The sequence below is a fragment of the Acinetobacter sp. UC24323 genome, from assembly GCF_024151445.1.
Taxonomy (GTDB): Bacteria; Pseudomonadota; Gammaproteobacteria; order Pseudomonadales; family Moraxellaceae; genus Acinetobacter; species Acinetobacter baumannii.
On sequence record NZ_JAHIBY010000004.1, the window covers coordinates 115343 to 230685 of the forward strand.

The following is a 115343-nucleotide window of genomic DNA, read 5'->3' on the forward strand; positions in this document are numbered from 1 at the left end:
ATAAAGAGATTCAAGTCACCTTAGATAAGTCGCAGCAGTTTCTAGTTGGCCCTATCCTTAATTTTTATAACGCAACCCATTAAATCAATAACCATAAAAAACCCGCTTTCGCGGGCTTTCTTAATTACCAAATATTTACCCGTTTCTCTGGTGGTAAATACATCTGATCATCTTCGTTTATTTTAAAAGCCTCATAAAATGGTTTTTGATTCATTAAAGCTCCATTACCACGTACTTTATCAGGAGAGTGAGGATCAGTCTTTAAATAGATAATCGCTTGAGCTTCGCGGGTTTTCGCACGCCAAACTTGAGCCCACCCCATATAAAAACGTTGCTCCCCAGTCCGTCCATCAATTACAGGGGCTGGCTTACCGCCTAATGCAATTTGATAGGCCTTATAGGCAATTGCTAACCCAGAGTTATCTGCAATATTTTCACCTAATGTCAATTCACCATTAACATGATAACCAGCAATCGGTTCATAACGGTTATATTGTTCAATCAACGCTTGTGTTTTAGCTTTAAAACGCTGGTGATCTTCAGCATTCCACCAGTTTCTCATATTGCCCAATTCATCAAACTGGCTACCCTGATCATCAAAGCCATGACTAATTTCATGGCCAATCACAGCACCTATACCACCATAATTCACGGCATCATCTGCGTTTATATTAAAAAAAGGTGGCTGTAATATCGCTGCTGGAAATACAATTTCATTCAATGATGGATTGTAATAGGCATTCACCGTTTGTGGTTTCATATACCATTCATCACGATCAACCGGCTTACCTAATTTATTAAGTTCATATTGATATCTAAACTCACTTGCGCGAATTATATTCCCAACTAAATCATTTTTAGCGATGTGCAGGTCAGAATAATCACGCCACTTTTTTGGATACCCGATTTTTATTGACATGTGAGAAAGCTTTTTACGAGCTTGTATTTTCGTTGCAGGACTCATCCAGTCCAATTCTGTAATGCTTTGGTCATAAGCACGAATCAGATTTTGAACCAATAATTCCATCTGTTGTTTTTTCTCAGCAGGAAAGTATTTTTCAACATAAAGTTTGCCGATACCATCTCCCAGCACCTTATCAACAAGCTGTACACCACGCTTCCAACGCGCTTCTTGTTCAGTAATATCTCGAAGTGTCTTGTTATAAAAATCAAATTTATTATCTACAAAAGCGCTATTTAGTAATGGAGAAAAATTATTGATCAAATGCAATTTAAAATAAGCTTTCCATATATCTAAGGGTGTATTTTGAATAATTGTATTTAAGCCCTGAAAGTAATCTGGCTGATTTACCTGAATAGTATCAATTTTTCCTTTTAATTCAGTTGCAGTTAGATAACCTTGCCAATCAAATGCGGGGGTCAATTTATACAAATCTGCGAGTTTGTATTTATTGTAGCGTTTTGCAAGATCACGGTTTTGTACATTGCTCCACTGTATTCGTGCTAACTGAGTTTCAAGTTTTAAGATTTCCTGAGCATGTTGCGCAGCTTGTGAATCTCCTGCAAGTGATAAAGTTTTTTCAATATACTTTAAATACTGTGCACGAGTTTCGATAAATTTTTTATCATCTTTTAAATAATAATCACGGTCAGGTAGACCCAAACCACTTTGCTCCAAACCAGCCACCATTTCAGTAGATTGTTTCATATCCTGTTCAATGCCTAAGCCAATCGGGCTATTAACATTAATACGAGCAAAATGGGCCATTAAAACTGCTATTTGCTTCTTATTTTTCAAGCTATCAATTTGATGTAGCTCAGTTTGTAGGGGGATAATACCTTGCTTTTCAATGCCTTTTTCATCCATAAAGCTCGCATATAAAGTAGCTATTTTCTGTTCTAAACTACCATCCGCCCATTTTTTTCTAGATAGCTCTTCTACAATCCCATGTACTTGACTGATTGATAACTCACGGAGCTGATTAAAAGCTCCCCAATTTGCTTTATCAGCTGGGATTTCAGTATTTTTTAACCAAATACCATTTACATGAGCATAAAAATCGTTCTTTTCACTAATAGAAGAATCAATATATTGTTGATCTATACCTGATATTTTTTTGATTTGAGAAGTTGTTACTAATTCCGCATGTACCAAATTAGCAGAAGACATAAGTGCAATCGTAAGAGCACTTTTAAGTAAAATAGATTTCAAAGACTTAACCTCGTATTTAAATATTTAATAATCTAAAACAATGATTTAAATTGATTATTTTTTTATTAATTAAGCGAATAGCAAAATTAAAATCAATACAGAAGCAAATTCTATACCGCGAAAATATAATATTTCAAAAAATATATTTTATTATGTAAATCAAAATTATAAATAAAGAGCCATACATAACAGGTTATTTTACTAAATACTCAATATTTTAAAGATGCCCTGGCTTGAATCAAGGCACCTTAAAAAATGATGATTACTTTTAATTTAAAGTATCTTCAAATGTTCTTAAACGTTTATAAATTGAAAGTAGTTCAATGATTGTTTTCCATGAAGTAATTAAATACTGGAATGATTCACGGACCTTATCAAAGACATTACTAATTTGCGTAATTAAGCCTAATGTCATTTTACCTGCTGCAATAGACGGAAATAAGACAACCAAGCTATATAAAATATCTAATTGTAGATACCAGATACTAACCAGATTAAAATAAGAATAATGAAGGTATAATCGAAAATAATTAAATCTGACTTTCGAGAATAATTCTTTTAATGTCTTTGGCTGTGCCCGTTCTTCATAGTCTTCGCCATAAACCAACTCTTTACGATAAGCAGCTTCTACCTTCTGGTTATTAAATTGTAGACCGGGTAATTTAATACCAACTACCATGAGTAGAACTGTACCAAAAATAGCCCATACAATTGCTGCCCATACTAATGAATGATCTATTTCTCCTACAATAGGTAATACTTTAACCTGCTTAGAAAGTTCAAATAGAATAGGTAAAAATGCAATCAATACCATAATTGCCTTTATGAAGTTTACGCCTAAATCTTCTAAAACAGATGCAAAACGCATGGTATCTTCTTGCACACGCTGTGAAGCACCTTCAATATGGCGAAGTTTCGCCCAATGCTCTGTATAATATTCATTCATAGCCGTACGCCAACGAAATACATAATGGCTAGCAAAAAATGCATTAATCACGGCTAAAGTCACGCCAACCATGGCAATTAAAAGAAAAGTAACTGTTCCGCTATATAGCTTATTAATATCACCGCCACCATGATCTAGCATTGCTTGAATAAGATTATAAAAAGGTGCATACCATGCATTAACGGCAACACTGACTTGCACGCCAAACCAGATGTTAAATAAAATAAAAGCAGAGCCCCAAACTGACCAACGTTGCCATGGATGATTAGAAATAATTCTCCAAAACCCTGCAAAAATTGCTGTAGAAACTAGGAACCAAATATAAAACCATATAAAAGTCGGAGACCAGAAGCGGCTAACACCAATTGGTAATTGTTCACTATGGTAACCCTGATGGAATCCAATGAAACTCCCCCATGTACTACCACCAGAATACCAAAGCACCATATTAAGCGCGATCCAAATAACCGCACATATAAAGAAATACCGTGGTGATGGAAAAAATGATTTGAACATTGAGTGTTGATATCCCTATATTTCTTCAAATTTACAATGAAAGGAATACTAAAACCTAAACCTTAAAATTGTGAAGGCTAAAGTTTAGAGAATTGTCAATTTTTCCCATTTCATTGAAGGATTTGATCGTTTTTTTGTAAATTCATCCCTTTATGCAATTTAATCCGTTTAAATTGCTTTGTATATGGCTCCCCTAAGAGCCATATACAGTTTTTATATCACAGCCATATGTACGTTTAAATCTCTTCTTTACGAACAATATAGCCTTCAAGTTGCATAGCCTGAATTAATGGTTCCAGATCTGGAGCGCTTTTTAGTTCAATATCGACACTCACCGCACTTTCTTTAGCACGGCTTGTTGCGGCAAAGCGTTCATGTCGAAGTTCGTAAATATTACCGCCCTGCTCCGCAATAATTGCTGTTAGACGCGCTAAGGCACCCGGATTATCTGGTAATTCAACGCGAATACGAACCATACGGCCAGTACGAGTTAAGTGACGCTGTAATACTGAAACCATTACGCGTGTATCAATATTGCCACCAGATAACACCACACCAACTTTATGGCCTAAAAATAGATCGGGACGAGACATAATTGCAGCAATTCCAGTTGCGCCAGCTCCTTCACACACTGTTTTTTCAATGTTGAGTAATAGCGCAATCGCTTCTTCAATCATATCTTCAGTGACTACCACAATATCATCTACAAAATGCTTAGCAATTTGTGTGGTCAGCTCACCCGGAGTTTTAACCGCAATACCTTCAGCTACCGTTGAACCCATTGAAACCGCGAGTTGATAGTTACAAAGCAGTTTCGCCATACTTGGATAAACAACCGACTGAACTCCAATAATCTTGATTTTAGGATTTATTGATTTTGCAGCAATCGCAATACCAGAAATGAGACCACCACCTCCAATAGGTACGACCAAGATATCTAAATCAGGAACAGCTTCCAGCATTTCGAGCGCGATAGTACCTTGACCCGCAATAATTTCAGCGTCATCAAATGGATGAATAATGGTTAAAGATTCTTCTTGTGCCACACGGTGCATTTCAGCAGCAGCTTCCGAAAAGTCTTGGCCATGCAAAATAACACGCGCACCGTATTCACGTACTCGTTGCACCTTCACATTGGGCGTCGATTTTGGCATAACAATAGTTGCCGTGACTCCTGTGCGCTGTGCATGATAAGCGACCCCTTGCGCATGATTACCAGCTGAAGCTGCAATTACACCATGTTGTTTTTCTTGTTCAGATAAGCTCAAAAGTTTATTTAATGCGCCCCTTTCTTTAAACGAAGCCGTAAACTGTAGATTCTCAAATTTCAGCCACATTTCAGCCCCTAAGGTTTTAGAAATGGTTTCTGAAAAAACAAAAGGTGTTTTAACAACTAAACCATCTAAACGCTCTGCAGCGGCATGTATATCTTCTAATGTTGGAAACTCATTTTTTACCTGTTGCTGAATCATCTAAGTAGCTGGCCTCAATATGTTACAAATCAATTATTTTTTTGAAAAATAGCATGAATATCTCATATGTGTCATGAGTAGTTTTCAGCATAGCTCCACTATACAAAAATTTTTGTCAGCACATACAAATCTTTTATTTTTCAACAAAAAAGCCCTTAGCGGGCTTTTACTTAATTTTTCATATACTTGCTTTCAATTTATTGCGTTTGCGCACTTAAACCGTCAGTAGATAGATTCTGTTCAGCTATTTTTTCATCAATCGCAAACTGAATATCAGACAGTTTTGCATTTGCTGCATCTATGCCTGCCTTCATGGTTGCTTCACGACCTTTTACATCAAAAATATGTGCTTTTTCTCTTAAATCTGGTTGAATTACTACATCTGCATATTGAAGTTCTTCGGCAGCCAAACGTCCTTGCATAATATTAATATTCTGGTTAAAGAGTCCCCATACATTTGAGGTTTCCGTATAAATGGGTTGAGCCAGAATATCGACAGCAATAATGACATCGGCTCCTAAATCACGGGCTACTTCAACAGGTACCGGACTGACTAAACCGCCATCTACATATTCAGATTTACCAATTTTAGTCGGTACAAACATGCTTGGTATGGAGGCTGATGCTCTCACGGCCTGTCCCGTATTGCCATAATTAAATACGGTTTTGGTACCATGCTTTAGCTCTGTTGCCACCACATACATCGGAATTTTCATTTTTTCGAGCGGCAAGTTATTTACTTGCTGGTTTACATAGTCTTCAACTTTTTTGCCGTCAAAGAAACCTTTTAAACCAATACTGATGTCACGAACATCAGCCGCTTTCATTTTCAATGCAGTATCGCGCAGTTCATCAGGCGTTTTTCCACTCGCATAAATTGCTCCGACAATACTTCCTGCACTGGTTCCAACAATGAAATCAGGACGGATACCATGCTGTTCTAAAACTTCAATAACACCAATATGTGCATATCCTCGTGCACCACCACTACCTAGTACTAATGCGACTACTGGTTTCTTATGCTGCTTCTTAAGCTGTGCAAAAGGCTGATCGACGAAACGTGAGTATGCCTCTGCCGTTTGCGGTTTTAAGGCAGATAAGTGTGAGGTGGTTTGGCACCCGGCCAACACCATAGAAAGTCCGAGAACCCACAATTTAAGCTGTTTCATGGCCCATCTTTGCACTATGACGTTAATTTTCGAATTGCAATTTTAGTTGCTCGTTTTGTGAAATGCTGTAGTGAATTTATTTAATTTGTCATGTTTAATTTTTATACTCAAGCATTTTTATTATGCCGAAAAAAAGCCCCTTATTTCTAAGAGGCTTTTCTTACAAAATTACCAAATATCTGAATCGACTTTTTTCTTCAACTCTGGATATTTATTAATTTTAAATACAGGTTCTTTAATACCTTGCTTCAATTGCGCTCGGTAATCTTTCAACAAAGTACGAGCCATTGGGGTTAAGAGTAAAATTGCGACCAAGTTAATGGTAGCCATAATACCCATAAACAAGTCTGCCATTGACCATACTAATGGCACACTACCAATTGCACCGAAATACACCATCACCAATACAAAAATACGGAAGATGAACATGACTTTCGGGTTGTTATTAATGAACTGTACGTTACTTTCTGCATAAGCATAGTTACCTAATACAGCTGAGTAACAGAACAAGAATAATAGAACAGCTAAGAAGTCAGCTCCCCAGTGCCCCACTTGAGTCTCTAGTGCACGTTGGGTTAATTCAACACCGACGAAACCAGCATCTTGGTAAACGCCAGAAACTAAAATGATGATTGCTGTACTTGTACATACAATGAATGTATCTACGAATACGCCAAGCATTTGTACCAAACCTTGGTTTACAGGATGTTTTACATCAGACGCAGCCGCCGCATTTGGTGCAGAACCCATACCTGCTTCGTTTGAGAACAACCCGCGCTTAATCCCTTGCATCATTGCCATTGATACAGCAGCACCGAAGAAACCACCTGCCGCAGCATTAAAGTGGAAAGCTTCAGTCACAATCAGTTTTAAAACATCAGGTAAAATCGCATAGTTGCTTAATGCAATATATAACGCTACAGAGAGATAAAGACCTGCTTTTAAAGGAACAAACATCTCTGCGAATTTAGCGATACGTTTAATACCACCAAAGATTGCTAATGCAACCATCACAACAAGAGCAAGACCAACCCATGAAATTTCTAAATCAACACCACCTAAATGCGCAATAAGATTAGCTTTATCCCAACCCCAAGCATGTGAAGATGCATTAGCAATTGCATTGATTTGAACTGAGTTAAATACAAAACCATAAGTAAAGATCAATGCTAACGCGAAGATCACACCAAAAGTTTTACTACGTAAACCTTGAGTAATATAGTAGGCTGGACCACCGCGGAATTGCTTGCTATTACTGTCTCTCACCTTAAAAAGTTGAGCAAGAGTAGATTCAATAAAAGCAGAGCTCATACCAAGTACAGCGGTTACCCACATCCAGAACACGGCACCTGGGCCACCAATTGCGATCGCAATTGCTACACCAGCAATGTTACCCACCCCAACACGGCTCGCAAGACCTGTTACAAATGCTTGGAAAGGTGTAAGGCCATGCTCATCTTCGCCTTCTGTACGGCTGCTTTTCATAACACGAATACTTTGCAAGAACATGCGAATTTGCACTGCTCCTGTTAAGACCGTATAAAAAATACCGACGGCCAGCAAGAAAATAACCAGAAAATCCCATAAAGGTTCATTAAAAAATTGTACCCACGACATCAGTGTGGCATTGAGTTGTTCATTCATACTCGGTCCGCTTACGTTCTTGCTAATGTGCTATTAGCACAAGCCAAAATACTGCAATAAACAAAAAAGCCCCTAAAAATAGGGACTTCTTCAGTACATTTAAGGAAAAACTTTTAATGTCACTTGAATAGCAATTACCGTCACAAGTTTAAGCAACATCATGCCCAGCACTAAGCCTTTGAAGGTTACATGAGAGAAAGCACCCTTCAGATAAAATAAATTCATCGCACCACTGAACATATTCCCATTTGGGTGAACAGAATGCATCGACTCGGCTACAAACTTGGAAACTAACAAATGACCACCGCTAAATCAGCTCGTTTAATGATTCCCATCAATTAATCGAGTTATAAAAACTGGATTTAAGCCAATAAGCATATTTACATATACTTTTGGGCGAATGTCTAAACTGGATTTAAATTTCAAAGACTGTAACAAGCCATCGTCATAACACGACTATCTGTGCCCTTTTCTTTTTCATTAAAGAAGAGTGCATTGAGATCTGTACCAAGCTGTTGTATTTCTTGTGGCTCAGTAGTTGCGTGAGTTACGTTCATTTTCATGGTTGCAATGGTAATCGCCAATCCTTGTTTCATGAACTGCTTGTTGATGAGCGGTAAACTCATGTAAAGCTCCTTATACCTCGTGTATTTCTCCATTTCTGCACAAAATCCTTTCTGTAAAAGTATTTTATTTGCAGCCACTACTTTTTTCCTAACGTGAGTATGGAGAAATCATACCTGCGTAAAAAAGTCGGTATTATGCAGAAATTTAAAATTTTGTGTATGTTTTTCATTAAAAGTTTATGCTACTTAAGATTATTTTTTATGCAAAAACATCTGTTTTGTACTGTTTTTAAACATATTATACCTTTTTTCTAATTGAGCAATTTTCACTCAACCCTTATTTTGGCTTTAATCGAATGACTATCAAAGTCGCACCACTTTACCATTTTAAGCCTAAAGTGGCATATTCGAATTATCATTGAGCAGACATCATGTCTTACCCAAGTCATTAATCATATATATAAGGATATCTGTTTTCTAATATTTTTTGCTTATAAATACAGCAATTTCAGCATATAAAATTGCATCTCAAAAAGTATTAAATATTGAGGAAAAAGATCAGGAGTACTCATGAATTTGGAACAAGTCCGCCTTGTTGACGAAGCAATTACCTCTCGACATTCTGTCCGTGCTTTTTTAAGCACTCCCATTGAGCCAGAAGTCATTAAAGATATATTAAGAGTCGCAAGTCGAGCACCTTCCGGTACCAACACTCAACCGTGGAAAGTTTATGTAGTTACAGGTCATAAACGTGATGAAATGGTAGAGCGTGTTTGTGCAGCACAGATTGAGGTTTCCAAAAATCCCGAACTTGCAGAGCAATATAAAGAAACTTTTGCATATTACCCTGAAAAATGGGTCTCTCCTTTTATTGACCGCCGCCGTGAAAATGGTTGGGGACTCTATGGTTTGTTAGATATCAAAAAAGGTGAAAAAGAAAAAATGGCTGCTCAGCAGTTACGTAACTTCAAACTGTTTGATGCTCCAGTCGGAATTTTCTTTACAGTCAATAAAGCAATGGGAATTGGTTCCAAAATGGATATCGCTATGATGATTCAAAATGTCATGGTCGCTGCCAAGGCTCGGGGATTAGACACCTGCCCTCAAGCAGCTTGGAACCATTTTCATCCCCTAGTGTTAGATATTTTAGGCGCAGCAGATGATGAAGAGTTGGTATGTGCAATTGCACTAGGTCATGCCGACCCTGAACATATTGTGAATACCTTTATTACGCCTAGAGAGCCTGTTGAGAATTTTGCAGTTTTTCTTGATTAAAGATGCAAGACAATCACTCTCTTAAAATCAAGAGAGTGATTGGCTTTTTGCTTGACGAATCGCTTTTAAAACAACAATAAAACCACTTAATGTAAATAACACCATCATCACTCCCATATTGAGTGATGCAGACCAAATAAGAAAGTTAAGCAATACTCCACCCAATAAACCGCAAGCAAATTGCATACTGCCCATAATTGCACTGGCTGTTCCTGCACGAGCACCTTGCTTTGACATGGCTAGAGCCATAGCATTTGGTCCAGTTAAACCAATTCCTGAAATTGCTAAGAACAGTCCTAACATTACTAGCCATAAAGGTGCTGCAGAAATTAAACCAGCAATCAACACAATGCTTGCACCTGTCACTTGTACCATTGAACCTGCTTTTAAGCGCTTAGTGATTTCAACACGTGTGGTTAGGTGCTTATTTAAAGATGACATTAACATAATGCCAAAAGCATTGAGCCCGAATACATACGCAAACTCTTGCTGATTTAAGCCATATTGATCCATAAAAACGGCTGGAGCTGAGCTGATATAACAGAATAACGCTGCACCTGTTAAACATCCTGCAAACATAGGTAAACGGAAGCTTGCATCTTTGAAAATAGCACCATATAAGGTAGCCACTTGATATAGAGATAACTTGAGCCTCTTATCAACTGCCAAAGTTTCTTTAAAAAAGAAATGTACACATAGCCAACAGATTGCCCCTACAATTGAAAGCGCAATAAAAATCGCTTGCCACGGAAACCAGATTAATATCCAGGCCCCAATCATCGGGGCCAAAATAGGTGCTAAGCCCATTACGATCATCATGCTTGAAAAAGCTTGTGCCGAGCCTTGGACATCTAATCTATCTCGTATAGCAGCACGAGCCATAACCACCCCCACACAACCACCTAAGGCTTGTAAAATACGGGCAGCAATTAGGCTCCATTCATTTGTAGCGAGCACACAGAACAAGCTTGCAACTGCATAAAGCGCAAGCCCAAAATAAAGAGGCTTTTTTCGACCAATACGGTCGCTTAAAGGTCCATATACCAGTTGTCCAATGGCTAAACCAAAAAAATAAGCTGGCAATGTGTTTGCTACCATTTGCGTACTCACTCCAAAATCATGGGCCATTTGAGGCAACGCAGGTAAGTACATATCAATGGATAATGGCCCTAAAGCCGTGAGTAAAGCGAGCAACATAATCCAGCCAATAGAATATTGACGCTGGGCTGTTTGTTCAGACATAACGATATTTCATTTTTCAATCATTTGCATACAGACAAGCTTACACTGTCTATCGTATGATTTGTGCAACATTGGTGTAGAAATACGCAAATCCTTTATCACTCAGGTTGATCAGCAAGGACTTCATTTGAAATCTTGGTTTAAACGCCTAAAAAGAGCGACTTATAACACATCATTTATGTATAACGTGCGGATGCTGATTGCCTTTTCAGGAACTGCGTTCGTGCCTTATTTTCTAGGACATCAATTAGCAACAATTCCCCTCACTTTAGGTGTGGTCGCAGCTGGTTTAAGTGATATTGATGATCGCTTTTCAGTGCGAATCATGAATTTAATTTACACCTATATTGGTTTCTTCATTACCGCAGCTTCCGTACAATTACTTTTCCCTTATCCAATGCTTTTTGCGCTAGGGCTGATTGCCTCTTGTATTGGCTGGATTTTACTCGGGTCATTAGGCCGCCGTTACGCAACAATTTCTTATGGATGTCTGGTTGTTTCAGTTTATACCATGTTGGGAGTTCATTTATTTGACCAGTGGTATATTCAGCCAGCGCTTTTGGTTGCAGGAGCAGCATGGTACGGACTTATTGCAACCATTAGCTTTTTATTATTTCCGGTTCGCCAGCTCCAAGATAAACTTGCAGCCTCTTATGCTTCATTAGGCGACTTTCTATTTGCTAAATCCAATTTGTTTGATGTCGATATGACGCCTGCGAGTTATCAGCAAAGCATGATTGATCTTTCATTAGAAAATGGCAAATTAATAACGATTTTTAATGATCTTAAAACCGCCCTTTTAACCCGTTTAAAGGGTGACCGTGGACAAAAAGGTACTCGCCGTAGCCTACATTATTACTTTGTCGCACAAGACATTCATGAACGTGCAGACTCTGCCCATATCGACTATCAAAAGTTAGCTAAAATTTTCCAGCACAGTGATATTTTATTTAGATTTCAGCGCATTCTGGCGATTCAGGGTAAAGCTTGCCAAGAGCTAAATGAATGTATTTTACAGCGTAAACCCTATATCCATAACAAACGCTTTAAGCAGAGTTTCGAGAATTTACGCTTATCTTTAGTAAAGTTAAGAGATGATCAGCAGTATGACTTATTGTGGGTAAATGCTCTTTTTGCCTTATACCGCAACTTAAAATCTATTGACTCACAATTACTCAACTTAGAAACGGAACAGCATATTCAGTCTGACAAAGTAAAGCAGGCTGAAAACCAACTTAAAGATGATGATCTAAAAGGTTGGAATGATATTGTTGTTCGAATAAAACAAAATCTAACACCTGAATCTGTACTGTTCCGTCATGCCATTCGTGTTTCGATTGTTCTTTTTATTGGATATGTATTTATTCAAATGACTCATATCGAATATGGCTACTGGATTATGTTGACAGCTTTATTTGTTAGCCAACCTAACTTTAACGCAACAAAACGTCGCTTACGTTTACGTATTGTGGGTACATTAGTCGGAATTATTGTCGGCCTTAGCATAGTATTTTTAGTACCTTCTGTGGAAGGGCAATTAGTCATGCTAATTTTGAGTGGCGTACTGTTTTTCGAGTTACGTAGTAAGCAATATGCTCAAGCAACTGCTTTTATTACCATTTTGGCATTAATTAACTTTAATCTGGACGGTTCGGCAGTCGCTGCGGCTATTCCTAGGTTTGTTGATACCCTAATTGGTTGTGCTTTAGCATGGTTTGGCGTGACCTTTATTTGGCCTGACTGGAAATTCCGTCGCCTACCACGCAGTATTCGACGCTCCTTACAAGCACAATGTAATTATTTAGCTGAAGTGGTAAAACAATATCATGAAGGACATAATCATGCCCTCAATTACCGTATTGTCCGCCGAGCAGCACATAATACTGATGCAGAAGTCGCTTCGCTTATTTCTACTTTAGCAACAGAGCCAGACTTCGACCCTACTCGTAAATCCGATATATTTGAATTTTTATGCCTCAATCATACATTTTTAAGTTATATCGCAGCACTTGGAGCACATCGAGAAAAGATTCAGGATCAAGCGGTTCTTAACGTATTAGATCAAGCTTTAGATGATATACAAGGTGCTTTGTTAAGAGATGAAATGCCTGATCTTACGGCACAAAATATGCTACAGACGATACGTCAGCGCTTAAGCCAAAATGATGAAGATGACCAAAAATCGCTCATTATTTTACAGCAGTTATCGTTGATGCTCAGTGTATTAAATCGATTTAGTATGTTAAAACAAAGGCTAAGTCATGATCTGGATAATGATGCTAGCGAACTTGCATCATTATAAATTTGAGTCAGAATTTAGTATGAAATTGGCATAATATCCTTTCCTGACTTATGCCAATTAATGCTAAACTTAAAACAGTTTACAATTTGTTATTTGCACTATGACCGCGAAAACTTTATATGCTTATACGCTTCAGCCTGTTCCTTACGAGGTATCAGAAGCTGAGCAACGTAATGCACAACTTCTTATCTGGCGCAGCACCAATAAAATCAGCACAAAAATCTGGGCGATTATGGGCGTAATTTTAGCCCTTGCGATTTTAGGTCTTATCTTTATCAAGAACTACTCTACAGTGATTTGCTGGGTTGCTATTGTCTGTGTAGTACTTTATTACCTAGGCCGCAAATATGGTTTGGAATGGTACGTTAAGCGTAAGATGAATGAGTTTCCTGTGCAGGAAATCAAAGGTATTCGCTTAGGTGTACAACCTCACGGTATCGTAATGCGCCAGCAAATGGGCTTACAAGAAGGCGTTGGAACTATCGGATGGAAAAATATCTATGAATGGTACAACACCCCTGACTTTATTTTAGTTAACTTTAAAGTAAAAGATCCTAAAGGTCAGGAACAACAAGGTGCATATATATTGCCTAAACGTATGGACTCTAAAAACTTTTCTTTCAATACAATTCGTAAGCATTTGAAAGAAAGTGTAGGTGAACCGAAAACTTTATAATTTCACCTCTTTAAAAAGCCTCCTTTACAGGAGGTTTTTTATTACGCTAAAAATAAATGATAATGAAAATTAATATTATCTCCAAAATCCATATTATCTACTCAATCTTCGGCTATACTTCGTTACAAGATCTCCATCATATTTACATTATTCGACCATGTTTAAAAAGTTTTTATTTCAAATTCATTGGTTTCTGGGTATTAGTGCTGGCCTCATCTTATCCATTATGGGTGTTACAGGCGCAATTTATTCTTATGATCAGCAAATTTTAAAATGGGTAAATACAGATAGTTATGTTGTGCAAGCACAAAGCTCACCTAAGCTTACCCCTGCTCAGCTTTACCAGCATTTCACAACAATCCAGCCTGAAATTAAAATTAATAGCATTACAATTGCCAAAGATCCTACCGCCTCATCTGTAGTAAACATTGAAAAAGAAGGCGAACGACGCGGCTACAATATGATGGTCAACCCTTATACAGCTCAAGTATTACCAGAGGTACAAGGTCGTAAGCTACTTTTATTAATACAACAAATTCACCGAAACTTAACTGCTGGTGAGTTCGGTAAACAAATTACCGGTGCTTGTGCCCTAATGCTCATATATTTTGTTTTGAGCGGATTATATTTACGCTGGCCGAAAAAGCACTCTGCACGTCAATGGCTTGCTGTTAAGCCCAAACTTAAAGGTCGAAATTTTATTTGGGATTTACACGCTGTTGTAGGTACATGGGTTATTGTTTTTTATCTTCTTTTTGCATGTACAGGTCTATATTGGTCATATGACTGGTGGCGTAGTGGTATGTTCAAAGTATTAGGTGTAGAACAACCTAAAATGCAAGGCCATAGTGGATCTGGACGAAATAAAGATCAATTACCTAAAATTCAACTAGATAATGCTCAACTGATTACCGCACTTAACCAAACTTGGAGTGGTTTTAATAATCAGATTGGACGTGATTATTCGACTATAACAGTTAACTTACCTAAAAAAGATGATGGAAAAATTGAATTAAGTTTTGTAGATGCAACGCCACAACATGAACGTGCACGTAACCAAGCTGTCTATAACTATAAAACTGCCAATATTGAAAAAATGGAGCTTTATGAAGATAAAAAGCTTAATCAAAAAATTATGAGCAGTATGTTACCTGTGCACCGAGGTAGTTTCTTCGGGCCAGTTTATCAATTTGTGGCGATGCTTGCTTCTTTAGCCATGCCATTATTCTTTATTACCGGATGGATGCTTTACCTTAAACGCCGTAAGCAGAAAAAACTTACTCAAGCGGCTCGCCAGTCTTTAGCAGGCCATTATATCGACCAAAATGCTAAGCCTTGGTTAATTACTTATGCCACCCAGACAGGAGTTGCAGAGCAACTCGCATGGAGTACGGCAACAAGCTTACAAGAAGCCCATCAACCTGTTCAGGTTAAATCTATACAACAGTTAACTGAAGCGGATTTACAACAGCATGAACAAATTCTTTTTGTGATTAGCACCTATGGTACTGGAGAAGCACCTGACTTAGCTTCTAATTTTGCTAAAAAGTTATTAAAAACTAATTTAAGACTTCAACATGTCAAATATGCAGTATTAGCTTTAGGCTCTAAGGAATATCCGGATACTTATTGTAGTTTTGGCCACACAGTAGATGAATGGCTTAAAAACAATGGTGCCAAAGCCCTCTTCGATATTATAGAAGTAGATAATGCAAATCCGGCAGATATTCAAAACTGGAATCAGGCACTTGTAAAAGCAACTAAACTAGATTTGCATGCTGTTAATATCGAAAAAGTGTTTGATAATTGGACATTACAACAACGTGATTTACTCAATCCAAATAGTCTAGGTCAGCCTGCCTACAATATTGAACTTACTGCCAATCATGAAGCTGTATGGCAAGCTGGGGACATTGCTGAAATACAACCAGGTAACAGTCCTGAGCGTATTAATAAGTTTTTACAGCATCATCACATTCTTAAAAATGCGGTGGTAGACTCGCTACAGGTTTCTATTGAAAAGGCACTTTGGAATAAAGATTTAACTGGTGAAATTGAACCGTTTGCTAATCTGGACCATTTACTAGAACAACTTCCTACCCTACCAACGCGAGAATATTCCATTGCTAGCATCCCTTCTCAGCAAGTATTACGTCTAGTTGTTCGTCAACAATATGATGAGTCTGGTGATTTAGGTTTAGGATCAGGTTGGCTGACTCAACATACAGAAATTAATCAAAATGTTGCACTGCGTATCCGTACCAATGAGTCTTTTCATTTGATTGATGATAATCGTCCGATTATTTGTATTGGTAATGGAACGGGAATCGCGGGTTTAATGAGTTTACTTCATACACGAACTCGCCATAACTATACTGAAAACTGGCTAATTTTCGGTGAACGCCAACGTGCTCATGATTTCTTCTATGCATCAACCATTGAAGCTTGGCAAACGATGGGAATGTTAAAACGACTTGATCTTGCATTCTCACGTGATCAAGAACAACGTGTTTATGTTCAAGATATCATCCGACAAAATGCAGCGGAGTTAATCAACTGGATTGAACGCGGTGCAGTACTCTATGTATGCGGCAGTATTGATGGGATGGCAAGTGGAGTCGATCAAGCACTTATTCATATTTTAGGCGAAGAACAAGTCGATGAGTTAAGACAACAAGGCCGTTATCGCCGTGATGTTTATTAAATATCAATAAATAACAAAGCCGAGTAATAGCCAAAATGCTTTACTCGGCTTTTTATTACAATCAGCATTGAATTTGGAATGATTTTGCATACACTGTCTGCAATTTAAATTGCAGCTTTAAACACAATGCAAGTCAGTAAGTGGATTCGGATTTTCTTAGCAGTCATTGGTTCAATTTTATTTTTGGACGGCTTATTTCTAGCTTTTCTAAATAAAATTCATGTAGGCACACTTGTTCCTTTAGTTTTAGGAGCATTCTTCTGTCTTTATGCATTATTTTATTATCATTTAGAACGGTTTTTCTTCTATCACTATCGGCTTCATACTCTTTGGCGTTTTGGGTGGTTGTGTTTCTGGATTTGGTTAATTGGCTTAGGCTATTTTTTTAATTTTATTAAAGAAAATAAAGACGCAAGTCAAAATCTCCCCGCAGTTAAAGCAATTATTGTTTTAGGAAGTGGTGTCGAAAATGGAGAGCCTTCAGCTATTCTTGCAAAGCGTCTTGACACAGCAGCTCCAGTTGCCCTTTCACAACCGCAAGCAAAGGTTATTTTAACAGGCGGTTTGGACTTTTCAGAAAAAGAACCTGAAGCATTAGTCATGTCACGCTACTTGAAACAACATTTTCATATAACAAAAGACCGAATGATCCTTGAAGACAAAAGCACAAGTACAGAACTTAATCTTAAAAATAGTAAACCTTTACTTGAACAAGCTCATATTAGTGTTAATCAACCTATTGCAATTGTTACAAGTGACTTCCATACACCACGAGCTGCAGCTATTGCAAAGAAACAAGGCTATACACAGGTTTATATGGTCGCTGCAGAAACACCTTTAATTACTCGCTACAACGCTTGGCTACGTGAATATTTTGCGTACGCTAGTGGCTGGCTTATAAACGAGTATTAATCTTGGTTTACAAAGCTGCTATTGCTTTCCAGCACGGCAGCTTTAGTTAAACCCACTAGTAATAATAATTTAAAGTAATAAAATCTGAACTCAAAAATTAAGGATGGAAAAGAGAGGTTTAACTAAAAAAGAGATAAAATAGATAGATAAAAAATAGGAAGAGCAGAAACGCAAAAAACACCAAATAAATTAGTGTATTTAATTTTTTAAATTTTAAAAAATTATGGTGGGCGCTGACGGGATCGAACCGCCGACATTCTGCTTGTAAGGCAGACGCTCTACCAACTGAGCTAAGCGCCCTGATTGAAAAAGACAACAATCGCAGTCTTTATACATTACATCCTCTAGATCAGGGAATCAAGAGAATGGCGCAGCGGACGGGGCTCGAACCCGCGACCCCCGGCGTGACAGGCCGGTATTCTAACCAACTGAACTACCGCTGCACTTGCAATACTTTAAAAATAAAGTATGGTCACAAATTATGGTGGGCGCTGACGGGATCGAACCGCCGACATTCTGCTTGTAAGGCAGACGCTCTACCAACTGAGCTAAGCGCCCTGCAAAAGCGTTTTATAAAAGTGGCGCAGCGGACGGGGCTCGAACCCGCGACCCCCGGCGTGACAGGCCGGTATTCTAACCAACTGAACTACCGCTGCACTTTCACAATATCGCAATTGTGGGGTAAACGATGTTAAGTCTTAAGTGGCGCAGCGGACGGGGCTCGAACCCGCGACCCCCGGCGTGACAGGCCGGTATTCTAACCAACTGAACTACCGCTGCACTTGAGATCTTAACGTAAAGGCTTGGTGGGCGCTGACGGGATCGAACCGCCGACATTCTGCTTGTAAGGCAGACGCTCTACCAACTGAGCTAAGCGCCCTTAACGTCTTCATCGTTTGTGAGGTGCATTATAGAGAATCTTTAACAGGTGTCAAACGCTTTTCGACAACTTTTCAAAAAAATGCGAATGAATGATTAAAAATAAGTCATTATTAAGTAAAAAACAATTTTTTGTATTTTATTTAAGCACTTATTTTAATATTTTGATCATTCGGCTAATTAAACAATAATCTTTAAAATCCTATTTTAGGTTAAAGATTGTTCAGACAAATAAACTAATGCATCTTCAGAGACTAAATCAAACAATTCAATGATTTCTTCATTACGCATTCGAATACACCCATGTGACATTGGAACCCCCATCGGTTCTTTATCAGGTGTACCATGAATATAGATATAACGTTGCATCGTGTCGTGGCCTTCGCCTTTGTTAAAGCCCTCTTCTAAACCATCTAACCAAAGAATGCGTGACAATATCCAATCTCGCTCAGGAAATTGTGCGGCTAATTCACTGCTATAAACTTCACCTGTAGGCTGCCGTGCAATAAAAACTGCATTTTTGGGAGATTGCATACCAAATTTCTTAGCAACCCGATGCCATCCACGTGGGGTTTTACCCGTATTTTCTTGTTCCCCAATTCCATTTTTGCCAGTAGAGACCACGTAAAACTTATTATGTTTAGGTAAGCTTAAAGTTTGATTTGCTAAATCGATAAGAATATCTGCATCTTCAAGTTTAAATTGGGACATCGAATTTCTTCTCTTATATCAACTCAACTATTTTGAGCTTTAATGAAAAATTATGGGAAAGCTTGTCTTGCACCGAAATTAAAAGATTATCAATCTTCTTTACTCTACGCGCAGTTTCACTGCTTGTCTTGCGCCAAAGTTAAAATATTATCAATCTTTTAACTTTGGCTCAGGACGTAGCCATAACCAAATTGCAACAACAAGCATGGTAGTATCGGTAAAGACCTTGACCCAAAACGGCGCCGAAGTAAACAGCATCAGAATACCACTTGCGGTCATCATAATGGTTGCAATCCACTTTGCCTTACGCGGTACTGTCCCATTTGCTCGCCAGTCCCGCAGGGTTGGTCCATACTTGGGGTGGTTTAACAACCACGCATCCATCTGAGGCCATCCCTTTGAGGCCGCCCAAGCAGCCAGAATAAGAAACACTGTTGTCGGCATGCCTGGTAAAATTGCTCCAATAATACCAAGCGTGATAAAAATCACGACCAGAGTTCGCCAAAACAATGTTCGCATATATAAACCTTAAGCTATTGTTACTCGTAGTATAAAGTGTTTTTCTGGTATTGTTTTGTTGATTAACCATGAAATTTGGATGAATTATTTCGAGTACTCAACGTATGAATATTGCCTCAATTAAAACATCCTATTTTGAGCCATGGTTACAGTTCAGTCACCCAATGGTAAGACAATTGGCCTTTACAATTGCCAGCCCGAACCTACTTAGCCAACTTCCCTGCAGCCTTACTATTCGACATAGTTTTCAATTACATACAGATAAAAATTGGGAACAACATTTTCAAAATTACTTACCCCGCCTAAAGCAGCTTGATGAAGCACCAGAACCTTTACTTCAATTTATGTCTCGGCTTAAGAGCACACGCTTAGGTTTACGTTTTGAAAATTTACTTTGGTTTTGGCTACAAGAAGATCAATATCATCCTTATCAGTTATTAGGCCATAGCATTCAAAAAATTGATGGAGCAAAAACTTTAGGTGAACTCGATTTTTTAGTTTTAAATCAAAATACTCAAGAAATTGAACATTGGGAAGTTGCTCTAAAATATTACCTAGGTGAAGGTCAATTAAATTTAGAACAATGGATTGGTTTAAATAGACAAGATACTTTAAGTAAAAAGCTTTACCACTTTACTGACAAACAATTTCAATTTTCAGAAGCTTTGGGTTTTAAAGTTCAACAACGTTTCGCTGTCTTAAAAGGGCAACTTTATCTTCCTCTAAATTTACCTCAAGAACAGCCTATTCCTGAATGGGTAAATTTAAAACGTCGCTTAGGTACTTGGGGTACAGAAATCCCTAAATCTGACTTTTACCGCTTAGAAAGACATGAATGGCTTTGTCCTCATCAAAAAGCGAGTTCAAACACTGCTTATTGGTGGACTGATGGCCTATATTGTCAAAATATTAATAAAACCCGATTTTATATGTTCAGGCACCCTGCTTTACTAAGCTTAAAACCTTCTCTCATCAAAAATAACGGTGTTTTACAAGAGACCACGTCCTTATAGAAACAATTTATAACGTTTTTACTATTAAACAATCATGTTTCTTTTTCCGTTTGTTTTTTAATCTAAATTTACTTCATTATTAAATTTATACGGAGAAAATGATGAAAAAAGTTTTAGTCGCATCTGTAATGGTGGCATTTGTTTTAACAGGTTGTAATACGTTCAAGGGTTTTGGTCAAGATGTCTCTAAAGCTGGTGATGCTGTAACTAACACCGCACAAAAAACTGAAAATAAAATGTAAGTTATGCTTAACATTTAAAAACCTTATCGTTTCGATAAGGTTTTTTTATTTTTAAATACCCATCCCTTAGAGATTCGCCTATTATATCGGACTATATTTCACCTCATCAGTACGCAATTTCCGGTATGAACCACTCAGACACTCTCTCGCTTAGCTTAGAACTTCTACAACAGCCTTCTGTTACTCCTATTGATCATACTTGCCAAACTATTATGGCTGAGCGCTTAGCTAAGGTTGGCTTCCATATTGAACCTATGCGCTTTGGAGATGTCGATAATTTATGGGCTCGACGTGGAACCGAAGGCCCTGTATTTTGTTTTGCTGGTCATACCGACGTAGTACCAACAGGACGTTTAGACGCTTGGAATTCAGACCCATTTGCACCAGAAATTCGCGATGGCAAATTATATGGTCGTGGTTCAGCAGATATGAAAACTGCATTAGCTGCAATGGTAGTTGCATCTGAACGTTTTGTAGCAAAACACCCAAACCATAAAGGTTCAATTGCTTTTTTAATTACTTCAGATGAAGAAGGTCCTGCTGTTAACGGTACAGTTAAAGTCATCGAAACACTGGAAAAGCGTAATGAAAAAATTACTTGGTGTTTGGTTGGTGAACCATCAAGTACTCATAAATTAGGTGATATTGTTAAGAATGGCCGTCGTGGTTCTCTTAATGCTGTATTGAAGGTTCAAGGCAAACAAGGTCATGTAGCTTACCCACACTTGGCACGTAATCCAATTCATGAAGCATCTCCAGCATTAGCTGAGTTGTGCCAAACAGTTTGGGACAATGGCAATGAGTATTTCCCTGCAACTTCATTCCAGATTTCAAATATCCATGCAGGTACTGGCGCAACCAATGTAATCCCTGGTGCTTTAGAAGTTACTTTTAATTTCCGTTATTCAACCGAGGTTACAGCAGAACAGCTTAAACAACGTGTTCATGAAATTTTAGACAAGCATGGCTTGCAATATGAAATTGTCTGGAATTTGTCTGGCTTACCATTCTTAACTCCAGTAGGTGAATTAGTTAACGCAGCTCAAACTGCTATTTTAAATGTGACCGGTACTGAGACTGAGCTTTCAACAAGTGGTGGTACATCTGATGGTCGCTTCATTGCGCCAACAGGTGCACAAGTTTTGGAACTCGGTGTTCTAAATGCAACTATCCATCAAATTAATGAACATGTTGATGTACATGATCTTGATCCATTAACTGATATTTATGAGCAAATTTTAGAGAACCTACTTGCTTAAAATATTAAAGATCAGGAATTAGATAAAAAGCATCCTCTTTAGGGTGCTTTTTATTATTTTTAACTGTGAGAATATTTGTTAAAAATCTTAAAATAAGATTCTTATTTATTAATCCAGATAATTTATTTTCATAATCTTTATAGAACTTCTTTTGAGTTCTTATCTATCCATTGCAATATAGTGGGCCAGACTTCCTTAGCAGCATTTTGGCTCAAAACAATTCGGCTATGAGAATAATTTTCCAAGTTGTTATTTGAGTAACCAAATTCACGAAATACATTATTATGATTTTCAAAAGCTTCTAAATATTTATAACATCCTTTAACGGGTGCAATAAATTTATCACCACTTCCACTAATAGAATATATAGGGGCTCTAATAGAGCTCATATGTTTTTTATAATCAATATTTTTAAACTCACTAATAAAATTTTGTTTTAAATTCCAGTTAAACCATGGCTGCATGGTGTAATAGCTTTCATTTACTCGTCCTAATTTAAATTTATTAGCTGGTATCTGGCCTAGACCTTTAACAACAAGTTTTGCAGAAAAGAGTTTAATAAAGTCAAAAGAGTCATTTACTGCTCCAAATGCTTGGCAAGCTATAAAAGTAATACTTTGGATATTTTTTAAATATTCTGGATAATTAATCAAGAACATTGTTAAGCATAAACCTCCGCCACTATGGGTCACACAATGTAAAGAGTCCATATTAAAATGATGATAAATATAATGAAATGCAGCCTTATATTCATATAACGCAACAGTTTCAAAATTAAATGGAATATCTGTTTTTGGGCTTGTGCCGTGCCCTCGCCATTCTAAAATAAAACAGATATATCCATGATTTGCCAAATATACTGCAATACCCATACAAACAGTCTTGTCTGAAAATGCACCATGAGATAAGAAAATTGCTTCTTTTTTTATAAGAGTGTTCTCGCTTTTAGCAACTTTCCATAAAGCAAACTCAACATGGTCATCTGTTTCTAAAATATACAGCTCTTTATGAATTGACATTTATTTTCTACTATTGTTAAAGATTAATTTAATATACTTTTTTATACAAAGATCTTATATTTCTAACTAAAAAAATGAAATTATTTATTTTACTAATTTTATAAAGGAAAAACGACGATTATAATATATTCAGCCACACCCATAAACATCTTAAATTTAAAGTAATTATTTTCTATTTTAAAATTTCCCTAGCTTATACAAAAAAGGAACTCAAATGAGTTCCTTTTTCCTTTATAAACCAAGTGTTTTTTCAATATATTCTAAGTTAGGTATATAGTAGCGTTGATCTTGCATACGCACATATTTAAATACTGCTGGGTGTTGTTCAGCCTCATGCTCATCCATTTCATCGACAATTTCAGAAATACGCAGACGAGTAGAAACTGGCATAGTTTTACAGATTAATGCAAAACGTTGGCTAATATCTTCCCCTTCAATCACTAATGCGACTGCATGTTGATCAATTGCGTTATGTACTGAGTAGACCGGTAGCTTCACATCATGCCATTCAATATGTTTTACGCCATTTTTTACATCCATGGCAGACAACACAATGTTTTGTGGCAATAGCATAGGTACCTGATCGTTACATTCAATGATATAAGCGTCAATAAAACCAGTTGAAACCGTAATAAGATGCTGTAGCTCTTGTTGGTCCATATTAGCGATCAATGATGTATTTACACTACCTTTCATGATTTGACCTCACTGTCAGACGCTACAAGTAAAGCATCGATATTCTCTAGTAACTCTTCTTCCTGGAAAGGTTTACCCATATATTGACTTACACCTAACGAGAATGCTCGCTCACGATGTTTTTCGCCTGTTCTGGATGTAATCATAATAATTGGCATGTATTGATGCATATCATGATGTCGTACAAGATTGAGAACCTCAAAACCATCCATACGTGGCATTTCAATATCAAGTAGCATCAAATCTGGCTTAATATTTTCTAGCTGCTCTATGGCGTCAACACCATCTTTAGCCGTAACCACATCATAGCCTTGGCGTTCAAGTAATCGGGAAGTGACCTTACGCACAGTTACTGAGTCATCTACAATCATGATGAGACGGCGTTCATCAGACTCTCGTTGTCTATATATTGCTTCACTAAGTTGTTTATGACGCTGAGTTGACTGAATTTGTCGCGCAATATTTTGTCCGTCTAAAATTAAGCAGACCTGTCCATCACCTAAAATTGTGGCGCCTGCAATTGCTCCAATGCTAGAGAACTGTTGACCAATTGGTTTCACTACAATTTGTGCTCGAGAGCCAATTAACTGGTCAACAAGTAGTGCCACAGTTTGGCCATTATTGGCTTTAATCATTAACACAGGTAATGAATACATCACGCCATTTAGACGTGGTATGGGTTGGTTGCCAACAAATTCTGAAAGATAACGTAATGGATAACGTTTATTTTCATACTCAAATAGTTCTTGAGGACTTTCAAAATACTGCTCTAAAGAGGCTGGTGATACTCGAATAATTCGATCGATTTGAGCGAGTGGAATCGCAAATTGTTGATCTGCCACTTTAACCATTAAGGCATCACTTACCGCTACTGTAGTCGGTACGCGAATCGTAAATGTTGTTCCCTGCCCATAGATGGATTCAACGCTGACATGTCCACCCAAAGACTTAATATCACTCTGCACGACATCAAGACCTACACCACGTCCGGAAATCTGAGTGACTTGCTCTGCTGTACTTAAACCCGGATGGAAAATGAGTTGCAGTATTTCTTGCTGTTCTAAGTCTTGTTCTGGCTTGATCAATCCGGCAAGGAGTGCTTTTTGACGTACTTTTTCAACATCAATGCCTTGACCATCATCACTAAAGACAACCACAACATCCGTACCTTGACGCTGAATATTAAGTTCAATACGCCCTGTTTCCGGTTTATTTGCTTGTTGCCGCTGCATTCGGTCTTCTAAACCATGGTCAATTGCGTTTCTGAGCATATGCTCAAGCGGAGTCACTAACCGTTCTAAAATATTGCGGTCCAACTCACCTTCCGTATTATTTACGAAAAGCTCAGCAGGTCTATTCAATGCTGTAGACGTCTGACGAACAATTCGTTGTAAACGCGGCAATAAACGCGAAAATGGGACCAAACGTGTCCGCATTAAACCTTCTTGAATTTCCGCTTGAATTCGTGATTGTTGTAAAAGCAAACTTTCGGTATCTCTGATCTTGTCAGATAACGTATTTTTAAAGTCGACCAAGTCCGATGCAGATTCAGCAAGCGATTTCGACAATTGATTTAAAGATGAATACTGGTCCATCTCTAACGGATCAAAGTCGGTATAACGAGAATGTTCAATTCCATGTTTAGCAATAATCTGTGTTTCTAACTCACCTTCCATTCGTCGTAACTGATCGGCAAGTCGTTGAATCGCCAACTCCATTTCAACTAGTGTATGGCTAAACTGGCTTAGGTCCATTTCAATTCGTGAACGGTTAATGGAGTTTTCACCAGACAAATCAATCATTTTCTCGATTAAGTCGGCTGAAACACGGATCATTTCATTATTCTGATCCAGACGCTCTGTTTGCTCCCATGCTCCCATCATTGGTGGAGGCTCTGTACCATCACCTTGTATAAAGGTCATCACTGGTTCTGAGCTAAACAAGTCCGCTCTAGTTAACTTAGTCGGAATCTGGATTGTAGTTTCAAAGAATTGAATATTTTCTAAACTTTGCTGTAATCCATCGAAATGCTGATAGTTGTGGTTAAAAATTGCATCTTTTAACCATGCAATTGCACTTTCTAATAAATGATCATAAATATTTGAATTGAAGTGATGCAACGCAAATTGTTCAAAAGCATTTTCTAGTTGGTAGGCAATTGCTTGTACGGCTTCTAAACCCACCATTCGTGCACCACCTTTCAAACTGTGCACGGCTCTTTGTAGCTGAAGCAAAATACTACGGTTTGTACGCTGTTCAAACCATTGTTTTAATAGCGACTCAGCCATTTCTAACAATTCAATAGCTTCTTCTAGGAAGGTCTGTTCAACAACAGCATCAATGTCCTGTTCATCAGCTGCAACTTCATTCTCTTGCGATGTAACCGAGGTAATTACTTCAACTGGAGTAGCTAACTCGGTAACCGCTGTATCGAATACCTGATCGTGATGAGTTTCTAGCTTTGCAAGAGCAGGTTCAAGTTCTACCGGTATCTCATCTATTATTACTTCAGATATCACCTCTTGCTCAGAGAATACCTCACTTTCAGCATCAAATGCCTCAACCACTGATACAGGTTGGAAGTTAGAGTTTTGACCCGCTCGTTTTAATGCGTTAATTGTGTAAGGAGCTGCATAATCTAGTTGTTGTTCACGCATGATTTGTAAACGGTCAGCCAAGTCATCTTGAACCAAACGAATAAAATCAATTAAATCTGAAGTTGCTACTAATTGCTTTTGAATTAAACGCTCATAAATGCTTTCTAATTCATGGGCAATCAAACCAAGATACGTTGCCTGAACCATATTTGCTCCCCCTTTCAAGGTATGCAAATAACGCATTAGGTTGTTCAGAGCTGCAAAGTTTTCTTGCTCACCTACCCAAATATTAAGATCGGTATCAATTCCCTCAAGTAATTCTTCAGCTTCCTCAAGAAAGATATCTAAAAGATCAGCATCAAAATTTCGATTCACTTGTGTAGATGAAATATATTGTCGATCTTGCTGCACACTTTGACCTAATACCGCCCAGTCTGCAGAGTCTGAGAAATTTTCTACAGTAGCTACTACTTCTGGCTCTGGTTCAATATTGGATATTGGTTCAAAAGATGTCGAATCCTGCTGAGACAGGTCATTTGATAGGTCTGGAATGTATTGCGTATAAAGTTTTAATTCTTCTAAAATACTTTGATGTTGCTTAACAACACCGACTCGCTGACCAGCAGCTAAAGCATCAAATAATTGAATGAGCTGTTGATGCGCTTTTTGATAAATTTCAAATATATAGTCTGATTGTAATAACGCAGGTTTATCAAGCAGCACTTCATAACTTTCTTTCAGTTGGCTGGTATATTCATGTAAACCCAGCATTGCTTGAGAATGTGTATGTTGCAGTAATAAATCAGCCTGTTCACTTAGGCGTTCAAGATAATCAGGAAACTCATTACGAATACCCTTCTCAAAATCTAATTCTGCATCCAGTAATTCAGAAACATCTAATTGTAATAATTGCGATACCAAGCCATGAGAAGGCATTAACGGATCTGTTCGGTCACCATGTTGCTCAACATATGCATCCCAAGATTGATTAAATTGCTGCAATCTCGCTTCGAGCTGTTCACTTGAACTATATCTAGATAGTAGTTCCAAGCTATCTCGAACAAACTCACGATATTCTTGTAATAATAAAATTTCTTCAGAGTGAGAAGATAACTCTTCTTGCAGTAGTATTTTAAATAAATGCTCAACTTTGGTACTGGCCTCGAAAATTGTTTCGACCTGCGCCATTGCAGAACTACCACGCAAAGTATGTAAAGCGCGGATTAAAGCGTTATAACTGTCGTACTGATGTAACTCTTGATCCAAAAATTGATGAATCGTGGCTAAATGTTCTTCCGCCTCTTCCATAAATAAGGTCAAGGTTTCATCTAGATTTATTTCAATTTCAGTATGTGTATCTTGAATGATTGGCTCGGCTAACGAATCTTGTTCAATATAATCTAGCTCAAGACCAGTCACTGTTTCGGCCGTAAGCGTATTTGAAAGTTGTAAAAGCTCTTCTAAAGCTGGTTCTAAACTTTGCTGTTGTTGTAGTTGTTGGCCTAATAAAATAAGAGGTCTGAAATCTAAGGTATGTGCTCGTTTTTGCTTAAAATTATCTACTAATTTAAGGAAATAGAACTTAAATACTAACTGCACATAGCTCTGAATAGTTGGCGTTAATTGTAAGCTTTGGTTGATTACCCGGTTGAGTGTATCTTCGACTGTCCACGCAAGCTCAGCTGAAGATTTAGCGCCAATCATTCTTCCGGAACCTTTTAAGGTATGGAAATGACGACGAATTTCAGTGAGCGTAGCAATATTCTCAGACTGCATCCATTTATTTATCAAAGGTTGCAAATCAACAAAAATCTCTTCAATTTCTTCAATGAAGATCTCAAGAAACTCAGCATCTTGTTCAGAATAGCTATCTTCAGGTAGCGTCATTGCTTCAGTTAAAGTTTTTAATATTTCTTTCATAGCAAAGGCTTCTTTTGCTTACCCCCTGAGTGGGGAAAACTACAGAGTCAACACCAGAAAAATAACTATCTCCCCAATATTTGTCTGGCGCTGCTCATACTTTTAAAAGAATAGCGATATCAGAATAGCTATTCTTATCCCCCAATTTAGTCAGGTAATTTAAAGTCCGTTACTGACTCACGTAATGACTCTGCCATATTCGCCAACTCTGATACGGAGCGAGCAGTGTCAAACGTTGCCGTTGTTGTTTGCGAAGTAATTTCTTGTACAACCGTCATGGTGGTTGCAATGTGACTCGCAGATGCTGACTGAAGTTTTGCTGCGTCGGAAATGCTCGCAATCAATTTTGCCAAGTCACCCGATACTTTTTGGATTTCATCCAGTGCAATACCCGCATCTTTTGCCAAATTCGCACCACGTACAACTTCTGTTGTTGTTTGTTCCATTGAAATAACAGCTTCGTTGGTATCGGTCTGAATTGTTTTAACCAGTGTTTCGATCTGTTTGGTTGCAGATGCTGAGCGCTCAGCAAGGCGTTGTACTTCGTCGGCAACCACGGCGAAACCACGACCAGCCTCACCTGCCATAGATGCTTGAATTGCTGCATTTAATGCAAGGATGTTCGTTTGGTCTGCAATATCGTTAATGAGCGATACGATGTTACCAATTTCTTGAGAAGACTCACCTAAGCGCTTAATACGTTTAGAAGTTTCCTGAATCTGCTCACGAATAGTATCCATACCTTCAATTGAACGATTTACCACTTGTGCACCATTTGATGCAATTTGTACTGAACGCTGTGCTACTTCCGCAGATTCAGAAGCGTTGGCAGATACCTGGTCAATTGACTGTGCCATTTCATTCATGGCAGTAGAAGCACCTGCAATTTCTTGCGCCTGATGTTCTGATGCCTCTGCTAACTGGTTAGTAATACTTTGCGTATCTTGTGTATAGCGTGCAACTTCCTGAGAGGTTTCATGAATTCGTGAAACCAAATCTCGTAGTTGGTCAATTGCGAAGTTAATCGAGTCGGCAATGGCACCCGTAAAGTCTTCAGATACAGTTGCATATGAACGTAAGTCACCATCCGCCAAATCGGCAATTTCATCAAGTAAACGTAAAATCGCATTCTGGTTACGGTCATATTCTTCCTGTAATCGAGCAACACGCTGCTTATCCATTACACTACGTAGTGTAATTAACTTGAATACAGAGAAAATTAGTCCGCCTAATGAAAGAATAAGAACAGCACCTAAAAATAAGGTGAGCCAGTTCTTTCTTGCAACATTAGATAAATGTCCTAGACTTTCCAACATTACATCCGATTTAGCGAAAATCTGAGAAGAAGCCTGACGAACATTGATAATCTGGCTACCATTTTTTAATACCGTTGCAGCAGCAGATTTTAAGACTTTGTCATATTCAGACTTAATACTTTCTAAAGATTCACGTAAAGCCGGATCAGCAATACGATCAACACCTAACTCGGCATTACCATTCAGTTCAGCATTTAAATAGGTACCAAAAGTCTCAATATCGACACTAAAGTCACTAGTTGATACATTTCCGTCCGTACCACTTAACACCGAGTTAATCGAACGTAAAATACGCTCTGCAATAAATACCTGGTTTTTAGCAATAATTACCTGACTACTTGGCAAACCTTGGCGAGCCATTTGGTCGACCATCAAGTTATATTCTGCCTGAATCTCTGGAACCGTTTCACTAATCGAGATGTTGGTATCATATAACTGGTTAAGAACTCGTTGATGTGATGAAATCAAATCAATATTTTTTGAAACCTCACCCCATATTTTCTCAACTTTTTGATATTCATCGGTCGACTTACCGTGAATATTTTCAATTTCAAGTAAGTTCTCATCAAAGTCTTTTTTAGATTGCTGTAGCTTTGTGATCGCCTCTTGAGAGCCCGACTCTGTTGCTTCAGTTGCTTGTTTAGAAATGGTTTGAGATAACAGACGTAACTCACCAAGACTTCGAATTAACTGGTTATGACGAGGCACATTATAAAATAGATAAGCTAATGAAATTAACGCACATACTAAACATAACAGCGCTGCATAAAGGATAGGCTTGGACTTTTCACTTTCCCCAAATAAACTGGCAAACTGCTCAATTTTTGACTGGATTTTTGCAATAAAATTGACACTCGATTTTCCGGTAGCACCGCGATTGCCACTTTTCTTTTTAAGTTTAAAGCCCATACAGCTTCTCCCCAGAAAAATACGCTGTTCATTCACAGCATAAAAATTAGTTTATAAATTTTGTCGATGCGTTCATGTAGTGTGGGTTTTGCAATAACCGACTAAATAAAAAGACATGCCAATGTTGATTGTGTTGGTGAAAATACCCTTGGCAATATTCTTTTAGGTTTTCCTCTAAGTCTGAACTCTGAGAAAAAAAACTTTTTTTATTAAAGTGCTGAATCCCCAAAACCTGATCCACAACCAACCCCACATACTGGTCATGATGGCTAATACACAGCACTTTTTGGGTAGACGAAAATGAACTCCGCTGCCCTGAAATAAAATGAGCCAAATCAGATACCGAAAGTAATCTTCCACGAATGTTTGCCAATCCCTTGACCCAACTTTGAGTATTTGGAACTGGTGTATATTTCGGTGGATAGATAACTTCTGACACTTCCCCAAGTGGTGCGACGAAGTATTGCCCTCTCATTTCAAAAGCAATTCCTGACCATCGCTGTGCTTCATTTTGAACTGAAGCGTAATTCTTATTACCCCGTTTAGACAAACGAAGTAACTCGATAAATCCATTCGCTGCCATACTCGATCCTATAAAACGGGCGTATTTATCCCGTTATTTATGTTTTTATGGATGGATGAGTTAATTTAGAAATTGTTTAATTACATCAATTAATTGCTTTTCTTCGATTGGCTTGATTAAGTAATCGATTGCGCCTTGACGTTTACCCCATACTCGGTCAGTTGCCTGATCTTTAGTACTCACAATCACCACTGGAATATGCTTCGTGTCTTCATCACGGGTAATCTGGCGCGTTGCCTGAAAACCATTTACACCTGGCATGACCACATCCATTAATACCAAGTCAGGCTGCTCAGCTTTTGCCAAAGTCACACCATCTGCACCGTTAGAGGCTTCAAGTACGTCATAGCCATGCTTAGTTAGGATTTCTTTAAAACGAAAAGTTTCTGTTGGTGAGTCATCAACAATGAGAATACGTGCCATTTCTTTTGCCCTCAAATTACTTATTATGAACTTACATGATTACGAATCGCATTTAGCAATTCATCTTTGCTAAAAGGTTTCGTCAAGTATTCATCTGAACCTACCACACGCCCTTTTGCCTGATCAAATAAACCATCTTTACTAGAGAGCATGATAACGGGAATGTTCTGATAATTTTGAGAGTTCTTAATCAAAGCACAAGTTTGATAACCGTCTAAACGAGGCATCATGATATCTACAAAAACAATATCCGGATTCGCTTCAGCAATTTTAGATAAAGCTTCAAATCCATCGACAGCAGTAATCACTTCGCAACCTTCGCGTTGCAATAGAGTTTCTGCGGTACGGCGAATAGTTTTTGAGTCATCAATAACCATTACTTTCAGATTTTGGAATGCATCTTCCATTTAATCTTCCATCCCCATAACATAAAATATAAATGCAATTTAACTTAAATTTGTTTTTACAGATTTATACGCATTTTTAACATATCTATACTTCTATTTTCAATGAAAGCTTTTTGTCTACTTTCTCATTTATAAACAATAACTTTTAACCTCATCACACTTTCAAAAAAATTATCATTTTTTTTATAATATCGATATTTTTATTCAGTTAAATAATAACTAATATATTTAAGATTAATTATTTAAAAATAAGTGACTTACCTTTCTTTTTTGGGGAATTTTATGAATAAGCGGATGAAATATGCCTTTTATAGGAACTGCTTGTCTGTATCTATAGGCATTGCCTCTTGCGGAGCACTGTTTTTCTCTTCCCCAACGTTGGCTGCCAATGCAGCTCCTAAAGCTGTCTGGTATCGTTATTATGATCAGCATGGTATTACGAATATTAGTACATCCGTAACGCCGGCTCATATTCGCTATGGATATGAAGCACTCGACCAGAATATGCAGGTCATTAAAAGAAATCATCCTTATAATTCTGAAGCCGATTTAAATCAGTCCTCACAGCGTGCATTATCAGCTCGATATAGAGAAGAAGATAACAAATTAAAAAGAGCATATAGCAATAGTAAAACTGCGACGATTAAAAGAGACCAAGCATTATTGGCAATTAAAAAACAAATAAATTATCAGCAGGACCAACTGAGCCAATTACAACAAGACAAAATTTTATTTAAGCGGCAAGAAATGGAATATTTTCGTAAGGGTGAACAAGTTCCCGAAAGACATAAAACCTTGATTGAAAACAATCTTATGAATATTAATAAAGTTAAACAAACACTTGAAATACTTTCGAAAACCTATAATCGCACCAATAAAGATTATGAAAATATTATCGAACGTTTAAAAAAGCTTGAATAAGGTTACAGCTTTATCAAGAATAGGGGCAAAATAAAATTTGAATTACAGGATGATGCTGTATGCGCACAACGCATCTTACCCCTTCTACTTTTTTTAAATTAAGCTTGATCAGTCTGAGTTTAATCTTAGCTGCATGTAACCAGCAAGAAGTACCAAAAACAACAGCATCTGAATCTAAAAAAATTGAACTCATTCCTCAAGATTTAATTCCTGTAAAAGAAGGCTCACTCGCCGCTCAAACCGCTTTTACAGGAACTATTCGTGCAGTACAACAAAGTTCTATTCAAGCCCAAGTTAGTGCAACAGCGACTGCCGTTACAGCCAATGTAGGCCAAAAGGTACAAAAAGGCCAAGTTTTAGTTAGATTAAATAATCAAGACAACGCTGCACGCTTAGCTCAGGCACAGGCTAATCTTGCTTCTGCTCAGGCACAAGCAGAACTTGCACGTAATTTGATGAATCGAAAACAAAGATTGCTCAATCAAGGCTTTATTGCCCGTGTAGAGTTTGAACAAAGTCAGGTGGATTATAAAGGTCAACTTGAAAGTGTTAGAGCTCAACAAGCCAATGTGGATATTGCTAAAAAAGCTGATCGAGACGGTATTATTACCAGCCCCATTTCAGGTGTGATTACGAAACGACAAGTTGAACCGGGACAAACCGTTTCGGTTGGACAAACATTATTTGAAATCGTTAATCCAGATCAATTAGAAATACAAGCGAAACTACCTATTGAACAACAATCTGCCTTAAAAGTAGGTAGCTCTATCCAGTATCAGATTCAGGGTAACTCGAAACAATTACATGCCATACTGACTCGTATCTCACCTGTAGCAGATCAAGATAGCCGACAAATTGAATTCTTTGCGAGCCCTAAAGAAGCGATTGATTCATTAAGTATTGGTGCGTTCATTAACGGTATTATTTTGCATAATGATAGCAATCAGGGACAAACCATTCCTTTAGATAGTATTCAAAATCTGCAACATGATCCTTTTGTATGGGTAATACGCAATCAAACAATTCAGAAAGTCAAAATTCGAGTGGTTGAGCAACGATACAACGAAAATATCGCTTTAGTTCAGGGTTTACAAAGTACAGATCAGGTAAGTCGTATCCAGTTTGAAGATTCTGATATCAATAAAAAAGTGACGCTTACAACCGAAAAAAATAAATAAGGTAGCAAATAGCTTATGTGGTTTACCCGAATTAGTGTGAAGTACCCCGTTTTTACCATCATGATGATGCTCAGTCTAATGGTACTCGGGTTAGCATCTTGGAAACGTATGACCGTTGAAGAGTTTCCAAATATTGATTTCCCATTCGTAGTCGTCACTACGCAATATGCGGGTGCTTCACCTGAAGCAGTTGAATCGGACATTACCAAAAAACTCGAAGATCAAATCAATACCATTTCGGGTATTAAACAAATTACTTCACGCTCAAGTGAAGGGCTTTCGATGGTGATTGCAGAGTTTAATCTTGATACGTCTTCGGCTATTGCAGCACAGGATGTTCGCGACAAAATTGCTCCAGTTATTGCCCAATTCCGCGATGAAATTGATACACCGATTGTACAACGCTACGATCCATCATCTAGCCCAATTATGTCAGTCGTGTTTGAATCGAATAGCATGAGCTTGGCTCAATTAAGCTCCTATGTAGACAAAAAAATTGTACCTCAGCTTAAAACTGTTTCTGGTGTGGGTAATGTCAATTTACTAGGTGATGCTAAACGTCAAATTCGGATTAAGGTTCATCCTGAACAATTACAAAGCTATGGTATTGGTATTGATCAGGTCATTAACACCCTAAAAAATGAAAATATAGAAGTACCTGCAGGAACCTTACAACAAAAGAATTCTGAACTGGTTGTTCAGATTCAATCAAAAGTCATCCATCCTCTTGGATTTGGTGATTTAGTTATTGCTAATAAAAATGGTTCCCCTATTTTTCTAAAACAAGTAGCAACCGTTGAAGATACTCAAGCAGAACTGCAATCAAGTGCTTTTTATAATGGAAGAACAGCGGTTTCTGTCGATATTTTAAAAAGTTCCGATGCCAATGTAATTCAGGTTGTTGATAAGACTTATCAAACCTTAGAGAAGCTAAAAGCTCAAATGCCTGCGGGTTTGAATTATAAAGTTGTCGCTGACAGCTCTAAAGGTATTCGTGCTTCAATTAAAGACGTTGTTCGTACCATTATTGAAGGAGCGGTCTTAGCAGTTTTAATTGTTTTACTCTTTTTGGGTTCTTTCCGGTCCACTGTCATTACAGGTTTAACCTTACCGATTACCCTACTTGGCACATTAACATTCATCTGGGCGTTTGGGTTTAGCATTAACATGATGACACTGTTGGCTCTGTCACTGAGTATTGGTCTATTAATTGATGATGCGATTGTGGTTCGGGAAAACATTGTCAGACATACAGAGCTCGGCAAAGACCATGTCACCGCGGCTTTAGATGGTACTAAAGAAATTGGGTTAGCAGTACTTGCAACCACACTCACCATTGTGGCGGTATTTTTACCAGTTGCCTTTATGGGAGGCTTAATTGGGCGTTTCTTCTATCAATTTGGGGTAACTGTAAGTACGGCTGTTCTTATTTCCATGTTCATCAGCTTTACACTCGACCCAATGCTTTCCGCACACTGGAAAGATCCTGTAAAGAAAAAAGAAAGTCGACTGCAACGTTTCTTTAACTATATTTCTAATCTATTAGATGGCCTAACGCACATCTATGAAAAGCTTTTAAAGCTTGCCTTACGCTTTCGTTTCATCACGGTCATTATTGCAATTGTTTCATTGGTTGTGGCATTAGGCTTATCAAAAATGATCGGAACCGAATTTGTACCTACACCAGATAAAGGTGAAATTCGTATTCAGTTCGAAACCCCTGTTGATTCTTCTTTAGAATATACCCAAGCAAAATTACATCAAGTTGATCAGATTATTAGGCAATTCCCTGATGTCGTTTCTACTTATGGAGTGGTTAACAGTGAAGTCGACTCCGGTAAAAACCATGCAGGTTTAGGAGTCACCCTAAAACCAAAACAAGAACGTAGCGCAGACCTGACAACACTCAACAATGAGTTCCGTGATCGTTTACAAAGTGTAGCTGGCATCCGAGTGACTTCAATCGCTGCTGCTCAAGACTCAGTGTCTGGTGGTCAAAAGCCAATCATGATTTCTATTAAAGGATCTGATCTAAATGAACTACAAAAAATCTCGGATCGTTTCATGGCTGAAATGGAAAAAATTGATGGTGTGGTCGATTTAGAAAGCTCTTTAAAAGAACCTAAACCGACTTTAGGTGTACATATTAACCGTGTACTGGCCAGTGATTTAGGTTTATCTCTTTCTCAAATTGCGAATGCGATTCGACCACTCATTGCAGGTGACAATGTCACAACATGGGAAGATCGTGACGGCGAAACCTATGATGTGAATATCCGTTTAAATGAAAATAAACGTGTGCTTCCCCAAGATGTTCAGAACCTATATCTCAACTCGAATAAAACCAATGCAAATGGGCAAAATATTTTAGTTCCATTAAGCGCCGTAGCCACAACCCAAGAAAAACTTGGAGCTTCGCAAATTAACCGACGCGACCTTGAACGTGAAGTTTTAATTGAAGCAAACACTTCAGGACGTCCAAGCGGGGATATCGGTCAAGATATCGATAAAATGCAAAAAGCATTCAAATTGCCAGCTGGTTATACCTTTGATACTCAAGGGGCAAATGCCGATATGGCTGAATCTGCGGGTTATGCGTTAACGGCAATTACCCTTTCGATTGTATTTATTTATATTGTGTTGGGTTCTCAGTTTAATAGTTTTATTCACCCTGCTGCGATTATGGCATCTTTACCATTGTCCCTGATTGGTGTCTTCCTGGCCTTATTCTTATTTAGGAGTACCCTAAATCTATTTTCAATTATTGGCATTATTATGCTGATGGGGCTGGTAACCAAAAACGCGATTTTGCTTATCGACTTTATTAAAAAAGCGATGGAAGATGGGATAAGTCGTTATGATGCTATTTTACAAGCAGGCAAAACCCGTTTACGCCCAATCTTGATGACAACAAGTGCGATGGTGATGGGTATGGTTCCATTAGCTCTAGGTTTAGGTGAAGGTGGTGAACAAAGTGCACCAATGGCTCATGCTGTAATTGGGGGTGTCATTACCTCTACCTTATTGACTCTTGTGGTTGTCCCCGTCATTTTCACTTATCTGGATGACTTGAAAAACTTTATGCTGCGTCAAACCCGACGATTCATGTCATAATGCAGCGACTATCGTATAATCCGCGTTTTTATAACGCTTAACTTTTAGGACTTTTTCCATGCGCGCAAGCCGCTTTTTATTTGCAACGTTGAGAGAAACCCCAAACGATGCTGAAGTGATTTCACATCAGCTCATGTTACGTGCGGGGATGATTCGTAAATTGGCATCTGGTTTATATACATGGCTGCCGATGGGAACACGTGTGCTTAAAAAAGTTGATGCCATTGTTCGTGAAGAAATGAACCGTTCAGGTGCTATGGAAGTGTTCATGCCCGTAACTCAACCCGCAAGCTTGTGGGAAGAATCAGGTCGTTATGAACAATATGGTCCTGAATTATTACGTTTCAAAGATCGTCACGACAACCCGTTTGTGCTTGGTCCTACACATGAAGAAGTGATTACCGATTTAGCACGTAACGAGCTAAAAAGTTATAAACAGCTTCCTGTAAATTTCTATCAAATTCAAACCAAATTCCGTGATGAGATCCGCCCACGTTTTGGTGTAATGCGTTCACGCGAGTTCATCATGAAAGATGCTTATTCTTTCCACGCAACTCAAGAATCATTACAAGAAACTTATGATGTGATGTACGACACTTATAGCCGTATTTTCACTCGTTTAGGTTTAGATTTCCGCCCAGTACAAGCAGATACAGGTTCAATTGGTGGTTCAGCTTCACATGAATTCCACGTATTAGCTGCAAGTGGTGAAGATGACATTGCATTTTCAACTGAGTCTGATTATGCAGCAAACGTTGAAATGGCTGAAGCTGTTTTAGTGGGTGAGCGTGCAGCGCCTACACAAGAATTTAAATTGGTTGACACACCAAATCAAAAAACAATTGCTGATGTTTGCCAGTTCTTAAATGCTGATCCTAAACAATCTGTAAAAGCATTATTGGTTCAAGGCGTTGCTGATGAGAAAGGCAATGTACCTGTCGTTGCCCTATTCTTACGTGGTGACCACGAACTGAATGAAATTAAAGCCGAGAAACATCCTCTAGTGGCCGCTCCTCTCGCGTTTGCCACAGAAGAACAACTTCAAGCATTTGGCTTAACTGCTGGCTTCACTGGTCCACAAGGTTTAGTTGAAAAAGGCATCACTGTAATTGTTGACCGTGCTGCATCTGTTCTTTCTGACTTCGTTGCTGGTGCAAATGAGGCAGACAAACATGCTGTAGGCGTAAACTGGGAACGTGATGCACAGATTACTGAAGTTTTCGATTTGCGTAATGTGGTTGAAGGTGACCCATCTCCAGATGGTAAAGGTACACTACAAATTAAACGCGGTATTGAAGTAGGCCATATTTTCCAACTTGGTACTAAATACTCTGAAGCTTTAGGATGTAAAGTTCTCGGTGAAGATGGCAAACCATTTACAGTAACAATGGGCTGTTATGGTATTGGTGTGACACGTGTAGTTGCAGCTGCAATTGAACAAAACTACGATGACAAAGGGATTATTTGGCCACAAGCAATTGCTCCTTTTGAAATCGCAATTGTTCCAATGAATGCACACAAGTCACCACGTACTCTTGAAGCAGCAGAAGCGCTTTATGCAGAACTTCAAGCCCAAGGCTTTGACGTATTACTTGATGACCGTAACGAACGTCCGGGCGTTAAATTCTCTGACCTTGAACTAATGGGTATTCCACACCGTATTGTGATTGGTGAAAAAGGTCTTGATGCAGGCACTTTTGAATATAAAGGTCGCCGTGATGCTGAAGCGAGCAATTTAACTAAAGAAGAACTTTTAGCTAAATTAGCGCGTTAATAAATACATAAATAAAAAAGCAGCTTTTAGAAGCTGCTTTTTTTAATTTAATTTTACGCCTGAACTGTTAAGTCTTTAATGGTTGTGGAAGATCCATTGTTTTTAACCGATTCGATACCTTTATCTCGTGAAGCTTCACTGGCATAAAACTGGCTCGAACCAATAATTTGATGATTTGCAGCTTTTAAATTGAAGTAAGGTTTCCCATTTTTTGCAGTTAAACGATCATATCGCGCATCGTCACTACTATTTTTTTGAACTGACTCAATACCATTGACTGCTGATGCTTTCGCTTTATATAGCTCACTATTTAAAATAATTTCGCCATTACCAGCCTTAAGTACAAAGCGATATTGTCCATCATTCGCTTGTGTAATTTCGTACCATCCTGCCATATGAACCTCGTTTTTTTGTTGGTGTGGGTATGACTTTCGTTATTATTCTGGACGAAAGTTAATTCTTCTTAATGACAATATAAATGAGCTATTAAGCTTTGGATAGTCTACTTTTTATACATTATCGTAATAAAATTATAAGGATGTTGAAATGTAAAAAGGTAGAGATCACGCCTGCGATCTCTACCAAAATGTAATTAAAATTAACAAATTAAGCTTTTTTTACAAATTCAGATTTTAACTTCATCTGACCAATACCATCAATTTTACAGTCAATATTGTGACCATCACTTGCATCTGGAACTAAACGAATACTTTTTACTTTTGTTCCGACTTTAACAACTGAAGAAGAACCTTTAATTTTTAAATCTTTAATTACAGTAACGCTATCGCCATCCGCCAAAACATTTCCATTAGCATCTTTAATCACTTCTTGCTCTTCAGTTACTAAAGCTTCCCCTTCTTTCCACTCGTGTGAGCATTCTGGACAAATTAATAAATCGCCGTCTTGATATGTATATTCTGATTGGCATTTTGGACAGTTTGGCAAAGACATAAAAAAAATCTCAAAAAGTATATTATGCGAGATATGACTCATTTTTTAAAGTTTTAAATAAAAGACTTTTACCAAAAAAAAATTTATATATTTAACTTTTGCTCTTTTCTAATAAATATTCTTTTAAAATAATCGCATGGTTATGTTCCACATCTTTAGCCGAATATAAAAGTGTGACTTTATGATGTGAAACGATTTCTAATAACTCTTTTACTGCGGGGTTGGTTTCTAGTTCTTTTAAATAACGTTGTTTGAACTCATCCCAATGTTCTGCGGACTCTGCATGAAACCACTTACGAAGTTCGGTTGAAGGAGCTATTTCTTTTAACCATAAATCTAAATGAGCATTTTCTTTGCTAATCCCTCGACTCCATAGTCGATCAACCAAAATTCGCTTTCCATCATCACCGCTTACATCGTCATAAATTCTTTTAATTTGTATGTTCATATCTTTATCTCACAAGAAGGCTTAACTGATTGAGCTTCATATGATCATTCAATATTTTATTCATTTTTGATAGTGTTTAAAAATAAAAAAATGAGTAGTTCTTCTACTCACTTTTTATTTAAATCTCAATTTAAAAAGACAATTATTGATCTGGAATGTCGGCTTCTACTAACAACTTCAATAAAGATAAAGACTCTTGCCAGCCTAAATAACATGCTTCCACAGGAATAACTTCAGGTATTCCTTCTTGGGTAATGTGTATTTCTGTGCCTACCAATACTGTTTTTAATGTAATGGTGACCTGCATCGTGCCAGGTAAATTTGCGTCGTCAAATTGGTCGTTATAACGAATTAATTCATTGGGAACGAGTTCAACATAAGTTCCCCCAAATGAATGCGTTGACCCGGTTGAGAAATTGGTAAAGCTCATTTTGTATGAGCCCCCTACTTTTGCATCAAAACTATGAACCTTCGCGGTAAAACCGTGAGGTGCCATCCATTTAACTAAAGCATCTGGGTCAAGAAAAGCACGATAAACTCGTTCAGCTGGTGCCTTAAACACTCGATGTAATTTTACTGTACCTGTTGCCATTGTCTTCTCCTTATTTTAAGTCCATTTAAGTTATAAAAATTATGTTGAATAGCTTAAACCGTAGAATTTCTTTTAACGTATATTTTTGGTGTTTTTTCGACCTAAACCTATTGTTTTATACAAAAGTAAATTACGAAAACTATGGCTGATTTTTTAGTAAAAATGGAGCAAAATAGTCAGCAATCATAAAGAAACATATTGAATTTGAGATTAATCATGAGTCTGCTCGCTTTCTCCTCATATGCATTAAACGGTGTAGATGCACAAAAGTTTTTACAAGGCCAAGTGACTGTAGATACTGAACGTTTAGCTGAAAATGAAACACGCTATACAGCCATTTGTGATCTTAAAGGCCGCATCCATTTTGGCTTGTGGCTAAAAAAGAATAATGCAGAAAGTTTTGACATTATTGTCACTCAAGATCAAGCTGAAGAATTCGCGAAGCACATTAAAAAATATGGTGCTTTTTCAAAAATGACCTTAAGTGAACAAGGTGCTGTATTCCCAAAAGTTGTGAATGGCCATACTGAGTTCAGCTCTACAGAAACTGATATTTCCGAATGGCAAAAACAAGCCATCATGACAGGTCAAGCATGGATTGCTCAAGCGACTGAACATGAGTTTCAGCCACAAGAATTACGTTTACATCAACGCGAAGGCGTCAATTACGATAAAGGCTGTTACTTAGGTCAAGAAATTGTGGCGCGCCTTTGGTTTAAAGCAAAACCAAAACACTGGTTACATTTAGTTCAAGGTACGGGTGATGCACCTGCTCCAGCAACTCAACTGCACAATGATGTAGAAGTGGTTAATAGTACCCAAACTACTGACGGTTATATTGCCTTAGTTGTTGCGAAACCTGCCGCCCTTCAAGAGTTAGGTCTTCAAGTTTTAGATTTACCAGAAGCTTTAAGTGGTGATGTTGCTAGACCACAATAATTATATTTAATAAATTAAAAGCCCGTGGATAAATCTACGGGCTTTTCTATAGATACAAAATTCTAATGAATTCATTAAATTAGGGCATCAATTTTTTAAGTTTTCTATGCCATCATAATCCATGTTGTAATCTAAGAGAAAAAATATGAAAACTAAACTTGCTACACTCATATTGAGTTTGGCTTTTTTCGGTTCTGCTCATGCTGATGTTAAAACACTTGAACAAAATCTGAAGACAAATTATCCAGACCTCCCTGTAAAAGGTGTCTATCAGTCACCTGTCGCTGGAATTTATGAAGTCTATACAAGTGGTCGTATTGTTTATACCAATCAAGATGCAAAATACTTTTTTGTAGGCAATTTAGTTGATATCAAACAACAAAAAAATATGACAGAAGAGCGAATTGCCGAATTGGGTAAAATTGATGTTAAAAGTCTCCCATTAAATCAGGCAATTAAATACGTCAAAGGTAAAGGAGAGCGTACTCTTTATATTTTCAGTGACCCTGATTGCCCTTACTGTCAGCGTCTAGAACAAAATATGGTTGGGGTGGATAACGTAACCGTATATGTATTCTTATATCCGCTGACCAGCTTACATCCAAATGCTGAAAAGGTTTCTAATCAAATCTGGTGCTCTAAAAACCCTTCAGAAGCTTGGACAAATTATATGCTTAACCGTAAATTGCCAGCGGCTAGCAAAAGCTGTACAAGTCCAATTCAGAAAAATATTGCTTTAGGCCAGAAATTAAATATAGATGGCACACCAACTCTGTTCTTACAAGATGGTCAAAGAATCTCTGGTGTACCAAGTGATGCAAAACAGATTGAAGCATTATTACAGTCAGTAAAATAATCCAATACGCCACTCTCTTAAGTAGAGTGGCGTATTATTTTTCTCCACAGTTTGCTTTATAGACATCGTTTTATATACAAATCGGCTGTTTACTTTCGGCCATCAATATTTATGATGAGAAATTGAATTGAGCTAATACATCGATGGAATGATGTAGCTACAAAGTAAAAGGTTAAAAAGAAATGAAGAAATTACTTATCGCCAGTCTAATTGCCATTTCAAGTTCATCAATCTTTGCAGCAGACACTACGACATCTGCAGCTAAAAACGATGTATTTAAACAGGCTGAGCAGCTATACGCAGCAAAAAATTATCCTGCTGCCTTTCAAGAAGTCCAACGTCTTGCACAAACCGGAAATGCTCAAGCCATCTATAACTTAGGCTATATGACACAAATGGGCCAAGGCACTGCCAAAGATAATGCCAAAGCTCTGAAATATTATGAAGATGCCTCAAATAAAGGTTATGCTCAAGCGAGTTACACGCTTGCACAAATTTATGAGACTGGTGAATTAGGTGTTGCCAAAGATAGCAATAAATTCAGTCAATATATTCAAAAGGCAGCAGCTCAAGGTTCTGATGATGCAACTGTCAAAATAGCGACTATTTTATTTGCACAGAAAAAACCTCAATCTCACCAAATTGCTTTACAAAAGCTAGCGCCTTTGATTAGAAAAGGAAACTACCCTGCTATTCAGGTCAAAGCGCTTTATGATATTAGCCAAGGGGTTGAAAATAAAAATCCTTTAATGAAACGCCAAGGCATTGAAGCTTTACAAACAATTGCCCAAAAGGGTTATGCACCTGCATCTATGGCTTTAGCAACCATGATGGCGAATGGCAATATCATTCCTCAGAACTTGCCTCAAGCAAAACAGATCTTTACTGAGCTTGCTAAGCAAAATGTTCCTAATGCTAGAGAATCTTTAGCTTCGGTCGAAAAAATTATTGCTGAGAAGAATAAACAAGCTGCCGCCGCTCCTACGCAGCCAGCTCCTAAAAAATAGTAAAGAGACAATAGCCCCACATGGGGCTTTTCTTTTACCACCACAAAGCAATAAGCCCACTCACCCCCATAAAGCCAATAATGGTACTAATCATTAAGGGGGTTAATGCTCTTTCATTTAAACCGTAGGCTTGCCCAAAAATACCAAAAGCGATCGGCATTGGCAGCGCAGCAAGTAAAGTGCCAGCATATAACATCTCTTGGCTCACGTTTGGCAGTAAAAGGAACAGCCCAAAAATCACAACAGGCATAAGGATGACATTAAATCCAGCCAACAATATACTTTGGAAATTCACGGCGGTAATACCAATACCAACCAAGCTGCCACCAATAGCAAATAATGCTAGAGGCGAAGCTGTTCTTCCTAAAAGTTCTAAGGCTTGACCAAGTTTTGAAGGCAGATGAATATCTAACAAAATGCAGCTCATCCCAACTAAAATTGCAATAATTACAGGATTTTTAAGTAAATTAATGAATGTTTTTTTCAGTAAAGGCAAAAGCCGTTGCTGTTGATGTAAACCTGCTTCTGCTAAAATGAGCATTAAAGCAACTATTAATAAATTTTCGATAATTAAGGTTAAAGATATATAGATTGCAGCATGACTCCCCATTAGCATGGTTAGAATCGCTGTACCCATAAAACCTGTATTTGACATAGAAGCGCCCATCGATATGACTGCACTATGTGTCAGGCTATTTTTAAAATACTTGCGGTAAAGGATAAAAGCCAAAAAAAACAAGATTAAAGAGCCGCCACCATAAGCAATAAAATAAGCTGGGTGCCAAATATCTTGTAAGTTTTTATTGGCTAAAGATTGGATTAAAAAAGCAGGTAAAGAAATTTTAATAACAAATGCACTCAGAGCCTTAATTTGTTCAGGTGTTACCAGTTTAATGAGGACACTACAGTACCCCATCAATAATAAAATCAAAATTGGTAAAATTACCTGAAAAACCACAGACTACTTCCTCACTCATTTCAAAAGAAAAACGGGCAAATCTTAATTTGCCCGAATATTAAAAACTAAAAAGAATCAAAAAGCTGTTTTAAGCCATGTGGTTGGCAACGCAAATATTGAGGAGCAATTTTGACTTTTGCGCCCAATGTAGCAGCAGCATGCCATGGCCAACGTGGGTCATATAACATTGCACGCGCAAGACCAATGGCATCAGCTTGCTGTTTTTCTAAAATTTGTTCAGCATGCTGTGGGTCAGTAATAAGACCTACCGCAATCACAGGAATAGCTACATGTTTTTTAACCTGTTCCGCGAAAGGAACTTGGTAACCTGCTCCAATAGTAATATTTTGATGCTCATGTAAACCACCACTAGAGACATGAATATAGGCCGCACCTAACTGCTCTAAGGCTTTTGATAAACCAACCGTAGACTCAATATCCCACTGTTCATTACCATCCATCCAGTCTGTTGCAGATAAACGTATCCCTACCGGATAACCTTCGGGAACAGCAAGTTTAATCGCCTGAAGTACCTCTAGCGTCATACGCATACGGTTTTCTAAAGAGCCACCATATTCGTCAGTACGTTGATTTGCAATTGGCGATAAGAATTGGTGTAGCAAGTAACCATGAGCAGCATGTACCTCAATTAACTCAAAGCCCGCTTCAACTGCACGTTTGGCCGCAGCTGCAAAGTCTTGTTGAATTTGTTTAATCTCGGCAATGGTTAAAGCATGTGGCGCTGCATCATGAACCGAAAAAGTACTTGTACTTGGAGCAACTGTTTGCCAACCATGTGGCTGATCTTTTGCAATTTGGCCTTTACCCAACCAAGGCTTTTCAGTAGATGCCTTACGTCCAGCATGAGCTAACTGAATTCCAAATGGCATAGGAGAAAGTGTTTTAACTTTTCCCAATAAAGTTTTGATCTGGTCACGTTGCTGATCATTCCAAAGGCCAAGATCTGCATAACTAATTCGACCTTCCGCCTGTACAGCTGTAGCTTCCACAATACATAGCCCAGCTCCAGACAACGCGTAATTTGCCCATTGCTGTTCATGCCAATAGGTAATTTCGCCTTCATCTGTTGCCGAATATTGGCACATTGGGGCAATTACAATTCTATTGACCAGTTGTAGTGAATCGAAATTAACCGTTTCAAATAATTTTGCCATTTTTAATTCCTAGAATTGTTTAATTACACGTAAACCTGCACTCCAGTTACGTCCATCAGCAGGTTCGAAATAGCGGCTATTACCGTCATTTACAATCACTGAACCTGCATATTTTTTATCAAAGAGGTTATCTACACGAGCAAAGCTATTGACTTTCCAATCGCCCATTACCCATGCATAACCAACATTTGCTGAGGTTACACTGTAGCTCGGTGCTGCGTCACTGTTGGTATCATTCACGTATACTTTGTCCATATACTGTACATCTACGCCACCATATAGACCGTGCGATGGCTGCCATGCCAAAGAGGCATAAGCTTGGTTTTTGGCAATACCCGGTATGGCATTTCCTGAGGAAATCTGAGCAATATTTCCTAACGCTGGAATATCAGCATCAAAGGTTGCATCTAAATACGAATAGCTTGCGGTCGCTATTAAGTCTCGCCATAATTTTTTATTCCATGCAAATTCTACGCCTTCACGTAAGGTTTTATCTGCATTACGGAACGTTGATCGACCATTTGAGTTACCGGCTGAAACAATGTCATCTTTAGTTTTAGTCTGGAAAACCGCCAAAGTAAAATCACCTAGTTGGTTTTGTGACTTTAAACCTGTTTCATAGGTATCGCTTGTTGAAGCTGTTAAATCAAAATTAAAACCACTTTGACCATCAGGTCGATATGCCATTTCAGTAAAAGTTGGTGTTTCAAAACCTTTGGCATAACTTACATAGGCCATGAGTTCAGGTAAAATTTGCCAACTTAAAGCGACCGACGGTAAAACTTTATCGTAATCCGTCTTACCACTATCATCACCATTACTTAAATAGTTATCTTCAGATTTGTAGTGGACATTGCTATAGCGGACACCCGTATCTAAACGCCATGTGGGTAAGAACTGCCACGAAGCTTGTAAATATGGATCGATATTCCACAAAGTATTATCTTCATCACGGCGTAATTTACCTTTCACACCATAAATACCATTCGCATTAAAATTTTCATAACCTTTACGGTCTTCATCCATTGCATCGAGTGCAACCCCGACGCTTACAGTGGTATTTGGCAGTAGTTCTTTACCTGTCCAACGGAAATCAGCACCATAATAATTACGATCAAAATCAATCACACCACCCGCATGATTAGGATTTGCTTGGCCTGTATAAATAGGCTTACCATCCTTTAATGTTACATCGCCTTTTGGAATGGATTGATATTGAGTAACTTGACGATTACCCAAATATGCCATGGCATAGAGTTCATTTTTATCATTGATTGGTTTAGACCATGTCATCCCTGTTTGGGTTTGTTCAATATCTTTTCTAACCTTATAAGTATTATCCGCATCATTAACTTGTTTAGGATTAGCATTCCACTGGGCATGAGTTAAGCCTTGCGGATCATCGGCGTGGATTTTTACATAGTTGGTTACCCAGTTGATTTTACTACCATCATCAAGATTCCAGCTGAGCTTTGCATTATTTAGTACTTTTCTGCACCGCTATGTTCGCGGTAACCGTCGGTATCAAAGTATGATGAGCTAATAACATAGCTTGGTTCATTCGCCCCTTTTGCCCCACCTTGCAGCACAAGTCCTGCTCGGCTTTTATCATGGCTACCACCCGAATAGCTCAGCTCAATTGAGTCTTTCCCTTGCCCTTCTTTAGTAGAAGTTAAAATAGTCCCACCTGATGAATTTCCATAAAGTGAAGAAAAAGGTCCTGTTAGAACTTCAACATGGTCCAGACTGCTTAAGTCGATATTAGATGTTTGGCCCTGCCCATCTGGCATTGTTGCAGGGATACCATCCACATAAAGACGAATACCACGGACACCAAACGTAGAACGTGCACCAAAACCACGCATAGATAGCTGTAGATCTTGCGCATAATTTTCACGGTTACGAATCTGTAAACTCGGTATGCCCTTCACAACTTCAGTTAAATTTACTTGTGAAGAACTATCCACTTGAGGTGCCTCGATTCGGAAAACCGAAGCTGGTGTTTGTAAATAACCAGTGTCAGTACGTGTCGCTTCCACATGTAAAGTTGGTAATTTGGCAACGTCTGAATTTAAGTCTTCTGCCCAAACAAGTGGGCTAGAAATACAGCCCATACTCATCAAAATACAGTAATGAAGTCGGTCTAAGCGTAATAAGGACATGCTTATTTCCTTTATTTATATTGTAGTTATGATAACAAAAAGCAGTGTCTTGTCTGGATATAGAATTCGGTCTACATTGTTGTAAATCTGGAACGCTCGTTTTGCCATATAAGTTTGTTTGCCAAATGAGAATTATCGACTTAATGATGGATGATCTTTCCAGCAATACCGTTCAGGCCAGTCTTTTGCTTCCTCGGCATAATCAATTCCAATACGTGGCGTTAAAACCACTTCTGGCTGTGTAGTGGCTGCTTCAATCCATAGTCCAGATTCTTCACCTAAAGTCTGGCCCTTTAAGGTCCGATCAATGCCCAAATAACGTGTCAGTTTGCCGGGTCCAGCCAAAAGCTTATATTCTTTTTTAGTTGAAGCACTATTTAAAAATGCTGATCGAATCATCACTCCTTCAGGTACACCTTCTGTTTGAGTAATAATGTTGAGCATTTCATACATGCCATAAATTAAATAGACATAAATGGTACCACCATGGCGATACATCACCTCTGTCCGTGCGGTACGTTTGTCATTGTAGCTATGGCAGGCTTTATCGCGAACGCCCAAATAAGCTTCTGTTTCACTAATTGTACAGCGGATAACTTGTCCATCCGGCTGTCGCTTACATAATACGCAGCCGATTAAATCATATGCTACTTCCGAAGTTTCTCGTTGAAACCAGCTTAATGGTAAAATATCTGACATAGTATTCTCTGAAATATTACATACCACACGTTATACTTGATTAATCCAGTATATCTGTTAATTTCGCGAGTTGGCATGCCTGAGTTACCCGAAGTCGAAACCACCAAAACCAGTTTATTTCCATTATTGAATCAAAAAGTTCTAAGTGTTGAAGTACGCAATCCTAGCTTACGCTGGCCTATACCAGATAATGTTCAGAAACTTGTTGGACAACGTCTCATTGGGTTAAATCGACGTTCAAAATATATTTTGGCAGAGTTTGAACAAGATCAAATGCTCTGGCATTTAGGAATGTCGGGTAGCTTTCGCCTGTGTCAACCAAACGATGAATTGAGAAAACACGATCATCTCATTATTCAATTTGAAGATCAGCAGTTACGTTACCATGACCCACGTCGTTTTGGCTGTATTCTTTGGCTTAACCCTGAAACTCAAGGCAAACTCATCGATACTTTAGGACCAGAGCCTTTAAGTACTGACTTTCATGCAGAATATTTAGCTTCTAAACTCAAGAATAAATCTGTCGGCATAAAAATTGCACTCATGGATAATCATGTAGTGGTTGGTGTTGGCAATATCTATGCAACTGAAAGCTTGTTTAATGTTGGCATTCATCCAGCACAGCCCGCTGGTGATTTAACCATGCAACAGATTGAGAAACTGGTTGTTGAGATTAAGCGAATTTTGAAGTCAGCAATTGATTTAGGCGGCTCGACTTTACGAGACTACAGCAATGCCATGGGTGAAAATGGTTATTTTCAACAGACTTTACTCGCTTATGGTCGTGCCGGAGAAATGTGTGTTAACTGTGAAACCACATTAGAAAACTTAAAACTCGGTCAGCGTGCCAGCGTATTTTGCCCACAGTGCCAACCACTTAAAAAGCTGAGAAAGCCTTAATTTTTTGGAGGAAGACAACATGCAAACAGCAATTGTCCGACATATTTTAGTCAAAGATAAAGACTTAGCCGAACAGCTGAAAAAGAAGCTACAAAGTGGTGCTGACTTTGCCAAACTTGCCAAGCAATACTCCACCTGTAATTCGGCAAAACGTGGTGGTGAACTTGGTGAAGTCAAAAAAGGGCAATTGGTGCCTGTCATTGACAAAGTAGTTTTTACAGCTGCTGAACGTGTGTTACAAGGTCCAATCAAAAGCCAGTTTGGCTATCATCTCTTAGAAGTTAAATTCAGAATGACTGGCTTACGTTGATTTCAGCATTTTACTTGTAATTGTGAGAAGCTTTAGCCTGCATATTGACTTGATATGTCCAGGCTTTAACATACTCACCCGATTCTAATTTTATATCTGCTGTCACACGTTGGTATTGAAAACCTTCAAAATCATCTAACATTTGCCAGTTTTCTGCTAACTTTTCTGTGCTAAACAAATAGCCTTCTACCCAATCTGCTTCTGGATCTAACTCTAAAGCCTTTAAACCTTTGTCTGGTCCCCAATCTAAAATATGAATCACTCCTCGTACACTCGCTTTTGTCCAGTTACCACCAATCTGCTCTAAAATATGAGCATTTGCTTTATTAGGGCATAAAGTTCCATATACAAAAAGCTGATTCATTAATTTATGTTCCTTGTTCTATCTGCTTAGCTAAACTTAACTGTGATTTAGCAAGTTTATCAATATCTCTGGTCCAGTATAAAATGCTATGTAATAAAAAACGGTACGCTAGGTACCGTTTTTTATACTCAAATTCTTTTTATTAAGCTTGTTTTTTCAACTCATCACGAATTTCACGTAATAATTGGATATCTTCTGGAGTTGCAGCTGGAGCTTCTGGCTCATTCTTATCACGGCGAAGTTTGTTTAATAATTTCACCATTAAGAACACAACCCAAGCCAAAATCAGGAAGTTAATTAAAATGGTCAGGAAGTTACCATAAGTTAATACATTGATACCTGCTTTTTGTAAGGCATCTAGAGATTGTAAGTTATTAGGGTTTGCACCTAACACGATAAATTTCTGCGAGAAATCAACACCACCACCAGTAATTACAGTGATAAGCGGCATGATGATATCTTTTACTAACGAGTCTACGATTTTGCCAAAAGCACCACCAATAATTACACCAATGGCTAAATCCATCATATTGCCTTTAATGGCAAATTCTTTAAATTCTTGAATAATACTCATCTAAACATCTCCAGATGTAGGGGGGAGGAACACATCATATTTTTCTTTTTTCACTGGCCTCTTATCCGTCTAGATAGTACTCGCCATGATATTGATAATTTAATATTTTTTTCAAAAAAAGAAAGCTATTTCACACTTTAACAACATATTTGCTTACAAGAAAAATATGACTTTAAGTTTACTTTCAGCTTTACCAGTAAGCAATAAAAAACCGCTAAACGAATTTAGCGGTTTTTCTTTTTTATTTAAGAAAAATTATTTATCACGGTTACGTTTGCGTTCATTTTCAGTCAAGTAACGCTTACGGATACGAATTGATTTTGGAGTAACTTCTACTAACTCGTCATCTTCAATAAATTCAAGAGCTTGTTCAAGCGTGAATTCAATTGCAGGTGTTAAAGTTAAAGCATCATCAGTACCAGACGCACGAACGTTAGTTAACTGTTTCGCTTTAGTTGGGTTTACAACCATATCGTCTGAACGAGAGTTAATACCTACGATCATACCTTCGTAAACTTCTAACTGTGGTTTAGCGAATAAACGACCACGGTCTTGTAAGCTGAATAATGCATAGCCCAAGCATGTACCTTGAACCATAGAAATCAACACACCGTTTTGACGCTTCGCAACAGTACCTTGTTTAAGAGGACCATAATGCGAGAAGCTTGAAGTCATAATACCAGTACCAGAGGTCATGGTTAAGAATTCAGAACGGAAACCAATTAAGCCACGTGAAGGAACAGTTGCTTCAATACGGATACGGCCTTTACCGTCAACTTCCATATTGGTCATTTCACCTTTACGGTGACCCATTTGTTCCATTACAGCGCCTTGGTGCTGCTCTTCAACGTCAAACGTTACGTTTTCGTAAGGTTCTTGTTTTTCACCATCAATTTCTTTAATGATTACTTGCGGACGTGATACACCTAATTCGAAGCCTTCACGACGCATGTTTTCAATTAAAACTGAAAGGTGAAGTTCACCACGGCCAGATACTTTGAAACGGTCTGGACTGTCAGTATCTTCAACACGTAAAGCTACGTTGTGAATTAATTCGCGGTCAAGACGCTCACGAATATTACGTGAAGTTACGAATTTACCTTCTTTACCAGCAAACGGAGAGTTGTTTACTTGGAAAGTCATAGACACTGTAGGCTCATCTACAGATAAAGGTGGTAATGCTTCAACGTTTTTCGGATCACAAATCGTGTCAGAAATGTTAAGTGCATCAATACCAGTAATACATACGATATCGCCTGCAGATGCAGAATCAACATCAATACGCTCTAAACCATGGTAACCCATGATTTTTAAGATACGGCCGTTACGTGTATTGCCTTCTTTGTCAATTACAGTAACAGGAGTATTTAGTTTTACAGAACCACGTTGAATACGACCAACACCAATAACACCTACGAAGCTGTTATAGTCAAGTGATGAAATCTGCATTTGGAATGGACCATCAACATCAACAGCTGGTGGCTCAACGATGTCTACAATCGTTTCGAACAACGGAGTCATGTCTTCTGCAAGCTCTTCAGGAGCAGGACCCGCTACACCACGTAAACCTGATGCATAAACGATTGGGAAATCAAGTTGCTCATCAGTTGCGCCAAGGTTATCAAACAAATCAAACACTTGATCGATTACCCAGTCTGGACGCGCACTTGGCTTGTCAACTTTGTTGATAATCACGATTGGTTTTAAACCACGGGCAAAGGCTTTTTGAGTCACAAAGCGAGTTTGTGGCATTGGGCCTTCTTGTGAGTCAACAAGAAGTAGTACGCAGTCAACCATCGACATTACACGTTCTACTTCACCACCGAAGTCGGCGTGTCCCGGGGTATCCACGATGTTGATACGGTAAGTTGTATCTGTACGTTTGTCTAACCAAGTAATAGCGGTGTTTTTCGCTAAGATGGTAATACCACGTTCACTTTCAAGCGCATTCGAGTCCATGACACGCTCAATCTCGCCTGCTCGGTCACCGAGAGCACCTGATTGCTGAAGTAGTTTATCGACAAGTGTGGTTTTCCCGTGGTCGACGTGCGCAATAATTGCGATATTACGGAGATTTTTGATATCTGACATGAAAATTCGAAACGCCTAAAATTTGAGGGCAAATTATACAGAAAAACACTACTCTTGAGTAGTGACAGTTTATTGACATTGACAAAAAAATTTTCCAATAGTCTGTATTTCGTTTTGTAAAGATAGGTATCTCGATTAGAATAGCGCCAATTTGCGAAATTGCGGCGTATTTACTCCCATGTCCAATCAACCATCACAAGACCGTCTTGACCTCGTTTATGGACTAGATGACCGACCAAAACCCTTCGTGGCTTTTTTGGCAGCCTTTCAACATTTGCTTGCAATTATTGTCCCGATTGTTACTCCCGGGCTTCTAATTTGCTTAGCATTAGGCGTTCCACGAAATGAAACCAATATGATTTTATCAATGTCTTTGGTCATTTCAGGAATCGCGACTTTCTTACAATGTAAAAAAGTTGGTCCGTTTGGTGCAGGCTTACTTATTGTTCAAGGTACAAGTTTTAACTTTATTGGCCCGATTATCGGTATTGGCAGTGCAATGGTTGCTGCAGGTACACCAGTCAATCAAGTTATGGCTGCTATTTTTGGTGTTGTGATTGCAGGTTCATTTATTGAAATGGGCGTATCACAAATTCTCCCATGGGTAAAAAAGCTAATTACTCCCCTTGTGACAGGTATTGTGGTACTCCTGATTGGTCTAACGCTCATTAAAGAAGGTTTGATTAGTATGGGCGGTGGTTATCAAGCCATGCAGGACCATACTTTTGCCAGTGCTGATAACCTTATAATGTCGTGTACGGTTCTTGCTATTATTATTGTCCTAAACCGTATTCGTATTGTCTGGATTAAAAGTTCAGCTATTTTAATTGCTTTAGTGATTGGCTACATTCTTGCCGGCTTTATGGGATATCTAGACTTCTCTGGTCTAAAAGATGCGCCCGTGATTCAAATTCCGACACCGATGCATTTTGGCTTAAGCTTCTCATGGGGCTTATTTATTCCAATGGCATTTATTTATTTGGTTACGTCTTTAGAAGCAATTGGTGACGTAACGGCAACCAGTAAACTATCAAACCAACCTGTAGATGGTCCTCAGTGGATGCAACGTATTAAGGGTGGTGTGTTAGTAAATGGTGCAAATTCACTACTTGCTGGCCTATTCAATACTTTCCCAAGCTCCGTGTTTGCCCAAAATAATGGTGTTATCCAATTAACTGGCGTAGCAAGTCGTTATGTAGGAATCTGGATTGCTGCTTTACTCATTTTATTAGGTCTCTTCCCTGCTGTAGCTGGGGTAATACAAGCTGTTCCACAAGCCGTATTAGGTGGAGCAGTTATGGTAATGTTCGGCGCTGTTGCTGCCTCAGGTATTAATATTCTTTCATCAATTCATTTAGACCGCCGTGCTCTTTTAATTATTGCGATTTCACTTGCATTAGGCTTGGGTGTTGCTCAGGTGCCACAAATTTTGGAGCATCTGCCAGAATTATTTAAAAATATTTTTAGTTCCGGCGTAGCAACAGGCGGTATTGCAGCATTAATTTTAAATGTTGTACTCCCAGAAACACATAAATAACCAATTTTAATTTTGATTACTGCCCAGTTTTCACTGGGCATTCTTCTTCATGAGAGATGTACATGGACCCTAGAAGTGAAGTGATATTAAGACAACAAGACTATTTAAAAGGTAGGGTCTTGTTAATTAATGCACCGAATGACGCCCTAGTCAGTCAATTACCAACTGAGATTGATGCATCAGTCTGGACATGGAATTATGCTGACTATCAGGGTTTTGTAAATGCAGGCGCAACAGCTCATTTCTCGGTTGAGTTTCCATCACAAGAATTTGATCAGGCTATAATTTTTGTTCCAAAATCAAAAGAGCTTTTAAACTATATATTGCATGTAGTGATGAGCCATCTGAAAACTGACCAATCAGTTTTTTTAGTAGGTGAAAAAAAAGGTGGTGTTGAAAGAGCTGCCAAACAACTACAAGGCTTTGGCAAAATACTTAAACTTGATAGTGCCCGACATTGTCAATTATGGCATTTAAAAATTGAGAAAATTGAAAAGATCAAACCTCTTGAAAGCTGGTTAAAAACCTATACTGTTCAAGTAAATGAGCAAGAACTTACCATTTGTGCCCTACCTGGCGTTTTCAGCCAAACTCATTTAGATGTCGGAACTGCTGTTTTACTCCCTTATCTAAATCAAGTGAAATCAGGTAGAATTGCCGACTTCGGGTGTGGAGCTGGAATTATCAGTTGCTATTTGGCAAAAGCAAATTCAAGTAATATTATCCATGCCCTAGATATTGATGCCTTCGCTTTACAGTCAACGGAAATGACTTTTAGTCGAAATGGAATAGGTTCAGACCAGTTGAGATTGCAGCCTGTTACAGGAATTGCAGACGCCCCAACAGAACTTGATGCCATTGTCAGTAATCCTCCCTTCCATCAGGGTATTCATACCAACTATGATGCAAGTGAAGGACTCTGCCAGAACGCTAAAAAACATTTAAAGGCATCAGGTGAGCTATGGATTGTAGCGAACCGTTTTTTAAACTATCCGATCTTAATTGAGAAGCACTTTGGTCAGTGTGAGATTAAAACTGATCTTCAAGGCTTTAAGGTGTTATATGCCTGTGCATAACAAACTATGTAAGGAATCTCCATGAGCGAAACACATGCTCCTGAAAAACTCCAGCGTAAGCTTGGGGCTCGTCATCTGAATATGATCGCCATTGGTGGTTCCATTGGTACAGGTCTTTTCCTTGCTTCTGGGTCAACCATTGCAAATGCAGGTCCAGGTGGGGCGTTACTCGCCTACTCCCTCATTGGTATTATGATTTACTTCTTAATGACCAGTTTAGGTGAACTTGCGACACACACACCAACATCAGGTGCTTTCTTTACCTATGGAAGTCGCTATGTCGAAGAGGGTTTTGGTTTCGCTCTAGGCTGGAACTACTGGTACAACTGGGCAATTACGGTTGCGTTTGAACTCGTTGCCGTACAGTTTATTATGAAATTCTGGTTCCCAGATGTTCCCGGATTCTATTGGAGCGCCCTTTTTCTTGTCATTATCTTTATGATTAATGCGATGACCGTAAAAGGATTTGGCGAAAGTGAATTCTGGTTCTCCATGGTTAAAGTAATTGCCATTGTTGCCTTTATTATTATTGGTATCGCCATGATTATTAAGATTATGTTGACACCAGGAGTAGCAACTTTTGGCAACTGGACTTATAAAGAGGCACCATTCGTAGGTGGTTTACAAGCCATGATTGGGGTAGCCATGATTGCCGGGTTCTCATTTCAGGGAACCGAGATGGTAGGTGTTGCAGCGGGTGAATCAAAAGATCCGAAGAAGACGATTCCGCTTGCAATTAAACAGATTTTCTGGCGAATTTTATTATTCTATATCTTGTGTATTTTCATTATCGGCACCCTTATTGCCTATGATGATCCAAACTTATTACAAGCAGCAGCAACAGAAAATATTGCTCTTTCTCCTTTCACCTTACTTTATGAAAAAGTAGGTTTTGCTTTTGCTGCAAGCTTAATGAATGCAGTAATTCTAACTGCTATTTTGTCAGCAGGTAACTCGGGCATGTACTCTTCTACCCGTATGTTATTTGATATGGCGCAACAAGGCCGTGCACCAAAATGGTTTGCAAAACTCGATAATCGTGGTGTTCCAATGAATGCGTTATATGCAACTACATTCATTGCTGCATTCTGCTTCTTAACGACTTTTATCGGAGAAAAGCAAGTCTTTAACTGGCTCCTCAATATGTCAGGAATGTGTGGTTTCATTGTCTGGTTAGGTATTGCAATTTCGCATTATCGTTTCCGTAAAGGTTATATTGCTCAAGGTTATAAATTAGAAGATCTTGCATACCGCGCTAAGTTTTTCCCATTCGCACCTTGGTTTGCCTTTATCCTCTGTTCTGTCATTATTTTAGGACAAAACTACCAAGCGGTTTTAGGCGGTAAAATTGACTGGATTGGCTTACTTTCTACTTATATCAGCTTGCCTTTATTCTTAGTAATCTGGCTTGGATACAAATGGAAAAATAAAACTAAATTAATTCCTTACGATCAAATGGATGTAAAACCAGAGCAAGATTAATACTGAGTTCAAGTAATTAATCAGCGCTTATCAAAGGTCAAAAACTTGATCTTTAGTTAAAAACAGGTAAAATGCCGTTCAGATTTTCAACGGCACTTTTTAAAAAGGAGGACATCATGCCAACACTACAAGGTAAAACACAGTAACGATTTGGCACGATGTCAGCTCACGGACAAGTGTACAAATTTAATTCACTTGTCCGAATGCTCGAATTTAAGACCTAGCATTCGCTAGGTTTTTTTATGCCTATTCGGACAATAAATAAGAGAATAATTATGGGCATACAAAAGATATTAAACGAAGAGGCACAATATGGTGTCCCCGTTAAAATTTTCACTCAAGACATAGATAGTGAAAGTATTGAACAACTCAAGAAAATGGCACAACTGCAATTTATATATTCTCATATTGCTGTTATGCCTGATGTGCATGTTGGAAAAGGTGCAACTGTAGGCAGCGTCATTCCTACTAAACATGCCATTATTCCAGCTGCAGTGGGTGTAGATATTGGCTGCGGAATGAATGCTATTCGTTTGAGCCTGAAAGCTTCACAACTTCCAGATAACTTAAGCCGCTTGCGGGACGCCATTGAACGGAAAGTGCCGGTTGGATTTGCTTTGCACAAACAAGTCAAAGCGAAAGCTTCTAGCATTATTCCACTTGAAAAACGCTTAGAACCTATTATTAAAAAGCATCCGGGTCTTGTCCGAATGCTTCGTCAGTTTGAGGCAACATGGCAAAAACAGCTGGGCACTTTAGGCGGCGGTAATCACTTTATAGAGTTATGTATTGATGAAAATCAAGATGTATGGGTGATGCTCCATTCGGGCAGCCGAGGTCTTGGTAACGTCATAGGTACTTATTTTATTGAGTTAGCCAAGAAAGAGGCACAACATCGCTTTGGGCACGTGCCTGATAAAGATTTAAGTTATTTTGCTGAAGGCTCGCAAAGCTTTAATGATTATGTAGAAGCAGTAGAGTGGGCTCAAGAATATGCTTTTGAAAATCGTAAAGAAATGATGCGATTAATATTAGAAGCAATTCGCCCTCTTCTACCTTCTTTTCAAATGACGAAAGAAGCAATCAATTGTCACCATAACTATGTGAGTCAAGAAACACACTTTGGTGAAAACCTTTTTGTTACAAGAAAAGGGGCAATTCGAGCAGGTTTAGATGAGTTAGGAATTATTCCAGGTTCTATGGGAGCACGCTCGTATATTGTTAAAGGTAAAGCAAACCCTGAATCTTTTTGTTCCTGTTCTCATGGAGCTGGCCGCAAAATGAGCCGAAGCAAAGCAAAAGTTCTTTTTAATCAGCAGGACTTGATTGAACAAACACAAGGGATTGAATGCCGTAAAGACAGTGGTGTAGTCGATGAAATTCCAAGTGCCTATAAAGATATTGATGAGGTTATAGCCAATCAAGCAGATCTCATTGAAGTCGTTCATACTCTTAAACAAGTTTTATGTATTAAAGGTTAAGACATGAAAATTAAAGAAATGCCGAAAATTAAGGTCCGTAATCAAGTAGCTCTATCCCCTCTACTTCACAAAGGTGGTATGCACGAAACAGAAAAACCTCGTGCTCAACATCGTAGAAATAGACAAGATACTAAACAGCAATTGAAGAAAGGTGTTTGGTAACTATTTTAAGTAATGATTGGAAGAGATTATGAATCAGGAGATTTACAAATGACCAAATATTTTAAAAATCGCCATAAAAAAAGCGACTCTAACGAGTCGCTTTTTTACTGTTCAAGAACTCAAATTATTGAGCTGCTGCAGGAGCTGCCGCTTCTTGACCAGGTTGAACTACTACAGTACGGCTACCAGTGATTGTCGCGAATACACGACGGTTCATAGCACGACCTTCTTTAGTTTTGTTGTCAGCAATCGGTTGATCCCAAGCGAAACCTTGAGTAGACAAACGAGAAGCGTCAACGTTGTATTCGTTTACAAGAGCTGATTTAACAGAGTTAGCACGAGCTAAAGATAAACGTTCGTTTAACTTACGTGGACCAGTGTTATCTGTGTGACCTTCGATACGTGCAGTAGCGTTAGGGTATTCAGATAATTTTTCAGCAACTTTAGCGATTTCTGGCTTGTACTGGTCTTTGATGTTTGATTTGTTAGTATCAAAGAACACACGAAGTTCCATGTTAAGGTCTTCAGTTAACTCTTGTGGTTGTGGAGCAACTGGAGTTGGTTCAACTGGAGCAACTTCTACTACAGGAGCAGCAGGCTTCAAGTGACCACCTAGAACTACGTTTAAGCCAGCAAGAGCAGTGTAGCGCCAGTATTTTTCATCAAAATCATACGTACCGCGAGCTTCTGTACGAAGAGACAAAGCATCGTTCAAGCGATAGAAAGCACCTACACCGGCATTACCGATAGTATCTTTCTTGTCTTCATAGATACCATCAAACTCAGTTTTAGTTTGACCCGCACCTAACAATACGTATGGCTTAAATTTGCTGTCATAGTTTTTAGTGATTAAATCAGAAGTTGCATAGAAGTTACCAGCAATAGTCTTCTGTTTGTACTCAGCGCCTTGAACGCCAGTACCATCAAGATCACCTTTTACTTGATTATATTCAGCTTCAAAACCTAACCAAGGTGTTAACTCAACACCCAGACCAGCACCAACAAATAAATCATCTTGCAATTCAGCATGATCAGTTAATTTATTGTTGTTGTGCTCGCTGTCTTGCCAAGTATAACCAAGCAATAATGGAGTAACTGTTACGCCAGCATTAGCAGCAGCTAATGGAGCAGCAACAAGCATAGTAGCAAGTGCAATACGACTCAATTTCATGGATATCCTCCAGAGATAACAATTGTTGTTCAAGCTCAGCCTAAATTTATTGGCCCCTGAGATATTTTTTACCCCAGTATTATTTTTAAGCTATTCACATTTGAATCATACAAACACTTGATAGACTTTCCAAGTGCTTGATAATTTTAATCAAGTAAATTATTGACAAAATTACTTACAATTTCCGTTGTAATTCGGTAATTTTTTACCCAACTAGCAAATATGAACAACTTCTTTGTTTCGCTTACCGTGATTTTACCAGTATTCTAGCCGACTGATAACCCTTATTTAATTTTGTGTTTCCTCATTATAAAAAATAATATAAATCATTGTCAGAAAACATAAAATTGCTCTATTTATACATATATTAAGGTTTTTTAATGTTTAAATCTCCTGGTTTTACTATAGTTGAGCTCACTATAACACTCGTAATTCTTGTGATTATGTCAGTTATAGCCATTCCTTTATACCATCAATTTATGGCATCTGTAGAACTAAAAAATACGCCGCGCATACTCACAATTCATATACAAAAAGCCAAATATGACGCAATTATTAGGCATAAGAATGTTGTTCTTTGTCCAAGTTCTGATCAATTGGTCTGCAATACGAATTGGGATAACCGCGTAATCAGCTTTGTAGATAATAACCGTAATCTACAGCATGATTTAAATGAAGAATTATTGACCTCTATAGATCTTAACCATCACTACGGTTCTATGAAATTACAACGTTTTGGAAAAAAACAAAATAGTATTATTTTTCAAGGTAGTTCTGGACTACCCATCGAGTCGAATGGCAGTTTTATCTATTGTTCTTATGACCAGCTTAAAAACTTTAAATTAATTCTTAGCAAAATGGGCCATGTGCGCTTAGAAGAGCTTAAAAATTGTTAGAACTCTACAGTCTAATGCAGAAGCTAACCCGTTCTTCATTTTGCAATATACTGCTTAGGTTTTAAACATTTCTTATTTTGAGATTAAGAACAATCGGAGATTACAACAATGACTGACATCGTAATTGTTAATGGTGCTCGTACTGCTATGGGTGGTTTTCAAGGATCACTATCAGGACTAACTGCTCCTGAATTAGGAGCGGTAACAATTAAAGAAGCAATCGCACGAGCAGGTTTACAGCCTACAGATGTCGAAGAAGTCATTATGGGTTGCGTACTACCAGCGGGTTTAAAGCAAGGCCCTGCTCGTCAAGCCATGCGTAAAGCAGGTTTACCTGATTCAACAGGAGCTGTGACAATTAATAAGCTTTGTGGTTCAGGTATGAAGGCGGTAATGCAAGCGGCTGATATGATTAAAGCAGGAAGTGCTGAAATTGTAGTTGCCGGTGGTATGGAGTCGATGACCAATGCACCTTATGTCTTACCCAAAGCACGTGCAGGATACCGTATGGGCCACGGTGAAATTAAAGACCATATGTTCTTTGATGGTTTAGAAGATGCTGAAACTGGTCGTTTAATGGGTTCATTTGCTCAAGATATGGCAAATACACGTGGTTATACTCGTGAGCAAATGGATGACTTTGCAATTCGCTCTTTAAAACGTGCTCAAACTGCGATTACTGAAGGCTACTTCAAAGATGAAATTGTACCTGTTACTGTTTCTACCCGTAAAGGTGATGTCATTGTCGATCAGGATGAACAACCTTTAAATGCCAAGATTGATAAAATCCCATCACTTAAACCAGCTTTTGCAAAAGACGGTACAATTACTGCTGCAAACGCGAGTTCTATTTCTGATGGTGCTTCTGCACTAGTTTTAACATCGAGTGAAGTTGCAGCACAGCGCGGCTTACAGCCACTTGCAAAAATCATAGCCACTGCGTCAAATTCTCAACATCCTTCAGAATTTACAATTGCTCCTGTTGGCGCTATTGAAAAAGTACTTAAAAAAGCAGGTTGGAATGCTCAGGACGTTGACCTTTGGGAAATTAATGAAGCTTTTGCTATGGTAACGATGTGCCCAATTGATGATTTCAAACTTGATCCAGAAAAAGTCAATATTCATGGTGGGGCATGTGCACTTGGTCACCCTGTAGGATCGACAGGCTCTCGTATTATTCTTACGCTTATTCATGCGCTTAAACGTACTGGTGGTAAAAAGGGTGTCGCTGCTCTTTGCATCGGCGGTGGTGAAGCAACAGCTGTTGCCATCGAAATTCTTTAATTAAAGCTTTTTTTAAAATCCCACTTCGGTGGGATTTTTTATGAAAAAACTACAAAAAATGACCCACAAAATCTCTTTTCCGTTTTAACTTATTCTTCTAAATGAAAACAACAATGGACAATAACAATGCAACTCAATCACTATCTCAATTTTCAAGGCCAGGCAGAGCAAGCTTTTAATTTTTATAAATCAGTATTCGGCGGTGAATTTGCCATGCTGAGCCGCTATAGCGATATGCCGCCTCATGACGGTGTCACGTTATCGGAAGCTCAAAAAAATTTAGTGCTTCATGTTTCCCTGCCGATTAACGAATACACTGTACTCATGGCATCAGATGTCATTGATCAATTCTGTACACCAAATAGTGTATTTACTCAGGGCAATAATCATTACATTGCAATTAACCTTGAAAAAGATGAGCAAGAAAAGGCAAAACAACTTTTTGATGCCTTATCTGTAAATGGCAAAATTGAAATGCCACTAGAAAAAACGTTCTGGGGCGCTTTATACGGTGCTTTTACTGATCAATTTGGTGTCAAGTGGATGGTTAACTGCCAGTTAGATACTTAAATCTTTAGCCCTTATAGAGATCTCAATGTTTCTATAAGGGCTTTAAACATCGATATTAGAGTATTGCGCAATAATCATTAAGCCGACTGTAATAAAACCAATCCCAATCCATCCTGCTACATCAATGTTTTGCCCAAGAAAAATCTTTGCGAGAAAAGCGGTCGCCAATACCCCCACCCCAGACCACAACACATATAAAATTCCAGCTTGCATATATTTCAAAGCAATAGCAGCACATGCAAAAGAGATAATATATAAAACTAGAGCAATCCCCTGAGCAGTTTTATTAACTAATCCATTGCCTTTAGCCGAATAAAAGGTTGAAAGTACATCCGTTGCAATAGCGAATATTAACCACCAAGCGCCAGGATTTATTTTTGAAATTAAAGCGAACATTTTTATTCTTCAATTCAGTTATTAAAAAAATTATTTATAAAAAAAGCTGAACCTGAGTTCAGCCTTTTCACTTAGAAGCTATTTAAGCACCAGTTTGATAACTTGCTTTTGGCACAGCTGTTGAAGCTTGATAAGGGTGAGTAAAGTCTTGCAAACCAGCAGCAGCTTCTTGCACATCTTTACCTTCTTTGATGACAAAACTATCAAAACCTGAACGTTTTAAATAATTTAAGACATCCTTAAATACATCACCTGTTGCACGTAGTTCACCTTGGAAACCTTGGCGACGTAATAATGCAGCGAATGAATAACCTCGCCCATCTCCGAAACCTGCGAACTCAATAAAAATTGCATCAAGTTCACTTAATGGAAATGTATGATCTTCTGGTGAATCGTTCACAGTCACATACAAAGCTTTTTTACCTTGAACGTTCGCCAGTTGATCGAGCTGTGCTGTTGTTAAAACAACGTCACCTTGAGGAATCACACCATCTTCAGCAATGATTTGATAAGTATTATCTGCAATCGTGCCATCTTTATAAAGCACAGGTAGAGCTGTATTAAGCATATGCACGCTCCTTAAATGGTTGAATTCCTACACGGCGATATGTATCAACAAAACGCTCACCTTCAATACGTAAATCAAGATACGTATTTAATACTTCTTCAATGACATCAGGCACGGCTTCTGCTGCAAATGATGGTCCTAAGATGTCACCAATTGAAGCATCATGGTCTGAATTACCACCTAATGTAATTTGATAGAACTCAGCGCCTTTTTTATCTACACCTAAAATACCGATGTTCCCCACATGGTGGTGGCCACAAGCATTCATACAGCCAGAAATATTTAAGTCTAAATGACCAAGATCATAAACTTTATCTAAATCTTCAAAACGGCGTGTAATCGCTTCAGCAATAGGAATTGATTTCGCATTTGCAAGTGAACAGAAATCACCACCCGGGCAGCTAATAATATCGGTAATAAAGCCGATATGCGCACGAGCCATGTTGTGTTGTTCAAGCGCTTGCCATACATCGAACAAATCTTTTTGAGGTACATCTGCTAAAGCAATGTTTTGTTCGTGAGTCGTACGAAGTTCACCAAACGTATATTTATCAGCGAGATCTGCAATGAAGTTCATTTCTTCAGTGGTCATATCGCCCGGTGCGATGCCTGCACGTTTTAAAGAGATCGTAACAATACGATAGCCCTTTACTTTATGTGCATGCGTATTGATATTGAACCATTGTTTGAATTTTGGATGCTCAGCAAATAAAGCTGTAAAGTCTTCATCTTCTAAATCTTGATAATCAAACGGCGTGAACTCTTCGTCTAATTTTTTCAAGATTTCTGGCTGAATTTTTAATGTTTCACGTGTGTGTTCAAATTCAGCTTCAACTTTCTGTGCAAATACTTCAGGCGTTAATGCTTTAACCAAGATTTTGATACGCGCCTTATACTTGTTATCACGACGGCCATGTAAGTTATAAACACGTAAAACTGCTTCTAAATAAGCAATTAAATCTTCACGTGGTAAAAACTCACGAATGACACTACCAATAATCGGAGTACGGCCTAAACCACCACCCACCATGATTTTGTAGCCCATCTCGCCTGCTTCATTACGCACGATATACACACCAATATCGTGGAATGCTGTTGCTGCACGGTCTTTTTCTTCAAGTGCAGAAACGGCAATTTTAAATTTACGTGGTAAGAATGCAAATTCCGGGTGGAATGTACTCCACTGACGAATCAATTCACATGTTGGGCGTGGATCAGCAATTTCACCTGCAACTACACCTGCATACTGGTCAGTAGTCGTGTTACGAATACAGTTACCACTGGTTTGAATGGCATGCATTTGTACAGTTGCGAGTTCAGCTAAAATTTCTGGCACATCTTCAAGTGCAGGCCAGTTTAGCTGAATATTTTGACGCGTAGATACGTGTGCATAGCCACGGTCATATTGAGTTGATACTTCAGCAATTTTACGTAATTGTTTTGAGTTCATTAAGCCATACGGCACAGCAATACGTAGCATTGGTGCATAACGTTGCACATATAAACCATTTTGCAAACGTAATGGGCGGTATTCATCTTCAGAAAGTTTGCCCGCTAAATAGCGCTCTGTCTGATCGCGGAACTGAGCAACTCGTTGATTAATCAGCTGCTGATCGAAATCGGTATATAAATACATGGCGTATGGCTAGTAGATTCATTATTAAGGCGGATAGCATAGCGAGCTTTTATTCATCAATAAAATGCTTTTTTTGCATATTTAATAACGGTTTTATTGATAAGCTTTAATCTAAATTGACATAAAAAAAGCCCAGATAAATCCGGGCTTTTTTGATAGCAAACTTTTATTTGTTATCTGGTAATGCATAAGCCACTAAATAGTCGCCCATTTTTGTACCAAATGAACCATGACCACCGGCCATAATTACAACATATTGTTTACCATTAATTTCATAAGTCATTGGTGTTGCTTGTCCACCTGCTGGTAAACGCGCTTCCCAAAGTTTCTCACCATTCGTTACGTTAAACGCACGGATGTAGTTATCTTGAGTTGCACCAACAAACATGACATTACCTGCGGTAGAAATAGAACCACCTAAACCAGGAACACCAATTTTTACAGCTGGTAACTGGAACAAGTTCGGTAAACTGTCACGAATTGTACCAATACGTTTTTTCCAAACGACTTCATGAGTTTTCAAATCTACGCCAGCAACATATCCCCAAGCAGGTTGTTTACAAGGTAAACCAAGTGGAGATAAGAATGCGCTGATTTCAACACCATAAGGTACGCCATACATTGGCTGTACACCCTGCTCAGTTCCCGCACCTTTTGCAGTTTGCGCACGGTTTGGATCAGCAGGAATTAAACGACTCACGAATGGCAGACCAATCGGGTTCATTACAGCAACTTGACGGTCAGGGTTAACTGACATACCGCCCCATTCAAACACACCTAAATTACCAGGGAAAACTAAAGTACCGTTTTCAGATGGTGGCGTATAAATACCATCGTAATTGAGGCGTTTGAATGACACACGACACATGAGCTGATCAAGCATAGTGGCACCCCACATATCTTTATCAGTCAATTTATCTTGTGGTGCCAAGTTCAAATCAGAGAATGGCTGAGTTTTTGAATAATGCTCACCTTTAGTCTGTGGTCCGCGTTTAACTGTTTGTGGAACTGGTTTCTCAGTTACAGGAACAATTGGCTGACCATTACGACGATCAAGAACAAAGGCATTACCTGTTTTGGTCAAGACATAAATTGCTGGAACAGTTTTACCAGATTTGTCTTTAATATCTGCCAAAGATGGTTGTGACGGTACGTCCATATCCCATAAATCGTGATGGGTTGTCTGGAAGTTCCAAATCAATTTACCTGTTGAAGCGTTAATCGCTAACATAGAGTTCGCATAACGTTCTTTCAACTCGGTACGGTCACCACCCCAGATATCTGGAGTACCTACACCTGTTGGAACATAAACGATATCAAGTTTGGCATCGTATGCTAAAGGTGCCCAAGCATTTGGTGAGTTATGAACAAAGGTTGTACCTTCACCTGGCATTGCATTTGGATCTGCTGCACCAGTATCAAATACCCAAAGAAGCTTACCAGTGTTTACGTCATATCCACGGATAACACCTGATGGCTCTTTATTTGAATAGTTGTCGGTAACTGAACCGGCAATAACCACTGTTGAACCAGTAACAACACCTGGAGATGTTGGGTTATAACCACCTGGATAAGCATATGGCATGAATTCTTGTAAATTCACTTCACCATTTTGACCAAAGTCAGTACATGCTTTACCTGTGTCAGCATTTACAGCAACTAAACGTCCATCATTGACTGGAACAAAGACTTTACGTGGACATTGAGTTGAAGTCGACTTTTTAGTTTGTAAGCTTGTCGCAAATTCAGTTGTGTTGTTTGCATCGTAATACATTACACCACGACAAGTTAAATGCTGGAACGATTTATCCGTTTTAAGCTTCGGATCAAAACGCCATTTTTCTTTACCTGTAGCTGGGTCAATCGCAATTAATTGCTGGTGAGCCGTACAGATAAACATGTTATTACCAATTTTAATTGGTGTAACCTGATTGGTTGTTTCGCCAGAGTCATTATCTGTTTTGAAATCACCAGTACGGAATGTCCAGGCAACTTTCAGATCTTTTACGTTCTGGTCATTAATCTGTTTCAATGGAGAATAACGTTCACCAGCTTGAGTACGACCATAAGCAGGCCAGTCGCTCTCTGCAACACCTGGAACGGCTTGAGCAGTTTCTGGTTGAGGTGTCTTGATTTCACCATTAATTTCTTGCGGATCATTGAAGATAGAATAAACCATCAACACGATTGCAATTGCTAAAGTTGAAGATAAGGCAACTTTACTTGATCCAAGGTTGTTGATTCCACGAGTTACAGCCGGAACCAATAACCATAAACCAAGAATACCTAAAATATCTAAACGTGGTGCAAGCGCCCAAAAGTCTGTTCCAACTTCCCAGACACTCCAGATAATAGTACCTAGCATTAATGCGGCATAAACCCATAAAGCAGCAGAAGCGCGCTTGTAGAGTTGCCATGCAACAATGAGAAGTAAGACTCCAGCTACAATATAGTAAATTGAACCGCCTAGTGTAGCGAGCCAAATACCTCCAATTAGCAGGAATAACGCCAATAACCCAATAATAATTACGGTAAAAGTCGTTAAACCTGATCTTGAAGAAGGTTGATTCATAAACCACCTCTTATCAATCATCATTTTTATCGGAAAGATGTGCCAAAAAACTTATAGAAAAATGACATCACCAATACGTCTAAAACAAAATTCAGGCATAAAGAAAAAAACGGAAGGTCAGGATACTTCAATCAATGATTTAGCCCTCGACAATCCGTTTTCGGAATAATTACTTAGAATGCAGTTGAGAACTTAATACCGCCTACCCAAGTGTTATCACCATTTTTTAATGCACCAACATGACGAACATATTGCACATTTGGACGAATAGTTAGCCAGTTAGTGGCATGAATACCATAGTAAAGCTCGGTATTATATTCGGTGTCGTATTCTTTGGCTTGAACATCGCTCCAATCATCATTGATATGGATACGAGCAACACCAAGTGCCAACTCATCTTGAGGACGTTGATTGAGCAAACCTTTATAGACTAAGCCTATATTTTGCATGTTATCAACTTTGTTGGTATCTGAGTCGTGGAAAGTTAGGTTCACAAACCCTGTTAAACCACGGTCAGTTTGATCAGCTGGCTGGAATAATTTCTGTTTTGCAGTTACCCAAACACCTTGCTTATGAGATGTTTTAGTTGAATCTGCAATTTCTTTGGCATCGGCAGTACTATAGTAATAACCTAAACGGTATTCACCAGGCATGCTTTGCACACCTAGTTTAGGTGACCAAACTACTTCTGCTGGAATAATTGCACCGTGAGAACCATCTGTACTTAGGTTGAAGCCTTTGCCACGTTCCAAGTTTTCAGGGTTATATTCATATACACCCACTTGTGTATATAAATCAGGTTGCAAGTTATATTTGACACGCATTGCCCATTGGCTAACTGGCCAGTTATACCACTGATCGCCTACCCAGTTACCCACTTGTGAACCACAAAGTGCCAAGTTCTGGAAATCACAGTCAAAACTATTAAAGTCTTCACCCTCACCAAAACGGCCCACTTTAACATCTAACTTCTGATCAAGGAATTTTTTCTTGATCCATAAATCTGTTAAACGCCAAGTTTGTTCACGGCCCCACACTTCTTGAACAGAACTTTGGTGCCCAGCCAATGCTGGAGAATGTTCAGAAAGCGATTGCCCATCACGATAAGTTAATGTGATTTGAGCTTCTGTATCTTGCCACCCTAAAATTTTACCTAGGTCCAAATGAGAACCTAAAGCAAGTTGCCCTGTATAAGCACTACCGTGTGTAGATGTTTGTTTGGAATCTAAAATACCGGCATATTCACCGGTATATCCAAAAGAAAAATCATAACCTTGTGCTTGCAACGCTGTACGTTGCCCGTTCCAATCACCCAACATCCAAGAACCATTTGGGTCAAATGCAGCAGCAGCTTGTGCATGCTGAACAAAAAGAGTAATTGATAAAACGGATAAACAGGAAACCATCAAAGATTTATGCGTTTTCATGTTTACGAACCTTTTATGTCTTTGTTTATAAAGGTTACGCTAATTTTATGTAAAGAAATTATTCAAAATGTTAATCAATTGATTATTCAGATAATAATTTCAATACATACTGTATAAGAAATAGCCCCTTAACCTCACCACTGCCCTTCGCCAAGTTTTTGACCTACAAAGGAATATCGCATTTGCGAACGTGAAAACTTAATTGGGCATGCAATTTGTGGTTCTGTATCTGGCGTATTATTTTGCAAAGGAACATTCACAATCCATCCACGTTGTTGTGCTAACGGTGAATTTAAAGCCTCACTTAAACTCAATACGGGTTCTACACAAACATCGAGATTTGCAAAAATTTCATGCCATTCTTTAAATGTTTTGGCTTTAATTTTTTCTTGAATGGCTTGCTTAACTTCCTGTCGATCTTGCTCATCTAATGACGCACCTTTTTGTAATAACACAGGTAAGTCTAATGCCGCAGACAAACCTGCCATAAATTGTGGTTCAAGGCTACCGATAGAAAGATAACGGCCATCTTGCGTCACATAATAGTCATAGAAAATCCCCCCATTGAGCATCCCCTGCTCGGGAGCCTGTTCAACTTGTGCAGCAAGTGTGGCAGAAGCTGCCATGCTATTTAGACTCGCAACACAGTCCGTCATGGAAATATCAATATATTGACCTATACCGCTACGGCTGCGTTCAACTACAGCAGCCAAGATCGCAATGACTGCATGTAATGAACCACCAGCAATATCGGCAACCTGAATACCAAGCGGTGGCGGACCGCTATCTTGTCGGCCGCTATACCCAGCAATACCAGCTAAAGCTAAATAATTAATGTCGTGCCCAGCCCGGTCTTTATAACTTCCAGTTTGGCCATAACCTGTAATTGAACAATAAATTAAACGCGGGTTAATTTCTGCAAGGGTGGCATAGTCCAGCCCTAAACGGCGCATGACATCTGGCCGAAACTGCTCAATCACAACATCAAACTCAGAAATCTTGGCTTTAATCAGATCAATACTTGCAGCATCTTTTAAGTCGAGAACAATCGACTGCTTATTTCGATTTAGATAACTATGTGCAGTCGCCTGCCCATTTGCATAGGGCGGCATAATCCGAATGAGGTCTGGACGTGATGGAGATTCAATATGGATGACTTCTGCCCCCATATCGGCTAAATACATTGTGGCGAAAGGTCCAGGTAAGAGCGTCGAGAAATCGAGAACTTTAAGTCCATTTAATGCAGTCGTCATCGTTTTTTTAACCACTATTATTCGAATTTTCTTTTATATTAGTTAAGCAAATATTCTAAAACAATGTCATGTTCAGCCATTTACCTTGATCATTTCGGCAATTTAACATGTAAAAAGTGCTTTTACACTGTTGTAAATCGCCAATTTATTTTTTTAGACGGTCATTTAGGTCAATTTAAAGTGAACATCAAAGAGACTGAAGGATTCAATATGAGTCGCGATACGATTAGCATCCACTTCGTGAATGCGGCTTTGACAGGCGTAAAGCGCCTTGGCATGGATGTCGAGACGTTACTTTCACATGTGGGTATCGAAGCGGAACTATTACGTCAACCTAAAGCTCGAATCTCACCAGAACAATATACCCGTTTTATAAAAATGTTATGGATGGTCACACAAGACGAACACGTTGGTTTCGATGTACAACCGCGTCGTTTGGGCACTTTTGCCATTATGTGTCAGTTGATTATTCATGCAAAAACCTTGGGCCAAGCCCTTGAACTTTCATCTCAATTTTACAAATTATTTGGTGATGAATGGTCAGTAACGCTGGAGCGTGACAAACACGAAGCACGTTTAGTACCTCTCATTCCAAAAACATTAGATCCGGATCATTTCATTACTGAAAGTATGCTCATGATCTGGCATGGATTGGCATCATGGCTGATTGAACGTCGCTTACCATTAGAACGTGTTCATTTTAGCTATCCACGTCCTGCACATGCAGATGAATATGACGCGTTATTCTTTGCGCCAGTTATGCAATTTGACGCACCGCGTACCGAAATAACCTTTGCGGCTGATTATCTTGATTTGCCAATTCGCCAAGATGAAAAAACATTAGAAGAATTCTTAAAAGCAGCCCCTGCTCAGCTTTTAGTAAAATTCAAAAACACCAATTCGTTGACTTCACGTATTCGTGAAGTACTCAAAAGCCAAATTGGTGAAGAAATGCCAACGCTCAATGACGTTGCATCAATGTTGTATTTATCTCCGCAAACTTTACGCCGCCGCCTAGCTGCCGAAGGTAAAAGCTATCAGGGCGTGAAAGACGCTTTACGCCGAGATGCTGCGATTCATTTATTACTCAATCCTGAGTTAACACTTGAAGATGTTGCTCAGCAAGTTGGTTTTAGTGAAACCAGTACATTCCACCGTGCATTTAAAAAGTGGACTGGTGTTACTCCCGGTCTATATCGCCAGCTCCATGGTTACCATTAATTCTTAAATCTCTTTAGTTTCACATTTAGCCCAAGTTCAACTTGGGCTTTTTTGTATCGCCATTGGCAAAAATCATCACCTGACTGGTGCGCTTATCGTCATTGCACTCCCTCTTAAAAACAGTACACTCAAAACACGACAAAGTTTAAGTAATAAAAAAAGGAACTGTTATGAGCGAGGCTTATATTATTGACGCCATTCGCACACCACGCGGAAAAGGAAAAAAAGACGGCTCTCTTTACGAAGTAAAACCAATCACATTACTCACCACTCTATTAAACGAATTACAGCAACGCCATCAACTCGATACATCTAAAGTAGATGATATTGTTCTGGGCTGCGTCACACCAATTGGTGATCAGGGCGGTGATATTGCCAAAACAGCAGCGATTGCAGCGGGCTGGAATGATGATGTTGCAGGTGTGCAAATTAACCGCTTTTGTGCTTCAGGTTTAGAAGCGGTCAACATGGCAGCCATGAAAGTTCGTTCTGGTTGGGAAGATTTAGTAGTTGCTGGTGGCGTTGAATCAATGTCACGTATCCCAATGGGTTCTGATGGCGGACCGTGGGCGTTAGATCCGGAAACCAACCTTAAATCATCTTTTGTTCCACAAGGTGTCGGCGCTGACCTCATTGCAACCTTAGATGGCTATAGCCGAGAAGATGTTGATAATTTTGCCGTAAAGTCACAACAAAAAGCAGCGGCAGCTCAAGCAAATGGTTATTTCGATCAATCAGTTGTGCCAGTCAAAGATCACGCAGGTGTTGTGATTTTAGAAAAAGATGAATTTATTAAAGGCAATACCACACTTGAAGGGTTAGCAAAGCTCAACCCAAGTTTTGAAATGATGGGGCAAATGGGCTTTGATGCTGTTGCCCTGCAAAAATATCCAGAAGCACAAAAAGTAAATCATGTTCATCATGCCGGTAACTCATCAGGTATTGTCGATGGAGCAGCTCTTGTTTTACTGGCTTCAGAAAAAGCAGTGAAAGAACAAAACTTAAAACCACGCGCTAAAGTTTTGGCGACTGCATTAGTCGGTACTGATCCAACCATTATGCTGACTGGCCCTGCCCCTGCCGCACGCAAAGCTTTGGAAAAAGCTGGTTTAACAATTGATGATATTGACCTATTTGAAGTCAACGAAGCATTTGCAGCTGTCGTGATGCGTTTTATTAATGAGCTCAATGTGCCTGCTGAAAAAGTCAACGTAAATGGCGGTGCGATTGCTTTAGGTCATCCCTTAGGGGCAACTGGTGCCATGATTTTGGGTACATTACTTGATGAGCTTGAACGTCAAAATAAAAAACGCGGTTTAGCAACGCTCTGTGTCGGCGGTGGTATGGGTATTGCCACCATTATTGAACGTGTATAAAAATTTAGGGATATATAAAGATGAGTGCAATTCAATACGAAAAAAATGCCGACAATATTGTCATCTTGACACTTGATTCAACTGGTCAGTCTGCAAATACCATGAATGCAGAATTTCGTGACTCGCTTGATGAGGTCACCCAGAAACTTAAAGCAGAATCAGAACTTTCAGGTGTTATTTTTCGCTCAGCAAAAAAAACTTTCTTTGCTGGTGGTGATTTAGATGAACTGATTCAAGTTCAACCTGAGCATGCAACTGACTTTTTCAATATGGTTGAGAAGTTAAAAGGTCATCTAAGAACGATTGAAACACTAGGAGTTCCAGTTGTTGCAGCATTAAATGGCACGGCACTGGGCGGAGGATGGGAAATCGCATTAAGTTGCCATCACCGTATTGCAATCAATGACCCGAAAAGTAAATTTGGCCTACCAGAAGTTACCTTAGGTTTACTACCGGGCGGCGGTGGTATTGTACGTATGGTTCGTCTGCTTGGTCTTCAAAATGCGTTCCCATTTTTAATGGAAGGCAAACAGTTCGGTGTCGATAAAGCAAAATCTTTAGGCTTAATTCATGACACAGCTGAAAATGAACAAGAACTTTTAGATAAAGCGATTGCTTGGATCAAAGCCAATCCAAAATCTCAACAGCCTTTTGATGTGAAGGGTTATAAAATTCCGGGTGGCGATCCAAAAACTCCGGCAGTTGCACAAGTTCTCGCTATTGCACCAGCCATGCTAAAAGACAAAACCAAGGGCTGCTATCCTGCTCCTGAAGCGATTATGGCTGCCGCAGTTGAAGGTGCTCAAGTTGATGTCGATACCGCCTTGCGCATCGAGTCTCGCTACTTTACTCAACTAGCAACAGGCCAAATTTCTAAAAATATGATTGGCACTTTCTGGCATGGTCTAAATGCAATTAAGTCTGGTGCAAGCCGTCCTGCCGATATTGCAAAATGGCAAGCCACTAAAGTGGGCGTGTTGGGTGCGGGCATGATGGGTGCCGGTATTGCCTACGCCACTGCAATTAAAGGCATTCCTGTTATCCTTAAAGATGTATCTGTTGAAAATGCTGAAAAAGGCAAAGCATATTCACAAAAGCTCTTAGATAAACGTGTTTCACAAGGTCGCATGACGGCAGAAAAACGTGATCAGATTTTATCGCTCATTACGGCCACAGCTTCTGCTGAAGACTTACAAGGTTGTGACCTGATTATTGAAGCCGTATTTGAAAACCAAGAGCTCAAAGCGAAAGTCACTCAAGAAGCCGAACAATACTTAGCGCCTAATGGTGTAATGGCATCAAATACATCCACCCTACCGATTACAGGTTTAGCGCAAGCAAGTAAGGATGATAAAGCATTTATTGGCCTGCATTTCTTTAGCCCTGTCGACAAAATGCAGTTGGTTGAGATTATTAAAGGTAAAAATACCTCCGCAGAGACACTTGCTAAAGCCTACGACTTTGTACAGCAAATTGGAAAAACGCCAATCGTTGTCAATGATAGCCGTGGCTTCTTTACCAGTCGTGTGTTTGGTACTTTTATTCAAGAAGGTATGCGCTTACTTGCAGAAGGCGTCCATCCAGCGCGTATTGAAATGGCAGCACTGAAAGCTGGCATGCCGGTAGGACCACTTGCGATTCAAGATGAAGTGTCTTTAACTTTAACGGAGCATGTTGCAAGTGAAACGCGTAAGGCACTACAAGCCGAAGGCAAAGAGCTACCGAAAACACCGGTAGATGAAGTGATTCATACCATGATTCATGAATTAAACCGTAAAGGTAAAGCTGCTGGCGCAGGTTTTTATGATTATCCTGAAAATGGTAAAAAGCACCTATGGGAAGGCTTAAACCGTTGGCAAAAAGATCATGATATCTCCGAGCAAGATATGATTGACCGTATTTTGTTTGTACAAGCCTTAGATACCCTACGTTGTTACGAAGAAGGGGTATTAGAGTCAGTGATTGATGCCAATGTCGGTTCTATTTTTGGAATTGGTTATGCCCCGTGGACGGGAGGAGCGATTCAATTCTTAAATCAATATGGGATTGATAAAGCACAAAAACGTGCCGAAGAGTTGGCTGCCAAATATGGTGAGCGCTTCACGCCCCCAACGTTACTAAAAACTAAAGCTGAGCAGAAGCAAAATATTCAATAAGTTAGCGCTCTTGAATATTTAAAAATTGCATAAACCTTACCCATATAAATATATTTTATTTATATGGGTTTTTCTTTATGACCTTTAAGATTTCAGCCTTATACCTAAATATGCTATAAATAGACTTCATTTCTGTGCTTCTACAGCACATTCGAGATATCCTTATGTCCGATAAAAATTCTTCCGAATCAGCAATTTTAGGCTGGAAATTTGTTCTAATCGTCGGTGTTTTAAGTGCGATCTTCCTTGGCTTTTTCTATTTAGCAATGAGTAATGAGCCTGACTATATGCCAGGAGCACAACGCAAAGCTCAACAGCATGAAATGCAGCAAAAAGCTGAGAAATCAACAGATCAGCAAACTCAGCATGACAATATGCCTGAAATGGACATGCAAGAACATCAGCATTCACATCAGTAATCAGATATTTTTCAAATGACAGATTTTTCTCGCAATGCACTGGTTGTAGAAGGTGGAGGCATGCGTGGTGCCTTTACCAGTGGTGTACTTGATGCTTTTCTACAACAGCAGTTCAACCCTTTTGATCTATACGTGGGCGTATCTTCTGGTTCGACCAATGTAGCTAACTACCTGGCAGGCCAACAGGGTCGCACCTTAACCTTCTATATTGATCATTCACTACGTCCTGAATTTATCGATTACAAACGCTTCTTTAAAGGCGGTGATTTACTCGATTTAAAATGGATGTGGGAAATTGGCGAGCAAGAACATCCTCTCGATCAACAGAGCCTTTTTGCCAAAAATCCAGATTTTTATATGGTATTGACGCATGCTAAAACTGGTCATGCTGAGTATCTTCGTGCTGGTAAAGATAATTTGCTAAATGCACTGCGTGCTTCTAGCTCAATTCCGGTTTTAACTCGTCATCCCGTCGATATTATGGGTGAACCCTACTTTGATGGCGGCGTTGCAGATGCTCTACCCGTTCGCTGGGCGGCTCAGCAAAGTGGTGTCAAAAAGCTATTAGTTTTACGTACTCGTCCGAAGAACTATTTTAAAGCCAGTAGCCGAGGCGACCAATTCCTTGCGAAATATGCTTTTAAACACCATTACGGTTTTGCAAATAGTTTGCGTAACCGCTGTGCCCGTTATAATGCTTCAGTTGAATTTGTTCGTAGCAGTAACCCAGAACAGCAAATTTTAGAGGTATGTCCACCGCCTCTTAAAAATATGGCAGGGCGTTTAACGACAAATCCGAAAAAGCTTCGTTACAGTTATGAAGTTGGTTTGGAAACAGGCTTACAGGCCATCGAAAACTGGAATGCGATGAAGTAGTTCAAAGTTGAGATTTCTAAAAAGGAATCTCAACTTAACGCTAAAGTCATATCAATATGTGGAATACCACAGTCTTGGTAAACTTCACCCTGCACTTTGAAACCTAAAGCTTCGTAAAAAGCCGTCACATAGGTTTGCGCGGAAAGCTTTAAATAAGGCAATTTATGTTGGCTCGCATATTCAATAATATGCTGCATTAGAATTTTACCTATACCCTGCTTTCGATAAAGCATTAAAACAGCAACACGCCCTACGCTATGCTGTGGCAACAAACGTGCTGTAGCGATAGGCTGCTCTTTGTCATACACCATAAAGTGCACAGCAGTGCTGTCAAAATCATCCCATTCATCTTCGGGTTCAATGCCTTGCTCTTGAATAAAGACTTGTTCACGGATGTATTTCGCATCTTCCTCAAACTGCGTCCAACTACCCGCTATAACTTTATACATCCACTCACCTTCCTAGCATTTGCAGCCAATATTTTCGATCGGCAACTGGTCTTGTAATAACAATTCCAATGTCTGTTTTTTAATTCCATACATTTCTTTCAATGCTTGAATTTGAGCCATAATCTTGGTATCAGGTTGTGTCACGTTTTTGCGTTTAGTCGCCAAAATCATTTTATTTTTACTGGTGTGTTCAAGCGATACAAACTCAAAAACTTTAGTTTCATAACCATATGCTTTTAAAAGTAACGCACGTAAGGTATCGGTCAACATCTCGGCTTGTTGTCCCGCATGAATACCAAACTGTAGCATGGGTTGTAAAACTTCAGGACTATGTAGTTGTGGACGCAACTCTTTATGACAGCATGGCGCGCACATAATCATCGAAGCATTTAAGCGAATTCCAGTATGGATAGCAAAGTCAGTCGCAATATCACAAGCATGTAAAGCAATCATAACGTCCAGCTTTTCCGGCTGATAACTACGAACGTCACCTTCAAAAAAGTCTAAATGATTAAAATGTACTTTTTCTGCAACGTTCTGGCAAAACTCCACTAAGTTACGGCGCAGCTCTACACCAGTAATGAGCGGAACCTTTTGTTGTTCTTGTAAATAATCATACAAAGCAAAAGTTAAATAACCTTTTCCTGAACCAAAATCGACAATATTTAACTCTTTTTGCTCAGCATCAATTTGTTCGTATGCACTCGCAAAAATTTCGATAAATTTATTAATCTGCTTCCATTTACGAGCCATGCTTGGAATGATTTGAGCTTTCTCATCGGTAATGCCAAGCTCTTTTAAAAATGCACTACCCTGCTGTACATAACGCTGTTTCTCACGATCATGTGCTTGTACAGTTGGAGCGGTAGTCACGCTGTGTTTTTTACCCATATTAAGCATGGCTTTTTTCTTATTTTTTTTAAGCTGGATTTCTTGATGAGTGGAAAATAAATTCGCTTGTTTACATTGCGTAATCAGCACTGCAATCTGTTCTAAGCCATCTTCGAATGAATAATTTTTAGTCACATCTTGGGTGGTATGATGATATAGCGCGGAAAGTTGTTTTTTTCCATGTAGCTCCACAACACGGAAAGTAATTTTTTCCAGCTGTGTCAACTCTCCTTTATATTGGCTCAAAATCAAACGCTCAAAAGTCTGCTGATCAAGCATTTGTTTGATTTCATGAAAGAATTGCTGTTCTTGCTCAAAGGAGAAAACCGACACTGATATACCTAAAAAATGGTGACTCATATAAAGTGAAAGTTTAAAGGGTATAGGATTAAAAATAAAATAACTTTACGACTGTTTTGTATTTCTATACATTTGTATTTTTAATCAAAAAATAAACTTATGAGTAAATCGGTGTTAGAAACCTACGACCCAAAAGAAGAACTTTTTAATGCCTACAGCCATGGCGCTGGTGTGGTTATGGCAGTAATTGCCTCTGTCTTTTTAATTATAAAAGGATCTTATCTTTCCACTGCCCAGTGGATAGGTTTATGGGTATATGCTTTTAGCTTAATTCTCGTGTTTACTAGTTCGACTCTCTATCATTTTGCACAAACACAAAATTTACGTTACTGGTATAAAAAACTCGATCACACGGCTATTTATTATTTAATTGCTGGAACATATACCCCGTTCTTAAGCATTGCTATACCTACACAAAAAGCTCATATTTTACTTATTGCGCTCTGGAGCATTGCTGCAATTGGTACACTTTTCAAGTTAGTTTTTATTCACCGTTTTCAGAAAATTTCGCTACTTGCTTATGTCCTTATGGGTTGGCTTGCCGTTTTTGTAATGGATGATATGCGAACCTATTTAAGCAAAGATACTTTGATGTTATTGATTACTGGAGGTTTAGCTTACACCGTTGGAGCATTGTTTTACGCGTTAAAAAAGGTAAGATATACCCATGCGATATGGCATATTTTTGTGCTTTTAGGTGCAGGTGCACACTTTCTTGCTATCTATTGGTACGTTGTTTAGTCCATTTTTCACTCATATTCAGTGATCCTGAAAGAGTCATGGATGATGTTCTTTCACGCTATTCTTTTAAGAAAAATATGCCTTTAAAGAGAATAGTAAATTAAAAATAAATTTTAACTGATATAAGGACTTATATGGAGTCAACCTCTGCGACTGCTGCTCCTGTAGTAGCCACCAATTCGAAAACACGGGTTTTGTTTGCAAGTTTAGTCGGTACAACCATTGAGTTCTTCGACTTTTATATCTATGCAACTGCTGCCGTTATCATTTTTCCACACCTATTTTTCCCTGCCAGTAGTGGTAGTGCCGCAGTCTTACAATCACTTGCAACTTTTGCAATCGCCTTTATTGCCCGTCCTATCGGTGCAGCACTATTTGGGCATTTAGGAGATCGTATAGGTCGTAAAGCAACATTGGTGGCAGCATTGCTCACTATGGGTATCTCAACCGTATGTATTGGCTTATTACCAACCTATGCTCAGATTGGAATTGTCGCGCCTTTATTGCTCGCCTTATGTCGTTTAGGACAAGGCTTAGGCTTAGGTGGTGAATGGAGTGGTGCTGTTTTACTTGCTACAGAAAATGCGCCTGAAGGCAAACGTGCATGGTATGGCATGTTCCCTCAACTTGGCGCACCTATCGGTTTTATTTTAGCAACTGGTTCTTTTTTACTTCTAAGTGCTGCTATTCCTGAGCAAGCATTCATGCAATGGGGCTGGCGTATTCCTTTTATTGCAAGTGCTGTCTTGGTTATTGTTGGCTTATACATTCGTTTAAAACTTCATGAGACCCCTGCTTTCCAGAAGGTTTTAGATAAGCAAAAAGAAGTTAATATTCCATTTAAAGAAGTGGTGACAAAACACACGGGCAAACTTATTCTCGGTACAATTGCAGCAATCTGTACCTTCGTTGTGTTTTATTTAACTACAGTATTCGCACTTAACTGGGGAACAACCAAACTAGGCTATGCGCGTGGTGAGTTCTTAGAACTTCAACTGTTTGCAACCCTTTGCTTTGCAGCCTTTATCCCTCTTTCTGCCATTTTTGCAGAAAAATTTGGCCGTAAAGCTACTTCTATTGGTGTATGTATTGCTGCTGCAATTTTCGGACTGTTTTTCTCTAGTATGTTAGAGTCTGGAAACACACTCATTGTATTTTTGTTCTTGTGTACTGGCTTATCAATTATGGGCTTGACCTATGGTCCAATTGGTACTGTCCTTTCAGAAATTTTCCCAACCTCAGTACGTTATACGGGTTCAGCTTTAACGTTTAACTTGGCTGGTATTTTTGGTGCTTCTTTTGCACCGCTTATTGCAACTAAACTTGCTGAAACATATGGTTTATATGCAGTTGGTTATTATCTTACAGCAGCATCACTTTTATCATTAATCGCGTTTTTATTAATACGCGAAACAAAAAATGTAGATGTAAATAATCAGATTTAAATATTTTCAAACACCCTGATATAAAAAAGCCGGTTCAAAATTGACCGGCTTTTTTATATAGAACTTAGTTCAATGAGGCAGGATTTGCAGGTGTAACACTGTTTGGTATAGCTGGGGTAGTTACATTATTCGCTGCAACTGCTGCCGCACCAGCAACAGCAGCTTCACCAATTAATGCAACTTTTGCTTTTTCTTGGCTCTTTGGAGATAGAGCTGGGTTACTTGCAACAATACGGTTAATATTTGCAGAGTTTGCTGGAGCGATCGCAGCAGTTTGTAAAATGATTGGGCGATTACCCGTATTACCCAATGTGTAACGAATACCTGTACGAGGGCTAATCACCGTCGTATTTTCTTGTTTCACTACAGCCTGAGCCGAAGTTGGGCCTTTTGCCGCAAGTACTTTATCAACCGTTGTGGTTTGAGGGGCTGAAGCTGTTTCTGCTGCGAAAACAAAACTTGGCACAGCAAGAACAGTTAAAAATAAAGGTTGTAATACTTTTTTCATTGTCTTTCCAACATACACTCTGGATGAGAAGTAAATAGCATTTAATGCTTAAAACTGCAAACATTATTCACAGGCTTACTACAAACGAAAAAAAAGCAGAACAAACGTTCTGCTTTTTTTATAACACAAATTAAATTTTGCCGTGACACTGTTTATATTTCAAACCAGAACCACATGGACATGGAGCATTACGACTTTCAGGTACAGGGAACGTTTGTTGTTCAATAGCCGACTCATTAAGTACTTCTTGAGAAGCGGTCACTTCACCTGTTAATCCATCCACATCATCATGTTCAAAAGAAAGCTTCATTGCTTCTGCTTGTTGCTGCTGTTGAGCTTCCATTTCTGCAAGCTCTTCTGGTGTTGGGATATGTACGCGAGACAGATCAGTTACAACATCAGTTTTAATTACACCCAGCATGTTCACGAACAAGTTAAATGCTTCTTTTTTATATTCCTGCTCAGGATTTTTTTGCGCATAGCCACGTAAGTGGATACCTTGACGTAAATAATCCATTGCAGCCAAATGATCTTTCCAATGGCGATCAAGAGAATTTAAAACGAAATGACGCTCAAGCATTGCTGCCGATTCATCACCCATTTGTGCACGGCGCTGACGATAACGCGCAATTACTTCATCACTGATGCGTTCAACCAAGCCTTCTTCATCAAGACGTCGATCTTGTTCTAGCCATTCTTGAACTGGTAGCTCAATACCCAAATCAATACGTAAGGCATTTTCTAAACCTTCCACATCCCATTGGTCATGAATTGACTCTGGTGGAATAAAGTTAGCAATCATCGCCTGCATTACTTCACGATGCATTTCTTCAACGTATTCTTGTAAAGTATTTTCAGCTAAGATTTCGTCGCGTTGTGAATAAATGATCTTACGTTGTTCATTATTCACATCATCATATTTAAGTAAGTTTTTACGAATATCGAAGTTACGTGCTTCAACTTTACGCTGCGCGTTTTCGATAGAACGGCTTACCATTTTGTGTTCAATCGCTTCATCTTCTTTAAGCCCCATTGCACGCATCATGGCAACGACACGATCGCCTGCGAAAATACGCATGAGGTCATCTTCAAGAGATAAATAGAAACGAGAAACACCAGGGTCACCCTGACGGCCCGCACGACCACGTAACTGGTTGTCAATACGGCGTGATTCATGGCGTTCAGAACCAATAATGTGTAAGCCACCTGCTTGCAATACATCTTCATGGTCCTGCTCCCATTGCGCTTTTAGACGCGCTTCATCTTCAGGGGTAGGATTTTCAAGTTTGGCAAGTTTCGCTTTCCAGTTACCCCCTAGGATAATATCTGTACCACGACCGGCCATGTTTGTTGCGATTGTTACTGCATTCGGGCTACCTGCCTGAGCAATAATGTCTGCTTCACGCTCATGTTGTTTTGCGTTCAAAACCTCATGATGAATACCAGCTTGCTTCAATTTAGACGATAGAATTTCACTGGCTTCAATCGTTGCCGTACCAATAAGAATCGGTGCAACACCCTGCTGACGAATATTCATAATTTCTTGAATAATCGCGTTATATTTACCATTACGGTTTAAATAGATTAAATCGTTCTGGTCATTACGAATCATAGGTCGGTGTGTCGGAATAATAACGACGTCCAGACCATAAATTTCTTTCATTTCCGCAGCTTCAGTATCGGCAGTACCTGTCATACCTGAAAGCTTTTTATAAAGACGGAAATAGTTCTGGAAAGTAGTTGTTGCTAAAGTCTGGTTTTCAGGTTGAATAGCCAAACCTTCTTTCGCTTCAACTGCTTGGTGTAAGCCTTCTGACCAACGACGGCCCGGCATAGTACGGCCAGTATGCTCATCAACAATAATGACTTCACCGTCATGAATAATATAGTGAACGTCGCGTTGGAATAGGAAGTGCGCACGAATAGCCGCAGAAACATGGTGAACGAGGTTTAGATTTGTAGCTGAATATAAGCTTTCGCCTTCCGCTAACAAACCCATTTGAATAAGTTCTTGTTCTACAGTTTCATAACCAATTTCAGTCATTTCAACTGAACGCTGCTTTTCATCAATCCAGAAATGTCCGCCATCGGCAACTTTTTCTTCTTTTTGCGGGCGTAATTTTGGTGGAATCGTATTGATTGCAGTATAGAGGTGTGAAGAATCTTCACTTTGACCAGAAATAATTAATGGTGTACGCGCCTCATCAATCAAGATTGAGTCGACTTCATCGATAATGGCATAGTGCAAACCACGTTGTTTCTTCTCTGCTAAAGAAAACACCATGTTGTCACGCAAGTAGTCAAAACCAAATTCGTTATTGGTACCATAGGTAATATCAGCTAGATAAGCAGCTGCTTTTTCTGCTGGTTCTTGCATTGAATAAATTGTACCAATGCTTAGACCTAAAAATTCAAATAAAGGACGGTTTAACTCAGCATCACGTTGTGCCAAGTAATCGTTTACAGTAATTACATGAACGCCTTCACCACTTAATGCATTTAAATAACACGCTAAAGTACCCATAAGGGTTTTACCTTCACCGGTACGCATTTCGGCAATTTTGCCTTCATGTAAGGTAATACCACCAATTAACTGGACATCGTAGTGGCGCATGCCCATTACACGTTTTGCTGCCTCACGACAAACTGCAAACGCCTCAGGGAGTAACTTATCTAAACTTTCGCCATTGTTATAACGTTGTTTGAATTCTGGAGTTTTTGCAGATAAGTCTGCATCGCTTAAAGCTGATATCGTCGGCTCGAGCGCATTGATTTGCTCAACAATTTTGCGCATGCGTTTGAGTTCACGCTCATTTTTTGTACCGAAGATACCTCCGATCAGACTTGCCAACATGGATAAACTCTCTAAATCTTGCTTGGTCAAATGAATAAATTTTTTCTCAGTCGTTTATTATGGTGTCAGAAATTTGAAGTACAAGGGGTTTGCACAAAACCCATAAAAAAAATCTGATCATTAGACAAATGGTTTTACCCATTTTCTAAGCCCCTTTAAAGCATCTGACACCTAAAAACTCGACATTAATGCTCATCTATTGAGCACAACTTCCGAGAAATCTAATTTAGCAAATTTATCTTAAAGTTACATTGATTCAGCCCATAAATTCATGTGTTTTGGTCATATATATTTACACTTATATAAAAAGTTCATAATAAAATATAAAAACAATAATTTTAATAATAAATAAATTGCGGCATAGTCATTTCAACATATAACAAATTTTAAGCAATCGAGGATTTATCATGACATTACGATTAGGCGACACAGCCCCTGATTTTCAACAAGAATCAAGCGAAGGCACTATTAATTTTTATGATTTTCTAGGTGATAGTTGGGGCATTTTATTTTCACACCCGGCCGACTATACGCCAGTATGTACAACTGAATTGGGTTATACAGCAAAACTAAAAGATGAATTTGAAAAACGTAATGTTAAAGCAATTGCTTTATCTGTAGATGATGTTGAGTCCCACAAAGGCTGGATTAATGACATTAATGAAACTCAAAATACAACAGTCAATTTTCCAATTATTGCTGACAAAGACCGCAAAGTATCTGAGCTATACGGTTTTATTCATCCGAATGCCAGTGAAACCCTTACTGTTCGTTCTTTAGTGATTATTGACCCAAATAAAAAAGTTCGTCTAATCATCACCTACCCTGCTTCGACTGGTCGTAATTTTAATGAAGTCCTACGTGTTGTTGACTCATTACAATTAACCGATAAGCATAAAGTGGCTACACCAGCAAACTGGCAACAAGGGGAAGATGTTGTCATTGTCCCTTCTTTAAAAGATGAAGAGGAAATTAAACAACGCTTCCCTAAAGGTTATACTGCGGTGAAACCTTATTTACGCCTCACACCACAGCCTGAGCAAGATTAAAGCCTTTAACAAGGCTTTAATCGAAGCGCAAGACAAACGCAGTGCGTAGGCAAGCATCTGAAAAGTTGACTACAAGACAAGCAAAGTGCGTAGGCAAATATTAAAAAAATTCTAAGTCAGCCAGCTCATGTAAGTGAGCAAATATTTCCATCTCAAAAGCTATCTTACCCGATGGCTTTTTTTACATTAATGAATACACATGGTTTTTACTGTTGAGATCAGTTATAACTTCCCAAGAGTTTGTGCAAAAAACAAAAATCATGATCCATAAAATTCATCATTTAAAATGCGGCAGTATGTGCCCTGTATGTGCACCTTTATTTGGGCAGAAAGGCTGGAAAGCTGAAATTGTTTGTCATTGTCTTTTGGTAGAAACTGATCGAGGCCTTGTACTGATTGATACCGGATTTGGCCTACAAGATTATCTACACATGCAACAGCGCCTTGGTTCTTTAGTCAAACGGTTGGGGAAAATTGAACCGAATCTTGAGTTCAGTGCTATCCAACAAATTCAGAAACTGGGTTTCCATCCTAAAGATATACAGCACATTTTTGTGACTCACCTCGACTTTGACCATGCAGGCGGAATTTCAGATTTTCCCCACGCCACTGTCCATGTGCTAGCCACTGAATACAATGCTGCGCAACTGCCTAATTTTAAAGGTAAGCTTCGTTATAGAACTAATCAATATAAACAACATCGGTACTGGAACTTTGTTGAGTATCAACAAGGTGAAAAATGGTTTAACCTTGAAAAAGTAAAAGGTTTCCCCCTATTTCAAGATGAAATTTTAATGGTGCCATTATTGGGCCATTCTGCCGGACATTGTGGTATTGCGATAAAACAACAAAATCAATGGTTATTATTTTGTGGAGATGCTTACTACTCACACCTAGAGCTAAATCCAGCAAATAAATTAAGATCTCTTAGCCTTCTAGAAAAGACATTTGCAGAAGACAATGAAAAGCGTCTTATTAACCTAAAAAAATTACAGCATCTGGCTCAACATGAGCCAACGATTGAGATCATTTGTGCACATGACCCCCATGAGCTTCGGCGGTACCAAACATGAAAAAATTTTCGCTCATTGCATTTGCGGTCTGTTTAAGCCTTCAAGGATGTATGCAACACGAAAGTATTGCCCATGAGCACAGACCTCACGATTGGGGATCCTTAATTTCTCAAACTCATAATTTTTATCAAATTAGCAATGATGTTTTCCGGAGTGAACAGCCCGATGCAGCAATGATTCCTGAATTAAAACACCATCAAATTGGGACTGTTATTAACTTAAGAGCCAAAGCATCAGATGATTTAGTCTTTAAAAATGAAAACTTTAATCTTGTTCATATTCCGATTAATACATGGGCAATTGATCGACAAGATTTATTAGAAGTTATGCAGCAAATCCAACTTGCCAAGCAAAATAATCAACGTGTTTTACTACATTGCTATCATGGTTCAGACCGTACAGGGGCCAGCGTCGCCATGTATCGAATTATTTTTGAAAACTGGGCAATTGATGATGCAGTGAAAGAAATGAAACAAGGGGGTTATGGTTATCATATTATTTGGAAGAATATTGACCGTTTATTTACCCCTGAAAATGTAAAATGGATTCAACAGCAACTGTCGAATCCATCTTAATTAGATTTCAGAATAAAATTTAATCTGACTTACGCTGATCTAAAGGCACCCAGTCAATCACCCAAGCTGACTTCATATTTAAACTGGCGTCAGAAGTAATTTTCTTACGTGTAGTATCTGCCGTATCTCTATCTTTTGCAGGACCAACCATAATACGGATACCTTTACTGGTTGGGCTCGTCGTGACCTTATAGCCTTTTGCACGTAATTTAGAGACTACAGCGTCTGCATTTGCTTGGTTAGCAGCCAATGCAACCTGTACCATCCATTTTTTATCACCATTTTCAAGCAACTCACGTGCTTTCTCTGCTTCAGCTTTTTTCTCGGCCTCTGCCTTACGTTTCGCTTCAGCTGCTTTCTTGTCTGCTTCTGCTTGACGTTTCGCTTCAGCAGCCTTTTTGTCAGCTTCTGCTTGGCGCTTCACCTCTGCTGCTTTCTTATCCGCTTCTGCCTGACGTTTCGCTTCAGCTGCTTTTTTATCTGCTTCTGCTTGGCGTTTAGCCTCTGCTGCTTTCTTGTCTGCTTCTGCCTGACGTTTTGCCTCAGCCGCTTTCTTATCCGCCTCAGCTAAGCGTTTCGCTTCAGCAGCTTTTTTATCTGCATCCGCTTTAGCCGGATCTACTGACTTTTTTGTATCAGTTTGCTGCCCTTTTGCCTTATTCTCACTACCCGCGACTTCAGGAGGAATATTATCGGAACTTTCTTGTGCAGCAGCTCGGCGAGCATTAATCGCGGCATATTCAGCAGCAGCTTTACGAGCCGCATCCGCTTCTGCCTGTTGTTGCATTGCCAAGAATTCGGCAGCACGAGCCTCTTGTTCTGCTACAGCTTTTTCACGAGAACGGCGCTGTTCTTCAAGAAGACGTTTTTCTGTTTCAACATCAACTGCAAGTGGCTGTAGCTGTACCATCTGCCCTTCTTGTGCTGATTGCTTTGGCTTAGCTTGTAATTTCGGTGATGTTGAAGTTTGGGGTTGAACATCTACCTGTTTTATTTCTTCATTTCCTTTTAGAAGTAATGCTGCCAATAAAACACCACCACCTAATAAAACAACGCCACCCATCCAGCGTTGTTTGTTATTCATTGACATTCTTCCAAATACTCCCAAATCGCTTCTAAAGTATGAAACGAACCACAGGCTAAAATCAGCTGATTGTTATTTGTTTGCTCAAGCGCTGATTTAAAAGCCTCTTTGATATTGCCAAATTGTTGTATTGTCTGGCCTTGCAGGGCGTCATTCAATTGCTGAATCGGTGCAGCACGCGGCACATTCAACTCAGCAATTTTCCAATGTAAAACAGTAGGTTTCAACAAATCGACTACTGATTTTATATCTTTATCTGCCAGCATTGAAAATACTGCGACAACTTCTGTGTACTGTTTATTGTATTCTAAGAAATTTCGCAATTGCTTTAACAAAAATTCAACACCATGAGGATTATGTCCGGCATCAAAAATAATGGTTTTTCCATTAACTTGGCGCACTTCGAAGCGTCCAGCCAAGCGGGCATTTGTAATGCCCTCCTCTAGCGCTAGTTGCGAGATTTCAAGTCCGCTATTTAATACGACCGCAACTGCTCCTGCAATATTCTCAATTGCAAGTGTACCTAGCGGCAACCTTAAAGTGGTTCCTTCACTTGCAAAATACCAATGTTTTCCATCATCGGCGAGTTTATAAAAATAATCTCTATTAATCGCGTATAGCGTGGCTTGTGAGCTATTTGCCTTATCTTGAATCGCTTGAGGCAAAGATTGCTCACCTGCAAAAATGACAGGAATATGAGGTCGGATAATACCTGCTTTTTCAAAAGCAATTTTTTCGATGGTATCACCTAACCAATCTGTATGGTCAAGACCAATATTGGTAATCACGGCGATATTAGGGTCAATGACGTTGACAACATCAAGACGCCCACCTAAACCGACTTCAAGAACCCATACATCGCATTGTTGCTGTTTAAAAATAACAAAAGCAGCCAAAGTGGTTGCTTCAAAAAAAGATAGGCTTAAATCACACTCGCGACGAGCCTGATCAACTTGTACAAAAGCATCAATCAGGCTTTGGTCATCAACTTCAACTCCACCTAATTTGACTCGCTCGTTAAAACGATAGATATGCGGTGATTGATACAACCCAACTTTGTACTCTTGTGCTTTTAATATAGACGCAAGCGTTGTTGTGGTTGAACCTTTCCCGTTTGTTCCAGCAACAGTAAAAACTTTGGCGTTGGGTTTAGTCACGCCTAATTTTTCTGCTACGGGAATAACACGTTCCAGACCAAGATCGATCCCTGTAACGTGAACATGGCTCCAATAATTGAGCCATGTATCTAAAGAGTCTGTTGAAAGTGGAGCTTGTTGTTTCAAGGTAAGTTCATCAATTTTGATACAAGACGAGATACAGTATCACGTAAAGCATGACGATGAACAATCTGATCGACCACACCATGATCAAGCAGATATTCTGCACGTTGGAACGGTTCTTCTAGTGTTTCACGTACAGTTTGTTCAATCACACGTTTACCGGCAAAGCCAATCATTGCTTTAGGTTCTGCAATATGGATATCACCCAACATTGCTAAAGAAGCTGTTACACCGCCATATACCGGATGTGTTAACACCACGATATAAGGTAAGCCCGCATCTTTTAATTTTTGGATTGCAGCAGAAGTACGCGCCATTTGCATAAGTGACAACATACCTTCTTGCATACGTGCACCACCAGAAGCTGCAAAGCAGATTAATGGCTGACGTTTTTCAATTGCAAGTTCAGCTGCCTTAACAAAACGGTCACCTACTACAGTACCCATTGAGCCGCCCATAAAGTCAAACTCAAAAGCACATGCAATCATATCTACGCCATTTAAGTTACCTTGCATGGCAATTAAAGCTTCCGTTTCACCAGTTTTAGTTTGCGCTTCACGCATACGGTCTGGATACGGTTTGCTATCAACAAACTTTAATGGGTCTTTCGCGCTAAACTCTTGACCTAATTCAGCCACAACATTGTCGAAGAACCAGTTTAAGCGATCGCGAGCTTTCATTCGTAAGTGTTCGTCACACTGTGGACATACATACGCATTAAAAGATATTGCTGTACGTGTCACTAAAGCATGACATTCAGGGCACTCAATAGTTGGCTCAGTAAATGTTGCTTTGAGAGTCTGTTGCTCATCTGCAACTTCAATACCTGGAACTGGACGCTGTGTCCATGGCGTCGAAGGGCTAAGAACTTTCCCTGATTTCACTTCTTGATTCATACTAACTCATCGAGCGCTGCTCGAAGCTCCTTGACTTTATTCACCGTCTGTTCAACAGCTTCATCAGCTGCCAACGTTGCAAAAGATTTAACGAAAGCACTACCTACAATCACGGCATCTGCAACACTACCCATCGCTTTCGCTGAAGCAGCATCACTAATTCCGAAACCAACGCCAACTGGAACGTTAGTCATACCTTTGATTTTTTCAATACGTGCAGCCGCTTCAGAAGTATCCAAAGTCGCTGCACCTGTTACACCTTTGAGTGAAACATAGTAGATAAACCCGCTTGCCTGATTCGCTACGTGTTGAATACGTTGATCAGTTGAAGTTGGTGCAAGTAAGAAAATCTGGTCCATATCATGTTGTTTCAAGATTGCACCAAATTCTTTTGACTCTTCCGGTGGTAAGTCCACAAGTAATAAGCCATCTACACCACATTGTTTCGCATAAGAAACAAACTTCTCGTAACCAATCACTTCAACAGGATTAAGATAACCCATTAAAACTACAGGTGTTTCCTGATCCTGCTCACGAAACTCTTTTACCATGTTCAGCGCATCTAAGGTGTTCGTCCCAGCCGCAAGTGCGCGTTCAGCAGCAAGTGCAATTACCGGACCATCAGCCATCGGGTCTGAAAATGGTAAACCAAGCTCAATGACGTCTACTCCTGCCGCAACCATTTTATGAAGTAACGGCACCGTTACTTGTGGCTGTGGATCACCCGCCATGACATAAGATACAAGCGCTTTACGTTGTTGGGACTGCAGCTTTTCAAAACGGGTGGCAAGACGTGACATAGGGTTGTGCTTTCCTTGAATTATTTAAAATTGAGGAGTTGTTTGTAGAAATACAAGAACACCGCATTTTAACGCTATTTTTTGTTCATTGAACAGGTCTAACGTTATGGCGATATTCGATTGTATGATTCATACAACCCATGGCGTACATTTATCAATATTTTGAAACTTTTCTCAATGATCAAAGCTTCCTATTTTTGGGCCATTATTGATTTACAAATTGAGCAAAAAAGCATCCAAAATTCTATTTCGTTGTATTTTTCTGGATGAGCTGTAATTGCTTTTTTCGAGTTAATAATGTTTGCCCTGTTAAATTTTTATATGCTCTTGCCAGTGCAGACTGATCCGAATAACCCAACTGGTCGGCAATTGCAGTCAGACTTTCATTTTGACTTAACAATATCTCGCAGCGTTTCATACGCTCAGCATCTAAAATTAATTTAAATGAAGTGTTTAATGCCTGTAATTGGCGCTGCAAGCTTCTTACGGAAACATTCAGTTCGATGGCAATATCTTCTATTTTGGGTGCTTGCTGCTTATGCTTAAAGTATTCCTGTACGATCCAATGTATTTGCTGAACTAAATCGGCATGTATTTTCCGCTGAACTAAAGCTTCTTCGGCTTGTTTCACCAAAAGTTGCACTAAAGTTGGGTCTGCATGTTGAGGGCGAACATTTAAACTTTCACTTGCAAAAGTTAATGCATAGTAAGGCCGTTCAAATGACAATTTGCACTGAAAGAAACGTTGATAGTGAACCACTGCCCCACGCGCTCGGTGTACGAACTCTACATGCTGTAAAAGAAACTCATGTAAAGGGGCGATCTGTTTAGCAAGCTGTACCATTGCGGCTAAAGTCAGCTCACTCAGTAGAATATTACTGTCATCGACCAAAGGCCAATATAGGCGAATTTTGGAGGCATCCTGTTCAATTTGTATAGGGACAACCTGTGCACCATCAATGACCAAACGATGAAACTTTGCAATATACTCCACCACTTGACCTAAGGTATCACTTCTGGACGCCATATAACCCAAGACCCCAAAGTTGGCAGGGGTAATACAGGCTGCCATCTCTAAAGCCAAATTAGTCACATGTAATCGCGTTTCAGTTATCTCTAAAAGTTCAATAAAAAGGTCTAAAGAAGATTGAGCATCTATAGAAGCGGATAAAATATTTTGGACTTGACGTGTTTGAATTTCACTTAAATTAAGTGTCTGCCAATCTATTCCCTTTTCTTTTAAATACGTATTCCAAAGGTAGAAGTAACCATTTGATATAGTAAATTCTTGCATGGCGCGTCCTTTTTACTGCCATTTTGTCGCAAACTGTATAAAAATTGGCGATAACTGTCAAAACAAAGCCGACCACTCGCGACATACTAATGAAAAGGTTATAGTTGCGAGAAATAAAAGATGAACGCACATGTTTCTTATCAGGTCGAACCAGTAGTTCGTAAAGATCTCGATTTTCATTTAAACGAAGCACCTCGCTTTTGGTTTAACAATGACCCTTTTTTAACTCGTATGTTTGATGCACTCAGCTTAACCTTTCCAGATGGAGAGCGTTACTTCATTGAATGTGTGCGCATGTTCCGCGACAAAATTGATGACCCTGAACTACAAAAACGAGTTGCGGATTTTATTAAACAAGAAGCTCAACACGGTATTGCACATGACAAAATGAATCAGCTCATGAAAGAGCAAGGCATGCCTGTTGACCAGTTCACAACCACCCTTAAAAAGATTTTCCGCTTTGAACTAACAAAACGTTCACCACAATATAATATTGCCATGACCGCTGCCGCTGAACATTTAACAGCGTTAATGGCAGAAACCTTTTATAGCCATAAAAAAACTTTAGAAAACGCTCATCCTTATGTTCGAGCTTTGTTTGCATGGCATGCGATTGAAGAGATGGAACACCGCGATGTAGCTTTTGATGTGATGAGACAGGTGGGAGAAGTTCCAGAGTCAACACGTCGCTTTGTGCTTGTTTTAACAACCGTACTCATGTTCGGTTTTACGCTTTACCGTACCAACATCATGTTGAAATGTGATGGCTTCAGTCCAAGAGAAAGACTTTTGATGAACCTTAAAGGTTTACCTTGGTTCTTTGGCAAAAATGGCACATTAACAGCTATGAAAAAACAATATCTGGATTGGTTTAAAAAAGATTTTCATCCAAGCCAGCATCCTGTTATTCGTCAGTATCCCGTTTGGATTGAAACTTTGGAAAAAACAAATGACCCTATTGCAGCGGGTGAAGCATTTTGGCAAGCAGGTTTATAACCTGCTTGTTACCATTTTGCATAATGTTGCTCTAGTAAACCGTATTGTTCTTTGCAATTGATTATATCGGTTGTCTCATGCTCAATCGTGCCGCTAATTTTAGCTTGCCATTGATTGAACTGACTGCCAATCATTCTTAAGTTTATATTTTCATACCGGCACCAACCAATATGCACTTGTAGATTAAGTTTTTGATCTAGAGAACTAACTTGCCAAAGTTCATCATTTACTTTTTCAAATAAAACGTCTGTTAGCGGAAATAAAACTCCGTTAATCCATAGGCAGTTTTCATTACCAAAACTTTCATTAACACCCGAGGCCAGATTTAACCCAATACGACGCCCCTGTTCATCCCAGAAGTTACATGAGAGCCAGAACCAAGCTGTTTCAGGACGTAAAAATCCGCAAGTATCATCTAGCGATGCAAATGTCTTTTCATCAAATTGTACAACTTGATTTTGCTTATTAATGAACATTCCCTCTACAGCCAAAGTGGTCTGCTTTTGGGTATAGGTCCAACCATTGATGCCTGTTGGTGTACACAAGCTTAAAATATCTGTTCCGGCGCAGAAAATACGGGCACTCAGACAAATTTCACCATATTTAGTCACCCGAATGTATCGCACACCATTAGCATGCTGAATATCAAACTGATAAGGCGATTTAGAAAAATAACTTTGATTAAACAAAGGCTGTTCATCAAGATAAGTCTTATGACCTAACGGCTGAATAGCATTCCACTCAATGACTTGCCCTGTTTCATGATCATAGATATAGAAAAACCCGTGTCCAACCCAACCAATATCTGCGATGGCTAGACCAATACTATAATGTTTATGTTGAATGCCACAAAATTTAAATTTCTTATATTTTAATTGTTTGCGCCAGCCTTTTAGGACTTTACCATAAGGAGTTTTATAAATATAACGTTGGACATGAATGGTGGACGGTACAGATTCAAAACGCCCATAACGAGGCTGTCCATTTTCTTGAATTAAATCCATTTACCCACTTCCATATGAATATTAGATTTCAAATGACCTATCCCACAGTCAAATATGTATTTTCCCAAATTGTTGCAGCAAAATCGCCTTTTATTAAATGAATATAACGGCCTGCCACGCAATCTATCGCTAAACAGTCATCAATATCAATGACCCGGTCTGTATGTGCTTTTTGCCACTGCCGATCTATAAATTGTTTACCTAATTGTTTGGCAACTACCGTGTTGGGTGCCACCACAAACTCATAACGATGAAGTTCACCGAATTCACTTGCATTATATCCACCTAGATTAATTAAATATAACTTTAAATCATCTGGTTGTGGAGCAGCATCTGTAAAATGAATTTGATAATTTTGCCCTTGAGAGCTAACACCAGAGAGCTTGGCCCAAGCATCAATATGTAATCCTTGAGCCTCACCAAACCAAGCCTGTTTAAGTTGAGGATAAACTTCTTCCAAAGTATCTCCTACAGCCATGACCACATCATGAACTTCTGTATTAGCACGTGCATGACGCCCGCCCAACATCACCATAAACAAGCTTGGCATTGTATCCTCTTACATCTCGACCATTTCTACGCCATCAATGCGTGCAACTGTCATTAAGTCTTTATCGCCACGGCCTGAAACAGTCGCAATAATAATCTGATCTTTAGACATCGTCGGTGCAAGCTTAGACACATAGGCCATCGCGTGCGAGCTTTCAAGCGCAGGAATAATCCCTTCGATTTTGGTTAAGTCACGGAAACCTTGAAGAGCCTCTGTATCGTTAATTGGAACGTATTCTACGCGTTTCATATCTTTCAAGAAGCTATGTTCAGGACCAACACCCGGATAATCAAGGCCCGCCGAGATACTGTGTGTCTCAATAATCTGGCCCTGTTCATCACTCATTAAGTAAGTACGGTTACCATGTAATACACCCACATGGCCCGCATTTAACGGCGCAGAGTGTTTACCAGTTTCAATACCAAAACCAGCAGCTTCAACACCATACATTTTTACACTGGCATCGTTTAAGAACGGATAGAACAAGCCCATTGCATTCGAACCACCACCTACACAAGCAACTAATGCATCTGGTAAGCGACCTGCTTGTTCCAAAATCTGTTTACGCGCTTCACGACCAATAATTGACTGGAAGTCACGAACAAGTTGAGGATAAGGATGCGGGCCTGCAACTGTACCAATCACATAATATGTTGTATCAACGTTGGTTACCCAGTCACGCATCGCTTCGTTCATGGCATCTTTTAATGTTTTAGAGCCACTTTGCACAGGTACAACTGTTGCACCCAACAAACGCATACGGTAAACGTTCATCGCTTGACGCTTAACGTCTTCAGCACCCATATAAACAACACATTCAAGACCTAAACGTGCTGCAATTGTTGCTGTTGCTACACCATGCTGGCCTGCACCAGTTTCGGCAATAATACGTTTTTTACCAGAAAGCTTTGCCAATAACGCCTGACCAATCGTGTTGTTTACCTTGTGTGAGCCAGTATGGTTCAAGTCTTCACGTTTAAGGTAAATTTGCGCACCACCTAACTCTTTTGACCATCGCTCAGCATAATAAAGTGGACTAGGACGACCTACATAGTAGGCGAGGTCACGGTCGAATTCTGCCAAAAACTGTTCATCATTTTTCATGCGGGAATAGAGATTTTCCAAATCTTCTAATGCCGCCATTAAAGTTTCTGACACAAAACGTCCGCCATGGATACCGAAATGCCCATTTGCATCTGGGAATTGGGTATAGTCAATCACATTATTTTGCTGATCCACGTTGGACTCCTTGCATAAATCGTTCAATGAGTTGTTGGTCTTTTATACCTTTTGCGGACTCTACGCCTCCGCTCACATCTACTGCAAAAGCACCGGTAGTATGAATAGCGTCAATGACATTGTCAGGGGTTAAACCACCTGCCAAGATTAATGGAATATCAAGTTTCGGGAATTTAGACCAGTCAAACTGATGTCCTGTGCCCCCTTTAAGCTCAGGATGCCATGCATCGAGCAATACAGCACTGGCACCAGCTGCCTGATATTTTTGAATTTCAGCAATTACATCCAGATCAGGTTTAACCTGAATCGCTTTATACCAGCGACGTTTACAATGACGCGCTATTTCCTGACATTGTTCTGGAGTTTCATCGCCATGTAGTTGTAATACATCTAGGGGAACACAATCAAGTATATCCTGAATTTCAGTAACACTCGCGTTTACAAACAAACCCACCATTTGTACATAAGGCGGAACGAGTTTTGCTAATTCTTCTGCCTGTTCAACTGTTACATTTCTTGGACTCGGCGGAAAAAAAACAAAGCCTATCGCATCTGCTCCCGCTGCAACTACTGCCTGAACATCTTGCTTGCGAGTAATTCCACAGATTTTTGCTCGTGTACGTTTTTGGTTTGATTGGCTCATGAGCTGCTTAAACTACAACCATTTCTTAAAATAAGCGCCATTGTAATGCAATTTTTGCCCCTTGCGTAAAAGTTCTCAGGGAATTGCTTTAAATGACATTGTACGAAGTAATTCGGCACTTTATACTGCGTTCAAATGGAAGCAAGTGTAAGCAATTCATGCTTTAGGGAAGCTGGTGAAAGTCCGGCACTGCCCCCGCAACGGTAACAATGTAAAGCATATTTTTTAAGTCGAAATCGACTTACACCACTGCAGTAGTGTGGGAAGGTGAATATGTCCATAAATGAATTATGGCGCTGAAGTCCGGAGACCTACTTGTTTCATCTATCTACCCGATCATTCACGTGGGGTGAATGTATGGAGCATGTTATGTCTAAATCTTTTCAACCTACTCGTCTGGTAGGGGCTATCGCTATTGCGATGGGGTGTTCACCTGTTATTTTTGCTGAAGATGCAACAGATGCAACTCAGCTTGACCCAATTGTTATCACTGCTTCAAAAAGTGCTGAAAAAGCAAGTGAAGTTCCAGCGCGTATTTCAGTAATCTCTAAAGAAGAAATTGAAAAAAATCCTGTTTTAAATTTATCTGATGTATTACAAAAAGATGCATCTATTTATATAAAACAATCTGGTGGCGTTGGTCAGCTCACAGACCTATCTTTACGCGGTGGACAAACGGGCTCAACATTATTATTAAAAAATGGCGCTCGCTTAAATACTCAAAATGGCTTAGGCCCTGTTTCACCTGAATTTATTAACCTATCAGATGTAGACCAAATCGAAATTTTAAAAGGCCCAGCATCTGTTCAATATGGTTCAGATGCTATTAGTGGCGTAGTACAATTAATTTCCAATAATCCAATAAAATCTGGAGCAAGTTTAACAGGTGTGTATGGTGAAAACCGTACTTATAAAACACTTGTAAATGCCGATTATGTAGATGACAGTGGTTTTTATGCAAGTATCGGTGGTCAACGGATGGAAACTGATGGTACTAGTATTATCAATATACAAGATAAAAGTGAAAAAGCAGCATTTGACCAAAAAGGATATAATGCAAAAATTGGTTATAGTAATGATGTAATTAACACAAGCTTAGCAATTGACCAAAATCAAGGTACGAATAACTATACTACGAACTATTCAACGAACAATGCAAAACGTAATTTTGAAAATCGTCTAGTAAATTGGCTGGCTAGTTATAAGGCTTCTTCTGATTTAGTTTTAAATGCACGTTATTCTCACTATCTTGATAAAATCGAACAAGTAATTTATCAAAGCCACTTTAATACAACCTCTGATGAAGGGGACATAAATGCCAAATGGAATTTTGTACCAAATCAGAATATTTTAGCGGGTGTTACATACAATCGATCAAAATATGATGCTAGCTCATCTCCTGAAGCTGTAAGAGATATCAGCTCTACAGGTTATTATTTACAACATCAATATAACGATAATGGTATTCATACTCAGGTTGGTGTCCGAGTTGAAGATAATGATTGGTTTGGTACACATACAGTTGGACAAGCTGCAATTCGTTATCAAATCTCTCCTCTAACAAGTATCTACACTAACATTGGTACTGCATTCAAAGCACCGACCCTTGAACATCTATATGGCTCTTACGGCTATGATTTTTATAGTAACCCTGATCTAAAACCTGAAGAAAGCAAGTCATATGAAATTGGTATAGATCAGAAATTTAATTATGGTATTTCTGCCTATCTTTCTGGCTACTATACAGATGTTAAAAATTTAATTAGTTATGGTGCTATAAATGGTAGAACAACATATATCAACTTAAATAAAGCTGATATGAAAGGTGGTGAAATAGGTCTAAAGTGGTCTAAGGATAATATCTTTGTTAATGCTGAATACGCTTATGTAGAAGCTAGAGATAAAGATAAAGACATAGATGTCCCTTATCGTCCCCGTCAAACATATACTTTAACTGCAGGCTATGATGATGGTATTTATGGGGTGAATGCTTCTCTAGTCTCTCGCTCTAAAGCAAACGCACAAAATATTGAAAACTCAGTTAAAGTTCCAGGCTATGCAACTGTTGATTTAAATGCTTTTTGGAATATGAATCCAAATATAAAGTTATTTACGAACATCCAGAATATTGGTGATGTACGTTATAACACTGCATATAATGCTCAATCTTCATTCTCTCCGGAATACTGGTATATCAACGGTGGCCGCCAAGCTTCTGTTGGCGTAACTTTCCGTTATTAATTTCTCAATCTGATTATAAAAATATTTTCTTAACTCCAGTTTCGGGGTAATGTTCTGACCGACATTATCCCCTTTTTTATGTTCAGGATATCTATCATGGGACACCGTTTAAGCAAAATCTATACACGCACAGGCGATTCAGGTACCACAGGTTTAGGCGATGGCTCTCGTGTTGCTAAAGATGATCTAAGAATTGCGGCACTTGGTGATGTCGATGAACTAAACGCCATTATTGGTGTGCTCCGTGCACAAATTACAGCCAGCCAAATAACTAATAAGGCTGATTGGGATAAAAGCTTAAGTCTGATTCAACATTGGCTTTTTGATTTAGGTGGAGAGGTTTGTATTCCAAATTACAATTTGCTTCAGCCGGTTTGTATTGAATTTCTTGAAAAAGAAATTGACCGTATGAATGAAGATTTGCCTATGCTAAAAGAATTTATTCTGCCATCTGGTTCTTTATCTTGCAGTTATGCCCATCAAGCCCGTGCCGTTTGTCGTCGTGCAGAGCGATCGCTCATGTCAGTACAAACTCGCGATCAAAATATTCAAGCCACTGCCCTTCAACTTTTAAATCGTCTATCTGACTGGTTATTTGTCGCATCGCGTGCTTTACAGCGTGCTGAAGGTGGACAAGAAGTCCTTTGGCAAAAAAATATTAATGAGATGATTTAAAAATAGATTAAGTTAAGAATGATCTCTATGTTTAAAGAGATCATTATCAAAAAGAACGGACAATAGAAATCTATGCGCATTATTGGTCATCGTGGTGCACGCCGAGAAGCTCCTGAAAATACATTAGGTGGTTTTCAGCACATTAAAAATTTAGGTATTCGTGGTGTCGAATTTGATATTCGTCAGCTGCAAGATCAAGAGTTGGTCGTCATTCATGATGATAATTTTTTGCGCACGGCAGGTGTCGACCAAATTGTAGAGCTATCAACTTTGGCTCAAGCATTATCATTTGATCATCGTCAAAATTGGCCTAACTGGCCAACCTCTGAACCAACCCCTACTCTTACAGGCGTTTTAAATTTACTTGATAACTTTGATCATATTGAAGTTGAAGTTAAAGCTGTAAGAGATATGGCATTAGCAGAAAAGTTAATTCAAAAGCTTGAGACTGAGTTACAAGGTTTCGAGAAAGTCGTGACCATCACAAGTTTTGATCTTCAAATTCTAACCGCTTTACGTGATATCAACTCTCAATTTAAACGCGGATTGTTAGTTGAACTTCCGGTTGGAGCAACAGCGATTGAACTTGCTCATCAATATGGGTGCTGTCATATTGGCTGGCATGATCAACTTGCAACAGATGAAATGATTCAATTGTCGCATCAAGCTGGTTTGAACATTAGTGTCTGGACAGTGAACGATGTAGAAAGAGCAAAAAGACTACGGGATTTAGATATTCAGGGCTTAATTACAGATACTCCAACCACAATGCTTGAAGCTCTTTAAATATAAAAAAGGTGGTACTGACCACCTTTTATTTTTTCTCGGCCTGAATCAAACGCTGACCGCTTTGATCAAGTAGATATAAGGTATTACCTACCAACTGGAAGCGTTTAATACGTTGTAAAGAATCGACCAATTCTGCTTCTTGAGCCAACGCGCCATCACAACTCGAATGACCTGCGTTAACTTCCATATCAAGTTTCTTTTGGCTGAAATCAAAAGTATATCGTCCAAAAACACGATTACATCCTGTATGACCAGTTACTGTTTTGACTGTAGAGTTCAATGAAAGAGTCGGCCACTGGTTAAAGAATTTTGCCTTATGACCATTTATCTGGGTAATTTGCCAATCTATATCTTGAACACCATCTGGACTCACTTTCTTTTTCACAACTGGCGTTTGTACACGATGTGTTGGTTTTACTTGGCCTTTGTGATTATTTGGTTGCGGCGTGCTTTGACATGCTGCCAATACAAGGCTGATTGCGATGAAAAGACATTTCAATGGCAATTTCCTTGCAATATCAATGCTATTCTTTTTTCTCAATCGCTGTATTTTCATTACACAACTTCTCCTATCTGAAATGTTGTCAGGCATGGTTTAATTCTGTTACGGTTCTTTCAATACATCTGTACAATAATGCTAGTGATTCTCACTAAGCACGTGCTAATATGATGTGCAAAATAGCAATATATCTTGAAGATTGGTTTTGCTATGTCGATTTGTCTTTTTACCTTGTATGACAAGGTTTCTAGGAGCGCTGCCGGATATGACTTCCGCCCCACTCAAGGCCCCAATTAACTGGACCGCTAGCATTACCTTAATTGGTTTACCAATTCTTGCTGCAATCATAATCCCGATTTATGCGTATTATTATGATTTTAGTGTAAGCGCATGGGTAAGCTTATTTTTTCTTTTAGCTTTAAGTAGCATGGGGATTACTGCTGGTTACCATCGTCTTTGGGCACATCGTGCTTATGAAGCGTCGTTACCACTTAAAATTCTTTTAATGATTGGCGGCACATTTGCTGTACAAAACAGTATTCTGTTTTGGGCATCTGGTCACCGTACCCATCACCGTCATGTCGACGATGTAGATGAAGATCCATATTCAATTGAACGTGGCTTTTGGTATGCCCATATGGGTTGGATGATCCGCGATCATTCTCCATCTGAACCAGATTTTAAAAATGCACCAGACTTACTCAATGACAAACTGGTGATGTTCCAACATAAATACTATGCCTTGATGGTCGTAGCAGTTCACGTTGGTATTTTAGGTTTGGTTGGCTGGGCAACTGGCGATTTATGGGGTGTTGTACTTCTTGGTGGTCTATTACGTTTAATCATTAGTCATCAAGTTACATTCTTCATCAACTCACTTTGCCACATGTTCGGTAAACGTCCTTATACTGATGAAAACTCAGCACGCGATAACTTCTGGTTAGCGATTGCAACTTGGGGCGAGGGTTACCACAACTATCACCATATTTTCCAGTACGATTATCGTAATGGTGTGAAATGGTGGCAATATGATCCAACAAAATGGCTCATTTGGACATGCTCTAAGATCGGTTTAGCAAAGAACCTACGTCGTATTCCAAGCTTTAATATTAAAAAAGCAGAATTGGCAATGAAGTTTAAATATGCTGAACAAGACTTGGCTATTTATGGTCATGATGTAAATGCCGACATTAGTCAAATGAAGCAACGTATTGCTCAAGAGTATGAAGCATTTACGCATACTTTAAATGACTGGGCGAAACTCAAAGAACAAGAGTTACAAGCAAAGAAAGCAGCAATGGCTGAAAAGATTCACAAAATGGATCACAAGTTAAAAGTTGATTTCCAATTGCTTGAACATCGTTTGAGTCATCACCGTGAGTGTTTAGAAACTTTAATGCGTAACATTAAAAAGAACACAAACGTCGTACCAGACTAATACGTCTTTATCCCGAAATAGCACCTGTAGAGCCATACTTTGCAGGTGCTATTTTTTTGGCTTGTTTTTAACTATGGTATAGTGAATTTTGCCTCAAATATTTAGTCCAGCCTATGCAATTTAATCCGCTTTATTCATCGCTCAATCCTAAGCTTTTTCATATCCAGCAACCTTCTCCGCTTCGTGGTGCAAAGGCTGGACACTTTAATTTAGCTTTAGCCGAAGAGTTACAATGGACAGATGAAGAAAAACAGGCTTGGGTAGAAATTTGCAGTGGTCAGCGTACCTTCTCGGAATTCCCGCCTTTGGCTATGGTGTATGCAGGCCATCAGTTTGGGCAATGGGCCGGTCAACTAGGCGACGGACGTGGCTTACTCATTGCGCAGATTCTTAATAAAAAAGGCCAAACTATAGATTTACATTTAAAAGGTGCAGGCCCTACACCCTATTCGCGTATGGGAGATGGGCGAGCAGTTTTACGCTCTGTTATTCGTGAATATTTAGCAGGACATGCTTTAAATGCTTTAGGGGTTGCCTCTAGTCACGCAATAGGTTTTACAAGCTCCACTCAAGGTGTACAGCGTGAAAAGCTAGAACCTGGCGCAATGTTACTTAGAACATCTGAATGTCATATTCGTTTAGGCCATTTTGAATGGATCAATCAATATGCACCTGAGCTATTGGCCGAGTTCACACAAAAATGTATTGAATGGCACTATCCAGAATGCCAACAAGAAGAGCAACCTATTTTAGCTTTTGCTAAAGCTGTGATTAGAAATACAGCCATTATGATCGCCAAATGGCAGTTGGTCGGTTTTGCTCATGGTGTGATGAATACCGATAACTTAAATATTACGGGTTCTACACTCGATTTTGGTCCATACGGTTTTATGGAACGTTTCCGACCAAATTGGATTAACAACCATTCCGATTACCAAGGGCGTTACACCTATCAAAACCAACCGAGTATTGCGCACTGGAACTTATGGACTTGGTTAAATAATCTCATTCCACTTGCCGAACCTGAGCATAAAGAGCAGTTCAAAGAAGCGCTGGCCGCTTGCCTAGAAGAATTTGAGCCGACTTTTATTGAGCATTACACCACTGGGTTATGTCAAAAAATGGGGCTTCCTCATTTTCATAAAGACAGTACTGAATGCGGCTTAAGCTTTTTGCGTATTCTGCAAGCGGAGCAGCTCGATTACACCCAAAGCTTCATTCGCCTTCAAAATAAAGAATACAAAGCTTTACGTGATGACTGCCTTGATATTCGACAATTTGATGCATTCCTTACGCAGTATCAAAACATCCGTGAATATCAAGATATTGATGAGCTTGATGCAAACATGCAGCAGGTAAATCCAATTTATATCTTACGTAACCATATGGCACAGCGAGCTATTGAGGCAGCGGAGCGAGATGATTTTAGTGAGGTTGACCGCTTATTTAAGCTACTCAACCATCCCTATACAAGACAACCAGATTTGGAAAAACCGGAAGATTTAGGTCCGTTACCAAGCGATGTACCTGATGTAGCGGTGAGCTGTTCTTCTTAATTTTTTATCCACATTTTCTGTGGATAACATTGTGGTTATCCACAGCATAACTTTTCTAAGCAATTATTCTTCTGGATATTCGAAGCGGTAACCTACTCCATAAACAGCTTGAATCCACTCATGACGGTTACCAGTTTCGGCCACTTCCGTGATTTTTCGACGCAAGTTTTTAATATGGCTATCAATAACTCGGTCGGCAACATCAAAGCTATCCGGATTAATATGATCTAATAATTGTGCACGTGAATAAACTTGCCCCACATGTTCTAAAAATAACTCAAGTAGGCGAAATTCTGTTGGCGTTAAACTTAAAGATTTTTGTTGATACCAAATTCTTTGCTGTGCTTTATCAATACGGAAAGAATCATTTTGCTCTGGCTCAGCCTTACGTTCTAAACGACGTAAAACGGCCTGCACACGAGCAACCAGTTCTTTTGGACTAAAAGGTTTGCACACATAATCATCTGCCCCCATGTTTAGGCCCAAGACACGATCAATTTCTTCAGTACGTGCCGTCACCATAATAATCGGTAAATCTGACTGTTCACGTACCTTACGGCAAATCGTTAAACCATCCATTCTTGGAACCATTAAGTCCAGAATCATTAAATTAGGTTTACGTTGTTGAAAGCTCGTGTAAGCATCCTGACCATCATGAAACATGCTTACTTCGAATCCAGCAGCCTCAAGATAATCACGCACCAAATGCGCTAACTCGACTTCATCCTCAACCAACATAATATGTTTCATGGGCCATTTTTCCTTTTATTTAACTCTGCTTTTTAAAGGTCAGTACACAACGTAAACCACCTAATGGTGAGTGTTCAAAACTGAGTGTACCACCAAGCGCCTGCGCAATTTTACAAGATAAAGCTAAGCCTAGTCCTGTTCCACCTGTACTACGCGTACGCGAATCATCGACACGATAAAAACGTTCACCTAAACGTGATAATTGCTCATCACTTAAACCAAATGGACTGTCATCAACATATAAAGTCCACTCCTGAGGCGTTTGATTTATATGAATATGAATCTTTCCACCTGTTTCGGTATAGCGAATACTATTACCGATCAAGTTAACAATAATTTGTTTAAATCGATCACGGTCTAACAATAAAGAAGCGCCTTCACCTTCCACCTCAATTTCTAACCCTGCTTGTTCGAGTTTAGGTCTGAAATTTTCGACTTCTTGCAGTATAACTTCCCAAGGATTAACCGAACTCAAATAACATTTAAGTTGTTGAGCATCAGCCTGAGCCAAGTCTGCCAGATCTTGTGTCAATTTCTTTAAACTCGAAACTTGTCGCATCATGGCATCAAGATGTTCAGGTGTTGCCTTTCGGATACCATCTTGCATCGCTTCAATCTGCGCTTGCAAAACAGCCAATGGAGTTTTCAATTCATGAGAGGTATCTGCAACCCATTGACGTCGTGATTCTTCATGCTGATGTAAAATTTCAGCTAAATGATTTAATTGAGTAGATAAATCACCTAACTCATCATTTCGTTTAATCACAACTTGGTGTTGATAATTACCTTTTGTTAACTCATTTGTTGCATTTAATAGACGCTGAATTGGCTTTTTAAAATAAGTTGCCATTAAAAGTGCTGCAACTAAACTCGACAGTAATGTTAAGGCATAAATTAAAAGTAAATAGCGCTTTTGATTACTGAAGAAATTAATACTTAATGCATCTTCTTTATCTAAAACTGGTTTTAGACCTAAATAACCCACGACCTGACTATTAACCATAATCGGGCGATAAGACATCTGATCCGAAGATGGAGGTTCACCGACTACGAACTGGTGTTTGGCATCATATAAAGATAAACGAGAACTTAAGCCCAGCCGGTCTGGTAAAGCAATAAAACGTTTCTTACCATTTTGCGTCTCAATGTCTTTGAGGCTTCCTTTTTTTGATTTGTTTTTATCATCGCTTGGACGAAACTGGTTTGCACTTAGCGGGAATCTTAAACCTTCAAATGGTTGATATTCCGAAGGTAAGTTTTGCTCAAGTGTACGTAGTTCTTCATCACTAAAAATAGAGTTTTTATTTACCGTTCCCGCATCTGGAGAAATATTAATGAGAGTGTGTTCATCGAAAGAATGCTGCTGAATGGCAATATCATATTGGCGCCGTAACCACCACTGGGAAAGACGGTCATAATCATCTGGTGCTGCCGTTCCTTCAATTTGTAAGATTTGCGCCTGAATCGCATTCCCCCAATCATGATAAACGGTATATACATTTCCCAGATTAGTAATAAGCCGATCTAGCTTTTGCATTTCAACATCGGCTACATATTTGGCAAAGTTCTTTTGCATCGTCCAGTGCAGTACACTCAAACTCGCAGTTGCAATTAACAGCGTGGTAAGCAAGACCGTTAAAAATAACCGCAAGGCTATGGGAACACGTAGAACGTTCAAAAGCACTCTCTCATTTTTACTCTATATTTTGCATTGTAACCAACAACAAAAAGAAAAACTCTCCATTGTTTCTTCATCTTTATTATCTAATCTTTAAGTCATCTTAAAACAAACATTAAAGGGTTTTAACCATGAAAATGACGGCTAAAATTGCATTATTCAGTGCAGCAATTGTAACTATGGGTAGTTTGGCTGCTTGTCAATCAACAACTCAACCACCTAAGCCAGAACATGGCATGATGCAAGATGGCCCACGTGATGGTCACCACCATCGTATGAAACACCGTGAATTTACGCCTGAACAAAAAGCAGCATGGGAACAACACCGTGCAGAGCGTAAAGCTCGTTTTGAGCAAATTCAAAAAGCATGTGAAGGTAAAGCTGTTGGACAAACTGTCAATGTTCAAGTTGGAGATAAAACACTTGAAGGTACATGTAACCTCCGCTTTGAGCCAAAACGTCCTCAACCACCAGTCAATGCCCCTGCTCCAGTAGCATCTTAAGCAAAATAATTCTAAAAACAGTAAAACAAAAGGCGCCAGAAGGCGCCTTTTGTTTATACATAACTATTTACGATTTTGACTATTTGTCTCATCTAAACTTCATCAAAAGTGTTTACACTCAAAGCACTTACATAGTTCAAGTATTTTTTTCTTGACTTTGCAGTCACAAAGTAAAGGCCCCGAGGTGCTTGTACAGTTATGCAAGTTGTTGCACGATGTAATAGTTCAAGGTGCCTTATGGCACATTATCGTAGATTAGGATTATAACTCTGGTTTCACCAGTATTGAGGAACCCGATATGCCACAATACAAAGCGCCCTTACGTGATATGCAATTCGTTTTGCATGAATTATTAAATGCTGAAGAACACTATGCAAAATTACCTGACTTTCAAGGTAACGTAAGCCGTGAATTGGTTGATCAATATTTAGAAGCTGCGGCAGACTTCTGTGAAAATGAACTTTCTCCTTTAAACCAAGTTGGCGACCGTGAAGGTTGTACTTGGAATGATGGTGTTGTAACTACACCAACAGGCTTTAAAGAAGCTTATCAAAAATACATCGAACTTGGCTTCCCGTCTTTATCAGCAGAAGAACAATACGGTGGTCAAGGTTTACCTAACTCTTTAGGTATCGCAATTTCAGAAATGGTAGGTAGCTCTAACTGGGCATGGGGTATGTACCCTGGTTTGTCTCACGGTGCAGTACGTACATTAGAACATCACGGTTCTGAAGAGCAAAAAAATACTTACTTACCAAACCTTGTTTCAGGTGTTTGGACAGGTACGATGTGTTTAACTGAATCTCATGCAGGTTCAGACTTAGGTATTATCCGTACTAAAGCAGAACCAAATGCAGATGGTAGCTATGCAATCTCTGGCGAGAAAATCTTTATCTCTGCTGGTGAACACGACATGGCTGAAAACATTATCCATATCGTTCTTGCTCGTCTACCAGGCGCACCAAAAGGAACTAAAGGGATTTCGTTATTCATCGTTCCTAAGTTCAATGTCAATGCAGACGGAACTCTAGGCGAACGTAATGCCGTACGTTGTGGTTCAATCGAACACAAAATGGGTATTCACGGTAACGCGACTTGTGTCATTAACTTTGACCAAGCAAAAGGTTATTTAATTGGCCCTGAAAACCGTGGTTTGAACTGTATGTTCACCTTCATGAACACAGCACGTATTGGTACTGCGGTTCAAGGTTTATCTGCATCTGAGTCTTCTTTCCAAGGTGCTTTAACTTACGCGAAAGAACGTTTAGCTATGCGTTCACTTTCTGGTCCTAAAGCTCCAGAAAAAGAAGCAGATCCAATTATCGTTCACCCTGCCGTTCGTAACATGCTTTTAACTCAAAAAGCATTTGCTGAAGGTGGTCGTGCACTTGTGTACTTACTTGCTCAATATGCAGATATCGTTGAAAAAGGCGAAACTGAAGAAGAGCGTAAGTTTGCTGACAACATCTTGTCTTTATTGACTCCAATTGCAAAAGCATTCTTAACTGAAACAGGTTCTGAATCTGCTAAGCACGGTGTTCAAGTGTTCGGTGGTCATGGTTTCATTTCTGAGCATGGCATGGAGCAAATCGTACGTGATACACGTATTGCTTGCTTGTATGAAGGTACAACTGAAATTCAGGCACTGGACTTGTTAGGCCGTAAAGTTTTACAAACTCAAGGTGCAATGCTTCGTGATTTTACTAAGATTGTTCACAAGTTTGTAGAAGCAAACAAAGACAATGCTGCCATGAAAGAATTTGTTGAGCCACTTGCTGCGCTGAACAAAGAATGGGGCGACCTCACTATGCAAATCGGTATGCGTGCAATGCAAAATCCGGATGAAGTGGGTGCAGCGGCTGTAGATTATCTCTACTTCTCTGGTTACGTTACTTTAGCTTATCTATGGGCTCGTATGGCGCTTGTAGCACAAGAGAAATTAGCGGCGGGTACAACCGATGTTGATTTCTATAATGCGAAAGTAACTACTGCTCGCTTCTACTTCAAGAAAATTTTACCGCGTGTACGCTCTCATGTAGACGTTATCGCAGGTGGTTTGGACCCATTGATGGCATTAGATGCTGAACATTTCGCTTTCTAATCATAGTTAGTTGCGATATGCAATGTTAAAAACCAAAAAAGGACTGCTCAGTTTTGACGGTCCTTTTTTTATAAAATCAATGATAAATTTAGATTTTAAATTCAATATCCATTTCGTTTTACAGGATATCTAGCACAGGCCGATGTGCACAAAAAAGGTGAACGATTATGCCAATTTACAATGCTCCTTTAGCTGATATGAAATTCATCTTAAATGATGTATTTAAAGCAGAACAATTTTGGCAGGCTAATGAGAAACTCGCTCATGTAGATGCTGCAACAGCTGAAGCAATTTTAGAAGAAATGGCTAAATTTGCTCAGAACGTGACTCATCCATTAAACCGTACTGGTGATGAAGAAGGTGCTCGCTACGAAAACGGCGAAGTCTTTACTCCTGCTGGCTTTAAAGATGCATTTCGTCAATATGCAGAAGGTGGTTGGATTGGCTTAGGTGCAGATGAAGAATGGGGCGGTCAAGGCATGCCAAAAATGCTTACCGTTCTTGCGGATGAAATGTTATTCGCGACAAATCCATCTTTCATGCTCTACCCACTTCTTTCAGTGGGTGCAGGTATGGCTTTAAGCAGCTACGCATCTCAAGAACAAAAAGAAACGTATTTACCTAAGATTTATTCAGGTGAATGGTCAGGTACCATGTGTTTGACTGAACCACATGCCGGTACTGACTTAGGTATTATCAAAACTAAAGCCGAGCGCAATGAAGATGGTACTTATAACATTACAGGTACTAAAATCTTCATTACAGGTGGTGACAACGATTTAGCGGAAAACATCATTCACTTGGTACTTGCTAAAACTCCAGATGCTCCTGCTGGTTCACGTGGTATCTCGCTATTTATTGTACCGAAATACCTTGTAAATGAAGACGGTTCTTTAGGTGACCGTAACCATGTTGGTCCAGGCTCTATTGAACATAAGATGGGGATCAAAGCATCTGCAACTTGTGTGATGAACTTTGACGGTGCGAAAGGTTACCTCGTTGGTAAAGAAAACGAAGGCCTTGCTGCCATGTTCGTGATGATGAACTACGAACGTTTATCAATGGGTATTCAAGGTTTAGGTGCTTCTGAATTTGCTTATCAAAATGCTGCTCAATACGCGACTGACCGTTTACAAGGTCGTAGTGCAGCTGGTGTTCAATCACCAAGCAAACCTGCTGACAGCATTTTAGTCCACGGCGATGTACGTCGTATGTTGTTAAACGTACGTGCAAACAACGAAGCTTCTCGTGCCTTTGCAGTTTATGTAGGCCAGCAGCTCGATATCACTAAATTCTCAACTGATGCAGAAGCCGTGAAGAAAGCCAATGACCGTGTTGCGCTTTTAACCCCAATTGCAAAAGCTTACCTCACAGATACAGCCTTCCAAGCGACATTAGATGCTCAAATGGTATTTGGTGGTCACGGTTATATTCGTGAATGGGGTATGGAACAATGTATCCGTGATCTTCGTATTGCTCAAATCTACGAAGGAACTAACGGCGTTCAATCTCAAGATTTAATTGGTCGTAAAACCATTAAGTGTGGCGGCGCTTTCATTGCTGAATACATCACTGAAATTCGTGACTTTGCAAATGATTTAGACACTGATTTGAACTTCATTAAAGATGCAACTTTAGATGCTGCAACTGAAATCGAAGCAATCACTCAGTTTATTATTGAGCAAGCTGCTGAAAATGTAGAGTTCCCGAACTCAGCTGCAGTTGACTATTTACATGCAGTTGGTTTACTCAGCTTCTCATACATGTTTGCAAAAATTGCAGCAGCAGCAAAAGATAAGTCTGGTGATTTCTATCAGAACAAACTTGCTTTGGCTCAGTACTTTGTTGAACGTATCTTGCCGGATATTGATGCGCGTATTGCTAAAATCAAAGCGGGTTCAGATTTAATTATGGGCTTTAGTGAAGATTACTTTACAAATCAAGCTTAATTAAGTTCTTTATAAAAACGCCTGAATAATCAGGCGTTTTTTATTTTGTATTTACTATTTCCATTGGCACAAAATTTGTTTAATTTCTAAACATTACGAAATAAACAAAAGATCTTATTATGCCTGATCCTAAAAAATACGAACGAATACTTGACCGTTTCGGACATTACGCCGTAGAAGCCTTCCATTATTTAGCCTTATTTATTATCGGGTGTATGGTGGCATGGTCGGCAGCCAATACGGTTTTTGAAATTCTGACCGTCAAAAAGTATGCTTCAATTGATGATATTTTATTATTATTTATTTACTTAGAACTTGGAGCAATGGTTGGAATTTACTTTAAAACTAATCATATGCCTGTACGTTTTCTTATTTATGTCGCCATTACAGCCCTAACACGTTTACTGATTTCTGATATCCAACATGATCATAAAGCCGACCTTGATCAAGTCATTATTACAGGCTCAATTCTTATTTTAGCTCTCTCTATTTTAGTTGTCCGTTTTGCTTCTTGGCACTACCCATCTGTTATGAAAGAAAAACATTCAAAAACGCCTACTTCTTTAAAAACACCCCAACCACAAGATGACGAGTTGGCATAAAAAAATGGCCCTAAGCTGGCCATTTTTTACTTTACGTTTAACGAACTCGATAAATGTGATGTTTCGAGTCAACCAATAAGTATTGGTTAGGAGTCTTCACCCAGTGGTATCCACGTGGTGGTGCATATAAGCGATGTGCACGCCAGTCTGAGACATAATAACGGCTATTACGGTATTCCACAGGAATACGATCACCGCGCTTAAAGGCTACATATCGGCCATAATGGTTGCCACGCTCAGAGTGTGACCAAACAGGAGCTCTATGATCATTGCGGTGGTCATAACGATAATCATGACGCTGTTCATAGCGATTATGTTCTTTACCGTGATAGTTATCCCAACGATGATTTGAATCGGCCATCGCAGTTGCCGACATACCCAACATTAATGTTGAAAGTACGAGAACAATAGGCTTTTTCATGGAGTATTCCTTTTTATCTTGATCTGAAGCTAGATTAAGAGAGAGTCAAGGAGAAACCATGAATAAAATGGCTTTGATTGATATTGTTTGTAATGACTATAAAGAAAATATGAAGAATCTGTATCTGTGCTACCATTAGCATTTTTCAAGCTAGGTCAATTGCTGTGTCTGAAATCAGTTTTGAACGTCTTCATCAATTTTTCTGCAAAGTTCCAAGTGTACAAGAAGCCCGTATCATGGCTCATGGAGCAGATGGCGAACACGCTTGGTGGTTTAAGTTCAGTATTGATGTAGAACACCCTCTCGCATGGCAAACCGTTCAAGAACTAGGGCATGTTTTAAATTACCTGTCGACGAATGAGCGTTTACCTACTTTATTCTTTCCTGTATCTCCACCACCTTACATGAATGGCGAAGCAAAAGATTTTTTATCATGGATTATTCAGTGTAATCACCCTGAGTTTTCTCCAGATGTGGTTTGTGATTGGCTGGAAGCGCGTTTGCCGAATCCTGTAGATGATGAGTCGCAGTGGAAAATTAAGACGGATTTGAGTGAAATAGAGAAGTTAGATGATAAGGCTTTGGATCAGTTGATTCCGCCAGCGCCTTAATAAAGTAAATAATTCTTCTCTTTAACTTCACAGAATTTTTCTTCAAAAGTTAAAGAGAAGCCCATCTATTTAAACCAGTTTTTTATATGTGATGCTATCCTGCTTCTAAAACCAGGCTGTTCTGCAATTTCATCAAAAAGCCCTTCCATTTGCGGTTGTATCTGTTTCTCATAGTGTTGTTGAGCAGCAGGTAAAGCAAACGAAAAGACCTGATCCCAATAACTGGTCGCCTCCAAACGTAATTTCAGTTCATCTGCCAGTCGATGATTTTCCTGAATTCCAAAACCACCTCTCAATGCCACAATTAAGACCTCTGCAACTTTATTGTCAATGCTACCATATTTAAAAGCCAGTTCTGCCCACTGCGCCTGTTCACACTGCTCAGTTAAAGCAACCATCCATTCAACCGCGTCCAGACAGCCTAATTCGCTGGCTTGCTGAAAATATTGCCTAGCAAGCTCTGGATCATCCTCAATGTAATAACGTCCTTTTTCATATAATGCTTGTGCATGTTTATGTTCCGTAGCAATAGTAAAATATTTTTCAATTTCATCTAACTCATCATTACCGAGATCAGGCTTTTGATCTAACTCATAGGCATAGGCATACATTGCGACTGGATGATTCAACTCTGCTGCATTTTTTAAATAGTTTAACGAATTTTCTGTCAGCCTTGACAATTGCAGCCATGCATCTGCACTACCTAAAGTCGCTTGCTGTTGATAAAACTGCTGTTGCCACTGCCACAACTGTTCTCGGTTTTGTTCTGATATATAACTGGCTTCATCAGTTCGAAGAAATTCAATAATTTTCTGGATATGGCCTCGTTGAAAAGCTTGTTCCAGATACTGCATTAGGTCTTGCTGCGCATGCTCAAAATAATCGTTCCATGCCGTAGCATCAAATAATCCAAGATGCTTCAATTCTTCATCATCATATCTTGACAAATACAAACTGGCACTCAGCTTTTCACCCTGATTCCAGGCCTGATACAGATACTGCATACTTTCAGTGTCTGGATAAGCAACTCCATGCTTAGCTTTGATAAGTAACGCTTGAGTATTTCCCTGCGCAATTAATTGATCTGTAATCTGATGTAATTCACCAAAGATTTGATCAGTATAATTTTCGTCGTAATACCCTATATCGAAAATCGTATTTTTTCTTTTTAATAAATCAAATAATGTGATAATGGCTTGAGCATGGCCCAAATGTGCCGCATGAAGTAGATATTGGTCACGAAAATATATATTACGAGGCAGTATGCAATCCCCCCTCTCGTGATCATAAAACAGAGCAAGTTCAAACAGTGCTTGTGGGTTTTCTTGAGTAGCTAATACTTTTAATGATTCAATTGCCCGAATTGAATCAATCAAAATATTCTGGTTACCATAACTCAATGCCAAAGCATATTCTAAGGTTTCAACCATTAATCATTTTCCGTTTTTATCAAAATACTGTATTCAATTAAAAAGTCGATAAACCTGACCATTCCATAAAACGATAAATCCAATACTTCACTTTAGACTCATCGGCATACTTCGCATAGTCCACGCTCATCTGTCTACCTTGTAGGTTTGACCACGAAGTATTGAAGTAATTCTGAGCATCTTTAAAGACTTGATCTTGAACTTTGCCTACAACCAACATATCCGTTTCAAGGTTATAATTTTTTAAATTACGGGCTGTAAAATTGGCAGATCCTACAATTAACACAGCTTGTTGAGCATTATATTTTAAGATCATTTTGCTATGGTTCTGTTCGCCATGAGTATCACACCAACGAATTGGAATGCCGGCAACATGTAACTCTGACGCTACCTGACGGTTTGGAATACCATTCTTTTGTCTACCAAACGCATCTTTATTTGGATCGAGTAAAACACGAACAATAACGCCACGTTCTTGGGCACTTTTTAGAGCTTTAATAATCTTACGTTCAGATAAATAGAACATACTTAAATCAAGATGTTCTTTAGGTTTAGCCGTATTAATTAATTTTAATACAGCTTCATAGATTGCCCCTTCAGTTAACACCTGAACTTGAGGCTTGCTAACGTCTTTTTCAAAGTCACCTAAAATAAGTGATGGTGAACTACTCCCTGACATTTGCGCAACAGCAGCTTCGGTTTGGAGTACATCAGCAGCTGTGGCTCCATTTACCACCAATGCCACATTAGAATGGCGCGAACTACCATCATGCGGATTGGCTGAAGTCACCAATGACTTCCAACCCGTATCGGTATCAACGACAACAGTTTTACGATGGTTTGCTTTAAAGTTAAATAAGTTCAAATAACTACGTAGCGTAATTTTTTCATCGCCAAATGGGTTGGGTAACCAGCCTTTCTCTGGATTATTGCCAATATTTTGGCAACAGATGTACCAAAACCCCGACCAGAATGGGTTTGAAGCACGTAAAGGTGCCAGATTCGTTTCGATGACATCAACACCAGCTTGGCGTAATTGACGGTAGTGTTCAGGGCTTAGTCCACCATATACCGAATTAATCGGGTCGGTAATCATAACAACCTGAATTTGAGGGTTTTGTCTTTTTTTACTCACTAATGCATCAGTGAGCTCTTGCATCAATGGTCGTTGCTTTAGTTTTGAATCGCCTACTTCTGAATTAAATAAGAACATATCCACCACAATTGTGGTTTTTGCCTCATCAATCATTTTCAAGATTTCATCAAAGATGTGCTGATCAACCTGTTGTTGCCCATTCGCATCAATATACGTTTTATCGGCTAAAAATTTAACATCGGCATGTCTGAGCTTGCCACTAAAGTTAATTCCTTGCGGCAATGGTTTCACTGTGTGATAAATTGCCGATGCAAGATATGCAATAGCAACAACGCAAAGTATGACCGCCATATAACGACGTCCTGACCAATTTAACTTTTGATGAATTCGCTGAAAAATACGCATAAAAAAGACCTAACTTGATAGTTTCAAATTAGGTCTTTTGGCTTGATTTTTCAAGTTTAGTTTCGTGTTGAAGCCTTAGAAACTAAAATCTACACCGACGGTAAAGTTTCGTCCAACTTGCGGGATATTTGATAAGAACGACGCATGTTGATAAACCGTGTCATCTAACAAGTTATTCGCTTTTAAATAAACGCGATAATCTGTTT

At 39.1% G+C, this 115343-nt stretch carries 101 protein-coding genes, 6 tRNA genes, 1 pseudogene and 1 riboswitch (2 of these 109 running past the window's edge); of the genes and pseudogenes, 47 read left to right on the forward strand and 61 right to left on the reverse strand.

Features of this window, described 5'->3' with window-relative positions:
* Positions 1–83 carry the end of a DUF4850 domain-containing protein gene (locus tag KNQ97_RS07360; protein WP_000735826.1) on the forward strand. 667 nt of this gene lie to the left of the window's left edge, so the window shows 83 of its 750 coding nt (coding positions 668–750); its start codon lies off the left edge, out of view; it ends in the stop codon at positions 81–83.
* A 41-nt stretch (positions 84–124) separates the two neighbouring features.
* On the opposite strand, the gene KNQ97_RS07365 is transcribed toward KNQ97_RS07360, so the two are convergent.
* From KNQ97_RS07365 to KNQ97_RS07395, 7 genes are all read right to left on the reverse strand, one after another.
* Positions 125–2173: a M13 family metallopeptidase gene (locus tag KNQ97_RS07365; RefSeq protein ID WP_065725612.1), complete on the reverse strand. Its 2049-nt coding sequence runs from the start codon at positions 2171–2173 to the stop codon at positions 125–127.
* A 268-nt stretch (positions 2174–2441) separates the two neighbouring features.
* On the reverse strand, positions 2442–3635 hold the full coding sequence (gene sbmA, locus KNQ97_RS07370; protein ID WP_065725613.1) for a peptide antibiotic transporter SbmA: 1194 nt from the start codon (positions 3633–3635) through the stop codon (positions 2442–2444).
* 236 nt (positions 3636–3871) lie between these two features.
* Positions 3872–5107 (reverse strand): threonine ammonia-lyase, encoded by a 1236-nt coding sequence (locus KNQ97_RS07375; RefSeq protein WP_000615951.1) that lies wholly within the window; start codon positions 5105–5107, stop codon positions 3872–3874.
* A gap of 197 nt (positions 5108–5304) precedes the next feature.
* The gene (locus tag KNQ97_RS07380) at positions 5305–6276 is read right to left on the reverse strand and encodes a patatin-like phospholipase family protein (RefSeq protein ID WP_000811534.1); all 972 of its coding nucleotides are present in this window, start codon (positions 6274–6276) and stop codon (positions 5305–5307) included.
* 168 nt (positions 6277–6444) lie between these two features.
* Complete coding sequence (locus KNQ97_RS07385) at positions 6445–7920, reverse strand: sodium:alanine symporter family protein (protein ID WP_001005337.1); 1476 nt, start codon at positions 7918–7920, stop codon at positions 6445–6447.
* Between the two features lie 99 nt (positions 7921–8019).
* On the reverse strand, positions 8020–8160 hold the full coding sequence (locus tag KNQ97_RS07390; RefSeq protein ID WP_000490937.1) for a hypothetical protein: 141 nt from the start codon (positions 8158–8160) through the stop codon (positions 8020–8022).
* Positions 8161–8342: 182 nt separating this feature from the next.
* The gene (locus tag KNQ97_RS07395; RefSeq protein WP_002010643.1) at positions 8343–8546 is read right to left on the reverse strand and encodes a hypothetical protein; all 204 of its coding nucleotides are present in this window, start codon (positions 8544–8546) and stop codon (positions 8343–8345) included.
* 510 nt (positions 8547–9056) lie between these two features.
* On the opposite strand from KNQ97_RS07395, the gene KNQ97_RS07400 reads away from it, so the two are divergent.
* A complete protein-coding gene (locus KNQ97_RS07400) occupies positions 9057–9761 on the forward strand; it encodes a nitroreductase (RefSeq protein ID WP_001047593.1) in 705 nt (234 codons plus the stop codon).
* Between the two features lie 27 nt (positions 9762–9788).
* Here the strand turns inward: KNQ97_RS07400 and KNQ97_RS07405 are convergent, their stop codons facing one another.
* Positions 9789–11003, reverse strand: a complete 1215-nt coding sequence (locus tag KNQ97_RS07405; protein ID WP_000003701.1) for a multidrug effflux MFS transporter — start codon at positions 11001–11003, stop codon at positions 9789–9791.
* Positions 11004–11130: 127 nt separating this feature from the next.
* Here KNQ97_RS07405 and yccS point away from each other — a divergent pair, with 127 nt between their 5' ends.
* The 4 genes from yccS (at position 11131) to KNQ97_RS07425 (ending at position 17597) form a co-directional block, all read left to right on the forward strand.
* Positions 11131–13305 carry a YccS family putative transporter gene (gene yccS / locus KNQ97_RS07410; protein ID WP_001984830.1) on the forward strand — a complete coding sequence of 725 codons (2175 nt, stop codon included), beginning with the start codon at positions 11131–11133 and terminating at the stop codon, positions 13303–13305.
* Between the two features lie 100 nt (positions 13306–13405).
* A complete protein-coding gene (locus tag KNQ97_RS07415) occupies positions 13406–13981 on the forward strand; it encodes an SdpI family protein (RefSeq protein ID WP_000125649.1) in 576 nt (191 codons plus the stop codon).
* 157 nt (positions 13982–14138) lie between these two features.
* A complete protein-coding gene (locus KNQ97_RS07420) occupies positions 14139–16685 on the forward strand; it encodes a sulfite reductase flavoprotein subunit alpha (RefSeq protein WP_253612023.1) in 2547 nt (848 codons plus the stop codon).
* Between the two features lie 126 nt (positions 16686–16811).
* Positions 16812–17597, forward strand: coding sequence for a YdcF family protein (locus KNQ97_RS07425; RefSeq protein WP_253612024.1), 786 nt, complete (start codon positions 16812–16814; stop codon positions 17595–17597).
* 224 nt (positions 17598–17821) lie between these two features.
* Here KNQ97_RS07425 and KNQ97_RS07430 read toward each other — a convergent pair.
* The 8 genes from KNQ97_RS07430 to KNQ97_RS07465 all read right to left on the reverse strand — a co-directional run bounded on the left by KNQ97_RS07430 (position 17822) and on the right by KNQ97_RS07465 (position 19706).
* Positions 17822–17897, reverse strand: a tRNA-Val gene (locus tag KNQ97_RS07430).
* A 66-nt stretch (positions 17898–17963) separates the two neighbouring features.
* A tRNA-Asp gene (locus KNQ97_RS07435) sits at positions 17964–18040 on the reverse strand.
* A gap of 39 nt (positions 18041–18079) precedes the next feature.
* Positions 18080–18155 (reverse strand) — tRNA-Val (locus KNQ97_RS07440).
* A 21-nt stretch (positions 18156–18176) separates the two neighbouring features.
* Positions 18177–18253 (reverse strand) — tRNA-Asp (locus KNQ97_RS07445).
* A 47-nt stretch (positions 18254–18300) separates the two neighbouring features.
* Positions 18301–18377 (reverse strand) — tRNA-Asp (locus tag KNQ97_RS07450).
* 24 nt (positions 18378–18401) lie between these two features.
* Positions 18402–18477 (reverse strand) — tRNA-Val (locus tag KNQ97_RS07455).
* A 206-nt stretch (positions 18478–18683) separates the two neighbouring features.
* On the reverse strand, positions 18684–19187 hold the full coding sequence (elsL, locus tag KNQ97_RS07460) for a cell wall-recycling L,D-carboxypeptidase ElsL (RefSeq protein ID WP_000077301.1): 504 nt from the start codon (positions 19185–19187) through the stop codon (positions 18684–18686).
* A 150-nt stretch (positions 19188–19337) separates the two neighbouring features.
* Positions 19338–19706, reverse strand: coding sequence for a YbaN family protein (locus tag KNQ97_RS07465; protein WP_001259501.1), 369 nt, complete (start codon positions 19704–19706; stop codon positions 19338–19340).
* 104 nt (positions 19707–19810) lie between these two features.
* On the opposite strand from KNQ97_RS07465, the gene KNQ97_RS07470 reads away from it, so the two are divergent.
* The 3 genes from KNQ97_RS07470 to dapE all read left to right on the forward strand — a co-directional run bounded on the left by KNQ97_RS07470 (position 19811) and on the right by dapE (position 22220).
* On the forward strand, positions 19811–20719 hold the full coding sequence (locus KNQ97_RS07470) for a DUF1853 family protein (RefSeq protein WP_253612025.1): 909 nt from the start codon (positions 19811–19813) through the stop codon (positions 20717–20719).
* Positions 20720–20817: 98 nt separating this feature from the next.
* Positions 20818–20961 (forward strand): entericidin A/B family lipoprotein, encoded by a 144-nt coding sequence (locus tag KNQ97_RS07475; RefSeq protein ID WP_001984826.1) that lies wholly within the window; start codon positions 20818–20820, stop codon positions 20959–20961.
* 125 nt (positions 20962–21086) lie between these two features.
* Positions 21087–22220, forward strand: coding sequence for a succinyl-diaminopimelate desuccinylase (gene dapE, locus KNQ97_RS07480; RefSeq protein ID WP_001016580.1), 1134 nt, complete (start codon positions 21087–21089; stop codon positions 22218–22220).
* A 137-nt stretch (positions 22221–22357) separates the two neighbouring features.
* On the opposite strand, the gene KNQ97_RS07485 is transcribed toward dapE, so the two are convergent.
* The 7 genes from KNQ97_RS07485 to pilG all read right to left on the reverse strand — a co-directional run bounded on the left by KNQ97_RS07485 (position 22358) and on the right by pilG (position 32090).
* Entirely contained in the window at positions 22358–23239 is an 882-nt protein-coding gene (locus tag KNQ97_RS07485) for an alpha/beta fold hydrolase (protein WP_009519710.1), read from the reverse strand.
* A 231-nt stretch (positions 23240–23470) separates the two neighbouring features.
* Positions 23471–23935, reverse strand: a complete 465-nt coding sequence (locus KNQ97_RS07490) for a hypothetical protein (RefSeq protein ID WP_000678925.1) — start codon at positions 23933–23935, stop codon at positions 23471–23473.
* Entirely contained in the window at positions 23932–28452 is a 4521-nt protein-coding gene (locus KNQ97_RS07495; protein ID WP_253612026.1) for an Hpt domain-containing protein, read from the reverse strand. The genes KNQ97_RS07490 and KNQ97_RS07495 overlap by 4 nt, the downstream gene beginning before the upstream one ends.
* A gap of 146 nt (positions 28453–28598) precedes the next feature.
* Positions 28599–30677, reverse strand: a complete 2079-nt coding sequence (locus KNQ97_RS07500) for a methyl-accepting chemotaxis protein (protein ID WP_253612027.1) — start codon at positions 30675–30677, stop codon at positions 28599–28601.
* 46 nt (positions 30678–30723) lie between these two features.
* Positions 30724–31260 carry a chemotaxis protein CheW gene (locus tag KNQ97_RS07505; protein WP_000729762.1) on the reverse strand — a complete coding sequence of 179 codons (537 nt, stop codon included), beginning with the start codon at positions 31258–31260 and terminating at the stop codon, positions 30724–30726.
* A 60-nt stretch (positions 31261–31320) separates the two neighbouring features.
* Positions 31321–31683, reverse strand: a complete 363-nt coding sequence (locus KNQ97_RS07510) for a PleD family two-component system response regulator (protein WP_000101096.1) — start codon at positions 31681–31683, stop codon at positions 31321–31323.
* 23 nt (positions 31684–31706) lie between these two features.
* Entirely contained in the window at positions 31707–32090 is a 384-nt protein-coding gene (gene pilG, locus KNQ97_RS07515) for a twitching motility response regulator PilG (RefSeq protein ID WP_000389061.1), read from the reverse strand.
* A 282-nt stretch (positions 32091–32372) separates the two neighbouring features.
* Between pilG and KNQ97_RS07520 the strand changes: the two genes are divergently transcribed.
* The 4 genes from KNQ97_RS07520 to KNQ97_RS07535 are packed head-to-tail and all read left to right on the forward strand — an operon-like array spanning position 32373 to position 39077.
* Complete coding sequence (locus KNQ97_RS07520; protein WP_213066780.1) at positions 32373–33011, forward strand: hypothetical protein; 639 nt, start codon at positions 32373–32375, stop codon at positions 33009–33011.
* A gap of 59 nt (positions 33012–33070) precedes the next feature.
* Complete coding sequence (locus KNQ97_RS07525) at positions 33071–34189, forward strand: efflux RND transporter periplasmic adaptor subunit (RefSeq protein ID WP_064191481.1); 1119 nt, start codon at positions 33071–33073, stop codon at positions 34187–34189.
* 15 nt (positions 34190–34204) lie between these two features.
* Positions 34205–37303 carry an efflux RND transporter permease subunit gene (locus tag KNQ97_RS07530; RefSeq protein WP_253612028.1) on the forward strand — a complete coding sequence of 1033 codons (3099 nt, stop codon included), beginning with the start codon at positions 34205–34207 and terminating at the stop codon, positions 37301–37303.
* 58 nt (positions 37304–37361) lie between these two features.
* Positions 37362–39077, forward strand: coding sequence for a proline--tRNA ligase (locus KNQ97_RS07535; RefSeq protein WP_001202754.1), 1716 nt, complete (start codon positions 37362–37364; stop codon positions 39075–39077).
* 53 nt (positions 39078–39130) lie between these two features.
* Here the strand turns inward: KNQ97_RS07535 and KNQ97_RS07540 are convergent, their stop codons facing one another.
* The 4 genes from KNQ97_RS07540 to KNQ97_RS07555 all read right to left on the reverse strand — a co-directional run bounded on the left by KNQ97_RS07540 (position 39131) and on the right by KNQ97_RS07555 (position 41068).
* Positions 39131–39472, reverse strand: coding sequence for a YegP family protein (locus KNQ97_RS07540; protein WP_000929502.1), 342 nt, complete (start codon positions 39470–39472; stop codon positions 39131–39133).
* A 211-nt stretch (positions 39473–39683) separates the two neighbouring features.
* Complete coding sequence (locus tag KNQ97_RS07545; RefSeq protein WP_000056785.1) at positions 39684–40028, reverse strand: zinc ribbon domain-containing protein YjdM; 345 nt, start codon at positions 40026–40028, stop codon at positions 39684–39686.
* 91 nt (positions 40029–40119) lie between these two features.
* Positions 40120–40476 carry a DUF488 domain-containing protein gene (locus KNQ97_RS07550; protein WP_001025485.1) on the reverse strand — a complete coding sequence of 119 codons (357 nt, stop codon included), beginning with the start codon at positions 40474–40476 and terminating at the stop codon, positions 40120–40122.
* A gap of 142 nt (positions 40477–40618) precedes the next feature.
* Complete coding sequence (locus KNQ97_RS07555) at positions 40619–41068, reverse strand: SRPBCC family protein (protein WP_000190594.1); 450 nt, start codon at positions 41066–41068, stop codon at positions 40619–40621.
* A gap of 216 nt (positions 41069–41284) precedes the next feature.
* Here KNQ97_RS07555 and KNQ97_RS07560 point away from each other — a divergent pair, with 216 nt between their 5' ends.
* The 3 genes from KNQ97_RS07560 to KNQ97_RS07570 all read left to right on the forward strand — a co-directional run bounded on the left by KNQ97_RS07560 (position 41285) and on the right by KNQ97_RS07570 (position 43870).
* Positions 41285–42007 carry a folate-binding protein YgfZ gene (locus KNQ97_RS07560; protein ID WP_000054208.1) on the forward strand — a complete coding sequence of 241 codons (723 nt, stop codon included), beginning with the start codon at positions 41285–41287 and terminating at the stop codon, positions 42005–42007.
* 145 nt (positions 42008–42152) lie between these two features.
* Positions 42153–42863, forward strand: a complete 711-nt coding sequence (locus KNQ97_RS07565) for a DsbC family protein (RefSeq protein WP_253612029.1) — start codon at positions 42153–42155, stop codon at positions 42861–42863.
* 182 nt (positions 42864–43045) lie between these two features.
* Positions 43046–43870, forward strand: a complete 825-nt coding sequence (locus KNQ97_RS07570; RefSeq protein WP_000734697.1) for a tetratricopeptide repeat protein — start codon at positions 43046–43048, stop codon at positions 43868–43870.
* 34 nt (positions 43871–43904) lie between these two features.
* On the opposite strand, the gene KNQ97_RS07575 is transcribed toward KNQ97_RS07570, so the two are convergent.
* The 4 genes and pseudogenes from KNQ97_RS07575 to KNQ97_RS07590 all read right to left on the reverse strand — a co-directional run bounded on the left by KNQ97_RS07575 (position 43905) and on the right by KNQ97_RS07590 (position 48864).
* Complete coding sequence (locus KNQ97_RS07575; protein ID WP_000231860.1) at positions 43905–44828, reverse strand: AEC family transporter; 924 nt, start codon at positions 44826–44828, stop codon at positions 43905–43907.
* A gap of 65 nt (positions 44829–44893) precedes the next feature.
* On the reverse strand, positions 44894–46003 hold the full coding sequence (locus KNQ97_RS07580; RefSeq protein ID WP_253612030.1) for an NADH:flavin oxidoreductase/NADH oxidase: 1110 nt from the start codon (positions 46001–46003) through the stop codon (positions 44894–44896).
* A gap of 9 nt (positions 46004–46012) precedes the next feature.
* Positions 46013–48165: pseudogene (locus tag KNQ97_RS07585) on the reverse strand (TonB-dependent receptor family protein).
* A gap of 132 nt (positions 48166–48297) precedes the next feature.
* Positions 48298–48864, reverse strand: a complete 567-nt coding sequence (locus KNQ97_RS07590; protein WP_001280163.1) for a DNA-3-methyladenine glycosylase — start codon at positions 48862–48864, stop codon at positions 48298–48300.
* 75 nt (positions 48865–48939) lie between these two features.
* Between KNQ97_RS07590 and mutM the strand changes: the two genes are divergently transcribed.
* Positions 48940–49764, forward strand: coding sequence for a bifunctional DNA-formamidopyrimidine glycosylase/DNA-(apurinic or apyrimidinic site) lyase (gene mutM / locus KNQ97_RS07595; RefSeq protein ID WP_001114566.1), 825 nt, complete (start codon positions 48940–48942; stop codon positions 49762–49764).
* A 19-nt stretch (positions 49765–49783) separates the two neighbouring features.
* Positions 49784–50074, forward strand: coding sequence for a peptidylprolyl isomerase (locus KNQ97_RS07600; protein ID WP_001192454.1), 291 nt, complete (start codon positions 49784–49786; stop codon positions 50072–50074).
* A 10-nt stretch (positions 50075–50084) separates the two neighbouring features.
* On the opposite strand, the gene KNQ97_RS07605 is transcribed toward KNQ97_RS07600, so the two are convergent.
* The 3 genes from KNQ97_RS07605 to typA form a co-directional block, all read right to left on the reverse strand.
* Complete coding sequence (locus tag KNQ97_RS07605) at positions 50085–50438, reverse strand: gamma-glutamylcyclotransferase family protein (RefSeq protein WP_001072497.1); 354 nt, start codon at positions 50436–50438, stop codon at positions 50085–50087.
* 142 nt (positions 50439–50580) lie between these two features.
* The gene (mscL, locus tag KNQ97_RS07610) at positions 50581–51012 is read right to left on the reverse strand and encodes a large conductance mechanosensitive channel protein MscL (RefSeq protein ID WP_000022555.1); all 432 of its coding nucleotides are present in this window, start codon (positions 51010–51012) and stop codon (positions 50581–50583) included.
* 255 nt (positions 51013–51267) lie between these two features.
* Positions 51268–53103 (reverse strand): translational GTPase TypA, encoded by a 1836-nt coding sequence (gene typA / locus KNQ97_RS07615; protein ID WP_001280092.1) that lies wholly within the window; start codon positions 53101–53103, stop codon positions 51268–51270.
* A 178-nt stretch (positions 53104–53281) separates the two neighbouring features.
* On the opposite strand from typA, the gene KNQ97_RS07620 reads away from it, so the two are divergent.
* The 5 genes from KNQ97_RS07620 (at position 53282) to KNQ97_RS07640 (ending at position 58841) form a co-directional block, all read left to right on the forward strand.
* Positions 53282–54640 carry a uracil-xanthine permease family protein gene (locus KNQ97_RS07620; RefSeq protein ID WP_000070856.1) on the forward strand — a complete coding sequence of 453 codons (1359 nt, stop codon included), beginning with the start codon at positions 53282–53284 and terminating at the stop codon, positions 54638–54640.
* Between the two features lie 62 nt (positions 54641–54702).
* Positions 54703–55716 carry a methyltransferase gene (locus tag KNQ97_RS07625; protein ID WP_253612031.1) on the forward strand — a complete coding sequence of 338 codons (1014 nt, stop codon included), beginning with the start codon at positions 54703–54705 and terminating at the stop codon, positions 55714–55716.
* A gap of 21 nt (positions 55717–55737) precedes the next feature.
* A complete protein-coding gene (locus tag KNQ97_RS07630; RefSeq protein ID WP_000004971.1) occupies positions 55738–57198 on the forward strand; it encodes an amino acid permease in 1461 nt (486 codons plus the stop codon).
* 275 nt (positions 57199–57473) lie between these two features.
* Positions 57474–58679 carry an RtcB family protein gene (locus tag KNQ97_RS07635; RefSeq protein ID WP_000512701.1) on the forward strand — a complete coding sequence of 402 codons (1206 nt, stop codon included), beginning with the start codon at positions 57474–57476 and terminating at the stop codon, positions 58677–58679.
* A gap of 18 nt (positions 58680–58697) precedes the next feature.
* Complete coding sequence (locus KNQ97_RS07640; protein WP_162138624.1) at positions 58698–58841, forward strand: hypothetical protein; 144 nt, start codon at positions 58698–58700, stop codon at positions 58839–58841.
* Between the two features lie 124 nt (positions 58842–58965).
* On the opposite strand, the gene omp38 is transcribed toward KNQ97_RS07640, so the two are convergent.
* On the reverse strand, positions 58966–60012 hold the full coding sequence (gene omp38, locus KNQ97_RS07645; RefSeq protein ID WP_216117116.1) for an outer membrane protein Omp38: 1047 nt from the start codon (positions 60010–60012) through the stop codon (positions 58966–58968).
* Between the two features lie 380 nt (positions 60013–60392).
* Between omp38 and KNQ97_RS07650 the strand changes: the two genes are divergently transcribed.
* The 3 genes from KNQ97_RS07650 (at position 60393) to KNQ97_RS07660 (ending at position 62762) form a co-directional block, all read left to right on the forward strand.
* On the forward strand, positions 60393–60908 hold the full coding sequence (locus tag KNQ97_RS07650) for a GspH/FimT family pseudopilin (RefSeq protein WP_000477151.1): 516 nt from the start codon (positions 60393–60395) through the stop codon (positions 60906–60908).
* A 108-nt stretch (positions 60909–61016) separates the two neighbouring features.
* Positions 61017–62192, forward strand: coding sequence for a thiolase family protein (locus tag KNQ97_RS07655; RefSeq protein ID WP_000129968.1), 1176 nt, complete (start codon positions 61017–61019; stop codon positions 62190–62192).
* A 126-nt stretch (positions 62193–62318) separates the two neighbouring features.
* On the forward strand, positions 62319–62762 hold the full coding sequence (locus tag KNQ97_RS07660) for a VOC family protein (RefSeq protein WP_001176580.1): 444 nt from the start codon (positions 62319–62321) through the stop codon (positions 62760–62762).
* A gap of 42 nt (positions 62763–62804) precedes the next feature.
* On the opposite strand, the gene KNQ97_RS07665 is transcribed toward KNQ97_RS07660, so the two are convergent.
* From KNQ97_RS07665 to KNQ97_RS07690, 6 genes are all read right to left on the reverse strand, one after another.
* Positions 62805–63158: a multidrug efflux SMR transporter gene (locus tag KNQ97_RS07665; protein ID WP_000457783.1), complete on the reverse strand. Its 354-nt coding sequence runs from the start codon at positions 63156–63158 to the stop codon at positions 62805–62807.
* 82 nt (positions 63159–63240) lie between these two features.
* Entirely contained in the window at positions 63241–63726 is a 486-nt protein-coding gene (locus KNQ97_RS07670; protein ID WP_000935250.1) for a DUF934 domain-containing protein, read from the reverse strand.
* Entirely contained in the window at positions 63719–65362 is a 1644-nt protein-coding gene (locus tag KNQ97_RS07675; RefSeq protein WP_000281764.1) for a nitrite/sulfite reductase, read from the reverse strand. Before KNQ97_RS07675 ends, KNQ97_RS07670 begins: the two co-directional genes overlap by 8 nt.
* Positions 65363–65528: 166 nt before the next feature.
* On the reverse strand, positions 65529–67934 hold the full coding sequence (locus KNQ97_RS07680) for a glucose/quinate/shikimate family membrane-bound PQQ-dependent dehydrogenase (RefSeq protein WP_001075596.1): 2406 nt from the start codon (positions 67932–67934) through the stop codon (positions 65529–65531).
* Positions 67935–68107: 173 nt separating this feature from the next.
* Complete coding sequence (locus tag KNQ97_RS07685) at positions 68108–69340, reverse strand: carbohydrate porin (protein ID WP_079377343.1); 1233 nt, start codon at positions 69338–69340, stop codon at positions 68108–68110.
* 155 nt (positions 69341–69495) lie between these two features.
* Complete coding sequence (locus tag KNQ97_RS07690; protein ID WP_253612032.1) at positions 69496–70614, reverse strand: CaiB/BaiF CoA-transferase family protein; 1119 nt, start codon at positions 70612–70614, stop codon at positions 69496–69498.
* 210 nt (positions 70615–70824) lie between these two features.
* Here KNQ97_RS07690 and KNQ97_RS07695 point away from each other — a divergent pair, with 210 nt between their 5' ends.
* The 5 genes from KNQ97_RS07695 to KNQ97_RS07715 all read left to right on the forward strand — a co-directional run bounded on the left by KNQ97_RS07695 (position 70825) and on the right by KNQ97_RS07715 (position 76662).
* On the forward strand, positions 70825–71835 hold the full coding sequence (locus tag KNQ97_RS07695; protein WP_000085721.1) for an AraC family transcriptional regulator: 1011 nt from the start codon (positions 70825–70827) through the stop codon (positions 71833–71835).
* Positions 71836–72005: 170 nt separating this feature from the next.
* Positions 72006–73211, forward strand: a complete 1206-nt coding sequence (locus KNQ97_RS07700; protein ID WP_001287646.1) for an acetyl-CoA C-acetyltransferase — start codon at positions 72006–72008, stop codon at positions 73209–73211.
* Positions 73212–73231: 20 nt separating this feature from the next.
* The gene (locus KNQ97_RS07705) at positions 73232–75367 is read left to right on the forward strand and encodes a 3-hydroxyacyl-CoA dehydrogenase NAD-binding domain-containing protein (protein WP_032061495.1); all 2136 of its coding nucleotides are present in this window, start codon (positions 73232–73234) and stop codon (positions 75365–75367) included.
* 164 nt (positions 75368–75531) lie between these two features.
* Positions 75532–75786 carry a hypothetical protein gene (locus tag KNQ97_RS07710; RefSeq protein WP_001280986.1) on the forward strand — a complete coding sequence of 85 codons (255 nt, stop codon included), beginning with the start codon at positions 75532–75534 and terminating at the stop codon, positions 75784–75786.
* 15 nt (positions 75787–75801) lie between these two features.
* Positions 75802–76662 carry a patatin family protein gene (locus KNQ97_RS07715; protein ID WP_000129258.1) on the forward strand — a complete coding sequence of 287 codons (861 nt, stop codon included), beginning with the start codon at positions 75802–75804 and terminating at the stop codon, positions 76660–76662.
* Positions 76663–76691: 29 nt separating this feature from the next.
* Here the strand turns inward: KNQ97_RS07715 and KNQ97_RS07720 are convergent, their stop codons facing one another.
* Together KNQ97_RS07720 and KNQ97_RS07725 are read right to left on the reverse strand one after the other, a co-directional pair.
* On the reverse strand, positions 76692–77111 hold the full coding sequence (locus KNQ97_RS07720; protein WP_069370455.1) for a GNAT family N-acetyltransferase: 420 nt from the start codon (positions 77109–77111) through the stop codon (positions 76692–76694).
* Positions 77112–77123: 12 nt separating this feature from the next.
* A complete protein-coding gene (locus KNQ97_RS07725; RefSeq protein ID WP_199939425.1) occupies positions 77124–78335 on the reverse strand; it encodes an SAM-dependent methyltransferase in 1212 nt (403 codons plus the stop codon).
* Positions 78336–78461: 126 nt separating this feature from the next.
* Here KNQ97_RS07725 and KNQ97_RS07730 point away from each other — a divergent pair, with 126 nt between their 5' ends.
* Both KNQ97_RS07730 and KNQ97_RS07735 read left to right on the forward strand, forming a co-directional pair.
* A complete protein-coding gene (locus tag KNQ97_RS07730; protein ID WP_001984806.1) occupies positions 78462–79103 on the forward strand; it encodes a hemolysin III family protein in 642 nt (213 codons plus the stop codon).
* Between the two features lie 134 nt (positions 79104–79237).
* Positions 79238–80548 carry an MFS transporter gene (locus KNQ97_RS07735; RefSeq protein WP_000446412.1) on the forward strand — a complete coding sequence of 437 codons (1311 nt, stop codon included), beginning with the start codon at positions 79238–79240 and terminating at the stop codon, positions 80546–80548.
* 64 nt (positions 80549–80612) lie between these two features.
* Here KNQ97_RS07735 and KNQ97_RS07740 read toward each other — a convergent pair whose 3' ends face one another.
* On the reverse strand, positions 80613–81056 hold the full coding sequence (locus KNQ97_RS07740; RefSeq protein WP_031977472.1) for a hypothetical protein: 444 nt from the start codon (positions 81054–81056) through the stop codon (positions 80613–80615).
* A 130-nt stretch (positions 81057–81186) separates the two neighbouring features.
* Entirely contained in the window at positions 81187–83910 is a 2724-nt protein-coding gene (gene secA / locus KNQ97_RS07745; RefSeq protein ID WP_253612033.1) for a preprotein translocase subunit SecA, read from the reverse strand.
* A 407-nt stretch (positions 83911–84317) separates the two neighbouring features.
* Between secA and KNQ97_RS07750 the strand changes: the two genes are divergently transcribed.
* From KNQ97_RS07750 to KNQ97_RS07760, 3 genes are all read left to right on the forward strand, one after another.
* A complete protein-coding gene (locus KNQ97_RS07750; protein ID WP_000175334.1) occupies positions 84318–84959 on the forward strand; it encodes a peroxiredoxin in 642 nt (213 codons plus the stop codon).
* Positions 84960–85219: 260 nt separating this feature from the next.
* Positions 85220–86032, forward strand: coding sequence for an MBL fold metallo-hydrolase (locus KNQ97_RS07755; protein WP_086262263.1), 813 nt, complete (start codon positions 85220–85222; stop codon positions 86030–86032).
* A complete protein-coding gene (locus tag KNQ97_RS07760; RefSeq protein ID WP_253612034.1) occupies positions 86029–86607 on the forward strand; it encodes a dual specificity protein phosphatase family protein in 579 nt (192 codons plus the stop codon). The genes KNQ97_RS07755 and KNQ97_RS07760 overlap by 4 nt, the downstream gene beginning before the upstream one ends.
* Before the next feature lie 19 nt (positions 86608–86626).
* Here KNQ97_RS07760 and KNQ97_RS07765 read toward each other — a convergent pair whose 3' ends face one another.
* From KNQ97_RS07765 to KNQ97_RS07785, 5 genes are all read right to left on the reverse strand, one after another.
* Entirely contained in the window at positions 86627–87697 is a 1071-nt protein-coding gene (locus KNQ97_RS07765) for an SPOR domain-containing protein (RefSeq protein WP_002046710.1), read from the reverse strand.
* The gene (folC, locus tag KNQ97_RS07770) at positions 87688–88974 is read right to left on the reverse strand and encodes a bifunctional tetrahydrofolate synthase/dihydrofolate synthase (protein WP_253612035.1); all 1287 of its coding nucleotides are present in this window, start codon (positions 88972–88974) and stop codon (positions 87688–87690) included. Before folC ends, KNQ97_RS07765 begins: the two co-directional genes overlap by 10 nt.
* Positions 88971–89867 (reverse strand): acetyl-CoA carboxylase, carboxyltransferase subunit beta, encoded by an 897-nt coding sequence (gene accD, locus KNQ97_RS07775; protein WP_001071168.1) that lies wholly within the window; start codon positions 89865–89867, stop codon positions 88971–88973. The genes folC and accD overlap by 4 nt, the downstream gene beginning before the upstream one ends.
* Positions 89864–90667 (reverse strand): tryptophan synthase subunit alpha, encoded by an 804-nt coding sequence (trpA, locus tag KNQ97_RS07780; protein WP_000088559.1) that lies wholly within the window; start codon positions 90665–90667, stop codon positions 89864–89866. The genes accD and trpA overlap by 4 nt, the downstream gene beginning before the upstream one ends.
* Before the next feature lie 244 nt (positions 90668–90911).
* Complete coding sequence (locus KNQ97_RS07785) at positions 90912–91961, reverse strand: AraC family transcriptional regulator (RefSeq protein ID WP_032025863.1); 1050 nt, start codon at positions 91959–91961, stop codon at positions 90912–90914.
* A 120-nt stretch (positions 91962–92081) separates the two neighbouring features.
* On the opposite strand from KNQ97_RS07785, the gene KNQ97_RS07790 reads away from it, so the two are divergent.
* On the forward strand, positions 92082–92957 hold the full coding sequence (locus tag KNQ97_RS07790) for a metal-dependent hydrolase (RefSeq protein ID WP_000991229.1): 876 nt from the start codon (positions 92082–92084) through the stop codon (positions 92955–92957).
* Between the two features lie 8 nt (positions 92958–92965).
* Here the strand turns inward: KNQ97_RS07790 and KNQ97_RS07795 are convergent, their stop codons facing one another.
* From KNQ97_RS07795 to KNQ97_RS07810, 4 genes are read right to left on the reverse strand one after another with little or no spacing between them, the layout of a single operon-like run.
* Positions 92966–93961, reverse strand: coding sequence for a DUF2804 domain-containing protein (locus tag KNQ97_RS07795; protein ID WP_253612036.1), 996 nt, complete (start codon positions 93959–93961; stop codon positions 92966–92968).
* Positions 93962–93998: 37 nt separating this feature from the next.
* Complete coding sequence (locus KNQ97_RS07800; protein WP_001139544.1) at positions 93999–94511, reverse strand: DUF1543 domain-containing protein; 513 nt, start codon at positions 94509–94511, stop codon at positions 93999–94001.
* A gap of 9 nt (positions 94512–94520) precedes the next feature.
* Entirely contained in the window at positions 94521–95750 is a 1230-nt protein-coding gene (gene trpB, locus KNQ97_RS07805) for a tryptophan synthase subunit beta (RefSeq protein WP_000372737.1), read from the reverse strand.
* Entirely contained in the window at positions 95734–96393 is a 660-nt protein-coding gene (locus tag KNQ97_RS07810) for a phosphoribosylanthranilate isomerase (RefSeq protein ID WP_000083551.1), read from the reverse strand. Before KNQ97_RS07810 ends, trpB begins: the two co-directional genes overlap by 17 nt.
* A 126-nt stretch (positions 96394–96519) precedes the next feature.
* Positions 96520–96727: riboswitch (cobalamin riboswitch) on the forward strand.
* Between the two features lie 35 nt (positions 96728–96762).
* Between KNQ97_RS07810 and KNQ97_RS07815 the strand changes: the two genes are divergently transcribed.
* The 3 genes from KNQ97_RS07815 to KNQ97_RS07825 all read left to right on the forward strand — a co-directional run bounded on the left by KNQ97_RS07815 (position 96763) and on the right by KNQ97_RS07825 (position 100095).
* On the forward strand, positions 96763–98634 hold the full coding sequence (locus tag KNQ97_RS07815; protein ID WP_253612038.1) for a TonB-dependent siderophore receptor: 1872 nt from the start codon (positions 96763–96765) through the stop codon (positions 98632–98634).
* A gap of 96 nt (positions 98635–98730) precedes the next feature.
* Positions 98731–99309, forward strand: coding sequence for a cob(I)yrinic acid a,c-diamide adenosyltransferase (locus KNQ97_RS07820; RefSeq protein WP_103235984.1), 579 nt, complete (start codon positions 98731–98733; stop codon positions 99307–99309).
* A 72-nt stretch (positions 99310–99381) separates the two neighbouring features.
* Positions 99382–100095, forward strand: a complete 714-nt coding sequence (locus KNQ97_RS07825; protein WP_103235983.1) for a glycerophosphodiester phosphodiesterase — start codon at positions 99382–99384, stop codon at positions 100093–100095.
* Between the two features lie 28 nt (positions 100096–100123).
* On the opposite strand, the gene KNQ97_RS07830 is transcribed toward KNQ97_RS07825, so the two are convergent.
* Positions 100124–100654, reverse strand: coding sequence for an META domain-containing protein (locus KNQ97_RS07830; protein WP_000701693.1), 531 nt, complete (start codon positions 100652–100654; stop codon positions 100124–100126).
* Between the two features lie 208 nt (positions 100655–100862).
* Here KNQ97_RS07830 and KNQ97_RS07835 point away from each other — a divergent pair, with 208 nt between their 5' ends.
* Both KNQ97_RS07835 and KNQ97_RS07840 read left to right on the forward strand, forming a co-directional pair.
* Entirely contained in the window at positions 100863–102035 is a 1173-nt protein-coding gene (locus KNQ97_RS07835; protein ID WP_000199593.1) for an acyl-CoA desaturase, read from the forward strand.
* Positions 102036–102148: 113 nt separating this feature from the next.
* Positions 102149–103591 carry a YdiU family protein gene (locus KNQ97_RS07840; RefSeq protein ID WP_065708328.1) on the forward strand — a complete coding sequence of 481 codons (1443 nt, stop codon included), beginning with the start codon at positions 102149–102151 and terminating at the stop codon, positions 103589–103591.
* Between the two features lie 63 nt (positions 103592–103654).
* On the opposite strand, the gene KNQ97_RS07845 is transcribed toward KNQ97_RS07840, so the two are convergent.
* Together KNQ97_RS07845 and baeS are read right to left on the reverse strand one after the other, a co-directional pair.
* Positions 103655–104341 (reverse strand): response regulator, encoded by a 687-nt coding sequence (locus tag KNQ97_RS07845; RefSeq protein WP_000680577.1) that lies wholly within the window; start codon positions 104339–104341, stop codon positions 103655–103657.
* Between the two features lie 19 nt (positions 104342–104360).
* Positions 104361–106019, reverse strand: a complete 1659-nt coding sequence (gene baeS / locus KNQ97_RS07850; RefSeq protein ID WP_031999367.1) for a sensor histidine kinase efflux regulator BaeS — start codon at positions 106017–106019, stop codon at positions 104361–104363.
* 131 nt (positions 106020–106150) lie between these two features.
* On the opposite strand from baeS, the gene KNQ97_RS07855 reads away from it, so the two are divergent.
* The 4 genes from KNQ97_RS07855 (at position 106151) to KNQ97_RS07870 (ending at position 111174) form a co-directional block, all read left to right on the forward strand.
* Positions 106151–106522 (forward strand): hypothetical protein, encoded by a 372-nt coding sequence (locus KNQ97_RS07855; RefSeq protein WP_000784266.1) that lies wholly within the window; start codon positions 106151–106153, stop codon positions 106520–106522.
* A 298-nt stretch (positions 106523–106820) separates the two neighbouring features.
* A complete protein-coding gene (locus KNQ97_RS07860; RefSeq protein ID WP_001136744.1) occupies positions 106821–108623 on the forward strand; it encodes an acyl-CoA dehydrogenase C-terminal domain-containing protein in 1803 nt (600 codons plus the stop codon).
* A gap of 167 nt (positions 108624–108790) precedes the next feature.
* A complete protein-coding gene (locus KNQ97_RS07865) occupies positions 108791–110572 on the forward strand; it encodes an acyl-CoA dehydrogenase C-terminal domain-containing protein (RefSeq protein WP_001123422.1) in 1782 nt (593 codons plus the stop codon).
* A gap of 119 nt (positions 110573–110691) precedes the next feature.
* On the forward strand, positions 110692–111174 hold the full coding sequence (locus KNQ97_RS07870; protein ID WP_001113297.1) for a phosphate-starvation-inducible protein PsiE: 483 nt from the start codon (positions 110692–110694) through the stop codon (positions 111172–111174).
* 37 nt (positions 111175–111211) lie between these two features.
* On the opposite strand, the gene KNQ97_RS07875 is transcribed toward KNQ97_RS07870, so the two are convergent.
* Positions 111212–111595, reverse strand: coding sequence for an RcnB family protein (locus tag KNQ97_RS07875; protein WP_000743010.1), 384 nt, complete (start codon positions 111593–111595; stop codon positions 111212–111214).
* A gap of 164 nt (positions 111596–111759) precedes the next feature.
* Between KNQ97_RS07875 and KNQ97_RS07880 the strand changes: the two genes are divergently transcribed.
* Positions 111760–112206, forward strand: a complete 447-nt coding sequence (locus tag KNQ97_RS07880; protein ID WP_017482201.1) for a hypothetical protein — start codon at positions 111760–111762, stop codon at positions 112204–112206.
* Positions 112207–112271: 65 nt separating this feature from the next.
* Here the strand turns inward: KNQ97_RS07880 and KNQ97_RS07885 are convergent, their stop codons facing one another.
* From KNQ97_RS07885 to znuD, 3 genes are all read right to left on the reverse strand, one after another.
* On the reverse strand, positions 112272–113636 hold the full coding sequence (locus KNQ97_RS07885) for a sel1 repeat family protein (protein ID WP_253612040.1): 1365 nt from the start codon (positions 113634–113636) through the stop codon (positions 112272–112274).
* Between the two features lie 37 nt (positions 113637–113673).
* Positions 113674–115137: a phospholipase D family protein gene (locus KNQ97_RS07890; RefSeq protein ID WP_216117105.1), complete on the reverse strand. Its 1464-nt coding sequence runs from the start codon at positions 115135–115137 to the stop codon at positions 113674–113676.
* A 75-nt stretch (positions 115138–115212) separates the two neighbouring features.
* Positions 115213–115343 carry the 3' end of a zinc piracy TonB-dependent receptor ZnuD gene (gene znuD / locus KNQ97_RS07895; protein WP_253612041.1) on the reverse strand. Its footprint extends 1927 nt past the window's final position, so the window shows 131 of its 2058 coding nt (coding positions 1928–2058); the start codon falls outside the window, past its right edge — the gene reads right to left on this strand; the stop codon is at positions 115213–115215.

Coding starts and splice junctions, on each gene's coding strand:
- KNQ97_RS07655 (WP_000129968.1), top strand. CDS start 61,017: ATGACTGACATCGTAATTGTTAATGGTGCTCGTACTGCTATGGGTGGT.
- KNQ97_RS07840 (WP_065708328.1), top strand. CDS start 102,149: ATGCAATTTAATCCGCTTTATTCATCGCTCAATCCTAAGCTTTTTCAT.
- KNQ97_RS07760 (WP_253612034.1), top strand. CDS start 86,029: ATGAAAAAATTTTCGCTCATTGCATTTGCGGTCTGTTTAAGCCTTCAA.
- KNQ97_RS07495 (WP_253612026.1), bottom strand. CDS start 28,452: ATGAAAGAAATATTAAAAACTTTAACTGAAGCAATGACGCTACCTGAA.
- KNQ97_RS07740 (WP_031977472.1), bottom strand. CDS start 81,056: ATGAAAAAAGTATTACAACCTTTATTTTTAACTGTTCTTGCTGTGCCA.
- KNQ97_RS07665 (WP_000457783.1), bottom strand. CDS start 63,158: ATGTTCGCTTTAATTTCAAAAATAAATCCTGGCGCTTGGTGGTTAATA.
- KNQ97_RS07650 (WP_000477151.1), top strand. CDS start 60,393: ATGTTTAAATCTCCTGGTTTTACTATAGTTGAGCTCACTATAACACTC.
- KNQ97_RS07425 (WP_253612024.1), top strand. CDS start 16,812: ATGCAAGTCAGTAAGTGGATTCGGATTTTCTTAGCAGTCATTGGTTCA.
- KNQ97_RS07790 (WP_000991229.1), top strand. CDS start 92,082: ATGAACGCACATGTTTCTTATCAGGTCGAACCAGTAGTTCGTAAAGAT.
- KNQ97_RS07785 (WP_032025863.1), bottom strand. CDS start 91,961: ATGCAAGAATTTACTATATCAAATGGTTACTTCTACCTTTGGAATACG.
- mutM (WP_001114566.1), top strand. CDS start 48,940: ATGCCTGAGTTACCCGAAGTCGAAACCACCAAAACCAGTTTATTTCCA.
- KNQ97_RS07630 (WP_000004971.1), top strand. CDS start 55,738: ATGAGCGAAACACATGCTCCTGAAAAACTCCAGCGTAAGCTTGGGGCT.
- KNQ97_RS07400 (WP_001047593.1), top strand. CDS start 9,057: ATGAATTTGGAACAAGTCCGCCTTGTTGACGAAGCAATTACCTCTCGA.
- KNQ97_RS07465 (WP_001259501.1), bottom strand. CDS start 19,706: ATGCGAACATTGTTTTGGCGAACTCTGGTCGTGATTTTTATCACGCTT.
- KNQ97_RS07730 (WP_001984806.1), top strand. CDS start 78,462: ATGAGTAAATCGGTGTTAGAAACCTACGACCCAAAAGAAGAACTTTTT.
- KNQ97_RS07875 (WP_000743010.1), bottom strand. CDS start 111,595: ATGAAAAAGCCTATTGTTCTCGTACTTTCAACATTAATGTTGGGTATG.
- KNQ97_RS07375 (WP_000615951.1), bottom strand. CDS start 5,107: ATGATTCAGCAACAGGTAAAAAATGAGTTTCCAACATTAGAAGATATA.
- KNQ97_RS07625 (WP_253612031.1), top strand. CDS start 54,703: ATGGACCCTAGAAGTGAAGTGATATTAAGACAACAAGACTATTTAAAA.
- KNQ97_RS07865 (WP_001123422.1), top strand. CDS start 108,791: ATGCCAATTTACAATGCTCCTTTAGCTGATATGAAATTCATCTTAAAT.
- KNQ97_RS07825 (WP_103235983.1), top strand. CDS start 99,382: ATGCGCATTATTGGTCATCGTGGTGCACGCCGAGAAGCTCCTGAAAAT.
- KNQ97_RS07600 (WP_001192454.1), top strand. CDS start 49,784: ATGCAAACAGCAATTGTCCGACATATTTTAGTCAAAGATAAAGACTTA.
- typA (WP_001280092.1), bottom strand. CDS start 53,103: ATGTCAGATATCAAAAATCTCCGTAATATCGCAATTATTGCGCACGTC.
- KNQ97_RS07505 (WP_000729762.1), bottom strand. CDS start 31,260: ATGGCAGCGAATGGATTTATCGAGTTACTTCGTTTGTCTAAACGGGGT.
- KNQ97_RS07405 (WP_000003701.1), bottom strand. CDS start 11,003: ATGTCTGAACAAACAGCCCAGCGTCAATATTCTATTGGCTGGATTATG.
- KNQ97_RS07855 (WP_000784266.1), top strand. CDS start 106,151: ATGAAAATGACGGCTAAAATTGCATTATTCAGTGCAGCAATTGTAACT.
- KNQ97_RS07765 (WP_002046710.1), bottom strand. CDS start 87,697: ATGTCAATGAATAACAAACAACGCTGGATGGGTGGCGTTGTTTTATTA.
- KNQ97_RS07715 (WP_000129258.1), top strand. CDS start 75,802: ATGACAGATTTTTCTCGCAATGCACTGGTTGTAGAAGGTGGAGGCATG.
- KNQ97_RS07550 (WP_001025485.1), bottom strand. CDS start 40,476: ATGAACATACAAATTAAAAGAATTTATGACGATGTAAGCGGTGATGAT.
- KNQ97_RS07555 (WP_000190594.1), bottom strand. CDS start 41,068: ATGGCAACAGGTACAGTAAAATTACATCGAGTGTTTAAGGCACCAGCT.
- KNQ97_RS07660 (WP_001176580.1), top strand. CDS start 62,319: ATGCAACTCAATCACTATCTCAATTTTCAAGGCCAGGCAGAGCAAGCT.
- KNQ97_RS07670 (WP_000935250.1), bottom strand. CDS start 63,726: ATGCTTAATACAGCTCTACCTGTGCTTTATAAAGATGGCACGATTGCA.
- pilG (WP_000389061.1), bottom strand. CDS start 32,090: ATGGAAGATGCATTCCAAAATCTGAAAGTAATGGTTATTGATGACTCA.
- KNQ97_RS07820 (WP_103235984.1), top strand. CDS start 98,731: ATGGGACACCGTTTAAGCAAAATCTATACACGCACAGGCGATTCAGGT.
- KNQ97_RS07500 (WP_253612027.1), bottom strand. CDS start 30,677: ATGGGCTTTAAACTTAAAAAGAAAAGTGGCAATCGCGGTGCTACCGGA.
- mscL (WP_000022555.1), bottom strand. CDS start 51,012: ATGAGTATTATTCAAGAATTTAAAGAATTTGCCATTAAAGGCAATATG.
- KNQ97_RS07560 (WP_000054208.1), top strand. CDS start 41,285: ATGAGTCTGCTCGCTTTCTCCTCATATGCATTAAACGGTGTAGATGCA.
- KNQ97_RS07755 (WP_086262263.1), top strand. CDS start 85,220: ATGATCCATAAAATTCATCATTTAAAATGCGGCAGTATGTGCCCTGTA.
- KNQ97_RS07640 (WP_162138624.1), top strand. CDS start 58,698: ATGCCGAAAATTAAGGTCCGTAATCAAGTAGCTCTATCCCCTCTACTT.
- KNQ97_RS07540 (WP_000929502.1), bottom strand. CDS start 39,472: ATGGCAGGATGGTACGAAATTACACAAGCGAATGATGGACAATATCGC.
- KNQ97_RS07695 (WP_000085721.1), top strand. CDS start 70,825: ATGAGTCGCGATACGATTAGCATCCACTTCGTGAATGCGGCTTTGACA.
- KNQ97_RS07380 (WP_000811534.1), bottom strand. CDS start 6,276: ATGAAACAGCTTAAATTGTGGGTTCTCGGACTTTCTATGGTGTTGGCC.
- KNQ97_RS07395 (WP_002010643.1), bottom strand. CDS start 8,546: ATGAGTTTACCGCTCATCAACAAGCAGTTCATGAAACAAGGATTGGCG.
- KNQ97_RS07415 (WP_000125649.1), top strand. CDS start 13,406: ATGACCGCGAAAACTTTATATGCTTATACGCTTCAGCCTGTTCCTTAC.
- KNQ97_RS07705 (WP_032061495.1), top strand. CDS start 73,232: ATGAGTGCAATTCAATACGAAAAAAATGCCGACAATATTGTCATCTTG.
- KNQ97_RS07735 (WP_000446412.1), top strand. CDS start 79,238: ATGGAGTCAACCTCTGCGACTGCTGCTCCTGTAGTAGCCACCAATTCG.
- KNQ97_RS07685 (WP_079377343.1), bottom strand. CDS start 69,340: ATGGTTTCCTGTTTATCCGTTTTATCAATTACTCTTTTTGTTCAGCAT.
- KNQ97_RS07870 (WP_001113297.1), top strand. CDS start 110,692: ATGCCTGATCCTAAAAAATACGAACGAATACTTGACCGTTTCGGACAT.
- KNQ97_RS07810 (WP_000083551.1), bottom strand. CDS start 96,393: ATGAGCCAATCAAACCAAAAACGTACACGAGCAAAAATCTGTGGAATT.
- KNQ97_RS07830 (WP_000701693.1), bottom strand. CDS start 100,654: ATGAAAATACAGCGATTGAGAAAAAAGAATAGCATTGATATTGCAAGG.
- KNQ97_RS07845 (WP_000680577.1), bottom strand. CDS start 104,341: ATGAAACATATTATGTTGGTTGAGGATGAAGTCGAGTTAGCGCATTTG.
- KNQ97_RS07570 (WP_000734697.1), top strand. CDS start 43,046: ATGAAGAAATTACTTATCGCCAGTCTAATTGCCATTTCAAGTTCATCA.
- KNQ97_RS07475 (WP_001984826.1), top strand. CDS start 20,818: ATGATGAAAAAAGTTTTAGTCGCATCTGTAATGGTGGCATTTGTTTTA.
- KNQ97_RS07710 (WP_001280986.1), top strand. CDS start 75,532: ATGTCCGATAAAAATTCTTCCGAATCAGCAATTTTAGGCTGGAAATTT.
- KNQ97_RS07530 (WP_253612028.1), top strand. CDS start 34,205: ATGTGGTTTACCCGAATTAGTGTGAAGTACCCCGTTTTTACCATCATG.
- KNQ97_RS07860 (WP_001136744.1), top strand. CDS start 106,821: ATGCCACAATACAAAGCGCCCTTACGTGATATGCAATTCGTTTTGCAT.
- KNQ97_RS07420 (WP_253612023.1), top strand. CDS start 14,139: ATGTTTAAAAAGTTTTTATTTCAAATTCATTGGTTTCTGGGTATTAGT.
- KNQ97_RS07675 (WP_000281764.1), bottom strand. CDS start 65,362: ATGTATTTATATACCGATTTCGATCAGCAGCTGATTAATCAACGAGTT.
- KNQ97_RS07835 (WP_000199593.1), top strand. CDS start 100,863: ATGACTTCCGCCCCACTCAAGGCCCCAATTAACTGGACCGCTAGCATT.
- KNQ97_RS07800 (WP_001139544.1), bottom strand. CDS start 94,511: ATGCCAAGCTTGTTTATGGTGATGTTGGGCGGGCGTCATGCACGTGCT.
- KNQ97_RS07890 (WP_216117105.1), bottom strand. CDS start 115,137: ATGCGTATTTTTCAGCGAATTCATCAAAAGTTAAATTGGTCAGGACGT.
- omp38 (WP_216117116.1), bottom strand. CDS start 60,012: ATGAAATTGAGTCGTATTGCACTTGCTACTATGCTTGTTGCTGCTCCA.
- KNQ97_RS07580 (WP_253612030.1), bottom strand. CDS start 46,003: ATGGCAAAATTATTTGAAACGGTTAATTTCGATTCACTACAACTGGTC.
- KNQ97_RS07815 (WP_253612038.1), top strand. CDS start 96,763: ATGTCTAAATCTTTTCAACCTACTCGTCTGGTAGGGGCTATCGCTATT.
- KNQ97_RS07545 (WP_000056785.1), bottom strand. CDS start 40,028: ATGTCTTTGCCAAACTGTCCAAAATGCCAATCAGAATATACATATCAA.
- sbmA (WP_065725613.1), bottom strand. CDS start 3,635: ATGTTCAAATCATTTTTTCCATCACCACGGTATTTCTTTATATGTGCG.
- KNQ97_RS07590 (WP_001280163.1), bottom strand. CDS start 48,864: ATGTCAGATATTTTACCATTAAGCTGGTTTCAACGAGAAACTTCGGAA.
- KNQ97_RS07470 (WP_253612025.1), top strand. CDS start 19,811: ATGAATATTGCCTCAATTAAAACATCCTATTTTGAGCCATGGTTACAG.
- KNQ97_RS07510 (WP_000101096.1), bottom strand. CDS start 31,683: ATGGCACGTATTCTCATTGTTGATGACTCACCAACAGAAACTTTTCGT.
- KNQ97_RS07690 (WP_253612032.1), bottom strand. CDS start 70,614: ATGACGACTGCATTAAATGGACTTAAAGTTCTCGATTTCTCGACGCTC.
- dapE (WP_001016580.1), top strand. CDS start 21,087: ATGAACCACTCAGACACTCTCTCGCTTAGCTTAGAACTTCTACAACAG.
- KNQ97_RS07605 (WP_001072497.1), bottom strand. CDS start 50,438: ATGAATCAGCTTTTTGTATATGGAACTTTATGCCCTAATAAAGCAAAT.
- KNQ97_RS07795 (WP_253612036.1), bottom strand. CDS start 93,961: ATGGATTTAATTCAAGAAAATGGACAGCCTCGTTATGGGCGTTTTGAA.
- KNQ97_RS07385 (WP_001005337.1), bottom strand. CDS start 7,920: ATGAATGAACAACTCAATGCCACACTGATGTCGTGGGTACAATTTTTT.
- KNQ97_RS07485 (WP_009519710.1), bottom strand. CDS start 23,239: ATGTCAATTCATAAAGAGCTGTATATTTTAGAAACAGATGACCATGTT.
- KNQ97_RS07750 (WP_000175334.1), top strand. CDS start 84,318: ATGACATTACGATTAGGCGACACAGCCCCTGATTTTCAACAAGAATCA.
- KNQ97_RS07720 (WP_069370455.1), bottom strand. CDS start 77,111: ATGTATAAAGTTATAGCGGGTAGTTGGACGCAGTTTGAGGAAGATGCG.
- secA (WP_253612033.1), bottom strand. CDS start 83,910: ATGTTGGCAAGTCTGATCGGAGGTATCTTCGGTACAAAAAATGAGCGT.
- KNQ97_RS07620 (WP_000070856.1), top strand. CDS start 53,282: ATGTCCAATCAACCATCACAAGACCGTCTTGACCTCGTTTATGGACTA.
- trpA (WP_000088559.1), bottom strand. CDS start 90,667: ATGTCACGTCTTGCCACCCGTTTTGAAAAGCTGCAGTCCCAACAACGT.
- accD (WP_001071168.1), bottom strand. CDS start 89,867: ATGAATCAAGAAGTGAAATCAGGGAAAGTTCTTAGCCCTTCGACGCCA.
- elsL (WP_000077301.1), bottom strand. CDS start 19,187: ATGTCCCAATTTAAACTTGAAGATGCAGATATTCTTATCGATTTAGCA.
- KNQ97_RS07490 (WP_000678925.1), bottom strand. CDS start 23,935: ATGAAAGGTAGTGTAAATACATCATTGATCGCTAATATGGACCAACAA.
- KNQ97_RS07565 (WP_253612029.1), top strand. CDS start 42,153: ATGAAAACTAAACTTGCTACACTCATATTGAGTTTGGCTTTTTTCGGT.
- KNQ97_RS07525 (WP_064191481.1), top strand. CDS start 33,071: ATGCGCACAACGCATCTTACCCCTTCTACTTTTTTTAAATTAAGCTTG.
- KNQ97_RS07390 (WP_000490937.1), bottom strand. CDS start 8,160: ATGTTCAGTGGTGCGATGAATTTATTTTATCTGAAGGGTGCTTTCTCT.
- KNQ97_RS07635 (WP_000512701.1), top strand. CDS start 57,474: ATGGGCATACAAAAGATATTAAACGAAGAGGCACAATATGGTGTCCCC.
- KNQ97_RS07680 (WP_001075596.1), bottom strand. CDS start 67,934: ATGAATCAACCTTCTTCAAGATCAGGTTTAACGACTTTTACCGTAATT.
- KNQ97_RS07700 (WP_001287646.1), top strand. CDS start 72,006: ATGAGCGAGGCTTATATTATTGACGCCATTCGCACACCACGCGGAAAA.
- KNQ97_RS07885 (WP_253612040.1), bottom strand. CDS start 113,636: ATGGTTGAAACCTTAGAATATGCTTTGGCATTGAGTTATGGTAACCAG.
- KNQ97_RS07520 (WP_213066780.1), top strand. CDS start 32,373: ATGAATAAGCGGATGAAATATGCCTTTTATAGGAACTGCTTGTCTGTA.
- KNQ97_RS07535 (WP_001202754.1), top strand. CDS start 37,362: ATGCGCGCAAGCCGCTTTTTATTTGCAACGTTGAGAGAAACCCCAAAC.